Origin of the sequence: Nonomuraea maheshkhaliensis (assembly GCF_039529435.1) — a bacterium.
Classification (GTDB): domain Bacteria; phylum Actinomycetota; class Actinomycetes; order Streptosporangiales; family Streptosporangiaceae; genus Nonomuraea; species Nonomuraea maheshkhaliensis.
On sequence record NZ_BAAAMU010000001.1, the window covers coordinates 244,984 to 351,152 of the forward strand.

Genomic DNA, 106,169 nt, shown 5'->3' on the forward strand with positions numbered 1-106,169 from the left:
GGCTCGGCCGTGACTGCGTGCCCGACGGCGCCCGGCTCGTCCCGCTCCTGCCGCGCCAGTCCCGGCGCATCTACGCGATCTGGCGCCAGGACGCGGCCCGCCGCCCCGCGATCCGCGCCATGGTCGACGCGCTGGTCGAGGCCAGCAAACAGCAGGAGAACGCCTGGGCCGTCACCTGACGACCACCCGCGAGCCGGCTCAGGGCGCGGCGGCCTCCAACAGGTCGGCTCAGCGCGGATCGGCTCAGCGCGGATCAGCTCAGGGCGATCGCCACGACGCCGCCGAGGATGACGGCCGCCGCCATCAACCGGCGCCGTACGTCGCCCTCGGCCAGCAGCCGTCCCCCGAGCAGGACCGCGATCAGCACGCTGACCTCCCGGGTCGGCGCCACCACGCTGACCGGCGCCATCGTGAACGCGAACAGGATCAGCAGGTACGACACGAAGATCAGCACGGCCGCCCCCATCACCCGGTACCGGTGCTCCCGCCAGACCGGCCGGATCAGGGCCCGCCGGGCGCCGAGCACGAGGGGCGTGAGCGCCAGTGCCCGCAGCACCTCGCCGAGGTAGTTCAGCATGATCGGCGCCACCGCGAACGCGCTCACCACCCGTGAGTCCCACACCGTGTACGCGGCGATGAACACCCCCACGACCAGCCCGGGAACCAGCCCTTTGAGCTCCGCGTGCCCGCCGCCCATCAGGAACACCCCGGCCCCGATCAGCACGATCCCGGCGATGTTGGCGGCCGACGGGCGTTCGCCCAGGAACAGCACCGCGACCAGGCAGGCCAGCATCGGACCCGTGCCCCGGGCGACCGGGTAGACGAGCGACAGGTCGCTACGGCCGTACCCGCGCTGGAGCAGCACGAAGTAGCCGAGGTGGAGCATCGTGCTGCCGCCTGCCACCGCGAGGTCCTTCCAGGTGACCGGAGTGCCCGTGACCAGCAGGAACCCGGCGAACAGCGGGCTCCAGACGACGGCCGCCGAGACGGCGACGAGCCAGAGGAAGACCGGCCCGTCGGCCAGGGCGGCCCGTTTGCTCAGCAGATTCCAGGTGGCGTGGGAGACGGCGGCGGTCAGGACGAGGACGAATGCCCATGGGCTCACGCGGGAGGCTCCTTCCGGCCTGACTGTACGACGGACGCCCACGGGCTGACCCGGAAGGCTCCTTCCGGCCTGTACGACGCACGCCCGCGGGCCGGCGTGGGGAGGCTCCCTTCCGGCCCGACTTTACCCCGCGCGCCACGTGGGCCCTGGCGGCGCGGCGCGGCCGAGCGGATAGGCTGTGCCCACCATGGCTGAAACCACCGTCGTCCACCTGCTGCGCCACGGTGAGGTGCACAACCCCGCAGGCGTCCTCTACGGCAGGCTGCCGGGCTACCACCTGTCGGAGACAGGTCACCTCATGGCCGAGACGGTCGCCAAGGCGGTCGGCGGCCGTGACATCGTCGCCGTCTACAGCTCGCCGCTGGAGCGCGCGCGGGAGACGGCGGCTCCGCTCGCCGCGAAACTCGGCATCGACGTCGTCCAGGACGAGCGCCTGATCGAGGCGGGCAACCTGCTGGAGGGCCGGGTTCTGGGCCAGGGGCTGGCCGTGCTGCGTAACCCGCGCAACTACCGATATTTCTGGAATCCGATGCGTCCGTCCTGGGGCGAGCCCTATCCGGTCATCGTCCGGCGGATGAAGTCGATCATCGACGAGGCGCGGGCGGCGGCGCGCGGCCACGAGGCGGTGCTGGTCAGCCACCAGCTCCCGATCTGGGCGATCAGGTCGGCCGCGGAGGGCCGCAGGCTGTGGCACGACCCCCGCCGCCGGCAGTGCGCGCTGGCCAGCCTCACGACGCTCACGTTCGACGGCGATCGTCTGGTCAGCATCGGTTACAGCGAGCCGGCCGGGGGCCTGGAGACGGGACCCACCGTCCCCGGGGCCTGATGTCCGGGGCAGAAGGGCGCACCGGTAGAGTTGCAAGCTCTACCGGTTGTAGTACAAGGAGATCTTCCTCCGTGCCCGCCAAGTCCCTCTCCCTCCTTCTCCTGGCCGTTCTGGCCGCCGGCTGCGCGGGCTCCCAGGGTGGGCAGCCCCAGGCCGGTGACACCCGGTTCGTCCCGGGCGACGGGAAGATGCAGGTGTTCGAGACGAGCGAGCGCAAGGCCGCGCCCGCGATCGAGGGGCCGACCCTCGACGGCGCCACCGCCTCGCTGGCCGCGCACAAGGGCAAGGTCGTGGTGCTCAACTTCTGGGCGTCCTGGTGCGGCCCGTGCCGGGCCGAGGCGCCGGTGCTCAAGGAGGTCGCGGCCAAGACCAAGGCCGGCGGCGTCGAGTTCCTCGGCGTCGACTTCAAGGACCGCCAGGCCGACGCGAAGGCGTTCGAGCGCACCGAGCAGACCGGCTACCCCCACATCTTCGACCAGCCGGGCAAGGTGGCGCTGGCCTTCCAGGGCACGGTGCCGCCCGCGGCGATCCCGTCCACGCTGATCATCGACAAGCAGGGCAGGATCGCGGCCAGGGCGCTGGGCGCGGTCAAATACACCGATCTGATGAACGCGGTGACCAAGGTGCGCGATGAGTGACGTCGTCGCCTCGGGCTCGCTGCTCCTGGCCGTGCCCATCGCGGTGCTGGCGGGCGTGGTGTCGTTCCTGTCGCCATGCGTGCTGCCGCTGGTGCCCGGCTACCTGTCCTACGTGACCGGCATGAGCGCCGACCCCAAGCGGGGGCGGCTGGTGCTGGGGACGGCGCTGTTCGTGGCCGGGTTCGGGCTGGTGTTCGTGCTCAGCGGGGCGCTGTTCGGCGGGCTCGGGTCCGTCCTGCTGGGCAACGCGGAGCTCATCACCAGGGTGCTCGGTGTGCTCACCATCGGCCTCGGGCTCGCCTTCCTCGGCGTGCTGCCCGGCCTGATGCGCGACGTGCGCATCCACCGCCTGCCCGCCGCGGGGCTGGCGGGCGCGCCGCTGCTCGGGGTGGTGTTCGGGCTCGGATGGACGCCGTGCATCGGGCCGACACTGGCCGTCGTGCTGACGCTCGGGATCAACGAGGGCAGCGCAGGACGCGGCGCACTCCTGGCCGTGGCGTACGCCCTGGGCCTCGGCCTGCCCTTCGTGGGCGCGGCGCTGGCCTACAGCCGGGCCCTGCGCACGTTCCGGGCCATCCGCAAGCACTCGCGCCTGATCACCAGGGTCGGCGGCGGCATGATGGTGGCCGTCGGCGTGCTGCTCGTGACCGGGCTCTGGGGAGAGATGATCGCGGCCATGCAGGGTCTGATCGGCGCGTTCGAGCCGGTGATCTGATGAGCGTCGACGAGCTGGAGCGCAAGCGGGCGCCCGAGCGGGCCTCGTTCGGGGCCGTGGCCTGGGCGCGCTGGGTGTGGCGCACGCTCACCTCGATGAAGACGGCCCTCATCCTGCTGTTCCTGCTCGCGCTCGGCTCGGTGCCCGGCTCGCTGGTGCCGCAGCGCGGCGTCGAGCCCGACAAGGTCGCCCGGCTCTACGAGCAGAGCCCGACGCTGGCCGCGTGGTACGACCGGTTCCAGCTCTTCGAGGTCTTCACCTCGGTCTGGTTCGCCGCCATCTACCTGCTGCTGTTCACCTCGCTGATCGGCTGCGTCGTCCCGCGGGTCACGACCTACGCGCGCGAACTGCGCCGCAAGCCGCCCGCCGCGCCGAAGAACCTGTCCAGGCTGCCCCACACCGCCTCGTTCGAGACCGGCCTGGACGACAGGGCCGGGGTCGAGCAGGCCGCGCGGCGGCTGCGCCGGCTGCGCTTCCGCGTAGTGACGGGCGACGGCTGGGTGTCGGCCGAGAAGGGCTATCTGCGCGAGACCGGCAACCTGCTCTTCCACGTCGCCCTGCTCGGCATCCTGCTCGCCATCGGGGCCGGCTCGCTCTACGGCTACCGGGGCAACGTGCTGGTCGTCGAGGGCGACGGCTTCGCCAACACCGTGGCCGCCTACGACCGGTTCTTCCCGGGCAGCCAGGTCTCGGCGGAGTCGCTGGAGCCGTTCTCCTTCCAGCTCCAGGACCTCAAGGTGGCCTACCAGGTCACCGGCGACAAGCGTGGGCAGGTGCTCGACTACACCGCCCACCTCAAGGTCAACGACTCGCCGCAGGCGCCGGCCCGCGACTACGACCTCAAGGTCAACGATCCGCTGGAGATCGACGGCACGCAGACATACCTGATCGGCAACGGCTACGCGCCCGTGTTCCGGGTGACCGACGGCAAGGGGCAGGTGGCCTTCGAAGGGCCCGTGGCCTGCCTGATCGAGGAGAAGGCCACGATGACCTCGGGTTGCGTGGTCAAGGTGCCCGACGCGCGGCCGTCGCAGCTCGGGTTCCTGCTGCGCTTCCTGCCGACCAGCGTGCCGCTGACCGACGGCAACCACGCCTCGGCCTTCCCCGGCGAGCTCAACCCCGAGGTGCAGGTGCTCGGCGCCTTCTCCGGCGATCTGGGCGTACGCTCGGGCAAGCCGCAGTCGGTCTACGAGCTGGCCGAGCCCGAGGTGCTGAAGAAGCTCAACCGGCTGTTCATGGGCTCCAACACGCCCAAGCCGCTGGCCGTGGGGCAGTCGGTGGACCTGCCCGGCGGGCTGGGCAAGCTCGAGTTCACCGGCGTCAAGGAGTGGATCACGCTCCAGACGGCCTACGACCCCGGCCGCATGCCCGCGCTGATCGCGGCCGGCACGGCCGTCGTCGCCATCGCGCTCTCGCTCATGATCCGCCGCCGCCGGGTGTTCGTCCGGATCGCGGGCGGCCGGGTCGAGGTGGGCGGCCTGACCCGTACGGAAGGGTCCGCGACGGGCTTCGCCGAGGAGTTCGCCGAGATCGTCAAGGTTCTATCAGCAGCAGGAGACAAGGATGTCCGCTGAGCAGCTAGCCGAGCTGAGCGACCTGTTCGTCGTCGCAGCCGTCTTGCTCTACGTCTTCGCCATGGTCGGGTTCGCCGTCGATCTCGCCTTCGGCCGGGCCCGTTCCGACCGGGCCGCCGCTGGAGAGCCGGTCGAGGCCAGGCAACCGGTCGCGGTCGGAGCCGCCGTGACGGGCGGGGAGTCCTCCGCCACGTCCGAGGCGTCCAAGGCGCCGGAAGCGGCCTCAGAAGCCGCGGCAGGGGCGGCGGCGGGAGCTGTGGCAGGGGCCGCTGAGAAGGGCACGGAGGCCGTGAACGCGGCGGGCGGGCCGAACGGTCCCGCGCGGGCCGGCACGGTGGCTCTGGCGCTCGCCTGGCTCGGCTGGGCCGCCAACTTCGGCGCCCTCGTCACCCGCGGCCTGGCCGTGGACCGGTGGCCGTGGGGCAACATGTACGAGTTCGTAGTCGCGATCTCCTTCGCCGCCGTGACCGCGTTCCTCGTCACCCAGATTCGCCACAACGTGCGCTTCATGGGCGCGTTCGTCATGGTCACCGCCGCGCTCGGCCTCGGGCTGGCGGTCAAGGTGTTCTACACGGTCGCGGGGCCGGTGGTGCCGGCGCTGGACTCGTACTGGATCGCCATTCACGTCAGCGCCGCCATCATCGCCACCGGCCTGATGACGATGGCCGGGGTGTCCGGCATCCTCTACCTGGTGCGCGGCGACGGCGCGTCACGCCTGCCGTCCCGCGCGGACCTGGAGCGGGTGGCGCATCGGGCGATCGTGTTCGCGTTCCCGCTGTGGACGTTCGCCGTCATCGCGGGCGCGCTGTGGGCGGACCGGGCGTGGGGCCGCTACTGGGGCTGGGACCCCAAGGAGGTGTGGGCCTTCATCACCTGGGTGGCCTACGCCGCCTATCTGCACGCCAAGGCGACGGCCGGATGGAAGGGCAGGGCATCGACGATCGTGCAGCTCGTGGCGTTCGGCTGCCTGCTGTTCAACCTGATCGGCGTCAACATCTTCATCGACGGCCTGCACAGCTACGCCGACGTCGACTGACGCACGGCGGCTGAGCCTTTCGAAACGGGCTTTCTGAAACGGCCGCCCGCTCACGTCGGACGGCGCAGTGCGGGCCGGCGCGCGGCCGGCCCGTTCGTGCTGGCCAGCTCACGTCGTCCAGCTCACGTCGTCTAGCTCACGTCGTCGCCGCGCATGCGGCGGTCGAGGTCGCGCAGGAAGTCGGGGTCGTCGTCCGGCCCTTTCGGCATGCCCGGCCCCGGGGGCACGGGCCACGCCGCCCGAGGGGCGCGCGGACGGCCACGCGCCATCCACACCACGCCGCCGAGCAGAGGGATGACTACGACGATGAGGATCCACAGTGCCTTTGGTACGTTCCTAACCTCGTCTTCGGGCGTGGTGACCACGTCGAAGAGCGAGAAGAGCCAGAAGACCAGCAGCGCCAGGCCAATCAGAACAACTGCCATGCCCGAACTGTAAGCCATCGCACGACCTGATCGTGCTGCCCGATGTCCCATATCGGGTGACTAGCGGAAGATCCGCGTCGTACGGTGGAAACGGATGTGACGGTGTCCACGGGGGTCCACGAGGCCGGGTGGGCATCCACGGGCGTTGAGAGGTGCGATGGCCTTTTCTGCGGACAGCAGGCCAAGCGACAAAGGCCGGCATCGGCGCGGCCGCTGGTGGCGGCGCGGTTCCTACCTCTTCTCCCGCCGCGCCGAGGCCCCGCCCGACGCCGAGCGCTCCTTCTGGTCCAGGACCCGTGAGCGGCGCCAGGAGGCCAAGGCGGCCGCGCGGCGGGAGGCGGCGCGGCGCCCCGGCGAGGGCCGGCCCGACCGGTCAGGCTGGCCCGGCGAGGGGAGGCCCGATCGTTCCGGCTGGCCGGGCGGCGAACGCGCCGAGCGCGTGGCCAGGCCCGGCGAGCCCGAGCGGGCGTACGGGCCCGGCGGGCGCGACAGGGCGTCCGGGCCTGAAGGGCGTGAGAGGGCCGAGAGGGCCGAGAAGGCAGGGTGGCCCGGCGGTGGCGAGCGTGAGCGGATGACGTGGCCGGGCGGCGCGGCCCCCGGGCCGTGGGAAAGGCGTCATGAGATGAGCCGGGACGGATTCACGCTGCGCGAACACGGTGAGCGGCTGCCCGCCGCCGTCATGATCGACCGCCCCCGCTACACCTGGTACGACTTCGAGCTGGCCGACCAGCCGCTCAGGGCCCAGCCCAACCGCCCCGACGCGCCCTCGCTCGGTGACGGCCTGCGTCACTGCGGGAAGCTGGAGACGATCCTGCACCGCCAGTGGGACGCCAGGCGCGGCCGGCCCCCTGCGGACCTCATCCGCGCCGTGGAGAGCCTGGCCAGACTGCCGGAACGGCTGAAGGAGCTGCTCGCGGAGGGCCTGGAGGGCATCTACGTCGGCCCGGGCGGCGTCCCCGACCTCGACGACATGGGTTACTTACGCGGCGCCCCGCTCCCGTCGGGCCGCGCGACCTGGGACATCTGCGCGGGCGCGTACGGCGACCGCAAGATCGTCGTGGGCGACCGCCCCTCACCCACCCCCGACGTGATGATGCACGAGGTGGGCCACGCGATCGACGACATCGACTCGGCCTACGGCGCCTGGGTGTCCGACTCGCCGGAGTTCGTACGGCTCTACGAAACGGCCGTCCCGCTGCTGGCCTCGACGTTCCACCGCCAGGGCGGCGGGCTGGGCCGCAAGGAGTTCTTCGCCGACGCCTTCGCCGCCATCGCCTCCCGCCAGCGCCCGGCCCTCGTCGACATGCTCGGCGGCGACACGCGCATGGCGCTCGACATCATGCTGTTCTTCAACCGGCGCTACGGAATCTAGGTGATCGGCCATGTACGTCATCCGGCTCGCGGACGGGACACTGCGCGTGCCGCAGAGCCTGTCCAGCGAAGACGGGCGTCTGATCGGCAACGCGTACGTGGACGTGCAACCCGGTGACCCCGACTACGAGCAGTGGTTGCCGGAATCGCTGACCGAGGAGGAGCTGGAGCTGCGCCGCCGTCGCTGGGAACAGGAGAACGACGAGCTGGAGCGCGAGTTCCTGGCCTTCAAGGCGCGGCAGGAGGACGCCTGAGCCGGCGACCCGGGAAAGACGCGAGAGACGTTCAGCCGGAGGAAAGACGCAAGAGACGTCAGGCAGGGGAGAAGAGGGCGCATTCGAGCGGGGCAATGGTCGCCGCCTGAGCGGGGAGATCGGGCAGGCGCCAGCCACGGTCGGCGGTTGGCGCCGCCCCGTGCTCGCCGTACGGAAGTGTGGCCGGAAAGCACGCCGAACAGTGGGTCCCGCCAGCGGTGATCCTGGGGGTGGTGGTCGCCGTTGCCGACAGGCCACCATGCAGGATCACCGACTTGACGGAACGTCAGACGCGCGGGGACTCACCTGCTGGCCTGTCGGCCGTAAGAACGTCCTCGCCTCGGAGAAGGGCGTGGACTTCCGACTCGCGGAAGCGCCGGTGCCCTCCGGGGGTGCGGATACTGCTGATGCGGCCTGCCGCAGCCCAGCGCGTAACCGTCTTTGGGTCTACCCGGAAGAGGGCGGCAACCTCTCCTGGGGTCAGCAGACGCTCGCTGCTACTCTCCACCAATCTCTCCCCCTCGCATCCCGCTTCCTGCCAGCGGGCGGACAGGTAACAAGTGTGTCGAGCGAAGCCTGATTTATCCGTGGTTTTCGACAAAGATCACGGGTTGTTATCAGCTGACTGCCCGATTGTTATATGATAGAGCCTCTTTGGGGCTCTCGTGGGTGTTTCTTTACGAAACTCCCTAACTGGGAACAGTAGCAGTGCTCGCGACCGATGCGAAGAGCGAGCCGTACACAGGTCCGAGTAACCTCGACCTGTGCGTCCCGTTCTCCTTTACACCACGTCCAGGCTCGCCCTGTTTCTCGTGACTCTCGGTGTCCTGTTCCTGCTCGGACTGCAATACCTGCCCGCACTGATCGCGGCTTCTTTCTTGATCAGCGGCATAGCGAGCTACGTCTTGCTGTCGAAGCAGCGTGACGCCGTGAGCGAGCGTCTCAGCCACAGGATCGACCGCCCCAAGCCGCAAGACGACTAGGGCAGGGGGAACATGCCAATCCGGGCATGGTACTCCCGTCCGAGTCTCGTTGTGTCGCTACCGACAAGTAGTCCGCCGCTGTGCGCGTAAAACGCCTTCACGCCGATGCCGCGCTCCCGAGTGGGATTCCAACTGAGCGCCTTTCCGGTACGCGGATGAATGGCGCCGATGCCCGGCCGTGACACCGCGCCGGGCCCCGCCGAGTCGCGGCCCCGTGGATTGTCCAGCCAGCGCTGATGCCCTCCGACGTAGACGGCCGCGCCGGTCACGGAGACGGCGTAGAGCGAGTCGCCGCCCGTCGCGTTGACCCAGGTGGGCCTGATCGCCGAGCCCCTGCTGTAGGTCTCGAACCTGGCGGCCGTGTCGCAGATCCCGCCCCTGGCGCCGCCGGTGGTGACCACCGCGAAATAGCTGCCGTCGGGGGAGAAGTCGAGGCCCCTTACATAGGAGGGGAAGTTGGGGCTGCACGCCTGCGCGTACGCCTCCGTACGCCAGGGCGCGACTTCGGCCTGCGCGCCGCCGACGTCGATCAGCCCGAGCTGCGGCCGGGAATGGCCGCCGAGCGTGGTGAACGAGCCGTCCACGGCCAGCCGGTCGCGCGAGACGGCCAGCGCGTGCACCTTCACCCGGGTGGTCAGCGGCCCGCCCGGCGTGATGGCGAAGGCCGGGTCGGCCGCGCCGGTGGTGGCGTCGAGCCTGGCCAGCGCCGTACGCGGGCTGGTGAAGTCGCCGCCGACGTACAGCCTGGCGCCCTGCCTGACCACCGAGGTGACCATGCCGCCGCCGATGCGCGGATCGAAGCCGGGCGTGAGCGAGCCGTCGGCCAGGGCGAGCCTGGCCAGGCCGCGGGCACGCTGCTGGTTGACGCCGTGGAACTCGCCGCCCACATAGACGGTGCCGCGGTCGCCGGCGGCCAGGCCGAAGACCGGGCCGGCCACGCTCGGCGCGAAGCCGGGCAGGATCCGGCCGGTGACCAGGTCGTAGGCGAACAGGTTGTCGCGGGCGTGGATCGTTCCACGTGCGGCGTCGCTCACTTCGCTGAACGAGCCGCCGACGACGACGGTGCGCCCGACGACGGTGATGGCGTTGACGATGCCGTCGAGCACATGGGGGGTGGTGTCTATCGGGTCGGCCGACACGACGCGCGGATGCGCGGCGGGAGCCGAGGCGATGATGGCCGCAAGGGCGACACGGGAAAGCATTCGCCAATATCTAGCAGACGTTGCGTAGTCTCATGGCTACTTTCCGTCGATTGTCCAGGATGGGCGTGCCCGCCTGTCCGGGGGCGCCTGCCCGTAGGGTGTGGGGCATGACGCGCGCTCAGTTGGACAAACAGCCGGATGAGGTCGCCGCGATGTTCGATCGCACCGCCCGGCGCTACGACCTGGTCAATGACGTGATCTCGCTCGGACAGGTGAGGCTCTGGCGCAAGGCGGTGGCCGCCGCCGTGGACGCGGGTCCCGGTGAGCTCGTGCTCGATCTGGGGGCCGGCACCGGCACCTCCACCGACGCGTTCACCACGCTGGGCGCGCGGGCCATCGCCTCCGACTTCTCGCTCGGCATGCTCCGCACCGGCGTGGCCCGCCACGGGGGCAACGCGCTGTCGGGGGCCGGGGTGCCGTTCCTCGCGGGTGACGCGATGCGGCTGCCCTTCGCCGACGACGTGTTCGACGCGGTGACGATCTCGGTGGCGCTGCGTAACGTGCACGACACCGGCCTGGCGCTGCGGGAGATGCTGCGCGTGACCAAGCCGGGCGGGCGGCTGGTCATTCTGGAGTTCTCCCACGTGACCGTCAAAGCGTTCGACCTCGTCTACCGCGAATATCTGATGCGGATGCTGCCGAAGGTGGCCAAGGTGTTCGGGTCCAACGACGACTCCTACGAATATCTGGCCGAGTCGATCAGAGACTGGCCCGATCAGCGGACGCTGGCCAGGATGATCCAGGAGGCCGGCTGGGAACGCGTGGCCTGGCGCAATCTCACCGCGGGGATCGTGGCCGTGCACCGGGGTTTCAAGCCCGCCTGACCCCGGCGGCCGCTCGCGCGTTTCACCGGTGATTTCCGTGGGACGAGTCCGGCGAAAGAAATATCGGCGGCGATTCGCGAGCGCCGGCCCGGATCGACGGCGCACTCCCCGCAGCCGTGCGGCGCTCCTGACCGGCTGGGCTCGGATCCAGTCAGGGCCTGCTGCTAGCGTGACGGATCATGAGTGCGCTGCCCCCAGGCGACACGCCGTCCACTTGGATCACAGAACGGCACCCCGACTGCCACTATGTACCCGAAAAGCAGTAGACTGCGGCCCGGTAAGTTTGTGAAGGGGTTCACAAAGGAACGAAGGCGCGACACCCCACGGCCTTCGAGCGTGTAGGGACAGGACAGTCCAGTGACCGTGCCAACAGCCATACAGGCTGACGCCGCCGACGTCATCGTCGTCGGCGCCGGTCCCGCCGGTTCCGCAACCGCCTTTTACCTCGCTCAGGCCGGGCTCGACGTCCTGCTCCTGGAGAAGACCAGGTTCCCCCGGGAGAAGGTCTGCGGCGACGGTCTGACCCCGCGTGCGGTCAAGCAGTTGCAGAACATGGGCGTAGACATCGACGCGCCCGGCTGGATCAGGAACAAGGGCCTGCGTGTCGTCGGCGGCGGCCTGCGCTTCGAGCTCGACTGGCCGAAGCTCGAACGCTTCCCCGACTTCGGGCTCGTCCGCACCCGGCAGGACTTCGACGAGATCGTCGCCGCCAACGCGGTCAAGAACGGCGTACGCCTCATGGAGGGCGTCACCGTCACCGGCCCCGTCCTCGACGACCGCAGCGGCCACATCGTCGGCGTGACCACCAAGGACGGCCGTACCTTCCGCAGCCGCGTGGTCGTGGCCGCCGACGGCAACAGCACCCGCCTGGCCCTGGGCATGGGCCTGCACAAGCGCGAAGACCGCCCGATGGGCGTGGCCGTGCGCACCTACTTCGAGAGCCCGCGTCACGACGACGACTATCTGGAGACCTGGCTGGAGCTGTGGGACGGCGACACGCTGCTGCCCGGCTACGGCTGGGTGTTCGGCGTCGGCGACGGCACCTCCAACGTGGGGCTCGGGCTGCTCAACACCAGCTCACAGTTCGGCAACATCGACTACCGCGACCTGCTGCGGCGCTGGTGCCGGTCGATGCCGGCGGAGTGGGGCTTCACCGAGGAGAACATGACGGGCCCGATCCGCGGCGCCGCGCTCCCGATGGCCTTCAACAGGCAGCCCCACTACACACGCGGCCTGGTGCTCGTGGGAGACTCCGGCGGGGCGATCAACCCGTTCAACGGCGAGGGCATCGCCTACGCCATGGAGACCGGCGAGATCGCCGCCGAGATCATCGCGAAGGCCCTCAGGACCACCACCCCCGCGCAGCGGGAACGGACCCTGCGGACCTATCCTCAAGTGCTGAAGGACGCCTACGGCGGCTACTTCACGCTGGGGAGACTGTTCGTCGAGGCGATCGGGAAGCCCGGGGTGATGAGCTTCGGCACCAAGCACGGGCTGCCTCACCCGAGGCTGATGCGCTTCGCGCTCAAACTCCTTGGTAATCTCACCGACCGGCGAGGCGATGCGTCGGACATGATCATTAACGCACTCTCGAAGGTCGCGCCACCAGCATGAATCTCGCAATCAACAGATCCGGCTGCGCGCCCGCGCGCGCGGCGACTCCAGAGGAGGCGTAGCGATGGACCTTTACGTGCCCATCCTGGTGCTCGCCGTTCTCGCGGGGGGCTTTGCGATCTTCTCGGTCGCCATCGCTCCCTTCACCGGTCCCAAGCGCTGGAACCGCGCCAAGCTTGACGCCTACGAATGCGGCATCGAGCCGACGCCCCAGCCGGTCGGTGGCGGACGGTTCCCGCTCAAATACATGGTCACGGCGATGCTCTTCATCGTCTTCGACATCGAGATCATCTTTCTCTACCCGTGGGCCGTCTCGTTCGCCAAGCAGACGGACGACCTCGGTCGCACGCTCTCCCCGGGCCTCGGGCTTTTCGCGCTCGTCGAGATGCTGCTGTTCATCGTCACCGTGCTCGTCGCCTACGCGTACGTGTGGCGCCGCAAGGGTCTGGACTGGGACTGAAAATGGGACTTGAAGAGAAACTCCCCAGCGGGTTCATCCTCAGCACGGTCGAAGCGGCCGCCGGCTGGGCGCGCAAGAACTCCGTGTGGCCGGCCACGTTCGGTCTCGCCTGTTGCGCCATCGAGCTGATGGCCACCGGTGGCCCCCACTACGACCTGGCGCGCTTCGGTATGGAGCGCGCTTCGGCGTCTCCCCGCCAAGCCGACCTCATGATCGTCGCCGGGCGCGTGTCGCAGAAGATGGCTCCCGTCCTGCGGCAGATCTACGACCAGATGGCCGAGCCGAAGTGGGTCATCTCCATGGGCGTGTGCGCCTCCAGCGGCGGCATGTTCAACAACTACGCGATCGTGCAGGGCGTCGACCACGTCGTGCCGGTGGACGTCTACCTGCCCGGCTGCCCGCCGCGGCCCGAGATGCTCATCGACGCGATCGTGAAGCTGCACGACAAGATCCAGAACATGAAGTTCGGCGCGCACCGCGCCAAGCAGATCGAGGAGCTCGAACTGCAGGCGCTGCGCACGCTGCCGCTGATCGACCAGGGGAGCGCGAAGTGACCTCGCCAGACAACCTGCCCGAGGTCCCGGACGCGCAGGTCCCCGAGGTGCCGGCGGCCCAGGGGCCGCCCGTCGCCCGGCGGGGCATGTTCGGCGCCCACGACTCCGGCGACACCTCCGGCTACGGCGGTCTCGTCGTGCGCAGGGCGCCGCAGCTGTCGACGCCCCGCCCGTACGGGAGCTACTTCGACGAGCTCGTCGACACCCTCGGGCTCGACGACGCGATCGAGCGCGTGGTCGTCGACCGCGGCGAGCTGACCCTGCACGTCAAGCGCGAGCGCCTGGTGGAGGTCTGCCAGAAGCTGCGCGACGACCCGGCGCTGCGCTTCGAGCTGTCTCTGGGCGTCACCGGCGTGCACTACCCGCATCTGGCGGGCGAGGAGCTGCACGCGGTCATCCACCTGTGCTCGATCACGCACAACCGGCGCGTGCGCGTCGAGGCGAGCGCGCCCGACGCCGACCCGCACATCCCCTCCACGGTGAGCGTCTACCCTGGTCACGACTGGCACGAACGCGAGGCGTACGACTTCTTCGGGATCATCTTCGACGGTCATCCCGGGCTCACCCGGATCATGATGCCGGACGACTGGGACGGGCACCCCCAGCGCAAGGACTATCCGCTCGGCGGCATCCCGGTCGAATACCGCGGCGCCACCGTTCCCTCGCCCGACCAGAGGAGGAGCTACTCATGAGCACCGCTTATGACGAGGCGACGGAAGGCAAGGTCTACAACGTCTCCGGCGCCGACTGGGACGAGGTCGTCACCGGCGTCCGCGACTCCGACGAGGAGCGCCTGGTCGTCAACATGGGCCCGCAGCACCCGTCCACGCACGGCGTGCTCCGCCTGGTCCTGACGCTCGACGGCGAGACGGTCACCGAGGCGCGCGGCGTCATCGGCTACCTGCACACCGGCATCGAGAAGAACATGGAATACCGGACGTGGACCCAGGGGACCACGTTCGTGACCCGGATGGACTACCTGTCGCCGATCTTCAACGAGACCGCCTACTGCCTCGGCGTGGAGAAGCTGCTCGGCGTCGAGGACCGCATCCCCGACCGGGCCCAGGCCATCCGCGTGATGATGATGGAGCTCAACCGCATCGCCTCGCACCTGGTGGCGATGGGTACGTTCGGCATGGAGCTGGGCGCGACCACGCCGTTCCTCTTCGGGTACCGCGATCGTGAAATGATCATGGACCTGTTCGAGTACATCACCGGGCTGCGGATGAACCACGCCTACATCAGGCCGGGCGGCGTGAGCGTCGACCTGCCCGCGGGCGCGGTCGACAAGGTCGGCGAGTTCCTCAAGGAGATGCCCAAGCGGATCAAGGACATCCGCAAGCTCCTCGACGAGAACCCCGTCTACGTGCGCCGCACCCAGGACGTGGCCTACCTCGACCTGACCGGCTGCATGGCCCTCGGCATCACCGGGCCGATCCTGCGCGCCGCCGGCCTCCCGTGGGACCTGCGCAAGTCGCAGCCCTACTGCGGTTACGAGACCTACGAGTTCGACGTCGCCACCGAGCGCGGCTGCGACGTCTACTCGCGCTACCTCGTCCGCATGAAGGAGATGGAGGAGTCCCTCAAGATCGTCGAGCAGGCGCTCGACCGCATCGCCGGCCCGCTCAAGGGCGACCCGGTGATGATCGAGGACAAGAAGATCGGCTGGCCCGCGCAGCTCGCGCTCGGCCCCGACGGGTTCGGCAACTCGCCCGACCACATCGCGCACATCATGGGCACCTCGATGGAGGCCCTCATCCACCACTTCAAGCTGGTGACCGAGGGCTTCAGGGTGCCGGCCGGGCAGGCGTACGCCAGCATCGAGTCGCCCAAGGGCGAGCTCGGCGCCCACGTGGTCAGCGACGGGGGCACCCGGCCCTACCGCGTGCACTTCCGCGAGCCGTCCTTCTGCAACCTGCAGGGCTTCCCCGCGATGGCGGAGGGCGGCCAGGTCGCCGACGTGATCGCCGCGGTGGCTTCTATCGACCCCGTCATGGGAGGTGTGGACAGGTGAGCGAGCTTGTCGAGCGCACAATCAGACACAGCACTCAAGTCATGAGTGGGCCGGAGGCACGCTCATGACTTACTCACCGGAGATCCGTGAGCGTCTGGAGCGGGACGCCAAGGAGATCATCGGACGCTATCCCAAGACCCGCTCCGCCCTGCTGCCGCTGCTCCACCTCGTGCAGTCGGAGGACGGCTACGTCTCCGACGACGGCCAGGAGTTCTGCGCGGAGATGCTCGGCATCAGCAAGGCCGAGGTCACCGGCGTGGCGACCTTCTACACCATGTACAAGCGCAAGCCCGCCGGCGACTATCACGTCGGCGTGTGCATCAACGCGCTCTGCGCGGTCATGGGCGGCGACCAGATCTGGGACGAGCTCACCGAGCACGTCGGCGTCGGCCACGAGGAGGCCACCGCCGACGGGAAGATCTCGCTGGAGCGCCTGGAGTGCAACGCGGCCTGCGACTTCGCCCCGGTCATGATGGTCAACTGGGAGTTCTTCGACAACCAGACGCCCGAGTCGGCCAAGCAGCTCGTCGACGACCTGCGTGACGGCAAGGACGTGCGGCCCACGCGCGGCCCGAAGAAGCTGTGCACCTTCAAGGACGCCTCCCGCGTGCTCGCCGGCCTGCCCGACGACCTCGCGGGCGACGGCCCGTCGGCCGCCGGCCCCTCGCTCGAGGGCCTGAAGGTGGCCAAGGCCAAGGGATGGAAGGCCCCGGAAGCATGACGACGACTTTGACACCAGTCCTGACGGCCAACTGGGACCAGCCCAATTCCTTCACCCTCGGCGTCTACGGCGAGTACGAGGCGGCCAAGAAGGCGCTGGGCATGGACCCCGACGCCGTCATCCAGGCCGTCAAGGACTCGGGCCTGCGCGGCCGCGGCGGCGCAGGCTTCCCCACCGGCATGAAGTGGGGCTTCATCCCGCAGGGCGACGGCAAGCCGCACTATCTCGTCGTCAACGCCGACGAGTCGGAGCCGGGCACCTGCAAGGACATCCCGCTGATGATGGCCAACCCGCACGCGCTGGTCGAGGGCATCATCATCACGGCCTACGCGATCCGGGCCAACCACGCCTTCATCTACGTGCGCGGCGAGGTGCTGCACGTGATCAGGCGGCTGCACGCGGCCGTGCGGGAGGCGTACGAGAAGGGCTTCCTCGGCAGCGACATCTTCGGCTCCGGCTACGACCTGGAGCTCGTCGTGCACAGCGGCGCGGGCGCCTACATCTGCGGCGAGGAGACGGCGCTGCTCGACTCGCTCGAAGGCTTCAGAGGTCAACCTCGGCTCAAGCCCCCGTTCCCGGCCGTGGCGGGCCTCTATGCCTCGCCTACTGTCGTGAACAACGTGGAGTCGATCGCCAGTGTTCCCTCGATCATCGCGAACGGCGCCGACTGGTTCGCGGGGATGGGCACCGAGAAGTCCAAGGGCTTCGGCATCTTCTCCCTCAGCGGCCACGTCACCAGGCCCGGCCAGTACGAAGCCCCGCTCGGCATCACGCTGCGCGAGCTGCTCGACATGGCCGGCGGCATCCGCGAGGGGCACCAGATCAAGTTCTGGACCCCGGGCGGCTCCTCCACGCCGATCTTCACCGACGAGCATCTCGACGTGCCGCTCGACTTCGAGGCGGTCGGCGCCAAGGGCTCGATGCTCGGCACCCGGGCGCTGCAGATCTTCGACGAGACCACCTGCGTGGTCCGCACGGTGCTGCGCTGGACCGAGTTCTACGCCCACGAGTCCTGCGGCAAGTGCACGCCCTGCCGCGAGGGCACGTACTGGCTCAAGCAGGTGCTCAAGCGCCTGGAGAAGGGCCAGGGCACCGAGGACGACCTGACCACGATCACCGACATCGCGGACAACATCCTCGGCCGCTCGTTCTGCGCGCTGGGCGACGGCGCCACGAGCCCGATCCACTCCTCGGTGAAGTACTTCCGCGAGGAGTACCTCAAGCACTTCGAGATCGGCGGCTGCCCGTTCGACCCGAAGAAGTCCACTCTCTGGGGTGAGCAGTGACCGTCGTAGAGACCGAAACGAACCTGGTGACCCTGTCCATCGACGGGTTCCAGGTCAGTGTCCCCAAGGGCACTCTGATCATCAGGGCCGCCGAACTGCTGGGCATCCAGATTCCCAGGTTCTGCGACCACCCGCTGCTCGACCCGGCGGCCAACTGCCGCCAGTGCCTGGTCGACATCCCCGACGCGGGCAACGGCCGCGGCTTCCCCAAGCCGCAGCCGTCGTGCGCGATCGAGGTCGCCGAGGGCATGGTCGTGCAGACGCAGCTCACCTCGCCGGTCGCCGAGAAGGCGCAGCGCGGGGCGATGGAGCTGCTGCTGATGAACCACCCGCTCGACTGCCCGGTCTGCGACAAGGGCGGCGAGTGCCCGCTGCAGAACCAGGCCATGTCCAACGGTCAGGGCGAGTCGCGCTTCCAGGAGCAGAAGCGCACCTTCCCCAAGCCGCTGCCGCTGTCCACGCAGGTGCTGCTCGACCGCGAGCGCTGCGTCCAGTGCGCGCGCTGCATCCGCTTCTCCGACCAGATCGCCGGCGACCCGCTCATCGAGTTCTTCGAGCGCGGGGCCAAGGAGCAGGTGCGTACGGCCGAGGGCAAGCCGTTCAACTCCTACTTCTCCGGCAACACGGTGCAGATCTGCCCGGTGGGCGCGCTCACCGGCGCCGCCTACCGGTTCCGGGCCCGCCCGTTCGACCTGGTGTCGACGCCGAGCGCGTGCGAGCACTGCGCGGCCGGCTGCGCCCAGCGCACCGACCACCGGCGCGGCCGGGTCACCCGCCGCCTGGCGGGCAACGACCCGCAGGTGAACGAGGAGTGGAACTGCGACAAGGGCCGCTGGGCGTTCTCCTACGCCACGCAGCCCGACCGCCTCAAGACGCCGCTGGTGCGCAACGAGGACGGCGTGCTCGTGCCGGCCTCGTGGCCGGAGGCGCTGATGGTGGCCGCCGAGGGCCTGGCCAAGGCCCGCGGCAAGGCCGGCGTGCTGGTCGGCGGCCGCGTCACGGTGGAAGACTCCTACGCCTACGCCAAGTTCGCCCGGCTCGCCCTGGGCACCAACGACGTCGACTTCAGGGCCAGGCCCCACTCCGCCGAGGAGGCGCAGTTCCTGGCGCACGCGGTGGCCGGCAAGGGCATCGAGATCAGCTACACCGACCTTGAGAACGCGCCCCACGTGCTGCTCGTCGGGTTCGAGCCCGAGGAGGAGTCGCCGATCGTCTTCCTGCGCCTGCGCAAGGCGTGGCAGAAGAAGGGCCTCAAGGTCACCTCGATCGCGCCCTTCGCCACCCCTGGCCTGGTGAAGATGGGCGGCACGCTCGTCCGCACCGCGCCCGGCGCCGAGGCCGACGCGATCGGCGACCTGGTCGGCACGCTGGCCGAGGGCACGATCGTGCTGGCCGGCGAGCGACTGGCCACGGTCCCCGGCGCGCTGTCCGCCCTCGTCCGCCTGGCCGCCGCCTCCACCGGCACCCGGATCGCCTGGATCCCGCGCCGGGCCGGCGAGCGCGGCGCGGGCGAGGCCGGCGCGCTGCCCAACCTGCTGCCGATCGGCCGCCCCGTGGACGACGAGAGCGCCAGGGCCGAGGTCGCCAGGGCGTGGAACGTGGCCTCGCTGCCCGCCAAGCCCGGCCGCGACACCGCCGGCATCCTCGCCGCCGCCGCGGACGGAGACCTGGACGCGCTGGTCGTGGCCGGGGTCGACCCCTACGACCTGGCCGACCCGGCCGCCGCGCTCGACGCGCTTGAGCGCACGCCGTTCATCGTCAGCCTGGAGATCCGCGCCAGCGCCGTCACCGACCGCGCCGACGTGGTCCTGCCCGTCGCCTCCGTGCAGGAGAAGGGCGGCACGTTCGTCAACTGGGAGGGCAGGGGCCGCTCGTTCGAGGCGCCGCTGAAGGTGCCGGGGCTGCAGTCCGACCTCGCCGTGATCTCCAACCTGGCCGACCGCATGGACGTGCACCTGGGCCTGCCGGACGCCAAGGCCGTCCGGCGCGAGCTGTCGGGCCTGGGCGCCTGGCGGGGCAGCCGGGTCAACGCGCCCAACGCCCTGACCCGCACCCTGGAGCTGCCCGAGCAGGGTCAGGCCGTCCTGGCGACCTGGCACCTGCTGCTCGACGACGGCAGGCTGCAGGACGGCGAGCCGTACCTCGCGGGCACCGCCCGCACCGCCGAGGCACTGGTCTCCAGCGGCACGGCGGCCGAGCTCGGCGTCGCGGACGGCGACAAGCTCGTCGTCGGCGACACCGTGACGCTGCCGGTGCGCGTCGCCGACCTGCCGGACCGCGTGGTCTGGGTGCCTGCGAACTCCGGCGGCTGCTCGGTCACCCGTGACCTGCGCGCGGTGGCCGGCGACATCGTCACCATCGGGAGCGCCTCATGAGTCCCACCCTGGAGAACTTCGGCCACGATCCGGTGTGGATCACCATCATCAAGGCCGTGATGCTGTTCGTCTTCCTGATGCTGAGCGTGCTGTTCGGCGTCTGGTTCGAGCGCAAGCTCATCTCGCGGATGCAGAACCGCTACGGCCCCAACCGGGCCGGCAAGTTCGGTCTGCTGCAGTCCGTGGCCGACGGCCTGAAGATGGGCCTGAAGGAGGACCTCTTCCCGCGGACCGTGGACAAGGTGCTCTACCTGCTGGCGCCGATCATCATGGTGGTGCCGGCGTTCCTCGCCTTCTCCATCGTGCCGTTCGGGCCGATGGTCAACCTGTTCGGCGTGCAGACGCCGCTGCAGCTGGTCGACCTGCCGGTGGCGGTGCTGTTCATGCTGGCCATGGGCGCGGTCTCGGTCTACGGCGTGGTGCTGGCCGGCTGGTCGTCGCGCTCGCCGTACGCGCTGCTGGGCGGTCTGCGCTCGGCGGCCCAGGTGGTCTCGTACGAGATCGCGATGGGCCTGTCGTTCGTGGCCATCTTCCTGTTCGCCGGGACGCTGTCCACCTCGGAGATCGTCAAGGCGCAGGAGCAGACCTGGTTCGCGGTGCTGCTGATCCCGTCGTTCCTCGTCTACGTGGTCTGCATGTTCGGTGAGGCCGCGCGCATCCCGTTCGACCTGCCCGAGGGCGAGGGCGAGCTGGTCGGCGGCTTCCAGACGGAATACTCCTCGTCGCTGAAGTTCGCCCTGATCATGATGGGCGAATACCTGCACACCTTCACCGCCACCGGCATCGCCGTGACGCTGTTCCTGGGCGGCTGGCGGGCTCCCGTCCCCATCTCCTGGTGGGAGGGCGCCAACCAGGGCTGGTGGCCGGTGCTGTGGTTCTTCATCAAGTTCGTGCTGACCTTCTGCTTCATCGTGTGGGTGCGCGCCTCGCTGCCGCGGGTTCGCTACGACCAGCTGATGGCGCTGGGCTGGAAGGTGCTGATCCCGGTCAACCTGGCCTGGATCCTGCTGGTGGCCGCCGTGCGCAACGTGGTGGTCAACGAGGGGAACAAGATGCTCGGCATCGGGCTCGGCGTGGTGATCGTGATCGGCGCGCTGGCCATCTGGATGCGCTTCGACACCGTCAACCAGCGGCGCAAGGAAGCGAAGAAGGCTCAGGTGGAGGCCGAGTTCGAGGAACTGTCCAACGAGCCGGAGGCCGGCGGCTTCCCTGTGCCGCCGCTCGACCTGCCGCACTACCACGGGGTGCAGCACAAGGAGATTCCCAGTGGGACTAACTGATTGGCTGAACCCCGTCAAGGGCTTCGGGGTCACCTTCCACACGATGTTCAAAAAGCCCGTCACGACGAACTACCCGGAGGAGAAGAAGCCGACGGCTCCGCGCTTCCACGGGCGTCACCAGCTCAACCGCTGGCCGGACGGGCTGGAGAAGTGCGTCGGGTGCGAGCTGTGCGCCTGGGCGTGCCCGGCCGACGCGATCTTCGTCGAGGGCGCGGACAACACCGACGAGGAGCGCTTCTCGCCGGGTGAGCGTTACGGGCGCACGTACCAGATCAACTATCTGCGCTGCATCCTGTGCGGACTGTGCATCGAGGCGTGTCCGACCCGCGCGCTCACCATGACGAACGAGTACGAGCTCGCCGACACCGACCGCGAGAGCCTCATCTACACCAAGGAGATGCTCCTCGCCCCTCTGACCCAGGGCATGGAGCAGCCGCCGCACGCCATGCGGCTCGGTGAGACCGAAGAGGACTACTACCGGCTGGGGCGGACCAATGGGTGAGACCATCACTTTCTGGGTGCTCGCCGTCGTCTCCGTCGGCGCCGCGCTCGGCATGGTCTTCAACCGCAAGGCCGTGTACTCCGCGCTGATGCTCGGCACCGTGATGCTCTGCCTGGCCGTCCTGTACGCGGTGCAGGACGCGCCCTTCCTGGCCGCGGTGCAGATCATCGTCTACACCGGCGCGATCATGATGCTGTTCCTGTTCGTGCTGATGCTGGTCGGCGTCGACTCCTCCGACTCCTTCGTCGAGACGCTCAGGGGCCAGCGCTTCTGGGCGATCATCGCGGGGCTCGGCTTCCTGGCGCTGATCGTCGCCGCGGTCGGCAACGTGATCTTCGCCCCCGAGGCCGGGCTGGCGGCGGTCACCCAGCAGGGCGGCTACATCCGCTCGATCGCGCTGCAGCTGTTCACCAAGTACGTGTTCGCGTTCGAGATCACCTCGGCGCTGCTGATCACCGCCGCGCTCGGCGCGATGGTGCTGGCGCACCGCGAGCGGCTCACCGAGAAGGTCACCCAGAAGGACCTGTCCCGCGCCCGGTTCCTCGGCGACCACCCGTCGCCGCTGCCGGGCCCCGGCACGTACGCCCGGAACAACGCCATCGACATGCCGGCGCTGCTGCCGGACGGGTCGGTCGCCGAGTCCTCGGTCAACCGCTACATCGCGCGCTACGACGTCGAGCACGGACACCTGCCCGAGGATCCCAAGCTCGCCGAGGCCATCAGGCAGACGGCCGAGGACGACGCCGAGGAAAACAACGAGGTCACCAAATGACGACTCACTACCTCGTACTGTCCGGCCTGTTGTTCGCCATCGGCGCCATGGGCGTGCTGATCAGGCGGAACGCGATCGTGGTGTTCATGTGCGTGGAGCTGATGCTCAACGCCTGCAACCTCGCCTTCGTCACGTTCGCCCGGCAGGTCGGCAATCTGGAAGGCCAGATCATCGCGTTCTTCGTGATGGTGGTGGCCGCGGCCGAGGTCGTGGTGGGCCTGGCCATCATCGTGACGATCTTCCGAACCCGCAGGTCCGCGTCCGTTGACGACGCCAACCTGCTGAAGTACTAAGAGGTGACTGGTGGAATCTCATATCGCTGAGATCACCCAGCACACAGGCGGAGTGATCGGCAGCGCCTGGCTGATGATCGCCTTCCCGTTGCTGGGGGCGCTCGTCCTGCTGGTGTTCGGCCGGTTCACCAACCGCTGGGGCCATCTGCTGGGCGTGGCCATGTCCCTCGCCTCGTTCGTCGTGGCGGTGCTGGCGTTCTTCGAGCTGATCGGGTTCGGGGAGGAGCAGCGCCGCAAGGCCGTCGAGCTGTACGACTTCATCCCCGGCATGGTCAAGATGGGGCTGCTGATCGACCCGCTGTCGATCAGCTTCGCGCTGCTGATCACCGGCGTGGGCTCGCTGATCCACATCTACTCGGTCGGCTACATGGCCCACGACGAGCACCGGCGCAGGTTCTTCGGCTACCTCAACCTGTTCGTGGCCGCGATGCTGCTGCTGGTGCTGGCCGACAACTACGTGGGGCTGTTCATCGGCTGGGAGGGCGTCGGTCTGGCGTCGTACCTGCTGATCGGGTTCTGGCAGTTCAAGCCGTCCGCGGCGACGGCGGCCAAGAAGGCGTTCGTGGTCAACCGGGTCGGCGACTTCGGCCTGCTGGTCGGCATGTTCGTCATCTGGACCACGTTCGGCACGCTGACCTTCAAGAACCTGGGCGAGCAGATCACGGCCGGTCAGACGAACGGCGCCATGCTCGCCATCGGCCTGCTGCTGCTCCTCGGGGCGTGCGGCAAGTCGGCGCAGCTGCCGCTGCAGTCGTGGCTCCTCGACGCGATGGAGGGCCCGACCCCGGTCTCGGCCCTCATCCACGCCGCGACCATGGTCACCGCCGGCGTCTACCTCGTGGTCCGCTCGGGCGCGTTCTTCTTCCCCGAGGGCTCGGGGGCGGCGCTCGCCGTCACCATCGTCGGCGCGGCCACGCTGCTCGCCGGTGCCATCATCGGTTGCGCCAAGGACGACATCAAGAAGGGCCTGGCCGGCTCGACGATGTCGCAGATCGGCTACATGATGCTCGGCGCGGGCCTCGGCCCGGCGGGTTACGCCTTCGCGATCGGTCACCTGATCACGCACGGCTTCTTCAAGGCCGACATGTTCCTCGGCGCCGGCTCGGTCATGCACGGCATGAACGACGAGGTCGACATGAGGAAGTACGGCGCGCTGCGCAAGGTCATGCCGATCACGTTCGTCACGTTCTTCATCGGCTACCTGGCGATCATCGGGTTCCCGCTGCTGTCCGGGTACTTCACCAAGGACGGCATCATCGAGACCGCGGTGCACCACCAGCCGATCCTGGGCTGGCTGGCCGTGCTGGGCGCGGGCATCACCGGCTTCTACATGTCGCGCATGGTCTTCATGACCTTCTTCGGCGAGAAGCGCTGGGCCGAGGACGCGCACCCGCACGAGTCGCCGCTGGTGATGACCGTCCCGCTGATGATCCTCTCGCTCGGTGCGCTGGGTCTGGGCGCCTACCTGGTGCTCAGCAACCGGCTGATGCTGTTCCTGGCGCCGGCTGTCGGTCTGCCGGAGGAGCTTCCGCACTTCGCCCCCTTCGCCCCGTCCGGGCTGGCCACGTTGGCGCTGGTCGCCGTGGGCGCGGCCATCGCCTGGATGAAGTACGGCCGGGCCGAGGTGCCCGCGGTGCAGCCGCGCGGCTCCTTCCTCACCACGTTCGCCCGGCGCGACCTCTACGGTGACGCGCTCAACGAGTCGCTCTTCATGCGCCCCGGCCAGTGGCTGACCCGCCTCGCGGTGTTCTTCGACAACCGGGGCATCGACGGGCTGGTCAACGGCCTGGCGGCGGGCATCGGCGGCAGCTCCGGGCGCCTTCGGCGGATCCAGACGGGCTTCGCCAGAACGTACGCGCTGTCCATCCTGATCGGTGCCGCCCTGCTGACCGGCGCCCTGCTCCTCGTTGGGACCATCTGATGTCACCCTGGCTTCCGATACTCATGGCGGTGCCCGTGGTGGGCGCCATCGTGGTGGCCCTGCTGCCCAAGGGCAGTGACAAGCTGGCCAAGCAGGTCACGCTGCTGGTCTCGCTGCTGGTGCTGGTCCTGACCGGCGTCATGGCCGCCGGGTTCAAGCCGGGCGGTGAGCGCTTCCAGTTCAAGGCCGAGTACGACTGGATCCCGAGCTTCGGCGTGAAGTTCGGGGTCGGCGTGGACGGCGTGGCGCTCGTGCTGATCGCCCTGTCGGTGGTGCTGGTGCCGATCGTGGTGCTGGCCTCCTGGCACGACGCCGACGGCGTCAAGACCGCCGACGGCACGCTGATCACGCCCAAGCGGTCGGTGAAGACGTACTTCTCGCTGCTGCTGGTGCTGGAGACGATGATGATCGGCGTCTTCGCGGCGACCGACATCTTCCTGTTCTACGTCTTCTTCGAAGCCATGCTGATCCCGATGTACTTCATGATCGGCTCGTACGGCGGCGCCCAGCGGTCCTACGCGGCCGTGAAGTTCCTGCTGTACTCGCTGTTCGGCGGCCTGCTCATGCTGGTCGCGGTCATCGGGCTCTACGTGGTGGCCGGCAGCAAGACGTTCATGTTCCCCGACCTCGTCGGGGTCATCCAGGACCCGGCCATGCAGAAGTGGCTGTTCGCCGGCTTCTTCATCGCCTTCGCCATCAAGGCGCCGCTGTGGCCGGTGCACACCTGGCTGCCCGACGCGGCCGCCCAGGCTCCGGCCGGCGCCGCGGTGCTGCTGGTCGGCGTGCTGGACAAGGTCGGCACCTTCGGGATGCTCCGCTTCTGCCTGGAGCTCTTCCCCGACGCGGCCAAGGCGTTCACGATGCCGATCGTCGTGCTGGCGGTCATCAGCATCATCTACGGCGCCATCGTGGCCATCGGGCAGACCGACATGAAGCGGCTCATCGCCTACACGTCGATCTCCCACTTCGGCTTCATCGTGCTCGGCGTGTTCGCCATGTCCTCGGTCGCCCAGTCCGGCGCGGCCCTCTACATGGTCAACCACGGCTTCGCCACCGGCGCGCTGTTCCTGGCCGCCGGGTTCCTCATCGCGCGGCGCGGTTCGCCGTTCATCGGGGACTACGGAGGCGTGCAGAAGGTCGCTCCGGTGCTGGCCGGGTTCTTCCTGGTCGCCGGTCTGGCCGGTCTGTCGCTGCCGGGCCTGTCGTCGTTCGTCAGCGAGTTCATGGTGATGATCGGCTCGTACTCCAGCCAGGCCCACGGGTCGGGCGCGCTGTCGGTGGCCGCGATCATCTCCGCGGTCGCGGTGATCCTGGCGGCCGTCTACATCCTGTGGATGATCCAGCGCACGATGAACGGGCCGACGGCCGAGCCGGTCAAGGCGTTCAAGGACCTCAACGCCCGCGAGATCTGGGTGCTGGCCCCGCTGGTCGCCCTGATCATCGGCTTCGGCTTCTTCCCCAAGCCGCTGCTCGACGTGATCAACCCGTCAGTGCAACAGACGCTGACCAACGTGAAGGTGCCCACCTCCACCATCGCTGAGAAGGGGACGGGTCAGTGAACGACGTCATCCCAGCGCCGACGATCGAGTACGGCACTCTGGCGCCGTTGCTGGTCGTCTTCGGCGCGGCCTGCATCGGCGTGCTCATCGAGGCGTTCGCGCCGCGCTACCTGCGCAAGTCCTTCCACGTGCCGCTCACGCTGCTGAGCCTGGCCGGCGCGTTCGCGCTGGTCCTGGTGCAGACGCTGCGCGGCCAGGTCTCCACCGCGCCCTCCGCCATGGGAGCGCTGGCGGTCGACGGCCCCTCGCTGTTCATCTGGGGCGTCATCCTCATCCTGTCGTTCGTCTGCGTGCTGCTGATCAACGACGAGGGGCACTTCGTGGCCTCCGCCGCGTCCGTGCCGGGCAGCTCCGACGAGGAGGAGGCCGAGGCCCACGACAACGGCACCGGCCACACCGAGGTCTACCCGCTGGTCCTGTTCGCGGTCGGCGGCATGCTGCTCTTCCCGGCCGCGCACGACCTGCTGATGATGTTCGTCGCCCTTGAGGTCATGTCGCTGCCGCTCTACCTGCTGTGCGGCCTGGCCCGCAGGCGCCGCCTCCTGTCGCAGGAGGCGTCGATGAAGTACTTCCTGCTGGGCGCGTTCTCCTCGGCCTTCTTCCTGTACGGCACCGCGATGATCTACGGCTTCGCGGGCACCGTCTCGCTGCCGGGCATCAACCGGGCCATGGCGGAGGGCAACACGCTCGACCCGCTGCTGCTGATCGGCTTCGCCATGCTCGGCGTGGGCCTGCTGTTCAAGATCGGCGCGGCGCCGTTCCAGGCGTGGAAGCCTGACGTCTACCAGGGCGCCCCGACCCCCATCACCGCCCTCATGGCCTCCGGTACGCTCGTGGCGGCCTTCGGGGCCGTGCTGAGGGTCTTCTGGGTGGGGCTGGGGAACCTCGACTGGAACTGGCGGCCGGTCATCTGGGGCGTCGCGGCGCTCACGATGATCGTCGGCTCGATCCTGGCGATCACCCAGACCGAGATCAAGCGGATGCTGGCGTACTCGTCCATCGCGCACGCGGGCTTCCTGCTCGTTGGCGTGCTGGCCACGTACGGGAGCGCGGAGCAGAACGCGGTTTCGCTCAAGGCGATCCTGTTCTACCTGGCGGTCTACGGCATCACCACGGTCGGCGCGTTCGCGGTGCTGACGCTCGTGCGCGATCCCGGCGGCGAGGCCGGGCACCTGTCACGGTGGGCCGGGCTCGGCAAGCGCGCGCCCGTCCTTTCCGGGGTGTTCGCCTTCTTCCTGCTCGCCTTCGCCGGCATCCCGCTGACCAGCGGCTTCTTCGGCAAGTACGCCGTCTTCGCCGCAGCGCTCAACAGCGGCACCCAGCCCGGCGACTCCATGGGCGGCTGGATGGCCGGCCTGGTCGTCGTCGGCGTGGTGGCCTCCGCGATCGCGGCGTTCTTCTACGTCCGCGTGATCGTGCTGATGTTCTTCAGCGAGCCGGCGGCGGACGGCCCCGCCGTCGCGGCCCCCAGTATGGGGACCGTGGCGGTCATCGCCGTTTCGTTGCTGGTTACCGTAGGAGTGGGCCTCTACCCGGAGTCCGTGCTCGGTGTTGCCAACGACGCTGCCAGCAGCCTGTTCATCAGATAAGGGGATCTCGTATGTCTGCGCCTCCCGTGGTTGACCTTCCCATTGAGGACGAACGGCTGGCGCAGGACGTGGCCACCGGGCTGGCCGCGGTCGAGAAGCTCCTGCGCTCGTCCGTGGAGAGCGAGGACGCCTTCGTCACGGAGGCGTCCAAGCACCTCATCGAGGCGGGCGGGAAGCGGTTCCGCACCTTGATGGTGCTGCTCGCCGCCCAGTTCGGCGACCCGTCGGCGCCGGGGGTCGTCCCCGGCGCCGTGGTCATCGAGCTGACCCATCTCGGTTCGCTCTACCACGACGACGTCATGGACGAGGCCCCGGTGCGCCGGGGCACGCCCTCGGCCAACGCCCGGTGGGACAACACCGTGGCCATCCTCACCGGCGACTACCTGTTCGCCCAGGCCTCCGACATCCTCGCCGACCTCGGTCCCGAGCTGATCCGCATCCAGGCGCAGACGTTCTCGCGCCTGGTGCAGGGTCAGATCCGCGAGACCATCGGCCCGCGCGACGACGAGGACCCGGTCGCCCACTACCTGAGCGTCCTGGCCGACAAGACCGGCTCCCTGATCGCCGCCTCGGGCCGCTTCGGGGCGCTGCTGTCGGGCGCGCCGGCGGACGTCGAAGAGCGTCTCAGCCGGGCCTGCGAGGCCATCGGGGTGGCCTGGCAGCTCGGCGACGACCTGCTGGACGTGGCCTCCACGGGTGCCCAGTCGGGCAAGACGCAGGGCACCGACCTGCGCGAGGGCGTCAAGACGCTGCCGGTGCTGTACGCGCTGGCGGCCGGCGACTCGCCGCGGCTGACGGCCCTGCTGTCGGGCCCGGTGGCCGAGGAGGACGTCGAGGAGACCCTCACCCTGCTCCGCGCCCATCCCGGCATGGCCAGGGCGCGGGCGGAGCTGGTGGCGTGGGTGGACCGGGCCAGGGCGGACCTTTCCGGCCTGCCCGACATCCCGGCGAGGGCCGCCTTCCTGGCCCTCTGTGACTACGTGGTCGAGCGCTCGGGCTGAAGTGCCCTGAGCTCGGTGCGCTTCCGGGCGGACGTACGCGCCGCCCGGAGCCCGTCGTACGTGAAGATCACGAGCGCCAGCCACACGATCGAGAACCCGATCCACCGGCTCGACGGCATGACCTCCTTGGCGATCAGCACGCCGCAGGCGAACTGCAGAATCGGCGCGATGTACTGCAACACGCCCAGCGTGCTCAACGGCACCCGGATCGCCGCCGCCCCGAAGCAGATCAGCGGCACCGCCGTGATGGCTCCGGCCCCCACCATGAGCAGCACGTGCCCGACTCCCGCGTGCCCGAACGTGGTCCCCCCGCTCGCCTGCAGATAGACCAGGTAGCCGAGCGCCGGCAGCAACAGCACCATCGTCTCGACCGCGAAGCTCTCGGTGGCCGCCACGTTGGCCTGCTTCTTGATCAGCCCGTACAGGCCGAAGCTGACGGCCAGCGTGAGCGCGACCCACGGCAGGCGCCCGTAGTCGAACGTGAGCACCAGCACCGCCAGCGCCCCGAACCCGACCGCCGCCCACTGCAGCGGCCGCAGCCGCTCCCGCAGCAGCACCACCCCGAACACCACGTTGACCAGGGGATTGATGAAGTACCCCAGAGCACTCTCGACGACGTGCCCGGCGTTGACCGCGTAGATGTAGGTGCCCCAGTTGACGGTCACCACGATGGCGGCCAGCGTCAGCAGGGCGAGTTTGGCGGGCTGCCTGACGATCTGGCGCATCCACGACCAGTGCCTGCGCACGCTCAGCAGGATCGCCACGATCACCAGCGACCACGCCATGCGGTGGGCGAGGATCTCGACGGCTCCAGAAGGCTTGAGGAGGGGCCAGTAGAGGGGGAAGAGCCCCCACATGATGTAGGCGGCGATTCCGAGCAGAACACCACGCCGAGCGTCAGGCATGTCACCCAGTTTCGGGCATTACCACCTTGAACACAAACTTTGTCCACTATACGGAAATATGTAGACATGCTTAAGTGTGTCGGTTTGAGGAGCCCTTCTGAGCGCTAGGGCCTGGCCGCGGGGGTGAGCACCTCGACGCCGCTCGCCTTGAGGGCGCCCCGCAGGTCGGGTGGCGGTGCGGCGTCGGTGATCAGGTAGTCGGCAGCTCCTAGTTCCGACACTTGGGCGAACAGGCGGCGGCCGAATTTGGAGGAGTCGGCGAGGATCGCCACGCGGGCCGCGCGGGAGATCATCTCCTGCATCATCGCGGCCTCGGCGAGGTTGCTCGTCGTGTAGCCGGCGTCGGCGGAGACCGCGCCGACGCCGATCAGCGCCAGATCGCAGCTGATGTCCAGCTCGGCGCCGGTGTTGGCGCGGAAGCTGACCGGGCCGATCGTGGCGAGGGTGAGCGCGCGCACCGCGCCGCCGAAGACGTAGATGTCGCGGATGGCCGTGGGCGGGAGCGCGCTCGGCACCAGCAGATTGTTCGTCGCCACCGTGAGCTCGCGGTGCTGGCCCAGACTGCGGGCGAGCGCAAGGGTGGTCGTCCCGCCGTTGATCATGATGGTCGAACCGTCGTCGACCAGTGTCGCGGCCAGCGCCGCGATCTTCTCCTTCTCCTGCTCCTGCACGGCGAGCCGCTGGTCGACGGCGCGGTCGGTGCGGGAGACCGTGGCCAGGCTCACAGCGCCGCCGTATGTGCGCACGAGGATGCCCTCGGCGGCCAGCTGATCGAGATCGCGTCGCACGGTGTCGATGGAGACGCCGAAGCGCTCGGCGAGCTCGCTCACCGTGACCTGGCCGGTGTCGGCCACGTACGCGGCCAGCTGGGCTTTGCGCCCGGCGGGTAGGTGGCGCTGCCGCTCGTCCCTGTCAACGCTCACTGATGCCCCCTTGTCAGTGCGGCAGTATTCCACAAGTCTGCGCCGATTGGGCATGTTGCCGCATAGAGCTGCCAAGAGCAGCAAGGGTGGGAAGGGCCGGCCGGAGGTCGGTGGAAGCGGGGAAATCCACAGATCAGGGGGCGGCGATGGGGCACCGGATCTTGCTTCATGGCACCACATTATGCCGTACTTCGCAGCTTTCTGCCGTTCTTCTCTTGTTTACGTCCGTAACACGCTGCTAACGTGACGGCCAACTCGGCAGAGGGCGGAAAGATCTCGAAGTAGGAGGAGCCCGTCATGGTGGTTGATGCAACCCGGGTGAGGCGAGTGATAGGGGCAGCCACAGCGGCTGCGACGGTCGCGCTCGCGACGGCGTGTGGCTCGGGGACCTCGAGCGACACCGCCTCGGACGGCAGCGTGACGCTGGAGTTCGCCCAGTGGTGGGGGGCCGAGCTGCCGGCCGGGGAGTTCGACAAGATTGTCAACGATTTCACCGCACAGAATCCGAACATCAAGATCAAGCTGCTGAGCGCGCCGTATGCCTCGACGAAGCAGCAGCTGATCACCGGCGCCGCGTCGAAGACCGTGCCCGACGTGGTCGGCCTCGACGGCGCCTGGGTCAACGACTTCGCCAAGCAGGGCGCGATCACCGATCTGTCCAAGCTGATGGCCGACGCGAACTACGACGCCGGCCAGCTCGCCAGTCAGGTGCAGATCAAGGGCAAGACCTACATGATCCCGGTGGTCAACTTCGTCTACCCGCTCTTCGTCAACAAGGACCTGCTCACCAAGGCCGGCGTCGCCAAGGTGCCCACCACGCGCACCGAGTTCCTGGACGCGGCCAAGAAGATCAGCGCAACCGGCGGTGACGTGAAGGGCTGGGCGCTCCCGCTCGACACCGCCGTCCCCAACGGCATCCAGAACGACGTCATGTCCTGGCTCTGGGCGTCCGGCGGCAGCATGCTGACCGACGGCAAGCCCAACCTGACCGGCGCGCCGGTCAAGAGCGTGGTCGAGTACGTGAAGAGCCTGAACGACGCGGGCGTCATCGCCCCCGGCTCGCTCACCATGAAGGAACAGGACAAGGTCGAGAAGTTCAGCAACGGCCAGGTCGGCATGATGATCGACTCGCTCGCGCACATCAACCTGATCAAGAAGAACAAGCCGGATCTGAAGTTCGAGGTGGCGGCCCTTCCGGCCGAGGACGGCTACACCGGCAAGCGCGGCATCCCGTACGCGTCGTGGGGTATCGGCATCTCCAACTCCACCGAGCACAAGGCCGAGGCGTTCAAGTTCGTGTCCTACCTGCTCAGCAAGGAGACCAACGCGAAGCTGAGCACGATCGCGAACGGCTTCCCGGGCAACAAGAACGCCCAGCCCGACTTCAGCGACAGTGACCCGCTGTTCAAGACCGCTTTCGACATCTACCAGCAGGGCTACCCCGCCAACGAGTTCGTCGGCCTGCCCAAGTCCGAGGACCTGATGCGCAGCCTCGACGAGCAGCTCCAGCTCGTGCTGACCGGCAAGACGAGCGTCGACGACGCCCTCGCCAAGTCCCAGGAGTCCTGGACCTCGGTGATCGGGTAGCTCGCCCGGGCGCCGTGCCGGTCCCCCGGCGCGGCGCGCGATCAAGGAGAAAGCGATGACATCCATGACGGCGCCGAAGACGGCGCCCACCGAGGAGCGGGTCACACCCGGCCGGACCCGCTCCACCCTGGCCGGGCGCCTGATCCCGTACGGCTATCTGTCCCCCACGGTGCTTTTGATCGTGGTCCTGATGGTGGTCCCCATCGTCATGGTGATCGGCTACTCGTTCCAGGACAACGTGATCGTCCAGGAGAACCCGGTGTTCGCCGGGTTCGCCAACTACACCAAGGTACTCACCGACCCGGACTTCCTGGCGGCGCTGCAGAACACCGCCATCTTCATCACGGTCAGCACCGTGGCCCACCTGGTCCTCGGCCTGGCCTTCGCGATGATGCTCAACACCCAGTTGCTGGGCGGGGTCACCAAGGCCGTTTTCCGAATCGTCTACATCCTGCCCTGGCTGTTCACGATCGCGGTGATCGCCGTCATCTGGCGGCTGCTGCTCGACCCGTCCGGCGTGGTCAACTACGTCCTGCACACGCTGGGTCTCATTCAGGAGGGCGTGAACTGGCTCGGCGACCCGGGCAAGGCGCTCTGGGCGATCACGTTCGTCAACGTCTGGTCCGGCTACCCGTTCTTCATGATCAGTCTGCTCGCCGCGCTGCAGGGCATCCCTGGTCATCTGTACGAAGCGGCCGCGATGGACGGGGCGAACTGGTTCCAGCGGTTCACGCACGTGACGCTGCCCCAACTGCGGCCGGTGATCGTCAGCATGGCGGTGCTCGACCTGATCTGGACGTCCCAGCAGTTCGCGCTGATCTGGATGACGACCGGCGGCGGGCCGCTGCACGCCACCGAGATGCTCAGCACCTACACCTACAAGCAGGCCTTCAGCGAGTACGAGTTCGCGACCGCGTCCGCCGCCGCCGTGATCGTGCTGCTGCTGACGATGATCCTGGCCTTCTTCTACGTACGCCAGCAAAGGGAGCGGTGAGACGCATGGCCACCACCATCAGGACTCGTCGCACCCTCGCCAAGGCCGGCGTCATCACCGGCCTCGTCATCGGCGGGCTGTTCGCCGGCCTGCCGGTCCTGTGGCTGCTGTCCACCTCGTTCAAGAGCAACGGAGAAGTCTTCCAGAATCCGCCGCAGCTCATCACCGGCAGCTTCTCGTTCGACGCCTACTGGGAGATCCTGGGCAACGGTGCCCAGTTGCGGTACTTCCTGAACAGCTACATCGTCGCCTTCGCGGTGACCATCCTGACGCTGCTGGTGGCCGTCCTGGCCGGGTTCGCATTCAGCCGCTTCACGTTCCCGTTCCAGAAGACCATCAACGCCGTGATCGTCAGCGTCCAGGCTGTACCGCCGATCACGCTCGTCATTCCGTACTTCGGGCTCGTCGTCGCGCTCGGGCTGTACAACAGCTATCCAGGCCTGATCCTCACGCACATGGTGTTCACCCTCCCGTACGCGATCATCATGATCACCGCGTACCTGAACACGCTGCCACGAGAGCTGGACGAGTCCGTCAAGGTCGACGGCGGCACCAACTGGACCGCGCTGTGGCGGATCCTGGTCCCGATCTCGGTGCCCGGTCTGATCGCGGTCGGCGTGTACACGTTCATGATCTCGTGGAACGAGTACCTGTTCGCGCTCACTCTGACCCGTACCGACGACATGCGCACCGTGCCGATCGGCATCCAACTTCTCATGGGCCAGCACTCGTACGAGTGGAATCAGATGATGGCGATGAGCATCCTCGGGTCCATTCCGGTCCTGCTCCTCTTCCTCCTGTTCCAGCGACGGTTCATCGGCGGGCTCACCGCCGGCGCCGTCAAGGCCTGACACACCCAGCACGCAAAAGGAGATAACGCACAAATGCTGACGACCGGCAAGGCGATCCTGGACGTCGCCAACGAACACGGCTTCGCCGTGCCCGCCTTCAACATCAGCGACTGGGCGATGTTCAAGGGGATCGTCGAGATCAGCGAGGAGACGAACGCCCCCCTGATCGTCGGGATCCACCCGGACGAGGTACGGCACATCGGCCGCGAGATGATCACCGGCATCGTCGAGCGGTCGCACAACTCGAGCGTCCCGATCGCGATCCACTGGGACCATGGCGCCACCTATGAGCAGATCCTGCAGGCGATCCAGTACGGCTTCACCTCCGTGATGATCGACGGGTCGCTGAAGCCGTTCGAGGAGAACATCGCGGTCACCAGGAAGGTCACCGACTCCGCGCACGTTCTCGGAGTGTCGGTGGAGGGCGAGCTCGGCACGATCGGTGGAAACGACAGCTACGCCGAGGCGGGCGCCGCCGAGATCATCTACACCGACCCTGACGACGCGGTCACGTTCGTCGAGCAGACCGGCGTGGACAGCCTCGCCGTCGCGATCGGGACGTTCCACGGCCTCTACCCGGCCCACCTCAAGCCGGAGCTGAAGCTCGACCTGCTCAAGGAGATCAAGAGCCGGGTGCGGATCCCCCTGGTGCTGCACGGCGGCTCCGGCAACCCGGATGACGAGATCCGCGAGGCGGCGCGAATCGGCATCAACAAGATCAACATCTCCACCGATATCAAGGTCGCCTACCACGACAAGATGCGCGAGGTGCTGGGCAGCGACCGGAAGGTGCGCGAGCCGAACGCCGTCCAGCCCGCCTGCATCGAGGCCATGAAGGTGGTCGCCGCCCAGAAGATCGAGCTGTTCGGCGCTGCCGGTAAGGGCTCGCTCTACTGACATGGCCGACGCGTCCCGGATAATCCTGGGCCTCGGCGGTTGCGTCGACCACGAGTTGAAGCTGACCGCCGGTGTCCTGGAACAGCTTGTCGCCGAGTACGGCATCGTGGCCGCGGAACTGGCGTCGCCGGCCACGGTGACCAGTGAGCGGGACCTCGTGGTGTCGATCCTCGGGTACGTTGCCCGCGGCGGAGGCGGCGAACACTTCGTCGCCTCCGCCCCAGCACTGTCGACCTTCGCGAACCGGTCTCCGCATCGGGAAACTCTGGGCGGCACCTCGGTGCGGGCCGGGATCGTGATGAGCCGGCTCGGCGTGCCGTCCACGCTGCACCTGGTCAGCGTCAACGACACCTTCCGCCGGCTGCTGCCGGCGAACTGCGAGTACATCAACAGCGGTGTCGGGGAGACCTTCTATCCACACCTGATCGTCCAGTACGACAAGGGCCTGCGGGTCCGGGCAAGCGACATCGACATCGTCGCGCCGTTCCCGAACCGCCTGATCTACGTCAACGACCCGGCGAACGCCGCCATGCTGCTCACCGACGATCTCGGCGACCGGTTGCGGAAGGCGGACATCTTTCTGATCTCCGGGTTCAACGCCATGCGCGACCAGGCGGAGCTCGACGAGAGGCTCGCCTCCCTGAAAGAGCACATGCGGCAGCTGCCGTACGGGGCGGTGGCCTACTTCGAGGACGCGGCATACCACGAGCCCGCCTTCAGCCGCCGGGTCCGGGATGCGCTGCTCGGCGAGATCGACGTGTATGGACTGAACGAGGACGAGCTGCAGTCGCACATCGGGCGCCCGGTCGACCTGCTCTCGGCCGAGGATGTCGCGCAGGCCCTCGCGGCGGTGCACGCGCTCATCCCGGTGCCGACGCTGGTGCTGCACACGAAGTACTGGGCCGCGGCGCTCGGCGCGGGCGTTTACGCCGACGCCCTCGACACCGGCACGGTCATGGCCGCCACCCGCTACTGCCACGGCGACGAATTCAGCGAGGAGGACGTCGAGCGTGTGCGCCGACTGGCCCGGCGGCCCGAGTCCGTCGCCTTCGCGGCGGCGCTGCGCTCGCGCATGGGGGCGACGGTCGACTGTGTCCCCGGCTTCGCGTTCGACGTCCAGAATCCCACCACCGTCGGGCTCGGCGACACGTTCGTCGGCGGCTTCCTCGCCGAGCTGGCCCTGAAGGGACATCGATGACCGTCGAGGTACTGCCCGCAAACCAGCCCGAGACGTTCTATCGCGGTGCCGGCCGGATCGCCGAGTTCCGCGACGCGCCGGGGCTGCCCGACCGCCCGGAGGACTGGGTGGGCTCGGTGACCTCCAGGTTCGGGCTCGCCCCATCCGGGCTGTCCACCCTGGCCGACGGCCGCGTGCTGGCCGAGGCGATCGCCGCGGACCCGCGCTGGTGGCTCGGCCCGGAACGCGCCGACACCGGCGTGCTGGTGAAGCTGCTCGACGCCGGCCAGCGGCTGCCCCTGCATGTGCACCCTGACCGCCGCTTCGCCACCGCGCATCTCGCCTCGCCGTACGGGAAGACCGAGGCATGGGTGATCGTCTCCGCGCGGCCCGGCGCGTACGTCCATCTGGGTTTTGCCCGTGACGTGGAGGCCGCCGAGCTGGCCGGATGGGTGGACGGGCAGAGGACTGGGGCGATGCTCGCGGCCACCAACAAAATCCCGGTGGCGGCCGGCGACGCGATCCTCTGCCCGGCCGGGCTTCCGCACGCGATCGGCGACGGCATCCTGCTGGTCGAGGTCCAGGAGCCGACCGACTTCTCGGTGCTGCTGGAGTACGAAGGCTTCGGCCTCGCCGGCGGCCACCTCGGCCTCGGCTACGACCTGGCGCTGCAGTGCGTCGACCGCGGCGCCTGGACGCCGTCACGCCTCGACGAACTCCGCGGCACTCCAGCGCGACTGCTGCCCGAGGCCGCGGACGAGTTCTTCGCCGTCCGCCGCCTGTGTGGCGGCGAACGCCTGGAGCGTGGCTTCAGCGTACTGGTCGTGGTGGCCGGAGAGGGCAGGCTGATCGGCGAAAGGGACGACCTGTCGCTCCGGCGGGGAGACACGCTGCTGGTTCCGTACGCCGCCGGCCCGGTCCTTCTGGACGGCCAGGTCGAGGTGATCCGTCTCTCGGCGTCCGCCTGACCGCCACAGCGCTTCTGCCTTCACCGGCATCTCGCGCAATACCCGTTGGCCAGGCGTCCGGCAAGACCGTAAGTCGAGCGAGGAAGCGCACGCAGCGGGCATGGTCGTTGTCACACTTGTCGAACGCGGCGACGAGCGGCCCCGTGTCGCAGAGGATCACGCTGTCGCGGCCTCGCCCGAGTTCTTGTGATGTTTGTTCAAGGTACCGAACGGATACTGTGGCCGCGGCGAGACGGCCCTCGCCCGCCCGGGCCGGCCTGACCTCCGGCGAGGCGTAGACCTGCCGAGATGGGTGGTTCCTGGCACATGGTGGCCCTGCACGTTTGGGGTCGATCACGGGCCGACGCCAGTTCGCGGGCCTTCTCGTCGCAGGCGTGGACCACATCGCGCACGGTGTCCTCGTCCGCGGCAAGCAGCCGTGGGCGGGGGCCGTCCTCGCCTGATCGGTGACGACGACCTCGCGTTCATCGTCACGACGGCCTTGAGCTAGAGGTCGATGACGATCTTGCCGTGCACGTGCTGCCCGGCCTGGAGTTCGGCGGCGCGGCGGATCTCCTCGATCGGGAAGCTCGCCGCGATCGGCACTCGGAGCCGGCCCGCCGCGACCAGGCGGGCGATCTCTTCCAGGGCGCCGGGGGTGGCGTTCGCGCCGTTGGCCGCCGGTACGCCGTCGACCTGTGCGGCGATGGTGCAGATGCGGTCGTCCGGGACGCCGAGTTTCCTCGCCGCGTGCACCGTCTCCGTCCCGTGCAGGTCGATGGCGGCGGTGACGCCGCCGGGAGTGAGGGCTCGGACCCGGTCGGTCAGGCCGTCGCCGTAGGCGACCGGCTCGGCTCCGAGGTCGCGCAGGAATTCGGCTGAGGTGGCCGATCCCGTCCCGATCACCCGCGCCCCTGCGATCCGGGCCAGCTGGACGGCGAACACCCCGACCCCGCCCGCCGCGCCGCCGATCAGCACGGTGTCGTCCGGGCCGAGGTCGACCGCGGCGAGGGCGGCGGAGGCCGTACGGCCGGCGATCGCGAGGGTGGCGGCGGTGCGGTCGTCGACGCCGTCGGGAGTGTGATGGGCCTCGTTCGCCGCGATCCTCTCGTCCAGGTCGATCACCACGAAGTCGGCGACCGCGCGGGACAACGCGCCCCCGAACACCCGGTCACCCCCTGCGAAGCCGGTCGCCCCGTCACCGAGCTGGTCGACCACTCCCGCGTAGTCGGTCCCGAACCCGGCCGGAAGACTCAAGCCGAACCGGGCGGCGGTGTCCGCGTCGGCGGTCATGATCCAGTCCATCGGATTCAGGCCGGCCGCGGTGACCCGTACCCGGATCTGTCCCGGGCCGGCCTGCGGAACGGGAACCTCACGGACGTTCAGAACCTCGGGGCCGCCGAACGCGTCGAGCTGGACCGCCCTGCTCCTGCCCGCCGGCTGTTGCGTGCTCTGTTCCTGCATGTACGTCTGTCTCCTTGGAAGGAACGCCTGCCAAAACGGACTATGCTCCGTTTCTATAGATGACCCTAACATAAACCGGAGCGTGATCCGTTTTGGCTGACGAGGAGATGCGTGCGCCACGGGCGGACGCAGCCCGTAACCGCGACCAGTTGCTCGCGGTGGCGACCCGCGCGTTCATGTCGGCCGAGGCCGAGCCGTCGATGCGCGCGATCGCCCGGGAGGCCGGGGTCGGCATCGCCACGCTCTACCGGCACTTCCCGACTCGCGAGTCGCTGGTCGACGCGGTCTACCGGGACCAGGTCGTACGGCTGACGACCGGCGCCCGCGAGCTGCTCGACCGGCTGCCCCCGGCTGAGGCGATGCGGCGCTGGATGGACCTGTTCGGGGACTGGATCGCGACCAAGAACGGCATGCTCGACACGTTGCTCGCGATGATCGAGACGGGCGAGATCGCCCACGCGCAGACCCGGGACGAGCTGTTGGCGGCCATCACCACGATCCTCGACGCCGGTCGCGCGGCGGGCGACCTCCGCTCCGACGTCACCGCCGAAGACATCGCCGCCTCGCTCATCGGCATCTTCACGGTGGCACCCCGGGGTGAGCGCGAAGCCAAGGCCGGTCGCCTGCTGGACCTCCTGATGGACGGCCTCCGCCCTGCCGCCCGGCCTGAGCCTGGATCGAGGCGGCCGGCGTGGTGATCGGCCCGGGGCGCCGCTTCTCCATACGGAAAGATGTGCAGTTGCAGCATGGCTGTTCGGCGCGACGCCACTGAGCTGAGCGTCACAGAGGCGGCCCAGCGGGGCGTTGCCCCTCCGGTGGCTGATGCGGAGCAGGGGAGCGACCTGGGTGGTCACTCGTCGGCATCCAAGCCGATTCTGGGCCGATCTCGCAGTCCTTGCGTGATGAGGCGGCGGAGTCGCGCCGCCCACGGCACACCCGGGACGTGGGGTCAGGCCTTGTTGGTGGTCGTGGTGCGGCTCGAGTCGGGGCTGCCGGGGATGTCGAATGTGAACGTGACGTCTACGTGCCACTTCTTCTTGTGCGCGACCTGCCGGTAGGGCTTCTTGGAGTGCCGGCCGGGCTTGATGTCGTCTCCGGACTCCCAGCTTCACAGCATTTTGTCGGGCCGGTCGGCCAGCGCGTCGCGCATCCGCAATCTCACGTTGCTCTTGTTGCCGAGCTTCGCCTCGCCCCGGGTGCCCACGTCGCGGGACCACCGCCATGAAAGAGGGCTTGGCTCAACGATGAGAAGGCGTCAACTGGGGTATCGCAAGCGCAGTTCGTCCATGGCGAGGTCCCAGAAGGACGGGTAACGGGTGGCGCCGGGTAGTGATGGCGCGAGATGCCAGGCTTCCCACTCGCCTTCAGCCGCCCGGACGTGGGGATTGAGCAGAGCTGTTCCGTCGTCCCAGTAGCCGATCAGCAGGGTGTCGCGCACATACTCACCCCGGAAATGGATGCTGTCCTGCTGCGCGCCATAAACGAAGTAGAGCTCGTCGGGCACGCTCCACAAGTTCTCGGGCTTGGGGCAGGACCAGATCTCGGCGATCATGGGGTCGACGTCACGGAGCCGGCCGGTTTCTGCCACTCGCAGCAGGCGGCAGTCATCGTCGCCGCCCCACCCGTCGGCGAACAGGAGGAACTGCCGGTAACTCGGCGACAGGTGCACGCCCAGCCGTTCTTCCAGTTCACGGACCTCCGCTTCGGCAGCCGGAGGAAACAGCTCGCCGAGTGGAGAGACCGCCGGGTGATCGGAGCCTCCGGTCGCCGGATATCTCACCGGGAAGCGTTCCGGCCAAGCGTACTGGCGCACATTTGGAGAGAAGATACAGCCTTCAGCCGCCTGCTTCGACTGGGCGGGCAGGCGTGGCACAACTCATTGCCGACCTGGGCAACCGAGAAAGCCTGTCAAGCGAAGTCCCCCGCATGGATTCCCTCTACGAAGGCATCCCACTCGGGCCGGGTGAAGGCAAGCACCGGACCCGCCTGCTCCTTGGAGTTCCTGAGGAACACGTAGGATCCCATGAACGCCACTTCGACACAGTCACCAGGATTGCACTTCTTGCTCTTTAACCAGGTCAAATGACGCATACGAGGATCCGCCATGAAGTATCCCAGAGCTTCCCGTGGTAGGCACCCGTGCGTTGTCCGTGCTCTATCTATCGAGTGTAAGTTCCCTGCCCGGGATTCTCCTACACCATCAGCACGTCACAGCACTTACCTGGCCGCCAGATCTGACGATCAAGACCAGTTCGCGTCACGGCGTCACCATCGAGCCGCAGCGGGAACACCAAAGGATGACCCGTTAACCCATTTCCGCAATGACACGCTCGATCAGCTCGCGTGACGCTTCTGGGGTCAGCGCCGTCTCTCGCAACGTCTCGAACGCCGAGTTGTAGTTGACGATCTCCGGATCGCGGCCTGTGACGGTGAGCGCGCCGCCGCGTGAGTTTTCCAGATACAGGACGGAACCGAGCGCACCTTCGAATTCCAGTACGGCGAAGTTGCCGGTCATGCCGAAATGAGCGCCGACTTCGAAAGGGATCACTTGGACCGTCAAGTAGGGGCGGGAGGACTGAAGCTCCAAAAGATGCTTCAGCTGATTGGGCATGATCTTGGGATCGATGCTCCGGCCCACTCGACGGCGGATGACGCCTTCGTCGAGAACGAACGCCTGCTCCGGTGAGGGGTCTCGTTCGAGCAGCTTCTCCTGACGCAACATGCGTACGGTGACCAGCATGTCAGCCCGCTCTTCGCTCACATATTGGCGGGTCAGCGCCTTGGCGTAGTCCTCGGTCTGCAGCAGCGCCGGCATCACCGCGAGGCCGAAGTGCTTGATCCTGGAGGCGCCGTACTCGTATCCGAGAAAGGCGAGATAGGCGGGGTCGCTGGAAAGCTCTCTGCTGTACGAACTCCACCAGCCGCGTTCTCGGGCGCCCCTGGCCAGCTCGATGAGGCGGGCCGTGAGCGGATCTTCGTCCGCGATGCCGTACTGGCGCAGCAGGGCCTGCAGGTCCGTGGTGGAGATGCCGACGACTCAGGCGACGTGTTGGTCGCGGTACGCGGACATGTCGGGGTGCACCTGGCGGAATTGGCCTTTGATGTCGTGGGGTGGTTGGGGTTGGCTGCGGCTGGGCTGGTCTTGGCCGGAGCGGCGCAGGATGAGTTGGTGGCAGGTGCTCGCGCGTGGAGGTGGTGTCCGGGGCGGTTGGGCGGTCGGTGTCGTCGTCGGATAAGCGATGGGCCTGGCCTCCCGTGGGCGGTTATTCTCCTCGCCATGATCTTGCAGCCTGAGCGGCTGGAGCGTGGGCATCCGTTCCGGCAGTGGAAGACGTGGCGGATGCCGGGCGCCTCCCTGACCCTCACCGGTTACTCGCGCGCCAACGACAAGACGTTCTTCCACGTGCCGGAGCTGAAGCTGGCGCTCGACGCGGGGCTGGCCGAGGGCCGGCAGGTCGACACGGTGCTGCTGACGCACGCGCATCTCGACCACTCCAAGGACCTCGACTTCCTGGCCACGCGGGCGACCGGGGTCGACATGTACGTGCCCGAGCAGGTGCTGCCGTACGTACGGGACTATCTGCGCGCCACGACCGAGCTCAACCAGGCCGCCGCCTTCGAGCCGGCTCGGGCGGCGGGGGCGCGCGTGCACGGTGTGCGGCCCGGTGCGGAGTTCCGTTTCGGCCGGAACGGGTCGCACACGGTACGGGTGCTGGAGACCGAGCACAAGGTGCCCAGCGTCGGGTACGGCGTCGCCGAGAACCGGCGGGCCCTCCTGCCGGAGATCGAGGCGTTGAAGGAGAGGCTGGATCCGGGTGCGTTCGGCCGGGAGGTCGCGGGCAGGAGGAAGCGCGGAGAGGCGGTCGATCGGGAGGTTCGGCGGCCGTTGTTCGCCTATCTCGGCGACACGCACGCCGGCGCGCTCGGACGTGGCGGGTGGCTGTCCGAATATCCGGTGATCATCACGGAGTGCACCTATCTGGACGACGCCGAACTGGATCGGGCGCGGCGCGTGGGGCACACGGTGTGGAGCGAGCTCAAGCCGTACGTCATCGCGCATCCGGACAATCTCTTCGTGCTGACCCATTTCAGCCTGCGTCACTCGGACCGGGAGGTGCTCGACTTCTTCGAGCGGGAGGGTGTGGCGAATGTGATGGTCTGGGCGCACGGCGAAGGCTATCTGCCCGAGCAGCACCAGCGCTGACCCGCCTGCGCGGGCGAAGGCCGGCCTCCGTGGGCAAAGAGGCCACCTGCGCCCGCCGCTCGTGGTTCCATGATCACCCATGAAGACAGCCGCAACGACCGTACGCCGGCGAGGGGTCAGGCTGCTGCTCGCGCTCCTCCCGGTCGTCGTCCTCCTGTCCGCCACGGGTCTCTACCAGCTGATGAACGCCCGAAGTTTCCAGCTCGCGGGAGAGCTGACCGACCGTGTGGAGACGAACGAGAAGGTCGTCGCCCTGACCTTCGACGACGGGCCCGACGAGCACACGCGTGAGATCATCGACCTGCTCGCCCAGCAGCGGGTGCACGCGACGTTCTTCGTCGTCGGCTCCCAGGTCGAGGCCCATCCGCGGCTGACGAAGGCGCTGGTGGACGCGGGGCACCAGCTCGCCAACCACACCTACAGCCACCGGCGCATGGTCTTCGTCTCGAAGTCCACCGTGGCCGACGAGATCGAGCGTACCGACCGGGCCATCCGCGCGGCCGGGCAGCAGGGCGAGATCGTGTTCCGCCCGCCGACCGGCAAGAAGCTGCTGAGCCTGCCGCTCTACCTGTCCGAGCACCAGCGGCACACGGTCATGTGGGACATCGAGCCGGACTCGGGCACCACCCCCACGGCGGCCGAGATCGTCACGACCGTGCGCGACGAGGTCAGGCCGGGATCGATCATCCTGCTGCATCCCTGGTACGCCAGTGGCGCCCCCACCCGTGAGTCCATCGCGGGTCTGGTCACCGAGCTGCGCGAGCAGGGATACAGGTTCGTCACCGTCTCCGAACTGCTCGCCCTGCGACAGCGCTGACCCGCCGTTCATGACACCCGTCAAGGCCGCCGCCGACGGGAAAATTCAGCGTGTTCCGGCGCCGATTCCGTTTTTCTTACGGGCGGCCAGGTAGACACGGCGATTCGCGCAGCCGATATTGGAGAGAAAACGGAGGTGCTTGAATGCGCGCACGCCTGGACCACCTCGTCTGCTGGGTCTCCGATCAGCTCTTATCCCTGCAGTTCTACGAGCAGGTGGTCGGGCTCCCCGGAGTCAGGGCCGACCAGTTCCGCCATGGGACGGCGCCTTTTCCGAGCGTGCGGATCTCGCCCGACACCATTCTCGACCTGATGTCCTATGACGCCATGCGCGGCGTGGACGAGGGAACCGGTGTACGGGGCAGCGCCGGGCATCCGTTGAACCATTTCTGCCTGGCCGTGAACGAAGAGGACTTCGACGCGCTCCAGGTACGGCTGAAGCGGCACGACGTGGAGGTCACCGGAACCAGGACCAATTCCTTCGGGGCCCGCGGAATCGCGCCGGAGACTATTTACTTTCCTGATCCCGATGGGAACGTGATCGAGGTCCGATACTACGAGTGAGCCGGGCACGGACGACCCGGCGAACCATCGGGCCCATGTCCTCAAGGGCCGTCACCAGCACCGCCAGCTCCTCAAGCGCGTCCAGAGCCTGGGCGGCGCCGTCGGTGTCGACGCCCTCGTACAGTTCCAGCCCGACGAACGCCGCCGCCGTCGCCTTGGCCAGGCCCGACACGTCCGCGAACTCGGCCAGTGGCGAGGTCGCCAGCACCCTGCCGAGCGCCTGCTCCACCTCGCCGATCCACAGGTTCAGCCCGCCGACCACCGCCGGGGCGAGTTTGCTGTCGGTCTGGCTGCCGGCCAGCAGCTGGGCCAGCGCCGCGACGCTGCCCTCGGCGCGCTCCTCCTCGTGGATCGCGCGGCCGAGGTCGAGCAGCTCGCGCAGGGTCGTCACGGCGGCGAAGCGCTCGCGGTAGAGGATCATGCGCTGCTCGCAGCCGCGCTCCACGGCGGCGGCGAGCAGCTGGTCGACGCTGCCGAAGTGGTAGAAGACGAGGGCCTGGTTGACGCCGGCCGCGGTGGCGATCGTACGGGCGGAGACGCCGGCCATCCCCTGCTTCTTGAGCGTTTCGAGCGCCGCGTCGAGCAGCTTGGTACGTGTGTCGGCCACCAGGTTCCCCGGGCTTGTCGGGACGGGTCAGCGACGGGCGTCCTCCCGTCTCGGCCTAACGCTAGTGGGCACGCCGTGCTCGGCGACGTCCACGTACGCGGCGGTGAACGTGCCCCAGTAGCCGAAGATCCGGCCGAGCAGCGGGTTGGAGACGGTCACCGCGATCCTGAAACGCTCGATCCGGTCGTCGTAGTGCTCGGTGACGACGGCGGTGCCGGTGGCGGCGGAGGGGATGCGGACGGCGAGCGGGCCCTCCAGCAGGCGCTGGCGGCCGGAGCGGATGACCAGGCCGCCGCGGTCGTCCACGGCGAGCGCGAGCGGGGCCGCGATGTGCTGGTGACTGCCCAGGTAGTCGAGCACCTGCGCCCTGGTCTCGTCGTAGATCATCGTGGCGTCGAAGCGGCTGTGCGGGAAGGTGCGGACGAAGGTCACGGTCTCGCGTCCGTACGAGTCGGCGTACGGATAGTTCTCGATCCGGAACGGGAGGTCGTGGCCGGTCTCCGCCACCAGGATGTTGCGGCGGCGGCCGAGGGCCAGGAACGGCTGGACGACCAGGCCGGCGTTCCAGACGCGGTGCATGACGCCGGTGCCGACGCAGGCCTCGCCGCTGTCCAGACCTACCCGGAAGCGGCGCTGGAGCTGGGGGTGGAGGCGGGAGAAGCCGGGGCCGAGCGCGCGTTCGAAGATCGAGGGCATGGCGTGGTCGCTCCGTTTCCTTGCTGGGGGCGGCGCAGGCAGCGGCGGGCCGCCGGTGTGGTGGGGAGGGGTGGCACGGTCAGGGCGAGCGCGGCTACCGCCAGGACGGCCAGGGGCGGCAGTACGCAGGCGGCCAGTGCGACGGCGGCCGTGCGCAGGGCGGCCTCGGCGAGGGCCTGGCGCAGGAGGCGTTCCGGAGTTCTGCCGGTCTCCAACCACAGGCGCAGCCGGTCGAACGACCAGGCCGTGGCCCACCACATCAGGCGGGTGGGCAGGACGTTCGGGCGGTAGCGGTAGCCGGTGAGGAAACGGACACCCCCGGCGGGGGCGGGGAGATAGCGCCAGTAGCCGGAGCCGGAGCGGATGGGCGAGAGCGGGTGCGTCGAGCCGAACCGGAGTGCGGAGGTGCGGCTTCCGGAACGGTTTCCGGCGCGGTTTCCGGTACGGGTCCCGATGGTGCTTCCAGCGCGGTTCGCGGTGGTGCCTCCATGACGGCTGCCGGTGGTGCTTTCTGCGCGGTGGCGGCTCTGGGTGGCGACGGCGGTGCCGGAGACGCCGAGCGTCGTGTAGCGCAGCCGGCCGCCCGGCAGGGGCTGGATCCGGCCGAAGCGCAGGTCCCAGCGCTGGTGCTGAGTCAGGTCCTGGGTGGCCTGCCACACCTCCTCCATGTCGGCCTTGATCAGGGTCTCGACGTACACGCGCATGCTGACACCGCCAGGAAGTTGAGCGGACGCTTAACGGCAGACTACGGTCATTTGAGCACTCGCTCAAGTGGCTTCGAAGTGTCGGTCGCTTCTGGTACACAGGCGGCATGGGTGTGAGCGTCGATGAGTTCCTGGAGTTGCTGAAAGAGCTGCCCGAGGTCAAGCAGGGCCACGGCGGTGAGTGGGTCGCGTTCAAGGTGCACGGCAAGGGGTTCGGCTACCTGTGGGAGGCGACCGAGACCGTCGGGCTCAAGGCGACGATCGAGGAGCAGATCGCGCTCGTCAGTGAGCGGCCCGAGGTGTTCGAGGTGCAGTTCACGGCGGGGCGGTTCGGCTGGGTGGTGGTGCATCTCGACCGGATCGAGGCCGACGAGCTGTTCGAGCTCATGGCCGAGGCCTGGTGCCTGACCGCGCCCACGCCGCTCGTCGAGAAGTTCGAGGCGACCCACCCGATCGGGCAGAAGGTGCAAGCGCCGTAATCTCGGGCAACGTGACTTCTGTGAACGTACGGCCGCGTCCCTGGTCCGACGGTGACGCGCCGGTCCGGCTACGACCCTGGTCCGAGGCGGACGCGCCCGTCGTGCTGCGTGCCTTCCAAGCCCCCGATCTGCGGCCGCAGGCGCCGCTGCCCGTGCTCACCCTCCAGGACGCCGCGGGCTGGATCGCCGCCTGGTCCGGTGTCGGCCACGCCTTCGCCGTGACGGTGGGGGAGCGGGTCGTCGGCAATGTCGCGGTGGACCGGATCGACGGCAACGACAACGGCTGGGTGTCCTACTGGGTGGTGCCCGAGGCCAGGGGGCAGGGGGTCGCGGCGGCGGCCACCGAGTTACTGGCCCGGTGGGCGTTCGAGGAGCGCGGGCTCTACCGGCTGGAGCTGGGCCACCGGACGAACAATCCGGCCTCCTGCCGGGTCGCCACCAAGGCGGGCTTCCTGCCCGAAGGGATCGAGCGGAGCAAGATCTGTTACGACGGTGTCCGTTACGACGTCGAACGGCACGCCCGCCTCGTCACGGATTGATCGACAACCGGGACGTGTGGGGTGGGCGTAGCCTGGTCAGGGTGGGTGGGGCTGAACTACCCTTTGCGAAATGGACAGCGCGAGTCTGGCCGCGGCCGGGCTGCTGGCGGCACTGGGGCGGGCGTCGGAGATTCTCGCGGAATTACGCCACCCCTTCGCCAGGAGTGAGCGCTTCACTCTTTTCCTCCCGCCGGCCGGCGTCCGCGTCGGCACCGTCGTCATCCTGCCCGACGGCCGCGAGGTGCGCTTCGAGGTGTCCATCGTGACCGCCGGCGACGTCTTTCACGTGGACGGCGGCATCGACGCGGAGGGCGAGTCGCTGCTGGAGCTGCCGCGCAAGAGCGTGGAGACGATCCAGGACGGGCTGGCGGTGTTCGACGACTACGCGGGAGAGGTGACGGCTCCGGCGGCGCGGGTCATCGACGGACTGCTCGAAGAATTGTCGGACAACTAGACGAACGGTGTCTGGTTGTCTGACAATGAGTCCATGAGGAATGGACCGCTCGCCGTCGTCGGCGCCTCCGTGCTCTGGGGCACGGCGGGCACAGCCGGCCTGCTCGTCAGCGCCGACTCTGTGGCCCTGGCCGCCGCGCGGCTGGTGATCGGCGGCGCGGCGCTCGGCCTGCTGTCCGGGGCCGGGCTGCGCCGCACGCTCAGCCCTGGGCTGCTGCTCGGCGCGGTGGCGGTGGCCGCCTACCAGCTCTGCTTCTTCGCCGCCGTGAGCCGCACCGGGGTCGCGATCGGGACCGTCGTCGCGATCGGCAGCGGGCCGGTGTTCACCGGGCTGCTGTCGTGGCTGCTGCACGGCCGCCGCCCGAGCGGGCGATGGACCGCGGCCACCACCGCCGCTGTCTGCGGCTGCGCGGCACTGATCATCGGCGGCGGCATCCAGGCCGACGCCCCGGCGGGAGCGCAGGCGGGCATCCAGGCGGGATCGCAGGTGGTGTCGGGGATGCTGTTCGCGTTGCTGGGTGGGCTGCTCTACGCGTTCTACGCGGTCACGGCGGCGCGGGCGATCGGGCAGGGCGGTGAGTCCAACGCGGTGATGGGCGTCATGTTCGGCGGAGCCGCGCTGATCATGCTGCCGGTGCTGGTGATCAGCGGGACCGGCTGGATCGCCTCGCCCGGCGCCCTGGCCGCCGTGCTCTACCTCGGGCTCGGGACCACCGCCCTGTCCTACTTCCTGTACGGCCGCGGCCTGCGCACCACCCCCGTGGCCACGGCCGCCACGCTGGCCCTGGCCGAGCCGGCCGTCGCCGCGCTGCTCGGTCTGGTGGTGCTGGGCGAGCGGCTGACCCTGGTGTCGATCGCCGGGCTTGTCCTGCTGGATCTTAGTTTGGTGGCTGTGGCCGTACCGGAACGTACACCGGAAATGCAGCTAGAGTCGCAGCCGTGACCTTGCCCCTCAGACCCGTCTCCACCGTGGGAGCGCTCGCCGACGCCCTGCGCAGCAGGGTGTTGTCCGGCGAGATCGCGCCCGGCACCGCGCTGCCCGAGCAGGAGATCGCCGCGGCCTACCGTGTGGCCAGGCCGACCGTCCGCGAGGCGCTGGCGGTCCTGGTCAGCGAGGGGGTGCTGCGGCGCGAGCGCAACCGCAGCGCTCATGTCCCCGAGGTGACGCTTTCGGACCTCGAAGATCTCATGTACGTGCGCCGCCCCCTGGAGGACCTGATGGCGCGGGCCCTGACCGGCCGGACGGTGGCGGGGGCGCAGGCCGCGCTCGACCGGATGGCCGCGCTGCCCGCCGACGCGCCCTGGTCGGAGATGGTGGGCGAGCACATGGCGCTGCACCAGGCGCTCATCGAGGCGGTCGGCAGTCCGCGGCTGGAGCGGCTCTACGGCGCGCTGGCCGTCGAGACCAGGCTCGGGCTGGTCCGGCTGCGTGCCGTCTACAAGGACAGGGACGTGCTCGTCCGCGAGCACCGCGAGTTGCTGGAGGCCATCGCGAACGGGCCGGAGGAGGCCGCGCGGGCGGCGGTGGCGGCCCATCTCAGCCACTCCTGGGGCGGCGAGGAGCGTCCCCCGGGCCCCGCGTGAGCGCCAATGAGCGCGAACCCTTGCGGTACTGCCCCGTAACTCGCAAGAATCGCGGCCATGCACGGCAATCCGATGCCGGACTCCTACGTGTATGTCACGGAAGAGGGCGTCACTCGTCACTACGCGGACGGTAGCGTCGAAGCCCTCGCCTGGGAGGACGTGGTGGAGGTCCGTGTCGTCACCGAATCCGGGGAAGACGTCCTCTACATCCTGCTCGACCGCGACGGCGAGGGCTGCGTCGTGCCGCGCTCGGCCACGGACGCCACGTTCCTGGCCCGCCTGCGCTATCTACCCGATTTCGACCTCGATCGGCTGACGGTGGCGAGCGACTCCGCGCACGACGGGGTCGTGGTGGTCTGGCGCAGCCCGGACCCGCCGTCGGCGCTTCCTGATCTTGAGTACGACTAGCCCTGATCGGGCGTACGACTGGCTCTGATCCGGAGGACGACGAGCCGTGATCCCGCGTACGACTAATCGTTTCGCATAACGGTAACCTCACGAAATATCCTGGCAAAACTCGCATTCCACCTGCGTACTGCTGCCACTGATGGATCGTTCCGTCAACCCCCTCGCCCGCCCATCAATCGTCCGATTGTGGACATTTGATGGTATTTCCCGGGTCGGAATCGATCTTTACTCTTTAGTGGGGGCCGCCGCCCTTGTTGTTCGTGGGAGCTGTCAACCCATGAGGCTCAAGGAACGTCCGGTTATCGCGGTGCACAGAGTTGTCAGGATGGTGTTATGAGGGTGGGGACTGGGGAGTCCGCCGCCGTGCTCCTCGAGGCCGTACCGCGCCGCGCGTCGAGCATCTGGACGCGTGCGTACCTACGGCTCCTGTTATCCGGGGACACGATGTGCGCGCTGTTCGCCTGCGTGTGCGTGCTGGGTGTGCGGCTGATCGCCGGCGCCTACATTCCCGCGGCCGAGTTCGTGCTGGGCTTCGGCCTGGTCGTCGCCTGGCCGCTCGCGCTCATGATGGGCGGCGCGTACCGCCAGCGCGCCAACGGCGAGGGAACGGAGGAGTTCAAGGCGGTGTTCAACGGCGGCGTCGGGTTGATGGCCGCCGTCGCCATCATGGCCTACGCCACGCAGACGGTGATCGCGCGCAGCTTCGTGATGGCCATGCTGCCGCTCGCGCTGCTGGCCACGATCTACTACCGCTATCGCATGCGCAAGCGGCTCCACCGAAGGAGAGCGGTGGGCGAATACATGCGCCAGGTGATCGCGGTCGGGCACCGGGAGTCGATCCTCGACCTGGTGCTGCAGTTCAGGCTCCAGCCATATCACGGAATGCGGGTGGTGGGAGCCTGCCTTCCTGAGAACGCGATGGACGTGGACCTGGACGGCATTCCGGTGCTGGGCTCGTTCGGCGACGTGGCGCGCGTGGTGGAGCGGGAGCGAGCCGACGCGGTGGCCGTGCTGGCCTGCCCCGAGCTCGACGGGGCCGCGCTGCGCCGGCTGGCCTGGAGCCTGGAGACGGCGCGCACGGATCTGTTCGTGGCCCCGGCCCTGCTCGACGTGGCCGGGCCGCGCATCAGCATCAGGCCGGTCGCGGGGATGCCGCTGCTGCACGTGGAGCATCCCGAGTTCAACGGCATGCGGCAGTTCGTGAAGGCCGTGTTCGACCGGCTGGTCGCGGGGGTCGCGCTGCTGGTCCTGGCGCTGCCGCTACTGGTGCTGGCGCTGGTGATCCGGCTGACCAGCCCCGGGGGCTCCCTGTTCTCCCAGGTACGGGTCGGCAAAGACGGCAAAGAGTTCCGTGTCGTGAAATTTCGTACGATGGTGGTGGATGCCGAAAGGCTCAAAGGCGCCCTCCTCGACGACAACGAGTTCGACGGCGTGCTGTTCAAAATTCGGAACGATCCAAGGATCACCCGGGTAGGCGCTTTCCTGCGGAAATACTCCCTCGACGAGCTGCCCCAGCTGCTCAACGTCCTGCGTGGCGAGATGTCCCTCGTCGGCCCCCGCCCCCCGCTGCCGGAAGAGGTGGGCAAGTACGGCGCCGACGTCCGCCGCCGCCTTGTCGTCAAGCCGGGCATGACCGGGTTGTGGCAGGTCAGCGGACGCTCCGACCTGACCTGGGAGGAGTCCGTCCGTCTCGATCTGCGTTACGTGGAGAACTGGTCGCTCATCCTCGACCTGCAGATCCTCTGGAAGACCTGGTCCGTCGTCACCCGTGGAGAAGGGGCGTACTAGCGGTGAAAGCACTCGTGCTCGCCGGGGGGTCGGGCACACGGCTACGACCCATCACGCACACCTCGGCCAAGCAACTGGTCCCGGTTGCCAACAAACCGGTCCTCTTCTACGGCCTTGAGGCCATCGCCGCGGCCGGGATCACGGAGCTGGGCCTGGTGGTGGGCGACACCCACGCCGAGATCGAGGCGGCGGTGGGCGACGGCTCGGCGTTCGGGCTGCAGGTCACCTACCTGCGCCAGCAGGCGCCGCTCGGGCTGGCCCACGCCGTGCTGATCGCCCGCGACTACCTGGGCGACGAGGACTTCGTCATGTACCTGGGCGACAACTTCATCGTGGGCGGCATCAACGACGTGGTGGAGCGGTTCGCCAGGGAACGGCCGGCGGCGCAGATCATGCTCACCAAGGTCGCCGACCCGCGGCAGTTCGGGGTCGCCGAGCTGGACGCGGAGGGGCGCGTGGCCGGCCTGGAGGAGAAGCCGGCCCGGCCCAAGAGCGATCTGGCGCTGGTCGGCGTCTACCTGTTCGGCCCGGCCGTGCACGAGGCGGTGGCCGAGCTCAAGCCGTCGTGGCGGGGCGAGCTGGAGATCACCGACGCGATCCAGTGGCTGATCGAGGCCGGGCTGCGCGTCGAGTCCTCGATCATCTCGGGCTACTGGAAGGACACCGGCAACGTCACCGACATGCTGGAGGTCAACCGGCTGGTGCTCGAATCGGTCGAGCCCCTGGTCCAGGGCCGGGTGGACGCGGTCAGCGAGCTCATCGGCCGGGTCGCGATCGAGCCGGGCGCCGTGGTCGAGCGCTCCCGCGTCGTGGGCCCGGCCATCGTCGGCGCCGGCGCCAGGATCCAGGACAGCTACGTCGGCCCGTACACCTCGATCGGGGCCTCCTGCGCCATCACCGGCAGCGAGATCGAGTACTCGATCGTGCTGCCGAGAGCCTCCATCGCCGGGGTCGGCCGGATCGAGTCGTCGCTGATCGGGCATGACGTCGAGATCACGCCGGCTCCCAACACGCCCAAAGCCCACCGTCTCGTACTGGGCGATCACAGCAAGGTACAGATCAGTTCTTGACATCCTCCCCCTCCTGAAGGAGGGGGATTCCCACGGTCGCCCATGGGTCTTCCTGCTTCACGGCCGGTCGCCCGCCCGAGAGGAGTCTCGTTGAGGTCTTACACCGGCTCCACAGGCGTTTCAGCTCTCCGCCGGCCCGGCGGCGGGCACGTTCCTGGCCGCGTTGACGTCCCGGTCATGGGCCGCGCCGCAGGCGCACTGCCACATCCGGACGTTCAGCGGCATCGTCTCTCGCACGGCGCCGCAGGCCGAGCACAGCCTGGAGGAGGGGAACCAGGGGTCCACCGCCACCAGCGTGCGCCCGTACCAGGGCGCTTTGTACTCCAGCATCGACCGCAACTGTCGCCAGGCCGCGTCCGAGACGGCGCGGGCCAGCGAGTGATTGCGAACCATGTTGCGGACGGTCAGGTCTTCCACGGCGATCACCTGGTTCTCGCGAACGAGCCGTGTGGTGACCTTGCGCAGGTGGTCTGTCCTGCGGTCGGCGATGCGGGCGTACACCTTGGCGACCTTGAGCCGAGCCTTGGCCCGGTTGGCGCTGCCTTTCTCCTTGCGGGACAGCGCCCGCTGCGCTTTGGCGAGCTTGCGCCGGTCGCGGCGCTTGTGCCGGGGGTTGACGATCTTCTCTCCGGTGGACAGGGTGGCCAGCGCGGTGATGCCCGCATCCACGCCCACCGCCTGTTCTGCCGGAGCGAGCGGGGCGATCGTCTCCTCCACCAGGATCGACACGGACCAGCGCCCCGCGGCGTCCTGGCTCACGGTCACCGTGGACGGCTGTGCGCCTTCTGGCAGCGGGCGCGACCACACGATCGCCAGCGGGGCGTCCATCTTCGCCGGCGTCAGCTCGCCCTCGCGCCAGCGGAACGCCGAGCGGGTGTACTCCGCCGACGCCCGCGCCTTCTTGCGGGACTTGAAGGTGGGGTACTTGGCACGTTTGGCGAAGAAGTTCGCGAACCCGGCTTGAAGATGGCGCAACGTCTGCTGCAAGGGCACGGACGACACCTCGCGCGGGAAGCCGAACTCGCCGCTGCGCTTCCGCTGTGTGAGCGTCGCCGACGACTCGGCGTAGGAGACCCGTTTGCCTTCCTAGTCGTAGGCGCGGGTGCGCTCTTCGAGGGCTTTGTTGTAGACGAGGCGGACGCAGCCGAACGTCCGGGCAAGCTGCGAGGCTTGCTCGGGGGGCGGGTGGAAGCGGTATCTGTAAGCCCGCTTCACGATCTGCGCCACGCCTGGCATCCTACCGAACGATCAAGGAAAATTCGCGTGCTTGTTCGATACGACGGGTTGGCCGGCGGCGAATCGCCCGTTCCTGCCCTGCTCCGCAGGGGTCCGGTTCCTCCTCCGCCTGAAGGCGGGGGTTTCCTCGGAGGTTTCTGATGACAAGAATTCTGGTGACGGGTGGTGCGGGATTCATCGGCTCCCACTTCGTCCGGAGCCTCCGCGACACGACCCCCGCCGACGCCCCCGCCGACGCCTCGGCCGACCTGGACGTCACGGTCCTCGACAAGCTGACGTACGCGGGCAACCGGGCCAACCTCGACGGGGTCGCGCACACGTTCGTGCACGGTGACGTCTGCGACGCCGAGCTGCTCGCCCGCGTCGTCCCCGGGCACGACCTGGTGGTCAACTTCGCCGCGGAGTCCCACGTGGACCGCTCGATCGAGGGCGCCGCGCCGTTCATGCACACCAACGCGCTCGGCACCCAGACCCTGCTCCAGGCCTGCCTGGAGGCGGAGGTGCCGAAGGTGGTGCAGGTGTCGACGGACGAGGTCTACGGGTCGATCGACATCGGCTCGTGGGACGAGGCCGCGCCGGTGCGGCCGCGCTCGCCGTACGCGGCCTCGAAGGCGGGCGGCGACCTGATCGCGCGCGCCTACGCGATCACGTACGGGATGAACGTCTCGATCACCCGCTGCGGCAACAACTACGGGCCCAGGCAGTACCCGGAGAAGGTCATCCCGCTGTTCATCACGAACCTGCTGCGCGGCAGGAAGGTGCCGCTGTACGGGGACGGCGGCAACGTACGGGACTGGATCCACGTGCGCGACCACTGCGCGGGCATCCGCCTGGTCGCGGAGCGGGGCGAACCCGGCGAGGTCTACCACATCGCCGGCACGGCGGAGCTGACCAACAAGGAACTCACCACGCGCCTGCTCGAAGCCTGCGGCCGGGACTGGGACATGGTCGAGTACGTCGCCGACCGCAAGGGCCACGACCGCCGCTACTCCCTGGACGACAGCAAGCTGCGCGCCCTCGGCTACCGGCCGCAGGTCCCGTTCGAGCAGGGGTTGAAGGACACCGTCCGCTGGTACGCGGAGCACCGCGACTGGTGGGCGCGGTGATCGCTCTTTTATGCCTGGAGGCGGCATGAGGTGGCTCATCACGGGGGCGGGCGGCATGCTCGCGAGCGACGTCCTCGACCGGACCGCGCTGACCGGCGAACCGGTGCTCGCGCTCGGCCGGGACGAGCTGGACGTCCGCGACCGGCGGGCGGTGCGCGACTTCGTCTGCGCCTACCGGCCCAGGGTCGTGCTCAACTGCGCCGGCTGGACGGCGGTGGACGACGCCGAGGCGAACGAGGCCGACGCGCTGGCGGTCAACGGGACCGCCGTGCGCTGGCTGGCCGAGGCGTGCGACCTCGTGGGGGCGAGGCTCGTCCAGGTGTCCACCGACTACGTCTTCGACGGCGCCGCCGCGCTGCCGTACGGGGAGGACGCGCGGACCGGGCCGGTGAACGCGTACGGCAGGAGCAAGCTGGCGGGCGAGACGGCGGCGCTGGAGCACGGCCACTACGTGGTGCGCACGGAGTGGCTGTACGGCGCGCGGGGCGTCAACTTCGTCCGCACGATGATCCGCCTGGCCGGGGAGCGGTCGAGCGTGGACGTGGTGGACGACCAGCGCGGGCAGCCGACGTGGAGCGCCGACCTGGCCGACTATCTCGTCCGGCTGGCGCAGTCGGACCTGCCGCCCGGCGTTTACCACGGCACGAGCTCGGGGGACACGACCTGGTGCGGGTTCGCCAAGGAGATCTTCGCGCTGCTGGGCGAGGATCCGGGACGGGTGCGCCCGGTGCCGTCGTCGGCGCTGTCGCGGGCGGCGGTGCGGCCGGCGAACAGCGTGCTGGCCCACACCCGGTGGCAGCCGATCAGGCACTGGCGCGAGGCCCTGCACGCGGCCTGGCCGGTGCTGGCGACGAGCCGTCAGCGGAGCGTGGCGTGAGACCCGGCAAGAGCGGCAAGCCGTCAGCGCAGCGTCGCGTAGTACTCGGCGCAGGCGCGGTGGTCGGGCAGCAGCCCGCCGGCCAGCGCCTCCTCCAAGGTCGGCGCCTTGGCGTCCTTCTCCGACAGCACCGGCTCGACATCGGTCGGCCAGCCGATCGACAGGGCCGGGTCGAGCGGATGGACCCCGTGCTCGCGAGCGGGCGCGTACGGCTCGGAGCACAGGTACGCGACCGTGGCGCTCGGGCTGAGCACCATGAACGCGTGCCCCAGGCCCTCACCGACGAGGACGGCGGTGCGCGACTCGTCGTCGAGCGTCACGGCCTCCCAGCGGCCGAACGTGGGCGAGCCCACGCGCAGGTCCACGACGACGTCCATGACGCTGCCGGACAGGCACATCACGTATTTGGCCTGCCCGGGCGGCACGTCGGCGAAGTGCACGCCGCGCAGCACGCCGTGGCCGGAGACCGAGCAGTTGACCTGGGCCAGCTCGAACCGCCGCGGCAGGTCGGCGGCGCGGAAGGCCTCGAAGAACGCGCCGCGGGGGTCGGTGTGGACGCGCGGCGTGTGGCGCCAGGCGCCATCGATGCCGAGGGGATCCATGGTCCGACAGTAACGAGAGCACCGGCCCCGGCGAAATATCAATCTCTTGGAGCGTGCGAATGATGACTTGCCGGTTATGCGGCTCGGCGGAGCTCGCCAGTGTGGTGGACCTCGGGGCGACACCTCCCTGCGAGCGCATCCTCACCGCCGAGCAGCTCGAAGAGCCAGAGCAGACCTATCCGCTGCACCTGCGCGTGTGCACGTCGTGCTGGCTGGCGCAGATCCCGCCGCTGATCACCCCCGAGGACACCTTCACCGACTACGCCTACTTCTCCTCCTACTCCGCCTCCTGGGTCGAGCACGCCCGCGCCTTCGTGGCGGGGCTGGACCTGCGGCCGGACGCGTTCGTGGTGGAGGTGGCCAGCAACGACGGCTACCTGCTGCGGCACGTGGTGGACCGGGGCGTGCGCTGTCTCGGCATCGAGCCGTCGGTGAACGTGGGCCAGGCGGCCAGGGAGCGCGGCGTGCCGACGGTGACGGCGTTCCTGACCCCGGAGAGCGCCCGTGCCGTCGTACGGGAGCACGGCACCGCCGACCACGTGGTGGCCAACAACGTCTACGCGCACATCCCCGACGTGATCGGCTTCACGAAGGGCCTGCGCACGCTGGTGGCCGACGACGGCGTGATCTCGATCGAGGTGCAGCACCTGCTCACGCTGATGCGGCTGAACCAGTACGACACGATCTACCACGAGCACTTCCAGTACTACACGGTCGCCTCCGCCCGCCGGGCGCTGGCCAGTGGCGGGCTGACGCTGGTGGACGTGGAGCTGCTGACCACGCACGGCGGCTCGATCCGGCTCTGGGCCCGGCCCTCGGGCACGCCCTCGCAGCGGGTGGCCGACGTGCTGGCGATGGAGAAGGCGGCGGGGCTGCACGACATCTCGGGCTACATCGACTTCACCGAGCGGGTGGCCAAGGTCCGGCGCGACCTGCTGACGTTCCTGGTCGACGCCGCCGAGGGGGGCAGCACGGTGGTCGGGTACGGGGCGCCGGGCAAGGGCAACACGCTGCTCAATCACTGCGGGGTCCGGCCCGACCTGCTGGCGTACACGGTGGATCGCAATCCGTACAAGCACGGCAAGTTCACCCCCGGCGCGCGCATCCCGATCTTCCCGCCCGAGCGCATCGCGGCCGACCGGCCCGACTACGTCCTCGTCCTGCCGTGGAACCTGCGGGACGAGCTGATCGAGCAGCTGTCCTACATCCGTGACTGGGGCGGCCGGCTGGTCTTCCCCATCCCCACACTGGAGGTCGTGTGAAGGTCGTCCTCTTCTGCGGCGGGTACGGCACGCGCATGCGTACGGCCGGCTCCGGCGACGTGCCGAAGCCGATGCAGCTCGTCGGCCCGAGGCCGCTGATCTGGCATGTCATGCGCTATTACGCGCACTTCGGTCACAAGGAGTTCGTGCTCTGCCTCGGTTACGGCGCCGAGCAGATCAAGAACTTCTTCCTGCGGTACGAGGAGACCGCCTCCAACGACTTCGTCCTGCGCCGCGGCGACGTCGAGCTGCTGGGCAACGACATCTCCGACTGGACGATCTCCTTCATCCACACGGGGATCGAGTCGTCGATCGGGGAGCGGCTGCGCCGGGTGCGTGAGCATCTGGAGGGCGAGGAGATGTTCCTGGCCAACTACGCCGACGTGCTGACGGACGCGCCGCTGCCGGAGATCATCGGCAGGTTCGCCGCGTCGGGGGCGGGCGGCACGCTCATGGCGGTGCCGCCGCCGGGCACCTTCCACTGCGTGGAGGTGGGGGAGAACGGGATGGTCGGGCAGATCACCGCCGTCACCGAAATGCCCTTATGGGTAAACGGCGGATATTTCGTCTTACGTCAGGAAATCTTCGACCACATCCCCGAGAACGGCGACCTGCTCGTGGACGGCTGCAAGGAGCTGGCCAAGCGCGGCCGCCTGATGGCCTACCCCTACCGCGGCTACTGGCGGCCCACCGACACCGTCAACCAGCGCATGGAGCTGGACCGGGCCTACATCCGGGGCGAGCGGCCCTGGGCGCTGTGGGAGCGGGCGTGAACCGGCTCTTCCCGTCGGGCCTGCGCCGGATCGCCCTGCTGGCCGCCCACTGCGACGACCTCGCCATCGGCGCGGGCGGCACGCTCCTCGTCATGTGCACCGCGCACCCGGGCATCAAGGTCGACGCGCTGATCCTGTCGGGGGGCGGGACCGTGCGCGAGGAGGAGGAACGCAACGCGCTGGCCGCCTTCTGCCCAGGCGCCGACCTGCGCGTCGAGGTGGGCAAGCTGCCCGACGGGCGGCTGCCGGCCCACTGGGACGACGCCAAGGCCGCGGTCGAGGGGATGCGCCTGCGTACCGAGCCGGACCTGATCCTGGCCCCCCACGCGGGCGACGCGCACCAGGACCATCGCGGGCTGGCCCAGCTCGTGCCCACCGCCTTCCGCGACCACCTCACACTCGGGTACGAGATCCTCAAATGGGACGGCGACCTCGGCCGGCCCAACGCCTACCAGCCGCTCGACCTGGCCCTGGCCGAGCGCAAGGTCAACCTGCTGTGGGAGCACTACCCCTCGCAGCGGCACCGCCCCTGGTTCGACAGGGAAGCCTTCCTCGGACTGGCCAGAATCCGCGGCATCGAGTGTCACGCACGCCATGCGGAGGCGTTCTACCTGCACAAACTCGCCCTAGATCTAGCTGGAGGCTGATCGGCATGCGTGTGTTACTCACGGGGCACCAGGGCTACCTCGGCACCGTCATGGCGCCGGCGCTGGCCCGGGCCGGCCACGAGGTGGTGGGGCTCGACTCCGGGCTCTTCGCCGAGTGCGTGCTCGGCCCGCCGCCCGACGACCCGCCGGGCCACCGGGTGGACCTGCGCGACGTACCGGCGGAACTGCTGGCCGGCTTCGACGCGGTGATCCACCTGGCCGCGCTCTCGAATGACCCGCTGGGCGCGCTCGCGCCCGAGCTGACCTACGACATCAACCACCACGCCTCGGTCCGGCTGGCCAGGCTGGCCCGCGACGCGGGCGTGCGCCGCTTCCTGTACGCCTCCACCTGCTCGGTGTACGGCGCCTCGGGCGGCGACGATCTGCTCGGCGAGGACGCCCCGCTGCGCCCGGTCACCCCGTACGCGGAGTCGAAGGTCCGCGTCGAGGACGAGCTGGTCGAGCTGGCCGACGCCGACTTCACGCCGGTGTTCCTGCGCAACGCGACCGCGTTCGGCTTCTCCCCGAGGCTGCGCGCCGACATCGTGCTGAACAACCTGGTCGGCCACGCGCATCTGACCGGGCAGGTGCGCGTGCTGTCGGACGGCACCCCGTGGCGGCCCCTCGTGCACGTGGCCGACATCGCCGACGCCTTCGTGGCCGCGCTCACCGCGCCGCGCGAAGCCGTGCACGCCAGGGCCTTCAACGTGGGCGGCGAGCAGAACAACCTGACCGTCGCCGAGATCGCCGGGCACGTCGTGGAGGCGGTGCCCGGCTCCGAGCTGCTGGTCACCGGTGAGACGGGAGCCGACCCGCGCTCGTACCGGGTCGACTTCTCCCGCATCCGCGCCGCGCTGCCGGAGCTGCACGCCCGCTGGACGGTGAAGGCGGGCGCCGTCGAGCTGGCCGACGCCTACCGGTGCCACGGGCTGACGGTCACGGACTTCCGCCAGCGCTTCACCAGGCTGGCCTGGCTGGCCGACCGGCGCGCGGCCGGCACGGTCTCCGAGGAGCTGCGGACGTGACAGGCGAGGAGATGTACGCCCTGGTGGAGCGGCTCTACCCGCTGTGCCGCTCCATCACGGGCGACGGCGTGCGCGCCACGCTCGGCATCGTCGGCGAGCACCTGGAGCTGGAGGTGCACGAGGTGCCCACCGGCACCCAAGTGCTCGACTGGACCGTGCCCAGGGAGTGGAACATCCGCGACGCCTACGTCAAGGACCCGTCAGGGGCCAGGGTGGTGGACTTCCGGCGGTCGAACCTGCACGTGGTGGGCTACAGCGTGCCCGTCTCGGCCGTCATGACGCTGGACGAGCTGCGCCCCCGCCTGCACACGCTGCCCGAGCAGCCGGGCCTGGTGCCGTACCGGACCTCGTACTACGCCGAGACGTGGGGGTTCTGCCTGAGCCAGGACACGCTCGACGGGATGGGCCCTGGGCCGTACGAGGTGGTGATCGACTCGACGCTGGCCGACGGGCACCTGACGTACGCCGAGCACGTCGTACGGGGGCGCACCGACGAGGAGGTGCTGATTTCCTGCCACGTCTGCCATCCGTCGCTGGCCAACGACAACCTGGCCGGCATCGCCGTGGCCGTCGCGCTCGCGGGCCGACTGCGCGAGCCCCGCTACACCTACCGGTTCCTGTTCGCCCCCGGCACGATCGGCGCCATCACCTGGCTGGCGCGCAACCGGGAGCGCACCGGGCGGGTCCGGCACGGGCTCACGCTGGCCTGCGCGGGGGATCCGGGGGCGCTGACGTATAAGCGCAGCCGGCGCGGGAACGCGCCCATCGACCGGGTGCTGGCGGCCGTGCTGCGCGACCGGCCGCACACGATCGTCGACTTCTCGCCGTACGGGTACGACGAGCGGCAGTTCTGCTCGCCCGGCTTCAACCTGCCCGTCGGCAGCCTGACCAGGACGCCGTACGCGGGCTACCCCGAGTACCACACCTCCGGAGACGACGTGGGCTTCGTCTCGCCCCAGGCCATGGCCGACACTCTGGACGCGCTCTGGTCGGCGGTGGAGGTGCTGGAACGTGACGGCCGCTACCAGAACCTGAGCCCGTACGGGGAGCCGCAGCTGGGCCGGCGCGGCCTGTACGGCTCACTCGGCGGCAGAAGTGACACGAAACAGGCGCAGATGGCGATGTTATGGGTGCTGAACCTGTCGGACGGCGACCACGGCCTGCTGGACATCGCGGAGCGGTCGGGCCTGCCCTTCCAGGCGGTCGCCGAGGCGGCGGGCGCGCTGGAGGGCGCGGGCCTGCTCAAGCGGGTGGGAGAGAGCGCATGAACCTGCGGGTGGGGGACCTCGTCGAGGTGCGGAGCGAGGCGGAGATCCTGGCCACGCTGGACGAGCGGGGCGAGCTGGAGAGCCTGCCGTTCATGCCGGAGATGCTGGCCTTCTGCGGGCGGCGGATGACCGTGCACAAGGTGGCGCACAAGCTCTGCGACACCATCAGCCGCAGCGGCATGCGGCGGATGGAGCGCGCCGTGCACCTCACCGGGGCGCGTTGCGACGGCGGCGGGCACGGCGGCTGCCAGACGGCCTGCTCACTCTACTGGAAGGAAGCCTGGCTCAAACGGGTCGAACCCGGCACACCGCAGGCCCCGGCCGTGCCCGAGGAGCGCCTGCTGAAGCTGGTCGAGGCCCACACCCGCAAGGGCGAGGACGCCTACTCCTGCCAGGCCACCGAACTGCTCCGCGCGGCACCTGTCTGCCTGCCCTTCCGCGACCTCGGCCAGTACGTCACCGACGTGCGCAGCGGCAACGCGGGCGTGCTCGCGACCGTCCGCACGTTCCTCGTCGGGCTGTTCAACCGCTTCCAGGACGTCAGCAAGAAGGTGCTGCCTCGCCGCCTGTGGATCAGGGGCGGGCTGCGCTGGGGCTTCGTGCAGGGCCGCGCCGGCCGGGTCACCCCGACCGGCAGCCTGGACCTGCGGCCGGGCGAGCTGGTCAGGATCAAGTCGAAGGACGAGATCCTCGACACGCTCAACGACGACCTGCTCAACCGCGGCCTCGGGTTCGAGGAGGAGATGGCCCGCTACTGCGGCAGGACGGCACGCGTACGCGCCAGGGTCGAGCGCTGCCTGGACGAGAAGACCGGGCGCATGCTGACCATGAAGAGCCCCTGCATCATCCTCGACGACCTGGTCTGCGAGGGCGTCTACAACGCCAACTGCCCGCGCGAGTTCGTCCCGTTCTGGCGGGAGATCTGGCTGGAACGGGTGCCGGCCGGCGGGGAAGCCCCGTGAGCGAGGTCGGCGACATAGGCCGCAAGGCCGGGCGCGGCCTGCGCTGGAGCCTGCTCGGCAACCTGGTGATGAAGGCGGGCTCGTTCGTGATGAGCCTGGTCCTGGCCAGGCTGCTGGTGCCCGAGGACTTCGGCGTGTTCGCCATCGCCCTGGCCGCCACCCAGTTCGTCATCTACATCAACGACGCCGGGGTGATCGCGGCGACCGTGCAGTGGCGCGGCCGGCTGGAGGAGGTCGCCCCGACGGCCACCGTGGTCGCCATCGCGTCCAGCCTGGCCCTCTACGCCCTGTTCTGGGTGATCGCTCCCTTCTACGCGCGGCTGGCCGGCAGCGAGGACGCCACGTGGGTGATCCGCGTCCTCATGGCCACCAACGTCGTCTACGGGCTGACCGCGGTCCGCAGTGCCGCGCTCATGCGCAGGTTCGAGCAGGACAAGCTGGCCTGGGCGAACCTGGCCGGCTTCGTGGTCAACGCCGGCGTCTCCATCACGCTGGCCGCCAACGGCGCCGGGGCCTACAGCTTCGCCTGGGGGCAGCTCAGCGGCGGGGTGCTCACCGGGCTGATGGTGGTCGTCCTGGCCCGGGTCAAGATCGAGCTCGGCTTCGACCGCGCGCTGGCGGCCCGGCTGCTGCGGTTCGGGCTGCCGCTCTGCGTCAGCCTGGGCATCGAGGGGCTGCTGCTCAACATGGACGCGGTCATCGTCGGCGACGTGCTCGGGCCGGTGATGCTGGGCTTCTACCTGCTCGCGTTCAACATCTCCAGCTGGGTGCCCGGCCTCATCGGCACCGCCATCCGCTACGTCGCGCTGCCCAGCTTCGCGCGCCTGGCCGAGGAGGGCGAGGAGTCGATGCGGGAGGGCGTGCGGCAGGCCGTGCCGCTGCTGGCCGGCATGGTGCTGCCGATCGCCGTGCTGATGGGCACGCTCGCGCCCGCGGTCGTGGAGTTCCTGTACGGCACGCCGTGGCTGCCCGCCGCCCAGGTGCTGCGCTTCCTGGCCATCGTCATGGCCGTGCGCATGCTGACCCTGCTCATCACCGACATCCTGGCCGCGCTCGGCCGGACGAAGTCGACCATGTGGGTCAACCTGTGCTGGGCCGCCGCGCTGCTGCCCGCCCTGCTGGCCGGCGCTGAGCTCGACGGCATCGAGGGTGCGGCCGTGGCGCACGCCACCATCGCGGTGCTGGTGGCGCTGCCGCTGCTCGCCGTGGCCCTGCAGCGCTCGGGCGTGCCCGCGCGGCTGTTCGGCGCCGGGCTGGCCCGGCCGCTGCTCGGCGCGGCATTGGCCGGCGGCGTCATGGCGGGCCTGGCCGCCGTGATCGACGGCCCCTTCTTCGAGCTGTGCGTGGCCGGCGGGGCGGGGCTGCTGCTGTTCGTGCTCGTCGTGGTGCCGCGCGCCGTGCTGAAGCGACTCGTACGCCAAGGGAGGGTCCATGCGCGACTCTGAGCTCGTCTCGATCGCCCTGCCGGTCAGGAACGGGGCCGGACGCCTCGAAGGCGTGGTCCGCTCGGTGCTGGCCCAGGACCATCAGCACATCGAGCTGGTCATCTCCGACAACGCCTCCACCGACGCCACCGAGGAGCTCTGCCGCGACCTGGCCGCCGGCGACGAGCGGATCGTCTACCACCGGCACCCGCGCAACGTCGGCCTGCTCGGCAACTTCACCCACGCCGCCAGGATCTCGCGCGGCGCGTTCATCCGCTGGATCGGCGACGACGACCGGCTGGAGCCCTCCTGCGTCTCCCGCGCCCTGGCCGCCTTCGCCGCAGACGAACGGCTCATCCTCGTCACCAACCAGGTGGCCTACACCCGCGACGGCGGCCAGGTCACCACCACCCCCTACCCGGGCCCGGGGGAGGGCGCGACGGCGGGCGCCGGGCTGGGCTCCGACGACCCGGTCGAGCGGTTCGCCGAGATGCTCAGGCTGCTCAACGAGAGCCCGTTCCTCATCGACCCGCTCTACGGGCTGCTGCGGCGCGGGCCCGCGACCGAGATCCCCCGGCGCAACATGCTGCGCGAGGACGAGGTCTACGCGGCCAAGCTGGCGCTGGCCGGGCCATGGGCGCACGTGCCCGAGGTGCTCTCGCACCGCAACTGGCGGACGGAACGGATCACCCGCCTGGCCGGCCGCCTCGACGTGCCGTCCTGGCAGTCCCACCTGGCCAACACGCTCCAGTGCAGGGAACTGCTGCGCTGGCTGCACCAGGCCGAGCTCACCGAGGCGCAGCGCCGCCGGGCCCGTACGGCGGTGCTGCGCATGTTCGCACGACGCCAGCGGCGCACCATCGCGCACAGGAGCCGCAAGCTCCTCTCCATGGTCCGATTCGTGTAACACGTCCGATGAACAGAGCGATTTCCCATGGAACGAGAAGTGACGGGGGCGGAAAAGTGCGCTTCTGGAGGACCGTCCTTGGTCTGGCCCGGAAGAAGTTCGTGGGGCCGCCTGTCGTCGTCGCGGCCGTCGGACTCGCCCTGGCCGCCTACTTCCTGATGCCGAGCCGGTACGTCTCCACCGCCTCCATGGTGCTCACCGTGCCCGCCACCGGTGGCACGCTGGAGACCGAGCCGCAGAACCGGCCGGGGCTGACCAACCCGCTGCTGCAGTTCAACGACGCCCTGCGCACGACCGCGGGCATCCTCATCCTGGCCACCAACACGCCCGACGTGTACGCCGAGATCGGCGCGCCGGAGAACGGGCCCACCGCCGTGATCATCAACGACGGGCGGACCAACCCCGACCTGCTCGGCATCAGCACGAACGGGCCGTTCGTCTACGTCGAGGTCGAGAGCGACTCGCCCGCCACCGTGCGGCAGGTCATGCGCAAGGCCCAGTTGCGGGTACGGCTGGAGCTGGCCAAGCGGCAGACCGCGCTGGACGCGCCGATCAGCACCCACATCGGGATCATGGACGTGATGCCGCCCTCGACGCCCAAGGCGGCCATCGGCGACCGGCTGACGGTCGCGGCGTTCGGTGGCGCGTTCGGGATCGTCGGCGGGATGGGGCTGGCCTACGCCGTCCAGCGCGTCCGCTCCGCGCGGCGGGCCGGCCCGGGCGTCGCACCCGAGCCCGCACCTTCACAGGAACCGGCGGAGGAACCGGCGGAGGCCGCGGAGGAGGCCGCGGAGGAGGCCGCGGAGGGCGTCTGGGCCGAGGTCGTCGCCGAGCAGCCGGTCGCGGAGGGCGCCGCGGCGGTCAACGGTTCCAGGTCGCGCCTGCCCATGATGTCCGGCTTCCCGCTGACGGTGGACGAGCTGGCCGAGGAGACCACCGGCCCGATCCAGGTCATCAAGACCGACACGGAACCGGCCGAGGCCGAGTCGGCCGCTTCCACGCCGGCCGAGCCCGCACCGGCCGCCTCTGCACCGGCCGCCTCTGCACCGGCCGAGGTGGAGTCAGCTCAGGCGAGCGCCGCCCCCGGCGAGGCCGAGAAGCACGGGCCCGAGAAGGACGAGCCGGACGAGGACGAGCCGAAGAAGGGTCAGCTCGACTCGACGACCTGAGCGCACCGCGCGATGGCGGCCGCCCTGGCCTCCGCCGGCGTGTGCGACTTGGCCGAGATCATCATCCCCACCGCCTCCTGCGGCAGCCGGTCGGCGAAGGCCACGGCCTGCGCCACGTCCCACGGCTCGTGGTTGTAGCTCAGGTGGCAGATCGTGGTGTTGATCGGCGGGTCCGCCTTCAGCACCTCGTCCACGAAGACGCCGTACAGGATGAACTCGGAGACGTGCAGCTGGGCATTGAACGCGTCGAGCCAGTCGCGGCCGGTCACCTGGGTGATGCGCCGCTGCATGGCCCGCACGATCTCCGGGTCCCAGAACGTCAGCGCCGTCACGTAGTCGGGCAGCGGCGGGGGCGGCGCGGACGGCAGGCCGAGCAGCTCGCGGGCGACCCGGTGCCAGATGACGTGCCGCTCCATCTCGGCCGTGACGCCGTTCTCCAGCCGGTACAGGCACAGCCGCCCGTCCACGGTGAAGGACTCGGCGCTGGTCGGGCGGACGAGTACGGCGTCGGAGTCGACGATGAGCATGGTGTCGGCGTCGATCAGCCCGGCGGAGGCGATCTTGACCGTCTGCTGCATCACCCAGCCGCGCAGCGGGGGCCAGGGGCGGCGGTAGTTGACGTACAGGTCGGCGCCGGGCAGCCGCAGGTAGCGGCGGGGCAGCAGCTCCGAGCGGATCCACACGTGGCAGCGCGGGCCTTCGAAGCGGGCGAAGGCCGCACGGTCGCCCGGCGGGACGAAGACGTGGTGGATGGTGTCCTCGGAGGTGAACTCCAGGACGGAACGGTGCAACTCGGCGAACAGCTCGGCGTCCAGGGCGTAGGACGGGGTGATGACCGCCAGCTTGCTCACGGATGACTCCCATCGGGTCCGGTGATCTGGGAGCATCGCTCGATCGCCGCCGATCTGACCGCCATGGGCGTGCCCGACTTGGCCGAGATCATCATGCCCACCGCGTCGGGCGGCAGCCGGTCGGCGAAGGCGATGGCTCCGGCGTGGTCCAGAGGGGTGCGATCCCACCGGCTGTGGCAGATCGCGGTGCTGACCGGAGGCGCGGCCCGCAGCACCTCGTCCACGAACACGCCGTAGACGATGAACTCCGAGACCTGGAGGTAGGAGATGAAGGCGGCCAGCCAGTGACGCCCGGTCGTCTCGGTGATGCGTTCCTGCATGGCGCGCACGACGGCCGGATCCCAGCACGCCAGCGAGCTGACGTAGTCGGGCAGCGGCAGCGGCGCGGGCCCCGGCACGCCCAGCAGTTCGCGGGCCACCCGGTGCCAGGTGACGTGGTCGGTCATGAGCTCGTGCACGCCGCCGTCCACCCGGAACATGCTCACCTGGCCGTCCTGGATGAACAGATCGGGCGTCGCCTCGCGCACCAGCACCACGTCCGAGTCGGCGACCAGCACCACCTTGGCGTCGAGCCGCGCCGTGACCGCCACCTTCACCGCCTGCTGGGCCACCCACCCGCGCAACGGCGGCCAAGGGCGCACGGGATCGATCCACACGCCGGTGAAGGGGACGTGGGTGAGGCGGCGCGGCAGGATCTCGGCATAGGTCCAGATTCGGCACCGAGGGCCCGAGAAGCGGGCGAAGAGCCGCCGGTCGGACGGCGGCACGATGACGTGGTGGACGGTGTCGTCCGAGGTGTGGTCGAGGACCGAACGGTGCAGGTGGGCGAAGAGTCCGGCGTCGGGAGCGTACGTGGGCGTGACGACGGCCAGAGCGCTCATGAAAGGTGATCTCCGTCCCCACCCCGGGTGAAAGATAGCCCCTTGTATCCATATCGGCGGCCGATAGCTGGTGTTACAGCGTTTGTGTAACGCTCCACCCCGGTTCGGCCGACATGCATGAGGTGGGATTCACAGGGAGGACGCGTGGATTTCTGGGGGACTCTCCTCGTCCTGGCGCGTCGCTGGTACGTGGCCGTCCCCGCCTTCCTCGCGGCCGTCGGCGCCGCCTTCTACGCCTACTCCACGGTCCCGGTCACCTACACCACGACCGCGGTCCTCGTGCTCACCGCGCCGAACAGCGGCGGCACCCTCCCGTCCGACCCCGATCAGCCCCTTCCCCGGGTCAACCCGCTGCTCAACTTCGACCACGGGCTCGACGTGGCCGCCTCCATCCTGATCAGCGTCATGAGCACGCCGGACATGGTGGCGGAGATGGGGGTCACCAGCGGGGGGCCGACCACGTACGCGGTGACCAACGGCACCAACAACCTGGAGTCGCTGGCCACGGGGCCGCTGGTGTTCGTGGAGGGGGAGAGCCTGGCGCCGCAGGAGGCCACGGCGATCGTGCGCAAGGCCGTCACGCGGATCAGGCAGGAGCTGAACGCGCGGCAGCGGCAGGTGCAGGCGCCCGTGGGGACGTACATCACGGTCAGCGAGGCCGTGCCGCCGACCAGGCCCGCGCCCCAGCAGGGCAGGAAGCTGCGTTCGGCGGCGGCGGCGCTCGGGCTGGGGGTGATCGCCTCGCTGTGCGCCTCGTTCGCGGCGGAGAGCCTGGCGGCGCCGCTCGGCGCCCGCCGCCTGTTACGGGCCCGCGTACGCGGGGACGGTGGCGCGCCTCCGGCTGAGCTGCCCGAACCGGTCAAAAAAACGGGAGTCTGACCGGTGTCCGCGATCGTACGGCTTCCCGCTGCGCCGCCACTGCCGGGGCGGGCCGACGGCGCCACCGTGGCCGCCGTGTTCGCCGCCGTGCTGCTGATCGTGCCGGCCCGGCTCGTGCTCAAGGGCCTGCCCCTGTCGCTCACCCCGGCCAACGTGGTGAGCCTGGGCGCGGCCGTGCTCTGGCTGTGCGCGCAGCTCACGCTCACGCTGGGGGCGGCCAAGGGCCGCAACCCCGTGCGTACCGCCCTGTTCGCCTACTTCACCTCGATGGTGGCCACCTACGGGCTGTCCACCTGGGGGTACATGGACTCCGACGAGCTCAACCTGAGCGATCACTCCTTCGTCCTGGTGATCGCCACGGTGGGCCTGGCGCTGACGGTCTGCGACGGCGTCCGCGGCCGGCAGCGGCTGGACCTCGTGCTCAGGACCCTGGTGGTCTGCGGAGCGGTGATCTCGGTGATCGCGGCCCTGCAGTTCCTGCTCTCGATCGACCTGACCAGGTTCCTTGAGCTGCCGATCCTGCGCTACACCAGCGAGGGCGACTCGTTCGTGCTGGAGCGGGCCGACCTGCGCCGGGTGGCCGCGACCACCGGCCATCCGATCGAGTTCGGCGTCACCTGCGCCATCCTGCTGCCGCTGGCCGCCCACTACGCCACCCGGGCCAGGCTGCGGGCCGAGCCGGCGCTGCGGTGGTGGGTGTGCACGGCGCTGATCGGGCTCGGCCTGATGTTCTCGGTGTCGCGCTCGGCCATGCTGAGCCTGCTCGCCGTGGGCGTGGTGCTGTTCGCGGGGTGGTCGTGGCGGCGGCGGCTGGCCACGCTGCTGGTGGCGGCCGGATTCCTGGTGGTGATCAGGGTGGCCGTGCCGGGCCTGCTCGGGGCCATCACCGGGCTGTTCACCGACCTCGGCAACGACGAGAGCATCCAGTACAGGACGCACGACTACGCCGTGGCCGCCCAGCAGATCGGCCGGCACTTCTGGCTCGGCCGGGGCCTGGGCACCTGGTACGCCCCCAAACATCAGATCTTCGACAACCAGTACATCCTGTCCATGGTCGAGACGGGCCTGTTCGGCACCGTCGCCTTCGCCGCGCTGTTCGTGGTGGCCTGTTACGCGGCGCTGCGGGCCAGGCACCTCAGCGCCGACCCGGGTGACCGCGACCTGTGCCTGACCGTCGCCGCCTGCCTGGTCGTGCCGCTGGTGGGCTCGCTCACCTTCGACCTGCTGTCGTTCGCGACCGTGACGGGCCTGGCGTTCATCCTGGTCGGCTCGGCCGGCGCCCTGCTGCGGGCGGCCAGGGCGGATCGGCAGGCGGATCGGCAGGCGGATCAGCTCTCTCCCGCGCAGGCCAGCGGGCCGACGATCGAGGTGACCCGATAGTTCTCGTCGATGGTGACCAGCTCGTTGCCGGCCCACTCCGTCCGCCCGCACTCGGAGTCGGTCGGCCCGTACACCCACGACTTGTCCACCAGCTTGTTGCCGCGCACCACCTGCCTGCCTCGGGCGTTGCGCACCTGGAGGCTGTAGGTGCCGCCCATGATGAGGTTGTCGGTGACGGTCACGTCCTCCGACTTCTCGTCCACCAGGAAGATCGGCGCGGTGATGTGCTCGGCCTCGCGCTGGTCGACGGTGTTGTGGTGGAACAGCAGGCCCTTGCCGCCGTTGTAGGCCTGGATGCCGTCGGAGTGGTCGCCGGGCCGCGAGCAGAGCCTGACGAAGGAGTCGCGGATCTCCACGTCGTCGCCGGAGACGCGGAAGCCGTCGCTGTGGCCCTGCACCAGCACTCGGGTGGCTTTGTACTTGTCGTGGCCGATCGCGGGCAGCGGCTCGCACTTGGCCGTGGTGCCCACTGTGGAGTCGGCGATCGTGAACCGGAACGACTCGGGCCCGTCGGCGTTGATCACGTCGCCGTCGACGACGCTGTTGGTGATCGTCACGTCGTTCGCGTGGATCAGCAGGTGCCCGGGGATGTGCACGCCGTCCAGCACGGTGCCGTCGGTCTGCACGCGGTAGGCGACGTTCTCCGTGTTGAGCTCGACCTCTTTCAGGTTGACGCGATTGGGCGCGCCTGTGCAGGCGGGTGTGGGGTGGTCGGGGCAGGAGGAGCCGTCCGGCCGGACGATCACGGGGGAGGGCGCCGGAGTCGGTGTCGCGGCCGGGGCCGCGTCGCAGGCGGCCGGGGCCAGGGCCGCGGCGAGGAGCAGGAGATGACGTGCGCGCATGGCCGCCTCTCAGGTGCCGAGCCGGGGCAGCAGCTCGGCCCAGGAGCCCGCGTCCAGGTCGCGCGGGCTGACCTCGGCCGGGGGAAGGGGCCAGACTATCCGCAGGTCCGGATCGTCGTACCGGACCGCGAGGTCCTCACTCGGGTCGTGCTCCCTGTCGATGCGGTAGCAGGTGTCGGCGGGCCCGGTCAGCGCCTGGAAGCCGTGCAGCAGGCCGGGGGGCACGTACAGGGTCAGGAAGTCCTCGTCGTCCAGGCGCACCGCCATGCTCCGGCCGAACGTGGGCGAGTGCGGCCTGGCGTCCACCAGCACGTCGTGCACCGCGCCCCTGGCACAGCGGACGAGCTTGGCCTCTCCTCTGCCGGAGCGCCCGTGCAGGCCGCGGATCGTGCCCAGACGCGACCTGGACTGGCTGTCCTGGATGAACGCGCACGCGTCCAGGCCCGCCGCGGCGGCCGTGGCGGCGTCGAACGTCCTGGTGAACAGGCCGCGGCTGTCGCGGTGCGGCGACGGCCTGAACAGCAGCACCCCGTCGAGCTCGCCCTGCTCCACTTTCATGCTTCGTCCTTCCAGGAGGGGGTCTGATGAAGGCGTCGGTGAGCGTCGTGATTCCGGCGCACAACGAGGAGACGGTCATCGGGGCGGGGCTCGACGCGTTGCTCGCGGGGGCGGCGCCGGGGGAGTTCGACGTCGTGGTGGTGGCCAACGCCTGCGCCGACCGTACGGCGGCGGTGGCGGCGCGGCCCGGCGTGCGGGTGCTGGAGACGCCTGTCCCTGGCAAGGTCCACGCGCTGCACCTGGGCGACGCCGCGTGCCGGGTCTTCCCCCGGGTCTACCTGGACGCCGACGTACGGATCGACGCGGCCTCCGTACGGGCCCTGGCCGAGGCGGCGGCCCGGCCGGGCGTGCTGGCCTGCGCGCCCGTCCCCGAATGGGACCTGGGCGGCGCCGGGCCCGTGGTGCGGCGGGTGCACCGGGTGCACGACCGGCTCGTCGCGCCGTCGCGGGCGCTGGCCGGCGTGGGCGTGTACGTGCTCGATGAGCGCGGCCACGAGCGCGCCTTCCCGCTGCCCGACGTGATCTCCGACGACGGCTGGGTGGACGGCTGCTTCACCGGTGCCGAGCGCGTCGTGGTCGCCGAGGCCCGGTCTCTGGTACGCCCGCCGCGTACGGTCCGCGCCCACCTGCGCCGGCGGATGAGGGTGCGCAGGGGCAACCGCGAGCTGGCCGCGCTGGGCCGGCCGGGGCGCTCCCTGCGGCTGTCCGCGCTCGGAGCGCTGCTGGCCGGGCGGCAGATCAGCCCGCTGGACGCCGCCTGCTACCTGGTGGTGCTGGCCGCGGACCGGCTGCTCGCCAGGCTCCGCGGCGGCGCCACGGGCTGGGGCACCGACGCGGGCAGCCGTCATCGCGACCCCGCCGGCGGCCCCACAGCGGCCTCGTAGGCGGCCAGGAGCGCGGTCTTCGAGTGCTCCCAGGACAGCGGCCCGGCCACCCGTTCCCGGCCGATCTCGCCCATCCGCCGCCGCTCCTCCGGGTCGTCGAGCAACCGGGAGATCAGCTTGGCGAACTCCGACTCGTCGTTGGCGGGCGCGTACAGCGCCGCCTCGCCCGCCGACACGCGGGCCTCGCGTAATTCGAAGGAGACGATGGGCCTGGACATGGCCATGTACTCCATGACCTTGTTCATCGTCGAGACGTCGTTGAGCGGGTTGAGCGGGTCGGGCGACAGGCAGACGTCGGCCGTGGACAGGTAACGCATCAGATCCTCGTCGGGGATGCGTCCCGTGAACTCCACGCAGTCGTCCAGGCCCAGCTCGTGGGCCAGCCCGACCATCGCGTCGAACGTGTCGCCGCCGCCGACGAACACCGCGTGCCAGTCAGCGCGCCCGTGCTCGTCCCGCAGCCTGGCCAGGCTGCGCAGCGCGTAGTCCACGCCGTCCTGCGGGCCCATCACGCCGAGGTAGCACAGCAGGTACGGCTTCCCGCGCCGTACGGACGCGTCCGGCGGCACCTGGTGGAACCGCTCCACCACGGGCGCGCTGCGCACCACGAACACCTCCTCGGGCCGCTTGCCGCCCCGGGAGAGCGCGATCTGCCGGTAGCTCTCGTTGGTCGCGATCACCACGTGCGCCGCCCGGTACGTCATCCGCTCCATCCACGACACCGCGCGGAAGAGCAGGTCGCGGCCCCGGCCGAAGCGCGACAGGTACAACTCGGGCACCAGGTCGTGCTGGTCGAAGACGAACCGGGTGCCCCGGCGCCGCATGGCCAGCGCGACCAGGAAGAACAGATCCGGCGGGTTGCACCCGTGCACGACGTCGAACCGGCCGAGCCGCCGGGCCAGGCGGAAGGTGTGCCAGAGGGCGGAGCCGTACTCGCGCAGGAAGCCGGCCGGGCCGCCGGTGGCGGCGCGCAGCGGGTAGCGGTGGATGTGGACGCCGTCGATGACGGCCTCCGCCTCGGTGTCCTGTTTGACCCCCTTGGGGCAGATGACATGCACCTCCCAGCCGGCCTGGCGCAGCGCGGTGCTCTCCTGCCAGACGCGCCGGTCGAGTGGTACGGAAAGGTTCTCGACGAGGATGAGCGCTCTACCACCCAATGCCTGTGTAGTCCCTTCTGCCCCGTTGGGTTTCCGCGTCCGGGATGCGGACGAGGTCCACGATCGTGCGGTCGCCGGCCTGGTCCAGGGCGGCGAGCACTCGCTCGTCCAGGCACCCGACGACGCACACCTCGGCGTGGTCGAGCACCTCCTCGGCCGAGTCGCCGAGCAGGTCGCCCAGGTGCGGCAGCCGCTCGGCGATGTAGGCGCGGTTGGCGCCGACCAGCCGTGACAGGGTCACGTTGGCGTCGTAGATGCGCAGGTCGTAGCCCTTGCCGAGGAGCCGTTCCGCCAGCTCCACGAGCGGGCTCTCACGCAGGTCGTCCGTGCCCGGCTTGAACGACAGGCCGAACATGCCGATCCGGCGCCGGCCCGAGGCGGTGATCAGCTCGAAGGCGCGCTGCAGGTGCGCCTCGTTGGCGGGCAGCACGTGCGACAGCAGCGGGATCGACACGTCGGCCTTCCTGGCCGCGTAGACCAGGCCGCGCAGGTCCTTGGGCAGGCAGGAGCCGCCGAAGGCGAATCCTGGGCGCAGGTAGGCGGGGCTGATGTTGAGCTTGCGGTCGGCCAGGAAGACGTCCATGACCCGGTGGGAGTCGAGGCCGAGTGCCTGGCAGATGGCGCCCATCTCGTTGGCGAAGCCGATCTTGACCGCATGAAACGCGTTGTCCGCATATTTCGTCATTTCGGCTACGGGGATGGGGACCCGGAAGACGTCGCCGGGCAGGCCCTCGTACAGGGAGGCCACCACGTTCCCCGTCCGCTCGTCCGACTCGCCGATCACCGTCTTCGGCGGCGCGAAGAAGTCGCGCACGCTGGTGCCCTCGCGCAGGAACTCGGGGTTGACCGCCACCCCGAAGCCGGCGCCCGCGCGCAGCCCCGACGCAAGCTCCAGGATCGGCACCAGCAGCTCCGCGCAGGTGCCGGGCAGCATGGTCGAGCGGAAGACGACGACGTGCCCGGGCCGCAGCGCCCGGCCGATCTGCTCGGCCACCCGCTCCAGGAAGGTCGTGGACAGGCTGCCGTTGGGCGCCGACGGCGTGCCCACGCAGACCAGCGACAGCTCGGTGGCCGCGACCGCCTCGGCCGCGTCGGTGGTGGCGCGCAGCGCGCCCCCGGCGGTCGTCTCGGAGATCAGCTCGCCGATGCGCTCCTCGACGATGGGCGCGTGCCCGCCGTTGATGAGGTCGACCTTGGCCGGGTTGACGTCCACGCCCACGACCTGATGTCCCATGGAGGCCAGGCAGGCGGCCGAGACGCACCCCACGTAGCCGAGCCCGAAGACACTGATCCGCATAGCCGCCCTCCGTTGGACCGTCTACCGTGGACCGCCTATATGGAGGGCAAAGCGCGATTTCCCCCGCCTCCAAGGGATATGTCGGGTATGCCCTTTGGAACGTTACCGATTTCTTCCTGCGCGGAAGGAACGCACGAGCGCCCTGGCCCGGGTGCCGGCGGCGGCCGCCCACCGGCGGGCCGGGTTCCTGGTCACGATGCCCTGGCAGACCACGCTCTCGCCGGTCCTGGCCCGCCGTTTGTACTCGTCCTCGCCCCGCCCGAGGTCGATCCTGGCGATCCCGAGCGACGGGGCGGCCGCGACCAGCTCGCGCAGCAGGATCCAGCCGGGGGACAGCTTGGCGAACGCGGGGTCGTAGACGGGGAACCACCAGTGCAGCACGCCGCCCGACCTGAGACCGAAGTGGGCCGCGAGCAGGTGCGGTCCGGCGCGCAGCGTGGACAGCACGCCGCCGAAGCCCGGGTCGCGGATGCCGAGCAGGGCTTCGAGCAGCTTGATCCGGCCGGGCTCGGCGAAGTAGTCCTGGGCGCCGGTGGCGGCGTACTGGGCCCGCTTGAGCTCGATCACCCGCGCCAGCGCCCCGGCGTCCACCGCGTCGGCCTCGAACCTGACCGCGCCCAGGTCCCGCTCGGCCCTGGCGGCCCGGCGCCGCGCCTGACCCATGTTGTCCTTGCCGCTCTTCGAGGCCCGGCCCAGATATCCGGTCAGCCCGCCGGTGACGTCCAGGTAGGGCGACGGCCTGCGCGAGAGCACCCACCGCTCGAAGCCGGGGGCGTCCGGCACCAGATGGTCGAAGGCGTAGCCGCCCGCGCCGTTCCCGAGCAGGTCGAGCGGCCGGAAAGCGGCGCCGGCGGCCAGGATCGGCCCCTGGAAGTCCGCCCCGGGCCAGCCGGCCGGGCGCAGCAGCCGGCCGTCGCGGTGGTGCGGCACGAACACGTCGTTCCCCACGGCCACGTGCACGGTGCGCCCACTTGCGTGCACGGCCGCGGAGAAGCCGGGATGGAAGTATGGGCTGTCCAGCGCCGGGTTCGCGGCCCGTACCGCCTCCCAGGCGTCCAGCTCGGCCGCGCTCAGCTCGTCGAACGCCTTGACCCGCAGGCCGCTCACTGCGGCAGCGCCGTCATGCGCCGCGAGGGCCGCAGCAGCGCCACCACGCTGGCCCTGGACGTCCGCCGCCCCGCGAGGGCCCGCACCGCCTCACCCGCCAGCACGGCCACGTAGTACGCCGTCCCGCGCACGGGCCCGTGCCGCCGCCGGAACAGCCGTACCTTGTTGACGACCAGCAGCGACGCCAGCACCGGATCGACCCCCGAGGCGCCGCCGATGTGCTCGATCACCGAGGCGGGCTCGTACCAGGTGGCCCAGCCGAGGTCCGCGGCGCGCAGGCAGTAGTCCGTCTCCTCGCTGTAGAGCAGGAACGACTCGTCCCAGGCCCCCACCTCGCGGATCATCCGCGGCGAGAGCATCAGCGCCGCTCCCGTCGCCCAGGCGAACGCGCCCGGCCTGGCGTAGTCGCGCGGGTCGGTCACCAGCTCGCCCACGGTGCCCATGCGCCCGGCCAGCGCCCCGCCGACCACCGCCTCGGCCACGGCCCGGCCCACCGTGGGCATCCGGCGCAGCGAGGGCTGCAGCGTGCCGTCCGGATTGACCATGTACGGCACCACGATGCCCCGGCCCGGATGCTTCAGGCAGTCCAGCAGGGGAGCGACAGCCCCGGGACGCAGCCGGCAGTCGGGGTTGAGCACGTAGACGCCGTCCAACTGGTCGAGGTCGAGCGCGGCGATCCCGGCGTTGATGGCCGCCGCGTATCCGGCGTTCCTGCCCACCTGCACCACCGTGACCCGAAGGTCCGCCCGCTCGGCCAGCGCCGTGGAGTCGTCCTTCGAGGCGTTGTCCGCCACCACGACCGCGGCCAGCTCCACCCCGGCCGCGCCGGACGGCAGCGAGTCGAGGCAGCCCTGGAGCACGTCCGCGCTGTTGTAGGTGACGATGACCACCGCGACCCTGCGCATCAGCGCACCCGCTTGTACAGCCGCATGCCGAGCTTGCCCGCCCGGCGGCTCAGTGAGGGCCCGGAGAGCACGCCGTCGATCCACGCGGCGTCCAGGTCGCGCCGCAGGCTGGTCCGCGGTTGCAGCCACGAGCCCGCTCTGGCCCTGCCGCCGTCGCTGGTGTAGGCGCGGGTCACTCCCGCGCGGCGTAAGCGGCGCAGCACCCGTCTGTCGTAGGAGCCGAACGGGATCGCGACCCTGGTCACGGGCGTTCCGGTCAGCTCGCCGAGCACCTCGCAGGCCCGGGTCAGCTCCTCGCCCGCCTGGGCCGCGTCCAGCGTGCGCCAGTCGCGGTGCGCCCAGCCGTGCGAGCCCACCCGCATGCCCTTTCCGACCAGCTCGCGCACGCCACCGGCGTCGAGCCGGCCCGGCTCGCCGAGCAGCCCGGCCAGGACGAAGAACTCCGCCTCCAGCCCGCGCTCCAGCAGCCGGGGGAGCGCGATCTCCACGTCGGAGGCGTTGCCGTCGTCGAACGTGAGGCGTACGTCGGGCCGTCCCGCCACCGCGTCGACCACCCGCTCGAACTGCTCGACCGACACCCACGTCTGGTCCTCGTCCCGGTCGAGCTCCCGGGTGGTGCCGCCGATGCCGTGCACGGTCAGATTGGTCACCGCACGCATCTCGCCCCCTGATCAGAGTGCCGCCGAGAGTGTTATCGCCGCCCGGGATGGACCGTTACAGGCGACTTGTGTGCCAATCGACCGTCCGTCTCAGGCCCTCCTCCAGGGAGGTGACCGGCCGCCAGCCGAGGACGCGGGCGGCCGGCTCGACGTCGGAGCGCTGCGCGCGGTCCAGAGGGCGGGCGGCCACGGCGCCGTACACCGGCCTGGCGGGCCCGCCGACGATCTTCGCCAGCAGCTCCGCGGTGTCGCGGATGGAGACCGGCTCGGGCGTGCCGATGTCGAGCGCGTGCCCGGCCGCGTCGCCGTTCGCGCCCGCGCGGACGAACGCCTCCACCACGTCGTCCACGTACACCCAGGTGATCAGCCTGGTCCCCGAGGTCAGCTCGGGCGCCTGCCCGCGCAGCAGCGACCGCGTCACGTACGGCACCAGCCTGGCCAGGTTCGGCTCGCCGGGGCCGTAGACCATGGCCACCCGCAGCACCGACACCGGCAGCCCCCACAGCGCGTGGTACATGCGCGCGTAACCGGTCGCCGCCGCCTTGGCCGCCGCGTACGGGGAGCCGGGAGCCTGCCCGTCACGCGGCTCCTCCACGGACCCGGCCAGCACCACGCTGCGCACCGGCGTGCCGGTCAGCGCGGTCAGCAGGTTCACCGTGGCGCCCAGGTTGCCCGCCAGGGTGGGCGCCACGGTGGCCGGGTCGCGCACGCCGGTGACCTCGCCGGCCAGGTGGAAGACCACCTCGGGCTCGACCCGCGCGACCAGCTCCGCGACGGCCTCGGCGTCGGTCAGGTCCACCACGTGCCGGCCTTCCGCTTCGGGTGGGCGGCGGCTCACCACGTGCGTCCGCGCGCCCAGCTCGGTCAGGCGCCGGACGAGATGAGAGCCGATGAACCCGGTCGCGCCCGTTATCAGGGCCCTTGTCCCGTGCCAGGCGGACATGCGGCCTCCGCGGCTTCAGTCGTGTTGTTCGGGTGACGGTATGGGATCGCCCGAATCGTGCCAGACGTTTCCGGTCCCCGCCTGAAGCTTCGCGCGCGTGCTGAGCAGGATCGGGCAGTCGTGCGCGGAGCCGCGGCCGAACCGGTTGCCGGTGACGCGCTGCCCGGTCAGCGGCCGGCCCAGCGGCGTGTGGTCGATGTTGACCACGCAGGCGCCGCCGTCCAGGTAGTTGTCCTCCACCCGCAGCTCGTCCGCGGAGGACTGCACGGCCGCGTTCGGGTCCTCGGTGGTGGAGACGTCGATCGTGTTGTGCCGCAGCGTGACGCCGCGCTGCTCGGCGAACGCCTGCACGCCGTCGTTGTGCGTGGGCTCGCCGCCCTGGTCGGGATCGCTGGCGAACCAGCTCAGGTCGTGGATGTAGGAGTCCTGGACCAGGGTGGCGGTGTGGGCCTTGATCCCGTCCACCGTGCCGCGGAACTCGCTGCGAAAGATCTTCGTGTGCGCCGCCCAGATGCCGTCGATCGACGGCGAGGGGTGGGAGGGGTAGAACTCGGAGTCCTCGATCACGGTGTCGCGGGCGTGCTCGCTGTCGACCAGCGGGCGGGTCTCCTCGGTGGGGCCGCCGCGGAAGACGCACTTCCTGAACGTGACGCCGCGCGCGGTCACGGTGACGAACCCGTAGAAGACCTTGCCCTCGACGACCTCGCCGTCCTTGGCGAAGAGCTGGTCGCCGGTGACGTCGGTGAGTGTGGTGCCCGGCGGGACGCCGGTCGAGGCGGCGTCGGGGAAACCGGCGGGGGCCGTCGGCGGGGGGCTTACCGCCCGGTCCGCGGCCTTTTCGTCCTGGTCTGCGTCTTTTCTGGCCTGGTCTGTGGCCTTTTCGGCCGTCTGATGGGGTTGCCCGGCCGAGCCGATCGGCTCGGCCAGTTCACCTGCGACGGCCACGACCAGTGCCAGGGCGGCGACCGCGGCTACAACGTACGACCACGTCCTCGCCACCCCGGCATCGTCGCGAAAAATCAGCCGATGCGCCAGGTGTCGCCACCCAGCAGCAGCTCTCCCAGGTCGCCAGGCCCCTTCTGGGCCACGGCCTCTTCAAGCTGCTCGGCCATGAGCACGTCGTACGCCGGCCGGTCGACCTGGCGGAAGATGCCGATCGGCACGTGCTCGAAGGCCGGCTCGTCGAGCCTGCTGAGCGCGAACGCCACCGACGGGTCGGGGTTGTGCGCGTCGTGCACGAGGATCTCGTCCTCGCTCACGCCGTCGCGGGCCACGACCTCGATGCCGCCGTTCGCACTCCGTACGACCGCCTTGGAAGCGCTCGTGATCGGCTGCCCGTGCTCCAGCCGCAACGTGATGTCGTCGCGGACCTCGGGGTCCTTGAGCTGCTCGAAGGCGTTGTCGTTGAAGATGTTGCAGTTCTGGTAGATCTCGACCAGCGATGTGCCGCGGTGCTCGGTCGCCTCGCGCAGCACCGACTGCAGGTGCTTGCGGTCGGAGTCGATGGTCCTGGCCACGAACGACGCCTCGGCGCCGATGGCCAGCGAGATCGGGTTGAACGGCTTGTCCAGCGACCCCATCGGGGTCGACTTGGTGATCTTGCCGACCTCGGAGGTGGGGGAGTACTGGCCCTTCGTCAGGCCGTAGATCCTGTTGTTGAACAGCAGGATGTTCAGGTTGACGTTGCGCCGCAGCGCGTGGATCAGGTGGTTGCCGCCGATGGACAGCGCGTCGCCGTCACCGGTGATCACCCACACGCTCAGGTCGGGCCTGCTGGCCGCGAGCCCGGTCGCGATGGCCGGAGCCCGCCCGTGGATGGAGTGGAAACCGTAGGTGTTGAGGTAGTACGGGAAACGCGAGGAGCAGCCGATGCCCGAGACGAACACGATGTTCTCGCGCTTGAGCCCCAGGTCGGGCAGGAAGCTCTGCACCGCGGCCAGGATCGCGTAGTCACCGCAGCCCGGGCACCAGCGCACCTCCTGGTCGGACTTGAAGTCCTTCATGCCCTGCTTCACGTCGGTCTTCGGGATGAGCGACAGGCCCTTCCCATTAACCAGCTCAGTCACTGTCGATCACGTCCTGGATGACTCCGGCCAGCTCCTCGGCCTTGAACGGGAGCCCGCGCACACGGTTGTAGCTGATCACGTCGACGAGGAAGCGCGCCCGCAGCAGCAGCGCCAGCTGGCCGAGGTTGATCTCGGGCAGCAGCACCTTGTCATAGCGCTTGAGCACGTCGCCGGTGTTGGCGGGCAGCGGGTTGAGGTGACGCAGGTGGGTCTGCGCGACCTTGCCACCGCTCCTCCTGATGCGCCGCACGGCCGCGGCGATGGGCCCGTACGTGGAACCCCAGCCGATGACCAGCACCTTCGCGTCACCGTCGGGGTCGTCGACCATCAGGTCGGGCACGTCGATGCCGGCGATCTTGGCGGCCCTGGTGCGGACCATCAGGTCGTGGTTGTCGGGGTCGTAGGAGATGTTGCCGGTGCCGTCGGCCTTCTCGATGCCGCCGATGCGGTGTTCGAGCCCGGGGGTGCCGGGGATGGCCCACGGGCGGGCGAGGGTCTCGGTGTCACGCTTGAAGGGCAGGAACTCGCCGTCGGCGCCGTTGGGCTCGGTGGTGAACTCCTGCGAGATGTCCGGCAAGTCGGAAATTTCCGGTAGGCGCCACGGCTCGGAGCCGTTGGCCAGGTAACCGTCCGAGAGCAACATGACCGGAGTGCGATATTTGACGGCGATCCTGGCCGCCTCGACGGCCGCGTCGAAGCAGTCGCTCGGCGACATCGGCGCCACGACCGGCACGGGCGACTCGCCGTTGCGCCCGAACAGCGCCATCAGCAGGTCGGTCTGCTCGGTCTTGGTCGGCATGCCGGTGCTCGGACCGGCTCGCTGCACGTCCACGACGATCAACGGAAGCTCGGTGGTGACCGCCAGGCCGACGGTCTCCGCCTTCAGCGCCACGCCGGGGCCGCTCGTCGTGGTGACGCCCAGCGCCCCGCCGAACGCCGCGCCCAGCGCCGCGCCGACGCCCGCGATCTCGTCCTCCGCCTGGAAGGTGCGGATGCCGAACCGCTTGTGCTTGCTCAGCTCGTGCAGGATGTCGCTGGCCGGGGTGATCGGGTAGGACCCGAGGAACAGCGGCAGCTTCGACTGCACGCTCGCGGCGATCAATCCGTAGGCGAGCGCCTGGTTGCCGGAGATGTTGCGATAGACGCCCGGCGCCAGTTGCGCGGGCTTGACCTCGTAGGAGACCGAGAACGACTCGGTCGTCTCGCCGTAGTTCCAGCCGGCCTGGAAGGCCGCGATGTTGGCCTTGGCGAGGTCGGGCTTCTTGGCGAACTTCTGCTCGAGGAACTTGACGGTCTGCTCGGTCGGCCGGTGGTAGAGCCAGGACAGCAGGCCGAGAGCGAACATGTTCTTCGACCGCTCGGCGTCCTTCTTGGACAGGTCGAAGTCTTCGAGCGCCTTGACCGTCAGCGAGGTCAGCGGCACCGCGTGCACCCGCCACTCGCTCAGCGACTCGTCCTCCAGCGGGCTGGTGGCGTAGCCGACCTTCTGCAGGTTGCGCTTGGTGAACTCGTCGGTGTTGGCGATGATGTCCGCGCCCCTGGGCAGGTCGCCCAGATTGGCCTTGAGCGCGGCCGGGTTCATGGCCACGAGCACGTTCGGCGCGTCGCCGGGCGTGAGGATGTCGTGGTCGGCGAAGTGGAGCTGGAAGCTCGACACGCCGGGCAGGGTGCCTGCGGGCGCGCGGATCTCCGCCGGGAAGTTGGGCAGCGTCGACAGGTCGTTGCCGAACTCCGCCGTGCCCGCGGTGAAGCGGTCACCGGTGAGCTGCATGCCGTCGCCGGAGTCTCCAGCGAACCTGATGATCACGCGATCGAGTTGCTGGACCTGCTTAGTCACAGCTCAATCCTCCTCGACGCGCCGATGCTCGGTTGCCTGGGCGCGTTCTCTGTATCCATGCTAGATCCTCGGAAGGTCACGCGTTTGCCAGCCGCGTTGAGCGGGTAAACGCGGTTGACGTCAGTCAGGGTGAGGTGGGAGAGCGACGACACAGCCCGGACGCGAGCCTGCAGAGGTCTACATGCAGGCGGGCGAACAGGACGGTTCGGGTCACGAGCGCCAACTATACGTCCCCCCACTACGTGCGTTACGTCAGGGGCTGCTTACCTGGCAGCTCGTTTCCTGACCCGTACAGGCGTCCGGCCTGCATCCCCGCAGAGCCGTACAACTCGGGAACGGTGACGAAGCTGTAACCCTTCCCGCGCAACCTTTTGAGGATGTCCGGAACCGCCGCGACGGTTTCCCGATGGATGTCGTGCATAAGAATGATCGCACCTGGATGCGCCGCACGCACGGTCAGGTCCGCTATGTCGCCAGATTCGCCGGCCCGTCCCCCGATTTGGTCCTTCGTGTCGACGTCCCAATTGACCAGGGCCAGCCCCATCTCGCGGGCGACGTCACGCAGCCGCTCGCTCACCGCCCCGTACGGCGGCCGCACCAGCGTGGGCGTCTGCCCGATGGCGGCCGACACCGTGCTGTTGGTCTTCGTGAGCGAGTCGGCGATCTTGCTGCTGGCCAGCTTCGACAGGTCCCTGTGCGCCCAGCTGTGGTTGCCGACCAGGTGGCCTTCCGCGCTCATCCGGCGCACCAGCGCCGGCTGCGCCATCGCGTTGCTCCCGACAGGGAAGAACGTCGCCCGCGCCCGCTCCCGCTTGAGCGCGTCGAGCAACTTCCCCGTGTACGGCCCAGGCCCGTCGTCGAACGTCAGCGCCACGCACTTGACCCGCGCGCAGTCCACGCTGCCGGCCCTGCTGCTGACCGCGTCGGGGCTGGTCGTGGGCGCGAACCGGGGCAGGCCGCCGTGCGCCGCGCTCTTCGCGCGCACGCTCTCCTGCGCCCGCCTGCCCAGATCCGACAGCAGCGGCGCCGCCCGCCAGGCGGGCACCGCCACGGCCAGCCGGCCGAGCGAGCAGGGGCCGAGCTGGCAGTCGTCGAACTCGACGACGAGGTCACCGTTCCGGTTGAAGGCCATCGAGTCGAACGCGTCCCCGCCGGGCCGCAGGTCGTCCTGCTCTATCTGCGGCTTGCGTTCCTTGAACTGCTCCTTGACCAGCACCGCCAGCGTCCTGAGCGCCGCCTCGCCCGACAGCAGCCCGGTCGAGTCGACCGCCTTGCCGGCGCCCGGGTCGAACCAGTAGGTGCGGGTGGAGTTGCCCCATCTCGCACCCAGATACTCGCCGGTGCGCAGCCGGACCGCGACGGCCTGGGGCGAGGCGGCGGCGAGCTGCCAGTCCACGTTCAGCTCGGGACGGGGCGTCAGGTGCTCGTCGCCCCGCGTGCGGTCGTGGAACTCCTTCATCTGCCGCTCGGCCTGGGCGCGCAGGGCCTTGGTGAGCGCGGGGGCGCCGGGCAGTTCGGGGTAGTTGATGTGCACGTATCTGCTGTTGGCCGAGTCGCCTTCGGTCAGCGTCCTGGTGGACAGGCCGACGACGCCGGCGGGGTCGACGAAGTCGATCATCGTCGGCTCTGCCGGGACCATGACGTCCTTCCCGTCGCCGGCGGCGGCCATGCCGCAGCCGGAGGCTGAGAGGGCTAGCAGAGCGATTCCCATGCAGAACCGCGATTTATGCATGCTTGTCAGGTTATGGTGCCGATCTTACCTTTTACTCCGATTTTGTGGGATAGGTCCAGAGGCTTTGACCAGTGCGGGTACCTCTCCTCGGGTTACCATCGCGTTCATGGACGGCTACTTCGGCTCGTACGCGCTGGTCGCCGCACTGCTCGCCATCGGCGTCGCCATCGTGGCCGGCGCCCTCTTCGCCAACCGCCTCCTGCGCCCGAACCGCCCGACCCCGGAGAAGCTCACCACGTACGAGTGCGGGGTCGACCCCGTCGGGGAGGGGTGGGCGCAGTCGCAGGTGCGTTACTACGTCTTCACGTATCTGTACGTCGTCTTCGCCGTGGACGCCGTCTTCCTGTTCCCCTGGGCCACCGTCTTCGACGCGCCCGGCTATGGGCTGACGACGCTGGTGGAGATGTTCGTGTTCCTCGGGTTCATCGCGCTGGGCATCGTGTACGCCTGGCGCAAACGCGTCTTGACCTGGACCTGAGCACCGCCGTCCCGCAGCGCGCGAGGCTCTCGGCGCACCGAGGCCTTCAGCGCACTGAGGTTTCCAGCGAAGTCTTCAGCGAGGTCTTCAGCGCGCGACCTCTCAGTCCGCAAGCCGCTCAGTGCATCAAGACGAGCTGGGCCAGCACGGCGAGCGCCGTCACGCCCGCCGAGACGACGCTGACGACGACGAAACGATTGCCGTCCTCCTCGGCGGCCCCGCGGACGGTCTCCCGCAGTATGCGAAGGTAGCTGAGGGCGACACCGCACGCACCTGCCCCCAGCACCCCTAGGACGCTCGTCCCGCCCGTCTGCTCGGCGACGAGGTAGAAGTAGAGCAGTTGGCACGTGATCACCAGGGCCGCCGCCGGCAGCCCCAGGAGATCCAGATGTCCGACGGCTTCCGCGCCCGAGCTGACGCCTTCCGCCCCCAAGTGCGGTCATAGCGTTCTTGGGGAGTCATGGGCCGGTGCGGAACCCTCGACGAGAACGTACCCTGCCGAGGGCGGTCGCCCTTGCGCGGACGCTTCTTGGCCGGAACCACTGCCCACGCCCGTCCAACGAGCCTGAAGATCGCCGAATTCCGCCGGCCCGCCGCCCCGCCTCCGGACGTCTCGCCCCCTCCAGCCCGCCGGATCCGACCCAACGGCACGCCCCATCACCGGTCCGCCGGATCCGACTCGAATGGCTCGCCCGCCTCCGGCCCCGCCGGATCCGCGCCGACGCCTCGCCCACCTCCGGCCCCGGCCGGATCCGCGCCGACGCCCCGCCCGCCTTCGGCCTGCCGGATCAGCCCCGAAGTCTCGAGCCGCCACCGGACGACGCGGCGCTCCCGGTCCTGCGATCCGTATCCCCGACGCCCGGCCTTTCGCCGAAGGGCGCCGCTCCATCCCGCAACCGTCCAGCCCGCCCGACAGCTCGGTTACTCACCACTCGCACCAGAACCACCACTTCCGGCGGCACAACCCACGACGGGCGGCGCGATCCACCACGGGCGGCGCGACCCACCACGGATGGGCGACCATCACGGACCATGCGGCCTTCACAGACGGGGCGCCCCAATTCCAGCAGCAGCAAGTGCATGGGATCCCACCCCATCCCATCGCCTCGCACCGCCTCGCACCGCCTCGCACCGCCTCGCACCGCCTCGCACCGCCTCGCACCGTGCACTGCTAAGACGCGCAGGCTGGGCCGCCGCCGAACCCCCTTTGGGGCCATTCCTTTGCCTGACCAGCGATCCGCGCAAGAATGGGCGACATGGCAGCAACGGATCTCCCGATGCCCACCGTGGGCCCGATCTCCCGGTTGGCGCCCAAACCGATGCGGTTCGTGCTCAATTGGGGCCGCCGCTATTCACTCTGGGTGTTCAACTTCGGGCTGGCCTGCTGCGCCATCGAGTTCATCGCGACCTCCACCAGCCGCCACGACTTCATCCGCTTCGGCGTGATCCCGTTCGCGAACGGCCCCAGACAGGCCGACCTCATGATCGTCTCAGGCACGGTCACCGACAAGATGGCCCCGGCCGTCAAGCGTCTCTACGAGCAGATGCCCGACCCGAAGTACGTGATCTCGTTCGGCGCCTGCTCCAACACCGGCGGCCCGTACTGGGACTCCTACTGCGTCACCAACGGCGTGGACCAGATCATCCCCGTCGACGTGTACGTCCCCGGATGCCCGCCCAGGCCGGAAGCGCTCCTGTACGGCATCATGAAGCTCCAGGAGAAGATCGCCGGCGAGAAGCTCAGCGACCGCTACGTCTGGTCCCGCCCTCACGGCGACTCCCCGGAAGCGGGCCAGTCATGACCGGCACACCCCCGAACGGCCAGAACGACCCCAACGAGACCCCGCACGGGCAGGGCGACTCCACCACAACCCCGAGCGGCCAGGACGATCCCCGCAACATCCCGACCGCGCAGGACGATCCCCGCAACAACACCCCGACCGGGCAGGACAACTCCGACCCCGCCCAGTCCGACCCCGCCCAGTCCGACCCCGCAACGGGTGAGGCCGAAACGGGAGGGTCCGAAAGAGGCGGGGCCGAAACAGCTGAGCCCGAAATGGCGAAAAGCACGGCGGTGACCGCCCGGATCTCGGCCCACTTCGGCGACGACCGAGCTCAGATCTCGGAGTCGTACGGCGACACCACCGTCGACGTAGCCCCCGCCGACTGGATCGCCCTCCTCACCCACGCCCGCGACAACCTCGGCCACATCTTCTTCGACTGGCTGACCGGCGTCGACGACCCCCCGGACGCCTTCCTCGTCGTGGCCCACGTCTACAACCCGGAGTCGGGCAGCCGGCTGCTCCTGCGCACCCGCGTACCCAAGGACCACCCCCACCTCCCCACCGCCGTAGGCGTCTACCGGGGCGCGAACTGGCACGAGCGCGAGACGTACGAGATGTTCGGCGTGATCTTCGACGACCACCCCTACCTCGTGCCCCTCCTCCTCCCAGACGGCTTCGAAGGCCACCCGCTCCGCAAGGATTTCATCCTGGCCGCCCGCGTGGCCAAGCCCTGGCCAGGCGCAAAGGAACCAGGCGAATCAGGACACGGCTCCCCGAGCCGCCGCAAGACGCTTCCGCCAGGAGTACCCGCCGACTGGGGGCCGCCCGATGCTTGAAGTGGTGCTGAGCTTCGTCGTCATCCTCATCGTGTTCCTGGTGCTGCCCCTCATCATCGGGCAGACGGAGCACAAGGTCATGGCCCATATGCAGTCCCGCCTCGGCCCTATGTACGCGGGCGGCTTCCACGGGTGGGCGCAGCTCATCGCCGACGGGGTCAAGTTCGCGCAGAAGGAGGACGTCATCCCGGCCGCGGCCGACCGCCGCATCTTCATGATCGCCCCCGGCGTGGCGCTCGTCCCGTACCTGGTCGTCCTGATCGTCATCCCCATCGACCGCGACCGCGTGGCCGTCGACCTCGACCTCGGCCTCTTCTTCGTCCTCGCCGTCATGGGCATCGGCGTCCTCGGCTCGATCATGGCGGGCTGGGCGTCGGCCAACAAGTACTCGGTCCTCGGCGGCATGCGCTCTGCGGCCCAGCTCATGTCGTACGAACTGCCCCTCGTCCTCGCGGCCTCATCGGTGGCCATGGCGGCGGGCACCCTGTCGCTCCCGTCGATCGTCGAGGCGTGGCAGTGGTGGTGGCTGCCCTGGCAGGCCATCGGCGGCGTCGTCTTCTTCCTGGCCGGCCTGGCCGAACTCCGCCGCCCCCCGTTCGACATGCCGATCGCCGAGTCCGAGATCATCATGGGCCCGATGACCGAGTACACAGGCATGCGCTTCGCGCTCTTCATGCTCTCCGAGTACGCCGGCATCGTCGTCCTGTCGTTCCTGACCACCGTCCTGTTCTTGGGCGGCTGGCAGGGCCCGTTCCTGCCCGGGTGGCTGTGGACGTTGCTGAAGGTCTTCCTGCTGGCCTTCGTCGTGATCTGGCTCCGCGTCACCTACCCGCGACTGCGCGAGGACCAACTCCAGAAGCTGGCCTGGGCCGTCCTCGTCCCCCTGGCCCTCGTCCAACTCGCCCTGACCGGCATCATCAAGGTCCTCATCTGACCCCCACCCACGACCCCGAAGCCCCTCGGCATGGACGGGACTCGCTCGAACCCTCGCCACACCTTCATTCGTGATCGAACGAGCACGTAACCCTGCGCCATCTTCCCGGCCACGCGAAGATTCGCCGCCTTGCCCACCTGCACGGCACCCGACCACGTCCGCCCATGCACCCCTACACACATGCATGGCGCATGACCACGCCCGACTACTCACTCCTACGCACTTGAATGGCGCGGATGACCACGTCCGCCCGTTCGCCCCTATGCACATGCATGGCAGATGACCACGTCCGACCGATCACCCTTATGCACATGCATGGCGGATGACCACGTCTGACCGATCACCCCTACACACATGCAGGGCGAACGACCAGGTCACGTCCAACCATTCACGCTTACGCATACACATGGCGGATGGCCACGTCCAACCATTCCGCAGCCACACGTCCACCACCCCAGCCACGAGAATCAGGCGGGCGGACGGAAGCGCCTCTTCATACACACTTCGACGCGGACAGCCTGGAGGGCCCCTCCCTTCCTGTACGCCCTGATCGGGCCGAGCCGGACAGGAACGGGACTTCCTGCATACCCGAACCCTGGCAAGCCGGATCTGAACAGTCCACCCTGCACATCCCGATCATGGCGAGCCGGACGGGAACGGCACTCCTGCATACCTCGACCCGACGAGCGAACAGCAGCAGCTCTATCCTGCGAACCCGAGGGCCCGCCGGTCGAACCAGAGCGGCTCCTTCTGCACACCTGAGCCCCCGCGTCCCGTCGAATCGGTGCGGCTCTTTCTGCACAGCTGAATCTCCGTGCCGGTCGAACGAGAGCACGCTCACCACACATCTCGACCTCCGCGTGCCAGAGCAGAGCCCCCACCCGCTCAGCCCACGATCAGACCCCACCCACTCATCGCCGCGAACCCGCCCCCGACGCCAAAGCGACCACCAACCACCGAACCCAGCGACGCACCAACCGACTTCGCATCCTCAAACCCTCAGACGCCGGAACGCCCAACTCAGCGCACGATCGCCAACATCACATCCGAAGCCGACGGCCGCTCATCAGGCCGCTTGTTCAAGCAGGCCCCCACAATCCCCCGCAGCCCAGGCGGCAACGGCGACAAATCCGGATGAAAGGTAAGCACCCGGTTGAACACCGCCGGCACCGTATCCTCCCCGAACGCCGGCCGCCCCGTCGCCGCGAACATGATCGTCACAGCCCAGCTGAACACATCAGAAGCCGGCCCCACGGTCTCCCCGGACAACTGCTCAGGCGACATGTACGGCGGCGTCCCGACCATTTTCCCTGACGTCATCGTCACCTGATCAAGAGCACGCGCAATGCCGAAGTCGATCACCCTCGGCCCATCGTTCCCGATCAGCACGTTGCTCGGCTTGAAGTCACGATGCACGACCCCGGCCTTATGGATGGCCGCCAACGCCCCGGCTGTGGATAACGCCAGCCGCGTCAGGCTGTCCTCGTCGCGCGGACCGTGCTTCCTGACGAGCTGCTCCAGCGACGGCCCCTCCACGTACTCGCTGACGATGTACGCCTGCCGCCCGGTGATGCTCACGTCGAGCACCCGCGCTGTGGAAAACGTCGCGACCCGCCGCGCCGCCTCGACCTCCCGCGCGAACCGGGTCCTGGCCGTCTCGTCCACCAGATCATGCAGCACCTTCACGGCGACCCGCCCCCCGTTGGGCGCCACGGCGAGGTAGACCGCGCCCTGCCCGCCCCGCCCGAGCGGCTGCAGCACGCGATAGTGCCCAACCCACTGCGGCTCGGTGCTCGAACGGTGATGTGTGGGCGCCGTCGTCCGCTGCCGCAGGTCGACCGGCGGACGCGACGTCCCGCCGAGCCGTGCGTGCGCCATCCCGCCCTGCCGTCCGCGCGCCGTCCCTTCCATCCCTGCGTGCGGAGGCCCTTCCAGCCGCCCGTGTGCCGAGCCTTCCAGCCGCGCGCGAATCATGAACGGCACCAGGACCGCCGAGTGCACGAGCCCACCGATCCAGCTGACCAGCAGCCCCATCGTCGCCAGCACGGACACCCCCGGCGGCCATTCGTCGTACTCGGTGTACGCCAAGGTCGCGATCACGAAGGTGCCGATGCCGACCAGGTAGACGGACGCGGCGGCGGCGTGCCAGAGGTTGCGCAGCCAGAACGCGGCGGCCCCGATGGTGAACGGAGTCGCCAGACCGCACGTGAACAGGGGCAGGCAGGCCCAAGCAACGGCGGCCGTCCACCTCAGGCCACTGGGGCGGACCGGATGGCTGTGTTGCATGGCCGAGAGACTATCGCCATGCCGTGGTCCATATCGGGCATGCGCACAGGTTGTGGATAACCACCCGCGAACCTGTGGACAGCTGTGGAAAAACTGGGGACAACGGCCTCACTCATTCACCTGCGCGGCCAAGTACGTCATGATGTTGAACCATGGCGCGGATTCCGGGAGTCGGACTGGCGAAAGGGCTATCCATCACCCTTCGCCACATGCTGCGCAAATCCGTCACCCAGCAATATCCCGAGGTCAAGCCCGCCCTCCCGCCCCGCAGCCGAGGCGTCATCGCCCTGGTTGAGGAAAACTGCACCAGTTGCATGCTCTGCGCCCGAGAGTGTCCCGACTGGTGCATCTACATCGATTCCCACAAGGAGACGATCCCGGCCCCCGAGGGCGGCCGCGCCCGCCAGCGTAACGTGCTCGACCGCTTCGCCATCGACTTCTCCCTGTGCATGTACTGCGGCATCTGCATCGAGGTCTGCCCCTTCGACGCGCTCTTCTGGTCCCCGGAGTTCGAGTACGCGGAAGGCGACATCCGTAACCTCCTCCACGAGAAGGACAAACTGGCCTCCTGGACGCAGACCGTTCCTCCACCCCCGGCCCATGACCCCGGCGCCGAACCTCCCAAGGAGCTGACGGCCGCCCCCCGCCGCCCGGCCCGCACCGCCGCAGCGGCAGACCGCCCTGCGCGCACCCCGGCCGCCGACCGTCCGGCCCGCACCCCGGCTTCCGAACGCCCAGCCCGGCCTTCGCCCAGCGACGACTCAGCACGTACGCCGACAGAAAGCCAGCCGACCGACACCCCGAAAGCTGACACAGCAGGACCAGGCGCTCCGGCCCTCGGCACCGAGACAACGGACGTCTCACCCGCCGAACGCCCCCGTGCCTCAGACGAACCGGCCACCCCACAGCCAGGTTCGGGCGAGCCGTCCGCTCCAAGCGGACGCCCCCGCCGTTCCATGGCGAACGTACGGGGCATCCGTCCTCCAGGCGCCCTGCCCGCCCCGCAGGACGCGACTCAAGCCGGCGGAGAAGAAGCCGCCCATCCGTCAGCCCAGGCTGGCGAAGACGAGGACCGGCCCCAGAACGGCGAGAACACAGCATCCAGCCAAACCCGGACGAGCCCCGAGCCGCCGTCCGGTTCTGAGCCTTCGTCGGGAGAGGCCGAGCCTTCGCCGGGAGTGGCCGAGCCTTCGCCAGGAGGACAGGCTGAGGCCGAGTCTTCATCCACAGGCCGGCCGCCTCCAGAAAAGTTGTCCACAGCTTCGGGCGAGCCGCAACCGAGCCCCGATCCCGAAGAGCAGACTTCTGCCGCGAGCCCTCGCCGGCGCAAGATGGCCGATCCACGGTCCATCCGCCCGCCGGGTCGGCTCGGTCCTGGCGAGACAAGGGAGTCCGAGGAGGAGTCGTGACCGAGGCGGTGCCCTCCTACCTGTCACCCACCGGGCAAGAGATCGTCTTCTTGCTCCTGGGCGCGGTAGCGGTTGGATCGGCGCTGCTCGTCGTCACGACCAGACAACTCGTCCACGCGGCTCTATGGCTGGTGCTCTGCTTCGGCGCGCTGGCGGGCGGCTATCTCGTCCTGACCGCCGAGTTCGTGGCGTGGGTGCAGGTGCTGATCTACGTGGGCGCGGTGGTCGTCCTCATGCTGTTCGGCATCATGCTCACCCGCGCCCCCATCGGCCGCTCCGCCGACCTCGACAGCAACAACAGAGTGGTCGCCGCCGTGGTGGCGCTCGCGACGGCCGCACTCCTCGTCACGGTGGTGATCGACGGCTTCCGTACGGCCTACGCCCCGCTCACTCCCGGCCCCGGCGCCGCCAAGGAGCTGGGCGCCAGCGTGTTCGCCACATGGGTGCTGCCGTTCGAGGCGTTGTCCGTGCTCTTGCTGGCCGCTCTGATCGGCGCCATCGTCCTGTCCCGCACCGACATCCCGGGCGGCGCGCCCGACCCGGGCACCGTCCAATTCGACGCACGCCCTGACACCTCCGGCAACTCACCCGATCGACCTGAAAGCACGAGATCCGTCGGCCGACGGGAGAGCGCCGGATCGCTCGGCCAAGGGGAGAGCACGGGAACGCCCGACCAGGGGGAAAGCACGGGGTCACCCGGCCGGCCGGAGAGCACCGGAGCATCCGACCGGACAGTGGACGGCTCGCCACCCGATGAGACCGGGGGTCATTAGTGCACATCGTCTACCCGGCGGTCGTCTCCGCGCTCCTGTTCTCCATCGGCGTCTACGGCGTGCTCGCCCGCCGCAACACGATCCTCGTGCTGATGTCGGTGGAGCTGATGCTCAACGCGGTCAATCTCAACCTGGTCGCGTTCGACGTCTGGCTCGGCGACCGCCTCCACAGCGGCCAGGTGCTCACCCTCTTCGTCATCGTCATAGCGGCGGCCGAGGTGGGCCTGGGCCTGGCGATCGTGCTTGCCCTCTACCGCAACCGCCGTACCGTCGACATCGACCACCTCCGCGACCTGGCCGAACCCACCGACGAACGTCTCACCCCAGCACAGGCAGCCGTCCTCCACCCAACAGACGGCCACACGACCGCACCACCCACGCTGCCCTCACCTCAAACCCCAGCCTCGACCGCGAAGCCCGAGCCGATCACCGGGGCGGACAAGACGCCGGCCACCGACGGATCCCCGTCCAATGACGACCCCTCTCACCGGACCGCCCCCGGGGCAGCCGGCGGCACTCCCGAGGCAGCCGACGAAGGCGAAACCGAAGTGCCCGTCAAGCGAGGCGGTGGCCCACGATGACGACGGCCTTCCCTCTGCTGGCCATCCTCCTGCCCTTCGTCGCAGCCTTCGCCGGCCTCCTGCTCTCACGCTGGCCCCACCACAGCCGCCGAACACCCGCCACCACGCCAGCCGCCACCACAACGACAACCGGCACGACGGCGGCGGCCCCCTCCGCGCAGGCCGGCAGCGGGGCAGACGGACGAGCCAACACCCGAGCCGCCTGGATCGCGATCCTCCCCACCGCAGCCGCGACCATCCTGGCCACCTGGCTGGCCTGGACCCCCGGCCTGTCCTATTTCACCGGCTCGCCCACCCCACCCACCGGCCAGACCTACGGCACGATCGTCACCGGCGCCGTCCCGATCTCGCTGACCCTCCAGGCCGACGCCCTGTCCAGCGTCCTCGGCGTCCTGGTGACCATGGTGGCTCTGGCCGTACAGGTCTACTCGGTCGGCTACCTCAAAACCGACCCCCGCTACCCCTCCTACAGCGCGTTCATCAGCCTGTTCACCAGCGCCATGCTGCTGGTCGTCTACGCGGGCGACCTCCTGGTCCTCTACGTGGGCTGGGAGATCATGGGCCTGTGCTCCTACCTCCTCATCGGCCACTGGTGGGAAGACCGGGGCAATTCGCGCGCCGCGGTGAAGGCGTTCCTCGTGACCCGCCTGGGCGATGTCGGCTTCCTGTTCGGCATCTTCGTCCTGGGCCTGGGCGCGGGCAGCTTCCGCATCGCCGACGTACTGGCGAAGGTGCCGGAGATGTCCACGGCCACGCTGGTGACGGCCACGATGCTGCTGCTGGCGGGAGTGGCGGGCAAGAGCGCGCAGGTGCCGCTGCACACCTGGCTCCCCGACGCGATGGCGGGCCCGACGCCGATCAGCGCGCTGATCCACGCCGCCACCATGGTCGCCGCCGGCATCTTCATCGTGGCCAGGCTCTTCCCCGCGTTCCTCGCCGCCCGTCCCACGCTCGACGTGCTGGCCGTCGTCGCCGCGCTCGGCATGCTCGGCGCCGCTCTGGCCGCGCTCGCCCAGGACGATCTGAAACGCGTTCTCGCCTACTCCACGGTCAGCCAGCTCGCGTACATGGCGGGCGGCCTGGCCGCCGGCTCCGACACCGCGGCGATCTTCCACCTGCTGACCCACGGCGCGTTCAAGGCGCTGCTGTTCCTGTGCGCGGGCGCGGTGATCCACCACGTCGGCTCCAACCTGATGAGCCGGATGGGCGGCCTGCGCCGCGAGCTGCCGGTCACGTTCGTGACGATGACGATCGGCTTCGCCGCCCTGGTGGGCCTCCCGCCGGCCAGCGGCTTCTTCAGCAAGGACGGCCTCCTGCTGGCCATGGACGACGCGCTGACCGGCGGCGGCGCGGCGAGCGGGGGAGGTCTGACCGACGCGGCCGCCCTCCTCCTGTACGGGTGCGCGCTCGCCACCGTGGCCGTGACCGGCGCCTACGCCGCCAGAGCCTGGCTGCGCACGTTCTTCGGCGAGGCGAAGGCCGTGGCGCTGCCCGAGCCCGAGCCCGGCACCGCTCACGTCGTGGACGTCAGGGAGGCCCCCAGGACGATGCTCGTGCCGCTCGTCGTCCTCGCCGTCCCCGCCCTGCTGCTGGGCTTCGCCGGCGAACCGCACCTGGACCTCGGCGTCGCGGCCATCAGTGTGGTGCTCGCGCTGCTGGGCGCCGGGGCGACGTACGCGTTCTGGCGCAGCGACCCCGTCGCCGACCCGGCCCGCCTGCTGGGCCCGCTGCGGGCGCCGTGCGAGCGGGCGTTCTACGTCGACTCCCTGTACGCCGCGCTGTTCGTCCGCCCGGTGCTGGCCCTGGCCAGGCTCGTCGTCAGGACGGACGACGTGGTCGTCGACGGGGCGGTACGCGGCTCGGGCAGATCGGCGCGCGGGCTGTCGGGCGTGCTGCGCCTGGCCCAGAACGGCAACGTCCAGCTCTACGTCAGCGGCGTCCTGGCCGGCGTCCTGTTGATCGCGGTGGGGGCGGTGGTGTTCACGTGACGAGCGGGACGCGACCCGGCACCACGGAGGAAGGGGTGCCCGCATGATGGCCTGGATCCCCGTGGCGCTCCTCGCCGTGCCGCTGGTGGGCGCGCTCCTGCTCCTCCTCGCCCCGCAGCTGCTCCGCCCCGTGCTCCGTACGTACGGGCTGATCCTCTCCGGCCTCACACTGGCGCTGAGCCTGCTGCTGGCCGCCACGTTCGACTACGGCCGGCCCGCAGACGTGCAGTTCGAGCTCGACCAGTCGTGGATCCCCGGCCTCGGGCTGCGGTTCCACCTCGGCGTCGACGGCATCTCACTGCCGCTGATCACCCTCACGGCCCTGCTGACGTTCCTCTGCTTCGTCTACCTGTGCTGGGGCAACGCACGAGCGTCCGGCCAGCTCCTGACCACCAAACCGGCCACGAAAGCCGAGCCGACCGCAGGAGCCGGACCGGCCGCGCAAACCGAACCGGCCACGGGAGCCAGACCAAGAGCGCTGATCTTCACCCTGCTCGTCCTCGAAGTAGGCATGATCGGCACCTTCCTGGCCTTCGACCTCCTCCTCTTCTTCGTCTTCTTCGAGATCGTCCTCATCCCGATGTACTTCCTGATCGGCATCTGGGGCGGCGACGGACGCAGGGCGGCCTCGATCAAGTTCATCCTCTACACGCTGCTCGGCTCGGTCGTCATGCTGCTCGGCCTGCTCCTGGTCTGGGCCCAGACCGGCACCCTCGACATCGTGACGCTGAGCGCGTCCCACGGCGCGGGAATGTCCAGGTCCATCCAGATCCTGGCGTTCGTGGCGATCGGCATCGGCCTGGCGGTGAAAACCCCCATGTGGCCGCTGCACACCTGGCTCCCCGACGCCCACACCGAGGCCCCCACCGTCGGATCGGTGCTGCTCGCGGGCGTGTTGCTGAAGATGGGCACGTACGGCTTCGCCAGGATCGCCATCCCCGTCCTGCCGGAGGGCGCGGCGGCGATGGCGCCGTGGCTGGGCGCGCTGGCCGTGGTCGGCATCGTGTACGGCGCCCTGGCCTGTCTCGCCCAGCGCGACCTGAAACGCATGATCGCCTACTCCTCCGTCGGGCACATGGGCTTCGTCCTGCTCGGCTTCGCCACGCTCACCCCCGTAGGCGTCAACGGCGCCCTCTTCGCCAACGTCGCCCACGGCCTGATCACCGGCCTGCTGTTCTTCCTGGCCGGAGCGATCAAAGAACGCCACCACACCGCCGACATGCCCACCCTGGGCGGCGGCCTGCTGGCGACGCTGCCGCGCCTGGGCGCTCTGCTCACGTTCGCGGCGATCGCGTCGCTCGGGCTGCCGGGCCTGGCCGGGTTCTGGGGAGAGATGCTGGCGCTGTACGGGGCGTTCCAGCCGGCCGCCGGGCTCCCGCGCGGGCTGTTCCTCACGTACATGGTGATCGGCGGGCTGGGCGCGGTCCTGACGGCGGCGTACTTCCTCGTCATGCTCTCCCGCCTCACCCACGGCCGCCCTCAGCCGCCAACTCCCACGAGCCCGTCCGGGACGAACGTCGTGGCCCCGCCCCCGGAAACCCCCGACGAACAACCCGCCGCCACGCCCGCGCGCACCACCACGACCACCCTCGAACGACCCCCCACCGACAGCGCCATCGAGGACATCGACAGACACGAACTCCTGGCCTGGACGCCTCTGGTGGTCCTGACCCTCCTGTTCGGCCTCTGGCCGGGCCTGCTGCTGTCGCTGACCACGCCGCCCGTCCAAGCCCTGCTGGGAGCCATCTCATGATCCAGCAGATCGACTACTTCGTGATCGCGCCACCGCTCGTGCTCGCCCTGGCGGCCGGCCTGGTGCTGCTGCTGGACGCGTTCCTGCCGGCCCGCCCGCGGACACGAACCGGTCTGGGTCTGGTCACGCTCGCGGGCGTCCTGCTCTCCCTGGGCTTCGTGGTCGCCCAGGCGGTCAGCGGCTCGCCGCGGTCGACGTTCTGCGTCCCGCCGAACCTGGCCGAGGGCCGGCAGCTGTGCTCGTACGTCACCGACGGATTCACCCTGATCTTCGCCGGCCTGATGCTCGTGGCCGCCGTGGTGATCGTCCTGCTGTCGATGACGGAGCTGGCAGGCGGCGCGATCCCCGTCGGCGAGTGGTACTTCCTGCTCCTGTGCACCCTCGTGGGCGCGGTCACCCTGCCCGCCTCCCGCGACCTGATCATGCTCGTGGTGGCGCTCGAACTGGTCTCGCTCCCGGTCTTCGCGCTCACCGCGCTGAAGCGCTACGACGGCCGCGCGTCCGAGGCCGCCGTGAAGCTCTTCGTCGTGTCGGTGGTCTCGACGGCGGTCATGCTGTTCGGCGTCTCCCTCCTGTACGGCATCTCGGGCACGGTCTACCTGTCGCGCCTGGCGGCGGTCTTCAGCGGCCAGGCCCCGACGCCAGGCCTGCTGCCCGCAGGAGGCCAGGAGTTGCCCGCCGTCGTCACGGTCGGCGTGGTCCTCGTCGTCGCCGGCTTCGCCTTCAAGATCGCCGCGGTGCCGTTCCACTCGTGGGCGGCCGACGTCTACCAGGGCGCCCCCGTTCCAGTGGCGGCGTTGCTCTCGGTCATCTCGAAGGCGGCCGGTTTCGCCGGACTGATCCTCATTTTGGTCACCGGCCTGGCCGGGCAGGCCGCCACGTGGGCCCCCATCGTCGCGATCGTGGCCGCGCTGACCATGACCGCGGGCAACCTCCTCGCCATGCGCCAGCGCTCGGCCGTACGCCTGCTGGCCTGGTCCTCGGTGGCGCAGTCGGGTTACATCCTGGCCCCGTTGGCGCTGGCGACGACGTCCGGCCCCGAACCCGGTCAAACCGTGGGAGCGGTCAGCGCGTCCATCGCCTACCTGGTCATCTACGCCGCCATGAACCTCGGCGCGTTCACCGTCGTCATGCTCGTCTCCCGATGGTCCGCCCGCAACGAGCTCGACGACTACCGCGGCCTGGCGTTCGGCCGCCCGGCCGCGGGCATCGCGCTCGCGTTCTGCCTGATCTGCCTGGCCGGTCTGCCGCCGGGGCTGGCGGGCCTGTTCGCCAAGGTCTTCGTCTTCCGCGAGATCGTCGGTGGCGGGTACGGCTGGCTGGCCGTGGTCATGGCCGTCAACACGGTGATCGGTCTCTACTACTACGCCATTTGGACGGCCCGCCTCTTCGCCCCCGCCACGTCCCCCGTCCCGCGGCGCGCCACGAGCACGTGGCTGGCCATGGCCATGGGCCTGGCCGTGGCCGCCGCCGTCCTCTTCTCGATCGCCCCCCAGCTCGTCCTGGACCTGACCACCTTGTCCTCCTCCGGGTAGGTAGGTCCCGCCCCGATCAAGCACCGGGGCTGTGGACAAGTCGCGCTCCGCCCTCGGCTGAGCACAACGGGGAACGAAGAACCGGGTCATCGTCGTTGGACGTATGGACCCGAACCATGAAGGGGGGAACCTTGCACCACAACGGTCTGCGCACCGCCGTTCTGCTCGGCGGGCTGTCGGCGCTGATTGTCGCGGTGGGCGCGTGGTTGGGCGGCGGCACCGGCGCGCAGTTCGCGTTCGTTCTCGCCCTGGTGAGCAACGGTGTCGCCTACTTCTTCTCCGACCGCATCGCCCTGTCGGCCATGCGTGCCAGGCCGGTCAGCGAGGTCGAACAGCCCACCCTCTACCGCATCGTCCGCGAGCTCTCCACGGAGGCCCGCCAGCCGATGCCGCGCCTCTACATCTCGCCGACGGTGCAGCCGAACGCGTTCGCGACCGGCCGAAGCCCCCGCCGAGCTGCGGTGTGCGTCACGTACGGACTGACGAAACTGCTCGACGAGGCCGAGCTGCGCGGCGTGATCGGCCACGAGCTGTCCCACGTCTACAACCGCGACATCCTCATCTCCTCCGTCGCCGGCGCGCTGGCCACGATGATCACCTGGCTCAGCTACGTGGCCGTCTTCTTCGGCGGCTCCGACGACGACGAGGGCCCCGGCTTCGTGGGCGCCCTGCTGATGATGCTGCTCGGCCCCGTGGCGGCCACCATGGTGCAGATGGCCATCACCCGCACGAGAGAGTTCCAGGCCGACGAATCGGGCGCCAGGCTCACGGGTGACCCGCTCGCGCTGGCCTCCGCCCTCCGCAAGATCGAGATGGGCGCCCGCCGCCTCCCGCTCCCGGAGAACAGCCGCCTGACCTCGGCCGCCCACATGATGATCGCCAACCCGTTCAGCGGCTCCGGCCTCGCCCGCCTCTTCTCCACCCACCCGCCCACCTCGGAGCGAGTCGCCCGCTTGGAGCGCATGGCCGGCTACCGCCGCTGATCGCCACCGTCGTCGGCCGCCGCGACCCTTTGCAAAATCACCGGCAGATCCTCCGGATGAACGACCTCCTCGGTGGCTTCCAGCTCCGCGACACTCCACCACCGATACCCGATCGTCGTATCCTTCTCGATCTGCTCCATATGCTCGAACGACACGGCCTCCGCCCCACCATTCACCCGAATCGCGAAGAAGACCTGATCCTGGGTGAAGGCGTACTCACTCCACTCGAACTCGATCAGCGCCTCGGCATGCGGCCCGCTGAACTCCTCCACGGAGGCCCGAATCCCGACCTCCTCATACAGTTCCCGCGCCGCGGCCTCCTGAGGCGTCTCATCACCTTCCACGGCGCCCCCGATCGTGAACCAGAACCGCCGTTCCGGCTGGGCCGGATCAAGACCGTGCAGCAGCAGCACGCGGTCGTGTTCGTCAACGGGCAGCACACGTGCCGTGAACCGGCGCAGAGGGATCTTCGTCACGTTTGCCGAGCATACGATCGAAAGCCACCCAAAATCAGCATTACGGCCCCACGAACATCACCCGACGCATGAGAGAGAACGGCAGCCCCGGGACACAGGGGAGGTAGAGAGAAGAAGCCCGCCACACATCTACACCGATAGATACCGACATATACCGACGAAGCCCTCTTCACTCCCCGTGCCCCGGATGCGCTCTCCGCGACGCTCGTGCTAGTTCGGAGCGGTACAGCATGCCCAGGTCGGCTAGCGGTAGTTCACGAACTGGAGGGCGATGTCCAGGTCCTTGCCCTTCAACAGCGTGATGACGTCCTGCAGATCGTCCTTCTTCTTGGAGCTCACCCGAAGCTCCTCGCCCTGAATCTGAGCCTTGACCCCTTTCGGCCCCTCATCGCGGATCATCTTGGAGATCTTCTTCGCATGCTCCTGATCGATCCCCTCCTTCAGGGCGACCGCCATGCGGTATTCCTTCCCCGAAAGCTTGGGCTCGCCCGCATCGAGCGTCTTAAGCGAAAGACCCCGCTTGACCACCTTGTCCTTGAACACGTCGAGCGCGGCGTTAGCCCGCTCCTCACTGTTCGCCTTGATCTCGATGTTGTTCTGCCCGGACCACTCGATACTCGCCCCGGTGCCCTTGAAGTCGAACCGGTGCCCGAGCTCCTTGACCGTCTGGTTGAGAGCGTTGTCGACCTCCTGGCGGTCGATCTTGCTGACGATGTCGAACGATGAATCGGCCAAAGCACACATCCTCTCAGCTGCGATGAATTCAGGCCCAGCCCCGAAACGCTCCGGACCCAGCGAACGAGCCTAGCCAGCATCGCCCTCCAGTGCAGGCCCCCAACCCACCCCACACCCTCCCCGCCTCCGTTTCACCCCGTTTTGCCCCACCCTCAACTCCCCTTCACACCCACGACACCCCCGCCCGCACACCCCTCCTGGCCACCCCACCAAAAGAACGCGACGCCACCCGCACCCGCACAGCACCTGCCGGCGCATACCCACCTCCGCCGACACACCCACCCCCCTCACCCGCCAACACGCCCGCAGCCCTCTCACCAACCAATCGAACCCCCTGCTCCGGACCCTCACGACCGGCTCCCGGCCTACCGGAACATGGAGACCAGCCTCGGCCCCCAAGCGGATCACCTCATGGGACAAAGGCCGCGAGAGAACGCTCCACCCCCTCCCTCCTCAAGACACGAAGCGATCTGGATCCCGGCTCGGGACAAACCGGTGTCACGTGCACCTCCGAAGTCCGCTATTCTTCTGTCTGTCGCCGCGAGAGCGGATGGCACGGCAGGTTGCCCGAGTGGCCAAAGGGAGCGGTCTGTAAAACCGTCGGCTCAGCCTACGCAAGTTCGAACCTTGCACCTGCCACACCAGCGGGGAGAGGCCCGTCACCAGCGGAAACGCGGTGACGGGCCTCTCGCTTTGTGTCCGGCTGTCCACGGGTGACACCGGCGCTCTACGGTTGATCGTTCCCTATACGTTCCCTAGCGATCATGGTTGGGGGAGCGCAGCGCCTGGGATGTGTCTGCGGCGACACTGGCTCCCGCAACGTGCGCGTCTACCGTCAGAAGGAGCGTCACAGAGCCCTCAGGAAAGGACTCAAGCACCTTGGGACGGCAACGCAGCTACTCCGACAGCACTCTCGCCGCCCTCTACGCGCTGGCGCAGGGCACGTGCTACTGGCCCGACCCTCCATGCGATCAACCAATCGTGAAGATGATCGATGGAATTCCGGAACTCAACGTAGAGAAGGCCCACATCTACGCGGCCAATCCGGGCGGGCCTCGGGAGCATGAAGACCTTAGCCCGGAAGAGCTGGATGACTTCCCTAACATCATCTTGCTCTGCCGCCCGCATCACCGAAGGATCGACGGGCGTAGACAAGACCTGTACCCGCCGCAGGTGCTGCAGGAATGGAAGCGCCGGCGGGAGGGTTCGGGCCTGATGGTTCTGGAAGGTCTGGGGAGGCTTACGGAGGAGCGGCTGCACGAGATCTTCGTTGAGGCCAACGAGATGCTCGCTGGCCGAATGCAGCTCGCGATGGACGAGTTCGCCGCATTCGATGCAGAAGCAGCAGCGCTTCTGCGCGCCCTCATCGACGAACTGGCAGAAGCGCGGCTGAACGCGGTAGGCCTCGATCCTGACCTGATCACCATGCTGAGCAGTTCCTCTGATCGCCTCGTGAGCCTAGGAGACTATGCCCCAATGCTCGCGCAGGCGAGTCTCGCTCTTCAGCATCTTCCCGACGTGCTACCTGGCCTCGTAGACGCGGCGACGAAGCTTCACAACTCGGCCGATCTCGTCAACCAGCTATATGCAGTAGTAGACGACCTCCCTGATGAGGACACCGTGGCAGCGCTCGCGAAGGCGGCGTCCTTCCTGCAGAGCCTTCCCGATACCGTCTCGCATCTGCAAACCGTTGTGAACGAGCTGCGATGGGTCCAAGGCAACATGTAGTCCTGTGGCCAACCGAGATCTGCGTGCCTCGGGTCGCGTAGGCCCTGTTGCGCTGCTGCATGCTGTCAGCGCCTGAACTCACGATGAGGCCACGCCCATCGAAGGACCCGACCTTCCTACAGTTCTGCGTCTGTATGTGGGGGCCTGTGGTCACCGTCAGAGGCCGGAGTTACGGTGAAGTTATGAATAAGGATGGCTTGACGCGGTTAACTGTGTCGCTGATGGTGTCCGGCGGCGTGGCCGCCGTTGATGCTGTGCAGCCGACCGGCGCTCACGCTGCCGTCCTGCATGCGGTTCGTTTGCCCGGTGGTGAGGAACTCACAGGCTCCTTCGGAGCGGAGGTGCGTGCTGTACCGGACCCGAGCGTAGGGTTGCGCGTCATCGGACTTACACAGGCATTGTGGGGTGCAGTAGGCCGAGGTTGGCTGGAGCCGCGCCGCGTGTGCGGACGGGCGCTGCTCGTGCTGTCGGATGCCGCTGTGCAAGATCTTGCGGCTGACCTTAGCCAGCTTGATGGGGCACAATGCACGGCGGTGCGTCAGGCGGGTGATGCCTGGGCAGCGGACTCCACGTCCCATGGCACCGGCCGGCAGATCACCCTGGAGGATGCGATTGCGGAGGTCGTCTGCAATTCGGACGTAGATACGGGCGTCCTTCGCCTTGCTCATCGCGCTCCCTCGCCGAGGCACAGTCTCTCTAGGGTAGGGCGGGGGACATGACCCCTGGCGAAGCTTCGCGGACCATGTCTCCCCTTGGTCTTTCCCTACACACGGCGAAGGGACGCCGTACGGGACCAGCTTGTTCATGCTGGTGGACGGGGGTCGATTTTGTCGGACGCGCCGCATAATCCGCAGAACCCTGCATGCCGACGTTCAACCCCACACCCCCTCGCTGGTCATCGCGGACGTGGCCAGCTCGCACTATGCCGCGCAACGCCGCAGATTGGATCAGCTTCCGCGCTCGAAGAGGAGTTGTGGGTCGCCGCGGTGCCGCTTCATGCAGCGGGGTTCCCCGGAAGCGCCCGGTCACGCCGCTTAGGGCTGGCGGCGATCCGAGCCCGCGCCTTCCGCTTGTGCTCGTCCTCGTGAAGGACGAGCAACGCCTGCCAGACCGGCCGTGCATGCCGGTACAGCCCCCTGGCCGTCTCCTCGTACTGGCCTGTAGGGGTCCGCCGGAGGATGAGGAACTGCCCGCCTTGGCAGGCCCACTCGTAGGCGCCGCAACATGAGGTCTCCGTGATCCGGATGCGGTCCTTCGGAGGGCGCCGGTACGGCTCCCACTCAGGTACGGGCTCGTCAGGAGGCTGGGTCATGCTCCGGTTCCCCCGCGCCGTACTTCCTCAGGTACCGGTGGACCTTGCGACGGCTCCGCTGCCAGGTGCACTTGTAGGCGAGCTGCAGGGGCGAGTCAGCGACCAACTCCGGCAGGACGCCATAGGCGACTTCGCCGGCCGTCAGCTTGGGCAGCGGCCTTGCACGCCAGAGGCCCTCGGCGTCACGCCAGACGTAGAAGCGCCTGAACGCACCGCGCAGATCAAGATCACATGCCTGCTCAAGCGTCGACGTCATGCCAGCCGCCCCTGCAGTCGACAAGCCGCATGGACGTGTGGGTACCCTGCACGGTTCTCGACGTTGTTGATCAGAGTCGACTGCCAGGCCAGGGCTGTCGCGAGAGCAATCGCGTCCTCACAGAGGACGATGCGCATAACCCCTTCTGTCACCAACTCAACTGTCAGAGACCGACGCGGCACGGCGGTCCACCACAGCCTCTCCGTGGAATCGCGCTCAAGGGTGATGTCCCAAGCCGGATAGGTGCCGTGTAGTACGGCGAGCTGTCGGTCCCGCAATTCCTGTATGAGCGCCGCCAGCGCGGAGGCTTGGCGAACGCTCTGAGCCGTGGCACGCAAGAGCTCGTCGAGCCCGAATCTGGTGTCGGCGTCTAGGTGATTCGTGTCCCAGTACACGAATCCATCACAACGCTCAGTAACGAAGCGTAGACAGATGCGGTTGGGGGACACTGGGGGCGGCGACCGTGTCCCCCAACTCGGTGGTGAGGTGCGACGGCATGCTGGAACAGCCCAGAACTCCCCGGTGGGCCGAACGCATTCGCGATGAGCGACGTCAGCGTGGCTGGTCACAGAAGCAACTGGCCAGGCATCTGTTCCAGGCGGCAGGCGAGGAGATCGCCTTGCCTGAGTTCGAGTCGGTGGTCCGCAGGATCAAGGATCACGAGGCGGGCAACAGCCGCCCGAAGGACCCCTACCCCTTGCTGTACTGCCGCGTGTTCGGCATGGACGAGGCCGTTCTCTTCGACCGTGACGGCGAGCTGGTGGGGACGCTCCCGATGAGCGGCGACCTGATCGAGCACACGGCCTGGATCGAACAAACCAACGTCGGCGACAGCACCATCGCCATGATCGACGAGACCCGCTACCACCTGACGCAGCGTCACACCCAGACCGCGCCCGCGCCGCTGCTCGCCGATGTGCTGCGCCTGCACCGGCGAGTGCTGGGGCTCCTGCGAGGTGGCAAGCAGCGGCTCCACCAGACGCGCGAGCTGTTCCGGATCGACGCCGAACTCCTCGCCCACGCCTGCATCCTGCTGGGCGACCTGTACGACGACGAATCGGCCATCATCCACGGCAGGGCAGCCCTCCTGTCAGCTCAAGAGGCTGGCGCGTGCGAGGCGGCGGCGTTGAGTGCCCAAGCCAAGACCGAGCGGTGGCGATGCCGATACACGGTCTCTGCCGACGCGGCCAGACGCGGCTACGAATGCAGCCCGCCCACGCCCCTGCGGGTACTCCTGGCCAGTCAGGAGGCGAACGCCGCAAGCCTGCTCGGCGACTTCGACCGAGCCCGAGAAGCCCTTCACCGAGCGGACGAGGCAGCCGCTTCCGTGGCCGGCGACTCCGGCGTGACGCCCTGGTCGTGCCCAGCGCCAAGGCGGGCACTGTACGCCCTGTCGGTGGCGCTCCAGGCAAGCGACCATACTGCGGCGCTACGTGCGGCAGCGGCGGCCGACGACGCATGGGCCCACGGCGCTCCCTGGGTAGCCGGCACCTGGGCACAAGTCCGCTTCGCCGCCGGCATCGCGTACGTGATGATGGAGGACCTGGACGCCGCCGCCGAACAGGTGACACCCGCCCTGTCCCTGCCCCCGGAACACCGGCTGTCCACGATCACCAACTACCTGGTGCGGATGGATGCACGATTGGCCGCCCCACGGTTCCGCGGCTCGGATATGGTGACCACGCTGCGCGAGCAGATCAAGACGTTCAACTCCGCTCGGGCTCTGCCCGCCCCTGTCGAGGAGGATGCGTGAGCCCGCTACCGACGCGGATGGCGAACCGCTGGGAGAAGCGACGAGCGCTCATGCTGCCGCCAGGTCAGGGCCAGCTCTACTGGCACGTTCTCCTGGGTGAGGACCCTGAAGCACGGGCCATCGTCCAAGAGGCTCACGACCGCCTCGCTGGCCTGCCCGGCCTCGATCTGGTGCCACAGAAGTTCATCCACCTCACCACGTTGGTCGCCGGCTACTCGCATGAGATCACGGGCCATCAGGTGAATGTGATGGCGGAGGAGGCAACGGCTCAACTCGCCCGAGTCGCACCCATCACCGTCACGCTAGGGCGCGTGCTCTACCACCCTGAGGCGGTGGTCCTGGAGGCACGCCCGGCGAACCGTCTTCGCCCACTGCTCGAAGCGGCGAAGTTCGCCACGCGGGCGGCCACCGGCCGTGATGGTGCTCTAGCTCATACAGCGTGGGTACCGCACGTCACTGTGGCGTACAGCAGTGCTGATGGTCCGGCGGCTCCCATCATTACTGCGCTCGGCAAGCAACTCCCCGAGCGCGACGTAACTATTCGTAGCATCCACATCGTCAACCAGGACGGCCCGGAGACGGTTTGGGACTGGCGTGCAGTGGCACAAGTGCGGCTCGGGACCTCGTGAGGCGTCGGCGCCACTGCGCGACTGTTGACGGCTCTGCTCCTTCACCACATGATCTGCCGACCAACTCACCGAGGCCGCGAAAGCATCGTCAGGTGCTGCCTAGTACGGCAGCCGCCATTTGCTGTGTGAGCTGGGATGACGCCGTGCTGGTCG

107 protein-coding genes, 1 tRNA gene and 2 pseudogenes (1 of these 110 running past the window's edge) are annotated in these 106,169 nt (G+C 69.2%); 73 read left to right on the top strand and 37 right to left on the bottom strand.

Annotation, left to right across the window (positions count from 1 at the left end):
- Positions 1 to 179, top strand: the end of a protein-coding gene (locus ABFX54_RS01185; RefSeq protein ID WP_346100964.1) for a LysR family transcriptional regulator. 742 nt of this gene lie to the left of the window's left edge; 179 of the gene's 921 nt are visible here — the last part of the coding sequence; its start codon lies off the left edge, out of view; the stop codon is at positions 177 to 179.
- A gap of 74 nt (positions 180 to 253) precedes the next feature.
- Here the strand turns inward: ABFX54_RS01185 and ABFX54_RS01190 are convergent, their stop codons facing one another.
- On the bottom strand, positions 254 to 1,105 hold the full coding sequence (locus ABFX54_RS01190) for an EamA family transporter (protein ID WP_346100965.1): 852 nt from the start codon (positions 1,103 to 1,105) through the stop codon (positions 254 to 256).
- A gap of 187 nt (positions 1,106 to 1,292) precedes the next feature.
- Here ABFX54_RS01190 and ABFX54_RS01195 point away from each other — a divergent pair, with 187 nt between their 5' ends.
- The 5 genes from ABFX54_RS01195 to ccsB all read left to right on the top strand — a co-directional run bounded on the left by ABFX54_RS01195 (position 1,293) and on the right by ccsB (position 5,894).
- Positions 1,293 to 1,931 (top strand): histidine phosphatase family protein, encoded by a 639-nt coding sequence (locus tag ABFX54_RS01195; protein ID WP_346100966.1) that lies wholly within the window; start codon positions 1,293 to 1,295, stop codon positions 1,929 to 1,931.
- A 71-nt stretch (positions 1,932 to 2,002) separates the two neighbouring features.
- On the top strand, positions 2,003 to 2,569 hold the full coding sequence (locus ABFX54_RS01200; protein WP_346100967.1) for a TlpA family protein disulfide reductase: 567 nt from the start codon (positions 2,003 to 2,005) through the stop codon (positions 2,567 to 2,569).
- On the top strand, positions 2,562 to 3,284 hold the full coding sequence (locus ABFX54_RS01205) for a cytochrome c biogenesis CcdA family protein (RefSeq protein ID WP_346100968.1): 723 nt from the start codon (positions 2,562 to 2,564) through the stop codon (positions 3,282 to 3,284). Before ABFX54_RS01200 ends, ABFX54_RS01205 begins: the two co-directional genes overlap by 8 nt.
- A complete protein-coding gene (gene resB / locus ABFX54_RS01210) occupies positions 3,284 to 4,858 on the top strand; it encodes a cytochrome c biogenesis protein ResB (protein ID WP_346100969.1) in 1,575 nt (524 codons plus the stop codon). The genes ABFX54_RS01205 and resB overlap by 1 nt, the downstream gene beginning before the upstream one ends.
- Entirely contained in the window at positions 4,848 to 5,894 is a 1,047-nt protein-coding gene (ccsB, locus tag ABFX54_RS01215; RefSeq protein WP_346100970.1) for a c-type cytochrome biogenesis protein CcsB, read from the top strand. Before resB ends, ccsB begins: the two co-directional genes overlap by 11 nt.
- A 131-nt stretch (positions 5,895 to 6,025) precedes the next feature.
- Here ccsB and ABFX54_RS01220 read toward each other — a convergent pair whose 3' ends face one another.
- Positions 6,026 to 6,319, bottom strand: coding sequence for a PLDc N-terminal domain-containing protein (locus ABFX54_RS01220; protein WP_346100971.1), 294 nt, complete (start codon positions 6,317 to 6,319; stop codon positions 6,026 to 6,028).
- Between the two features lie 157 nt (positions 6,320 to 6,476).
- On the opposite strand from ABFX54_RS01220, the gene ABFX54_RS01225 reads away from it, so the two are divergent.
- The gene (locus ABFX54_RS01225; protein WP_346100972.1) at positions 6,477 to 7,691 is read left to right on the top strand and encodes a hypothetical protein; all 1,215 of its coding nucleotides are present in this window, start codon (positions 6,477 to 6,479) and stop codon (positions 7,689 to 7,691) included.
- Between the two features lie 10 nt (positions 7,692 to 7,701).
- A complete protein-coding gene (locus ABFX54_RS01230) occupies positions 7,702 to 7,944 on the top strand; it encodes a hypothetical protein (protein ID WP_346100973.1) in 243 nt (80 codons plus the stop codon).
- Positions 7,945 to 8,230: 286 nt separating this feature from the next.
- Here the strand turns inward: ABFX54_RS01230 and ABFX54_RS01235 are convergent, their stop codons facing one another.
- On the bottom strand, positions 8,231 to 8,452 hold the full coding sequence (locus ABFX54_RS01235) for a BldC family transcriptional regulator (RefSeq protein ID WP_026214226.1): 222 nt from the start codon (positions 8,450 to 8,452) through the stop codon (positions 8,231 to 8,233).
- Between the two features lie 256 nt (positions 8,453 to 8,708).
- Here ABFX54_RS01235 and ABFX54_RS01240 point away from each other — a divergent pair, with 256 nt between their 5' ends.
- Entirely contained in the window at positions 8,709 to 8,927 is a 219-nt protein-coding gene (locus tag ABFX54_RS01240) for a DUF4229 domain-containing protein (protein WP_346100974.1), read from the top strand.
- On the opposite strand, the gene ABFX54_RS01245 is transcribed toward ABFX54_RS01240, so the two are convergent.
- The gene (locus ABFX54_RS01245) at positions 8,924 to 10,129 is read right to left on the bottom strand and encodes a delta-60 repeat domain-containing protein (protein ID WP_346100975.1); all 1,206 of its coding nucleotides are present in this window, start codon (positions 10,127 to 10,129) and stop codon (positions 8,924 to 8,926) included. The genes ABFX54_RS01240 and ABFX54_RS01245 overlap by 4 nt on opposite strands.
- 107 nt (positions 10,130 to 10,236) lie before the next feature.
- Between ABFX54_RS01245 and ABFX54_RS01250 the strand changes: the two genes are divergently transcribed.
- The 17 genes from ABFX54_RS01250 to ABFX54_RS01330 all read left to right on the top strand — a co-directional run bounded on the left by ABFX54_RS01250 (position 10,237) and on the right by ABFX54_RS01330 (position 28,894).
- Positions 10,237 to 10,953, top strand: coding sequence for a demethylmenaquinone methyltransferase (locus ABFX54_RS01250; protein WP_346100976.1), 717 nt, complete (start codon positions 10,237 to 10,239; stop codon positions 10,951 to 10,953).
- A gap of 357 nt (positions 10,954 to 11,310) precedes the next feature.
- Positions 11,311 to 12,567 (top strand): geranylgeranyl reductase family protein, encoded by a 1,257-nt coding sequence (locus ABFX54_RS01255; RefSeq protein WP_346100977.1) that lies wholly within the window; start codon positions 11,311 to 11,313, stop codon positions 12,565 to 12,567.
- A 64-nt stretch (positions 12,568 to 12,631) separates the two neighbouring features.
- Positions 12,632 to 13,027, top strand: a complete 396-nt coding sequence (locus tag ABFX54_RS01260; protein WP_346100978.1) for an NADH-quinone oxidoreductase subunit A — start codon at positions 12,632 to 12,634, stop codon at positions 13,025 to 13,027.
- A gap of 2 nt (positions 13,028 to 13,029) precedes the next feature.
- Positions 13,030 to 13,581: a NuoB/complex I 20 kDa subunit family protein gene (locus ABFX54_RS01265; protein WP_346100979.1), complete on the top strand. Its 552-nt coding sequence runs from the start codon at positions 13,030 to 13,032 to the stop codon at positions 13,579 to 13,581.
- On the top strand, positions 13,578 to 14,273 hold the full coding sequence (locus ABFX54_RS01270; RefSeq protein ID WP_428834475.1) for an NADH-quinone oxidoreductase subunit C: 696 nt from the start codon (positions 13,578 to 13,580) through the stop codon (positions 14,271 to 14,273). The genes ABFX54_RS01265 and ABFX54_RS01270 overlap by 4 nt, the downstream gene beginning before the upstream one ends.
- A complete protein-coding gene (locus ABFX54_RS01275) occupies positions 14,270 to 15,595 on the top strand; it encodes an NADH-quinone oxidoreductase subunit D (protein WP_346100980.1) in 1,326 nt (441 codons plus the stop codon). Before ABFX54_RS01270 ends, ABFX54_RS01275 begins: the two co-directional genes overlap by 4 nt.
- On the top strand, positions 15,582 to 16,316 hold the full coding sequence (gene nuoE, locus ABFX54_RS01280) for an NADH-quinone oxidoreductase subunit NuoE (RefSeq protein WP_346100981.1): 735 nt from the start codon (positions 15,582 to 15,584) through the stop codon (positions 16,314 to 16,316). Before ABFX54_RS01275 ends, nuoE begins: the two co-directional genes overlap by 14 nt.
- Positions 16,313 to 17,602 carry an NADH-quinone oxidoreductase subunit NuoF gene (gene nuoF / locus ABFX54_RS01285; protein ID WP_346100982.1) on the top strand — a complete coding sequence of 430 codons (1,290 nt, stop codon included), beginning with the start codon at positions 16,313 to 16,315 and terminating at the stop codon, positions 17,600 to 17,602. Before nuoE ends, nuoF begins: the two co-directional genes overlap by 4 nt.
- On the top strand, positions 17,599 to 19,977 hold the full coding sequence (locus ABFX54_RS01290) for an NADH-quinone oxidoreductase subunit G (RefSeq protein WP_346100983.1): 2,379 nt from the start codon (positions 17,599 to 17,601) through the stop codon (positions 19,975 to 19,977). The genes nuoF and ABFX54_RS01290 overlap by 4 nt, the downstream gene beginning before the upstream one ends.
- On the top strand, positions 19,974 to 21,257 hold the full coding sequence (gene nuoH, locus ABFX54_RS01295; protein WP_346100984.1) for an NADH-quinone oxidoreductase subunit NuoH: 1,284 nt from the start codon (positions 19,974 to 19,976) through the stop codon (positions 21,255 to 21,257). Before ABFX54_RS01290 ends, nuoH (ABFX54_RS01295) begins: the two co-directional genes overlap by 4 nt.
- Positions 21,244 to 21,759, top strand: a complete 516-nt coding sequence (gene nuoI, locus ABFX54_RS01300; RefSeq protein WP_346100985.1) for an NADH-quinone oxidoreductase subunit NuoI — start codon at positions 21,244 to 21,246, stop codon at positions 21,757 to 21,759. Before nuoH (ABFX54_RS01295) ends, nuoI begins: the two co-directional genes overlap by 14 nt.
- Positions 21,752 to 22,531 (top strand): NADH-quinone oxidoreductase subunit J, encoded by a 780-nt coding sequence (locus ABFX54_RS01305; protein WP_346100986.1) that lies wholly within the window; start codon positions 21,752 to 21,754, stop codon positions 22,529 to 22,531. Before nuoI ends, ABFX54_RS01305 begins: the two co-directional genes overlap by 8 nt.
- Positions 22,528 to 22,824 (top strand): NADH-quinone oxidoreductase subunit NuoK, encoded by a 297-nt coding sequence (gene nuoK / locus ABFX54_RS01310; protein ID WP_106246199.1) that lies wholly within the window; start codon positions 22,528 to 22,530, stop codon positions 22,822 to 22,824. Before ABFX54_RS01305 ends, nuoK (ABFX54_RS01310) begins: the two co-directional genes overlap by 4 nt.
- A gap of 73 nt (positions 22,825 to 22,897) precedes the next feature.
- Positions 22,898 to 24,745, top strand: a complete 1,848-nt coding sequence (nuoL, locus tag ABFX54_RS01315) for an NADH-quinone oxidoreductase subunit L (protein ID WP_346101068.1) — start codon at positions 22,898 to 22,900, stop codon at positions 24,743 to 24,745.
- Complete coding sequence (locus ABFX54_RS01320; RefSeq protein WP_346100987.1) at positions 24,745 to 26,304, top strand: NADH-quinone oxidoreductase subunit M; 1,560 nt, start codon at positions 24,745 to 24,747, stop codon at positions 26,302 to 26,304. The genes nuoL and ABFX54_RS01320 overlap by 1 nt, the downstream gene beginning before the upstream one ends.
- Positions 26,301 to 27,893 carry an NADH-quinone oxidoreductase subunit NuoN gene (gene nuoN, locus ABFX54_RS01325; RefSeq protein WP_346100988.1) on the top strand — a complete coding sequence of 531 codons (1,593 nt, stop codon included), beginning with the start codon at positions 26,301 to 26,303 and terminating at the stop codon, positions 27,891 to 27,893. The genes ABFX54_RS01320 and nuoN overlap by 4 nt, the downstream gene beginning before the upstream one ends.
- Positions 27,894 to 27,904: 11 nt before the next feature.
- Positions 27,905 to 28,894: a polyprenyl synthetase family protein gene (locus tag ABFX54_RS01330; protein ID WP_346100989.1), complete on the top strand. Its 990-nt coding sequence runs from the start codon at positions 27,905 to 27,907 to the stop codon at positions 28,892 to 28,894.
- Here the strand turns inward: ABFX54_RS01330 and rarD are convergent.
- Together rarD and ABFX54_RS01340 are read right to left on the bottom strand one after the other, a co-directional pair.
- On the bottom strand, positions 28,870 to 29,799 hold the full coding sequence (gene rarD / locus ABFX54_RS01335; protein WP_346100990.1) for an EamA family transporter RarD: 930 nt from the start codon (positions 29,797 to 29,799) through the stop codon (positions 28,870 to 28,872). The two genes, ABFX54_RS01330 and rarD, sit on opposite strands and share 25 nt — an antisense overlap.
- 104 nt (positions 29,800 to 29,903) lie before the next feature.
- Positions 29,904 to 30,722 (bottom strand): DeoR/GlpR family DNA-binding transcription regulator, encoded by an 819-nt coding sequence (locus ABFX54_RS01340; RefSeq protein ID WP_346100991.1) that lies wholly within the window; start codon positions 30,720 to 30,722, stop codon positions 29,904 to 29,906.
- Between the two features lie 417 nt (positions 30,723 to 31,139).
- Between ABFX54_RS01340 and ABFX54_RS01345 the strand changes: the two genes are divergently transcribed.
- Genes ABFX54_RS01345 through ABFX54_RS01370 form a run of 6 tightly spaced genes read left to right on the top strand, consistent with a single transcriptional unit; the run spans position 31,140 to position 37,196 of the window.
- Positions 31,140 to 32,309, top strand: coding sequence for an ABC transporter substrate-binding protein (locus ABFX54_RS01345; protein ID WP_346100992.1), 1,170 nt, complete (start codon positions 31,140 to 31,142; stop codon positions 32,307 to 32,309).
- Between the two features lie 55 nt (positions 32,310 to 32,364).
- Complete coding sequence (locus tag ABFX54_RS01350; protein ID WP_346100993.1) at positions 32,365 to 33,303, top strand: carbohydrate ABC transporter permease; 939 nt, start codon at positions 32,365 to 32,367, stop codon at positions 33,301 to 33,303.
- A gap of 5 nt (positions 33,304 to 33,308) precedes the next feature.
- The gene (locus ABFX54_RS01355; RefSeq protein WP_346100994.1) at positions 33,309 to 34,154 is read left to right on the top strand and encodes a carbohydrate ABC transporter permease; all 846 of its coding nucleotides are present in this window, start codon (positions 33,309 to 33,311) and stop codon (positions 34,152 to 34,154) included.
- A 33-nt stretch (positions 34,155 to 34,187) separates the two neighbouring features.
- The gene (locus ABFX54_RS01360) at positions 34,188 to 35,051 is read left to right on the top strand and encodes a ketose-bisphosphate aldolase (RefSeq protein WP_346100995.1); all 864 of its coding nucleotides are present in this window, start codon (positions 34,188 to 34,190) and stop codon (positions 35,049 to 35,051) included.
- 1 nt (position 35,052) lies between these two features.
- Complete coding sequence (locus tag ABFX54_RS01365; protein WP_346100996.1) at positions 35,053 to 36,249, top strand: ADP-dependent glucokinase/phosphofructokinase; 1,197 nt, start codon at positions 35,053 to 35,055, stop codon at positions 36,247 to 36,249.
- The gene (locus ABFX54_RS01370) at positions 36,246 to 37,196 is read left to right on the top strand and encodes a class I mannose-6-phosphate isomerase (protein ID WP_346100997.1); all 951 of its coding nucleotides are present in this window, start codon (positions 36,246 to 36,248) and stop codon (positions 37,194 to 37,196) included. The genes ABFX54_RS01365 and ABFX54_RS01370 overlap by 4 nt, the downstream gene beginning before the upstream one ends.
- A gap of 486 nt (positions 37,197 to 37,682) precedes the next feature.
- Here the strand turns inward: ABFX54_RS01370 and ABFX54_RS01375 are convergent, their stop codons facing one another.
- Entirely contained in the window at positions 37,683 to 38,639 is a 957-nt protein-coding gene (locus tag ABFX54_RS01375; protein WP_346100998.1) for an NADP-dependent oxidoreductase, read from the bottom strand.
- A gap of 107 nt (positions 38,640 to 38,746) precedes the next feature.
- On the opposite strand from ABFX54_RS01375, the gene ABFX54_RS01380 reads away from it, so the two are divergent.
- Entirely contained in the window at positions 38,747 to 39,337 is a 591-nt protein-coding gene (locus ABFX54_RS01380) for a TetR/AcrR family transcriptional regulator (RefSeq protein ID WP_346100999.1), read from the top strand.
- A gap of 557 nt (positions 39,338 to 39,894) precedes the next feature.
- Here ABFX54_RS01380 and ABFX54_RS01385 read toward each other — a convergent pair.
- The 3 genes from ABFX54_RS01385 to ABFX54_RS01395 all read right to left on the bottom strand — a co-directional run bounded on the left by ABFX54_RS01385 (position 39,895) and on the right by ABFX54_RS01395 (position 41,667).
- Positions 39,895 to 40,512: an SMI1/KNR4 family protein gene (locus ABFX54_RS01385; RefSeq protein WP_346101000.1), complete on the bottom strand. Its 618-nt coding sequence runs from the start codon at positions 40,510 to 40,512 to the stop codon at positions 39,895 to 39,897.
- 35 nt (positions 40,513 to 40,547) lie between these two features.
- Complete coding sequence (locus tag ABFX54_RS01390; RefSeq protein WP_346101001.1) at positions 40,548 to 40,745, bottom strand: DUF397 domain-containing protein; 198 nt, start codon at positions 40,743 to 40,745, stop codon at positions 40,548 to 40,550.
- A gap of 199 nt (positions 40,746 to 40,944) precedes the next feature.
- Positions 40,945 to 41,667: a DUF5753 domain-containing protein gene (locus ABFX54_RS01395; protein WP_346101069.1), complete on the bottom strand. Its 723-nt coding sequence runs from the start codon at positions 41,665 to 41,667 to the stop codon at positions 40,945 to 40,947.
- A 249-nt stretch (positions 41,668 to 41,916) separates the two neighbouring features.
- Between ABFX54_RS01395 and ABFX54_RS01400 the strand changes: the two genes are divergently transcribed.
- From ABFX54_RS01400 to ABFX54_RS01410, 3 genes are all read left to right on the top strand, one after another.
- Positions 41,917 to 42,843, top strand: coding sequence for an MBL fold metallo-hydrolase (locus tag ABFX54_RS01400; protein ID WP_346101002.1), 927 nt, complete (start codon positions 41,917 to 41,919; stop codon positions 42,841 to 42,843).
- Positions 42,844 to 42,922: 79 nt separating this feature from the next.
- Positions 42,923 to 43,660 carry a polysaccharide deacetylase family protein gene (locus ABFX54_RS01405; RefSeq protein WP_346101003.1) on the top strand — a complete coding sequence of 246 codons (738 nt, stop codon included), beginning with the start codon at positions 42,923 to 42,925 and terminating at the stop codon, positions 43,658 to 43,660.
- A 143-nt stretch (positions 43,661 to 43,803) separates the two neighbouring features.
- On the top strand, positions 43,804 to 44,223 hold the full coding sequence (locus ABFX54_RS01410) for a VOC family protein (protein ID WP_346101004.1): 420 nt from the start codon (positions 43,804 to 43,806) through the stop codon (positions 44,221 to 44,223).
- On the opposite strand, the gene ABFX54_RS01415 is transcribed toward ABFX54_RS01410, so the two are convergent.
- From ABFX54_RS01415 to ABFX54_RS01425, 3 genes are read right to left on the bottom strand one after another with little or no spacing between them, the layout of a single operon-like run.
- Positions 44,168 to 44,830 carry a TetR/AcrR family transcriptional regulator gene (locus ABFX54_RS01415; protein WP_346101005.1) on the bottom strand — a complete coding sequence of 221 codons (663 nt, stop codon included), beginning with the start codon at positions 44,828 to 44,830 and terminating at the stop codon, positions 44,168 to 44,170. The two genes, ABFX54_RS01410 and ABFX54_RS01415, sit on opposite strands and share 56 nt — an antisense overlap.
- A 27-nt stretch (positions 44,831 to 44,857) precedes the next feature.
- Positions 44,858 to 45,526, bottom strand: a complete 669-nt coding sequence (locus tag ABFX54_RS01420) for a DUF4166 domain-containing protein (RefSeq protein ID WP_346101006.1) — start codon at positions 45,524 to 45,526, stop codon at positions 44,858 to 44,860.
- A complete protein-coding gene (locus ABFX54_RS01425; RefSeq protein WP_346101007.1) occupies positions 45,448 to 46,230 on the bottom strand; it encodes a hypothetical protein in 783 nt (260 codons plus the stop codon). The genes ABFX54_RS01420 and ABFX54_RS01425 overlap by 79 nt, the downstream gene beginning before the upstream one ends.
- 107 nt (positions 46,231 to 46,337) lie before the next feature.
- On the opposite strand from ABFX54_RS01425, the gene ABFX54_RS01430 reads away from it, so the two are divergent.
- The 8 genes from ABFX54_RS01430 to ABFX54_RS01465 all read left to right on the top strand — a co-directional run bounded on the left by ABFX54_RS01430 (position 46,338) and on the right by ABFX54_RS01465 (position 52,551).
- A complete protein-coding gene (locus ABFX54_RS01430) occupies positions 46,338 to 46,709 on the top strand; it encodes an MmcQ/YjbR family DNA-binding protein (RefSeq protein WP_346101008.1) in 372 nt (123 codons plus the stop codon).
- An 11-nt stretch (positions 46,710 to 46,720) separates the two neighbouring features.
- The gene (locus ABFX54_RS01435) at positions 46,721 to 47,248 is read left to right on the top strand and encodes a GNAT family N-acetyltransferase (RefSeq protein WP_346101009.1); all 528 of its coding nucleotides are present in this window, start codon (positions 46,721 to 46,723) and stop codon (positions 47,246 to 47,248) included.
- 70 nt (positions 47,249 to 47,318) lie between these two features.
- On the top strand, positions 47,319 to 47,702 hold the full coding sequence (locus ABFX54_RS01440; RefSeq protein ID WP_346101010.1) for a hypothetical protein: 384 nt from the start codon (positions 47,319 to 47,321) through the stop codon (positions 47,700 to 47,702).
- Positions 47,703 to 47,735: 33 nt separating this feature from the next.
- Positions 47,736 to 48,644: a DMT family transporter gene (locus ABFX54_RS01445; protein WP_346101011.1), complete on the top strand. Its 909-nt coding sequence runs from the start codon at positions 47,736 to 47,738 to the stop codon at positions 48,642 to 48,644.
- Entirely contained in the window at positions 48,641 to 49,285 is a 645-nt protein-coding gene (locus ABFX54_RS01450; protein ID WP_346101012.1) for a GntR family transcriptional regulator, read from the top strand. Before ABFX54_RS01445 ends, ABFX54_RS01450 begins: the two co-directional genes overlap by 4 nt.
- A 57-nt stretch (positions 49,286 to 49,342) precedes the next feature.
- A complete protein-coding gene (locus ABFX54_RS01455) occupies positions 49,343 to 49,693 on the top strand; it encodes a hypothetical protein (protein ID WP_346101013.1) in 351 nt (116 codons plus the stop codon).
- 333 nt (positions 49,694 to 50,026) lie between these two features.
- Entirely contained in the window at positions 50,027 to 51,481 is a 1,455-nt protein-coding gene (locus ABFX54_RS01460; protein WP_346101014.1) for a sugar transferase, read from the top strand.
- Positions 51,482 to 51,483: 2 nt separating this feature from the next.
- Positions 51,484 to 52,551: a glucose-1-phosphate thymidylyltransferase gene (locus tag ABFX54_RS01465; RefSeq protein ID WP_346101015.1), complete on the top strand. Its 1,068-nt coding sequence runs from the start codon at positions 51,484 to 51,486 to the stop codon at positions 52,549 to 52,551.
- Here the strand turns inward: ABFX54_RS01465 and ABFX54_RS01470 are convergent.
- Positions 52,541 to 53,778 (bottom strand): annotated as a pseudogene (locus tag ABFX54_RS01470) (RNA-guided endonuclease InsQ/TnpB family protein). The gene ABFX54_RS01465 and the pseudogene ABFX54_RS01470 sit on opposite strands and share 11 nt — an antisense overlap.
- A gap of 149 nt (positions 53,779 to 53,927) precedes the next feature.
- Between ABFX54_RS01470 and rfbB the strand changes: the two are divergent.
- Positions 53,928 to 54,893 (top strand): dTDP-glucose 4,6-dehydratase, encoded by a 966-nt coding sequence (gene rfbB, locus ABFX54_RS01475; protein ID WP_346101016.1) that lies wholly within the window; start codon positions 53,928 to 53,930, stop codon positions 54,891 to 54,893.
- Positions 54,894 to 54,918: 25 nt separating this feature from the next.
- Positions 54,919 to 55,770 carry a dTDP-4-dehydrorhamnose reductase gene (gene rfbD / locus ABFX54_RS01480; protein WP_346101017.1) on the top strand — a complete coding sequence of 284 codons (852 nt, stop codon included), beginning with the start codon at positions 54,919 to 54,921 and terminating at the stop codon, positions 55,768 to 55,770.
- Between the two features lie 23 nt (positions 55,771 to 55,793).
- On the opposite strand, the gene ABFX54_RS01485 is transcribed toward rfbD, so the two are convergent.
- Complete coding sequence (locus tag ABFX54_RS01485) at positions 55,794 to 56,372, bottom strand: dTDP-4-dehydrorhamnose 3,5-epimerase family protein (RefSeq protein WP_346101018.1); 579 nt, start codon at positions 56,370 to 56,372, stop codon at positions 55,794 to 55,796.
- Between the two features lie 59 nt (positions 56,373 to 56,431).
- Here ABFX54_RS01485 and ABFX54_RS01490 point away from each other — a divergent pair, with 59 nt between their 5' ends.
- From ABFX54_RS01490 to ABFX54_RS01530, 9 genes are all read left to right on the top strand, one after another.
- On the top strand, positions 56,432 to 57,634 hold the full coding sequence (locus tag ABFX54_RS01490; protein ID WP_346101070.1) for a methyltransferase domain-containing protein: 1,203 nt from the start codon (positions 56,432 to 56,434) through the stop codon (positions 57,632 to 57,634).
- Positions 57,631 to 58,407 carry a sugar phosphate nucleotidyltransferase gene (locus tag ABFX54_RS01495; protein ID WP_346101019.1) on the top strand — a complete coding sequence of 259 codons (777 nt, stop codon included), beginning with the start codon at positions 57,631 to 57,633 and terminating at the stop codon, positions 58,405 to 58,407. The genes ABFX54_RS01490 and ABFX54_RS01495 overlap by 4 nt, the downstream gene beginning before the upstream one ends.
- Positions 58,404 to 59,054, top strand: a complete 651-nt coding sequence (locus tag ABFX54_RS01500) for a PIG-L deacetylase family protein (protein WP_346101020.1) — start codon at positions 58,404 to 58,406, stop codon at positions 59,052 to 59,054. The genes ABFX54_RS01495 and ABFX54_RS01500 overlap by 4 nt, the downstream gene beginning before the upstream one ends.
- 5 nt (positions 59,055 to 59,059) lie before the next feature.
- The gene (locus ABFX54_RS01505; RefSeq protein ID WP_346101021.1) at positions 59,060 to 60,079 is read left to right on the top strand and encodes an NAD-dependent epimerase/dehydratase family protein; all 1,020 of its coding nucleotides are present in this window, start codon (positions 59,060 to 59,062) and stop codon (positions 60,077 to 60,079) included.
- Complete coding sequence (locus ABFX54_RS01510) at positions 60,076 to 61,347, top strand: DUF4910 domain-containing protein (RefSeq protein ID WP_346101022.1); 1,272 nt, start codon at positions 60,076 to 60,078, stop codon at positions 61,345 to 61,347. The genes ABFX54_RS01505 and ABFX54_RS01510 overlap by 4 nt, the downstream gene beginning before the upstream one ends.
- Positions 61,344 to 62,309 carry a hypothetical protein gene (locus tag ABFX54_RS01515; protein ID WP_346101023.1) on the top strand — a complete coding sequence of 322 codons (966 nt, stop codon included), beginning with the start codon at positions 61,344 to 61,346 and terminating at the stop codon, positions 62,307 to 62,309. Before ABFX54_RS01510 ends, ABFX54_RS01515 begins: the two co-directional genes overlap by 4 nt.
- Positions 62,306 to 63,754, top strand: coding sequence for an oligosaccharide flippase family protein (locus ABFX54_RS01520; protein WP_346101024.1), 1,449 nt, complete (start codon positions 62,306 to 62,308; stop codon positions 63,752 to 63,754). The genes ABFX54_RS01515 and ABFX54_RS01520 overlap by 4 nt, the downstream gene beginning before the upstream one ends.
- Positions 63,741 to 64,640: a glycosyltransferase family 2 protein gene (locus ABFX54_RS01525; RefSeq protein WP_346101025.1), complete on the top strand. Its 900-nt coding sequence runs from the start codon at positions 63,741 to 63,743 to the stop codon at positions 64,638 to 64,640. The genes ABFX54_RS01520 and ABFX54_RS01525 overlap by 14 nt, the downstream gene beginning before the upstream one ends.
- Before the next feature lie 101 nt (positions 64,641 to 64,741).
- Complete coding sequence (locus ABFX54_RS01530) at positions 64,742 to 65,809, top strand: hypothetical protein (protein ID WP_346101026.1); 1,068 nt, start codon at positions 64,742 to 64,744, stop codon at positions 65,807 to 65,809.
- On the opposite strand, the gene ABFX54_RS01535 is transcribed toward ABFX54_RS01530, so the two are convergent.
- Together ABFX54_RS01535 and ABFX54_RS01540 are read right to left on the bottom strand one after the other, a co-directional pair.
- Positions 65,788 to 66,660, bottom strand: a complete 873-nt coding sequence (locus ABFX54_RS01535; protein ID WP_346101027.1) for a DUF6492 family protein — start codon at positions 66,658 to 66,660, stop codon at positions 65,788 to 65,790. The genes ABFX54_RS01530 and ABFX54_RS01535 overlap by 22 nt on opposite strands.
- Positions 66,657 to 67,541 (bottom strand): DUF6492 family protein, encoded by an 885-nt coding sequence (locus tag ABFX54_RS01540; RefSeq protein ID WP_346101028.1) that lies wholly within the window; start codon positions 67,539 to 67,541, stop codon positions 66,657 to 66,659. Before ABFX54_RS01540 ends, ABFX54_RS01535 begins: the two co-directional genes overlap by 4 nt.
- 144 nt (positions 67,542 to 67,685) lie before the next feature.
- Here ABFX54_RS01540 and ABFX54_RS01545 point away from each other — a divergent pair, with 144 nt between their 5' ends.
- Together ABFX54_RS01545 and ABFX54_RS01550 are read left to right on the top strand one after the other, a co-directional pair.
- Complete coding sequence (locus ABFX54_RS01545; RefSeq protein ID WP_346101029.1) at positions 67,686 to 68,420, top strand: YveK family protein; 735 nt, start codon at positions 67,686 to 67,688, stop codon at positions 68,418 to 68,420.
- Between the two features lie 3 nt (positions 68,421 to 68,423).
- Positions 68,424 to 69,800 (top strand): O-antigen ligase family protein, encoded by a 1,377-nt coding sequence (locus tag ABFX54_RS01550; RefSeq protein ID WP_346101030.1) that lies wholly within the window; start codon positions 68,424 to 68,426, stop codon positions 69,798 to 69,800.
- On the opposite strand, the gene ABFX54_RS01555 is transcribed toward ABFX54_RS01550, so the two are convergent.
- Positions 69,749 to 70,642, bottom strand: a complete 894-nt coding sequence (locus ABFX54_RS01555) for a hypothetical protein (protein ID WP_346101031.1) — start codon at positions 70,640 to 70,642, stop codon at positions 69,749 to 69,751. The genes ABFX54_RS01550 and ABFX54_RS01555 overlap by 52 nt on opposite strands.
- Positions 70,643 to 70,651: 9 nt before the next feature.
- Positions 70,652 to 71,200 carry a dTDP-4-dehydrorhamnose 3,5-epimerase family protein gene (locus ABFX54_RS01560; RefSeq protein WP_346101032.1) on the bottom strand — a complete coding sequence of 183 codons (549 nt, stop codon included), beginning with the start codon at positions 71,198 to 71,200 and terminating at the stop codon, positions 70,652 to 70,654.
- A gap of 26 nt (positions 71,201 to 71,226) precedes the next feature.
- Between ABFX54_RS01560 and ABFX54_RS01565 the strand changes: the two genes are divergently transcribed.
- The gene (locus tag ABFX54_RS01565) at positions 71,227 to 72,084 is read left to right on the top strand and encodes a glycosyltransferase family 2 protein (RefSeq protein WP_346101033.1); all 858 of its coding nucleotides are present in this window, start codon (positions 71,227 to 71,229) and stop codon (positions 72,082 to 72,084) included.
- Here the strand turns inward: ABFX54_RS01565 and ABFX54_RS01570 are convergent.
- From ABFX54_RS01570 to ABFX54_RS01615, 11 genes are all read right to left on the bottom strand, one after another.
- Complete coding sequence (locus tag ABFX54_RS01570; protein ID WP_346101034.1) at positions 72,045 to 73,241, bottom strand: glycosyltransferase family 4 protein; 1,197 nt, start codon at positions 73,239 to 73,241, stop codon at positions 72,045 to 72,047. The genes ABFX54_RS01565 and ABFX54_RS01570 overlap by 40 nt on opposite strands.
- Entirely contained in the window at positions 73,231 to 74,538 is a 1,308-nt protein-coding gene (locus tag ABFX54_RS01575) for a nucleotide sugar dehydrogenase (RefSeq protein WP_346101035.1), read from the bottom strand. The genes ABFX54_RS01570 and ABFX54_RS01575 overlap by 11 nt, the downstream gene beginning before the upstream one ends.
- Before the next feature lie 102 nt (positions 74,539 to 74,640).
- On the bottom strand, positions 74,641 to 75,645 hold the full coding sequence (locus ABFX54_RS01580; RefSeq protein ID WP_346101036.1) for a GNAT family N-acetyltransferase: 1,005 nt from the start codon (positions 75,643 to 75,645) through the stop codon (positions 74,641 to 74,643).
- Positions 75,642 to 76,550 (bottom strand): glycosyltransferase family 2 protein, encoded by a 909-nt coding sequence (locus ABFX54_RS01585; RefSeq protein WP_346101037.1) that lies wholly within the window; start codon positions 76,548 to 76,550, stop codon positions 75,642 to 75,644. Before ABFX54_RS01585 ends, ABFX54_RS01580 begins: the two co-directional genes overlap by 4 nt.
- Positions 76,550 to 77,209, bottom strand: a complete 660-nt coding sequence (locus tag ABFX54_RS01590; RefSeq protein WP_346101038.1) for a polysaccharide deacetylase family protein — start codon at positions 77,207 to 77,209, stop codon at positions 76,550 to 76,552. Before ABFX54_RS01590 ends, ABFX54_RS01585 begins: the two co-directional genes overlap by 1 nt.
- A 55-nt stretch (positions 77,210 to 77,264) precedes the next feature.
- Complete coding sequence (locus tag ABFX54_RS01595; RefSeq protein ID WP_346101039.1) at positions 77,265 to 78,152, bottom strand: NAD-dependent epimerase/dehydratase family protein; 888 nt, start codon at positions 78,150 to 78,152, stop codon at positions 77,265 to 77,267.
- 15 nt (positions 78,153 to 78,167) lie between these two features.
- Complete coding sequence (locus tag ABFX54_RS01600; protein ID WP_346101040.1) at positions 78,168 to 79,151, bottom strand: hypothetical protein; 984 nt, start codon at positions 79,149 to 79,151, stop codon at positions 78,168 to 78,170.
- A gap of 20 nt (positions 79,152 to 79,171) precedes the next feature.
- The gene (locus ABFX54_RS01605) at positions 79,172 to 80,218 is read right to left on the bottom strand and encodes a 2-oxoacid:ferredoxin oxidoreductase subunit beta (protein WP_346101041.1); all 1,047 of its coding nucleotides are present in this window, start codon (positions 80,216 to 80,218) and stop codon (positions 79,172 to 79,174) included.
- On the bottom strand, positions 80,211 to 82,055 hold the full coding sequence (locus ABFX54_RS01610; protein WP_346101042.1) for a 2-oxoacid:acceptor oxidoreductase subunit alpha: 1,845 nt from the start codon (positions 82,053 to 82,055) through the stop codon (positions 80,211 to 80,213). Before ABFX54_RS01610 ends, ABFX54_RS01605 begins: the two co-directional genes overlap by 8 nt.
- 124 nt (positions 82,056 to 82,179) lie before the next feature.
- On the bottom strand, positions 82,180 to 82,269 hold the full coding sequence (locus ABFX54_RS56810) for a putative leader peptide (RefSeq protein ID WP_311132193.1): 90 nt from the start codon (positions 82,267 to 82,269) through the stop codon (positions 82,180 to 82,182).
- A 33-nt stretch (positions 82,270 to 82,302) separates the two neighbouring features.
- Entirely contained in the window at positions 82,303 to 83,766 is a 1,464-nt protein-coding gene (locus ABFX54_RS01615) for a polysaccharide deacetylase family protein (RefSeq protein WP_346101043.1), read from the bottom strand.
- Between the two features lie 127 nt (positions 83,767 to 83,893).
- Between ABFX54_RS01615 and ABFX54_RS01620 the strand changes: the two genes are divergently transcribed.
- Positions 83,894 to 84,265 (top strand): NADH-quinone oxidoreductase subunit A, encoded by a 372-nt coding sequence (locus ABFX54_RS01620; protein WP_346101044.1) that lies wholly within the window; start codon positions 83,894 to 83,896, stop codon positions 84,263 to 84,265.
- A 118-nt stretch (positions 84,266 to 84,383) separates the two neighbouring features.
- Here ABFX54_RS01620 and ABFX54_RS01625 read toward each other — a convergent pair whose 3' ends face one another.
- Positions 84,384 to 84,698 (bottom strand): hypothetical protein, encoded by a 315-nt coding sequence (locus tag ABFX54_RS01625; RefSeq protein ID WP_346101045.1) that lies wholly within the window; start codon positions 84,696 to 84,698, stop codon positions 84,384 to 84,386.
- Between the two features lie 823 nt (positions 84,699 to 85,521).
- Between ABFX54_RS01625 and ABFX54_RS01630 the strand changes: the two genes are divergently transcribed.
- Genes ABFX54_RS01630 through nuoH (ABFX54_RS01640) form a run of 3 tightly spaced genes read left to right on the top strand, consistent with a single transcriptional unit; the run spans position 85,522 to position 87,819 of the window.
- On the top strand, positions 85,522 to 86,067 hold the full coding sequence (locus ABFX54_RS01630; RefSeq protein WP_428834476.1) for an NADH-quinone oxidoreductase subunit B: 546 nt from the start codon (positions 85,522 to 85,524) through the stop codon (positions 86,065 to 86,067).
- The gene (locus ABFX54_RS01635; RefSeq protein WP_346101046.1) at positions 86,064 to 86,885 is read left to right on the top strand and encodes an NADH-quinone oxidoreductase subunit C; all 822 of its coding nucleotides are present in this window, start codon (positions 86,064 to 86,066) and stop codon (positions 86,883 to 86,885) included. Before ABFX54_RS01630 ends, ABFX54_RS01635 begins: the two co-directional genes overlap by 4 nt.
- Positions 86,878 to 87,819 carry an NADH-quinone oxidoreductase subunit NuoH gene (nuoH, locus tag ABFX54_RS01640; RefSeq protein WP_346101047.1) on the top strand — a complete coding sequence of 314 codons (942 nt, stop codon included), beginning with the start codon at positions 86,878 to 86,880 and terminating at the stop codon, positions 87,817 to 87,819. The genes ABFX54_RS01635 and nuoH (ABFX54_RS01640) overlap by 8 nt, the downstream gene beginning before the upstream one ends.
- A gap of 1,020 nt (positions 87,820 to 88,839) precedes the next feature.
- On the opposite strand, the gene ABFX54_RS01645 is transcribed toward nuoH (ABFX54_RS01640), so the two are convergent.
- Complete coding sequence (locus tag ABFX54_RS01645) at positions 88,840 to 90,105, bottom strand: serine/threonine-protein kinase (protein ID WP_346101048.1); 1,266 nt, start codon at positions 90,103 to 90,105, stop codon at positions 88,840 to 88,842.
- Positions 90,106 to 90,419: 314 nt separating this feature from the next.
- Between ABFX54_RS01645 and ABFX54_RS01650 the strand changes: the two genes are divergently transcribed.
- The 7 genes and pseudogenes from ABFX54_RS01650 (at position 90,420) to htpX (ending at position 99,127) form a co-directional block, all read left to right on the top strand.
- A complete protein-coding gene (locus tag ABFX54_RS01650; protein WP_346101072.1) occupies positions 90,420 to 91,514 on the top strand; it encodes a 4Fe-4S binding protein in 1,095 nt (364 codons plus the stop codon).
- Complete coding sequence (locus ABFX54_RS01655; RefSeq protein WP_346101049.1) at positions 91,511 to 92,287, top strand: NADH-quinone oxidoreductase subunit J family protein; 777 nt, start codon at positions 91,511 to 91,513, stop codon at positions 92,285 to 92,287. Before ABFX54_RS01650 ends, ABFX54_RS01655 begins: the two co-directional genes overlap by 4 nt.
- Positions 92,287 to 92,589 (top strand): annotated as a pseudogene (gene nuoK, locus ABFX54_RS01660) (NADH-quinone oxidoreductase subunit NuoK); the annotation flags it as partial. The gene ABFX54_RS01655 and the pseudogene nuoK (ABFX54_RS01660), both read left to right, overlap by 1 nt.
- A 275-nt stretch (positions 92,590 to 92,864) precedes the next feature.
- Positions 92,865 to 94,856, top strand: a complete 1,992-nt coding sequence (locus ABFX54_RS01665; protein WP_346101050.1) for an NADH-quinone oxidoreductase subunit 5 family protein — start codon at positions 92,865 to 92,867, stop codon at positions 94,854 to 94,856.
- 46 nt (positions 94,857 to 94,902) lie between these two features.
- Positions 94,903 to 96,609 carry a complex I subunit 4 family protein gene (locus ABFX54_RS01670; RefSeq protein WP_428834479.1) on the top strand — a complete coding sequence of 569 codons (1,707 nt, stop codon included), beginning with the start codon at positions 94,903 to 94,905 and terminating at the stop codon, positions 96,607 to 96,609.
- Positions 96,606 to 98,144 carry an NADH-quinone oxidoreductase subunit N gene (locus tag ABFX54_RS01675; RefSeq protein WP_346101052.1) on the top strand — a complete coding sequence of 513 codons (1,539 nt, stop codon included), beginning with the start codon at positions 96,606 to 96,608 and terminating at the stop codon, positions 98,142 to 98,144. Before ABFX54_RS01670 ends, ABFX54_RS01675 begins: the two co-directional genes overlap by 4 nt.
- Positions 98,145 to 98,275: 131 nt before the next feature.
- Positions 98,276 to 99,127: a zinc metalloprotease HtpX gene (gene htpX / locus ABFX54_RS01680; protein ID WP_346101073.1), complete on the top strand. Its 852-nt coding sequence runs from the start codon at positions 98,276 to 98,278 to the stop codon at positions 99,125 to 99,127.
- Here the strand turns inward: htpX and ABFX54_RS01685 are convergent.
- Together ABFX54_RS01685 and ABFX54_RS01690 are read right to left on the bottom strand one after the other, a co-directional pair.
- On the bottom strand, positions 99,115 to 99,603 hold the full coding sequence (locus tag ABFX54_RS01685; RefSeq protein WP_346101053.1) for an NUDIX hydrolase: 489 nt from the start codon (positions 99,601 to 99,603) through the stop codon (positions 99,115 to 99,117). The two genes, htpX and ABFX54_RS01685, sit on opposite strands and share 13 nt — an antisense overlap.
- A 243-nt stretch (positions 99,604 to 99,846) precedes the next feature.
- Complete coding sequence (locus ABFX54_RS01690; RefSeq protein WP_346101054.1) at positions 99,847 to 100,338, bottom strand: YajQ family cyclic di-GMP-binding protein; 492 nt, start codon at positions 100,336 to 100,338, stop codon at positions 99,847 to 99,849.
- Positions 100,339 to 100,895: 557 nt separating this feature from the next.
- On the opposite strand from ABFX54_RS01690, the gene ABFX54_RS01695 reads away from it, so the two are divergent.
- Positions 100,896 to 100,977 (top strand) — tRNA-Tyr (locus ABFX54_RS01695).
- Positions 100,978 to 101,319: 342 nt separating this feature from the next.
- Positions 101,320 to 102,066: a hypothetical protein gene (locus ABFX54_RS01700; RefSeq protein ID WP_346101055.1), complete on the top strand. Its 747-nt coding sequence runs from the start codon at positions 101,320 to 101,322 to the stop codon at positions 102,064 to 102,066.
- Between the two features lie 206 nt (positions 102,067 to 102,272).
- Here ABFX54_RS01700 and ABFX54_RS01705 read toward each other — a convergent pair whose 3' ends face one another.
- From ABFX54_RS01705 to ABFX54_RS01715, 3 genes are all read right to left on the bottom strand, one after another.
- Positions 102,273 to 102,734, bottom strand: coding sequence for a hypothetical protein (locus ABFX54_RS01705; protein ID WP_346101056.1), 462 nt, complete (start codon positions 102,732 to 102,734; stop codon positions 102,273 to 102,275).
- 627 nt (positions 102,735 to 103,361) lie between these two features.
- Positions 103,362 to 103,634 (bottom strand): hypothetical protein, encoded by a 273-nt coding sequence (locus tag ABFX54_RS01710; RefSeq protein ID WP_346101057.1) that lies wholly within the window; start codon positions 103,632 to 103,634, stop codon positions 103,362 to 103,364.
- On the bottom strand, positions 103,631 to 104,029 hold the full coding sequence (locus tag ABFX54_RS01715; RefSeq protein ID WP_346101058.1) for a hypothetical protein: 399 nt from the start codon (positions 104,027 to 104,029) through the stop codon (positions 103,631 to 103,633). Before ABFX54_RS01715 ends, ABFX54_RS01710 begins: the two co-directional genes overlap by 4 nt.
- Before the next feature lie 101 nt (positions 104,030 to 104,130).
- Here ABFX54_RS01715 and ABFX54_RS01720 point away from each other — a divergent pair, with 101 nt between their 5' ends.
- Entirely contained in the window at positions 104,131 to 105,387 is a 1,257-nt protein-coding gene (locus ABFX54_RS01720) for a helix-turn-helix domain-containing protein (protein ID WP_346101059.1), read from the top strand.
- Positions 105,384 to 106,016, top strand: a complete 633-nt coding sequence (locus ABFX54_RS01725; RefSeq protein WP_346101060.1) for a 2'-5' RNA ligase family protein — start codon at positions 105,384 to 105,386, stop codon at positions 106,014 to 106,016. The genes ABFX54_RS01720 and ABFX54_RS01725 overlap by 4 nt, the downstream gene beginning before the upstream one ends.
- Positions 106,017 to 106,169: the final 153 nt, after the last annotated feature.

Bases quoted from the DNA above. Each gene is read 5' to 3' on its own strand.
- ABFX54_RS01195 (WP_346100966.1), top strand. From the start codon at position 1,293: ATGGCTGAAACCACCGTCGTCCACCTGCTGCGCCACGGTGAGGTGCAC.
- ABFX54_RS01205 (WP_346100968.1), top strand. From the start codon at position 2,562: ATGAGTGACGTCGTCGCCTCGGGCTCGCTGCTCCTGGCCGTGCCCATC.
- resB (WP_346100969.1), top strand. From the start codon at position 3,284: ATGAGCGTCGACGAGCTGGAGCGCAAGCGGGCGCCCGAGCGGGCCTCG.
- ccsB (WP_346100970.1), top strand. From the start codon at position 4,848: ATGTCCGCTGAGCAGCTAGCCGAGCTGAGCGACCTGTTCGTCGTCGCA.
- ABFX54_RS01220 (WP_346100971.1), bottom strand. From the start codon at position 6,319: ATGGCAGTTGTTCTGATTGGCCTGGCGCTGCTGGTCTTCTGGCTCTTC.
- ABFX54_RS01225 (WP_346100972.1), top strand. From the start codon at position 6,477: ATGGCCTTTTCTGCGGACAGCAGGCCAAGCGACAAAGGCCGGCATCGG.
- ABFX54_RS01230 (WP_346100973.1), top strand. From the start codon at position 7,702: ATGTACGTCATCCGGCTCGCGGACGGGACACTGCGCGTGCCGCAGAGC.
- ABFX54_RS01245 (WP_346100975.1), bottom strand. From the start codon at position 10,129: ATGCTTTCCCGTGTCGCCCTTGCGGCCATCATCGCCTCGGCTCCCGCC.
- ABFX54_RS01250 (WP_346100976.1), top strand. From the start codon at position 10,237: ATGACGCGCGCTCAGTTGGACAAACAGCCGGATGAGGTCGCCGCGATG.
- ABFX54_RS01260 (WP_346100978.1), top strand. From the start codon at position 12,632: ATGGACCTTTACGTGCCCATCCTGGTGCTCGCCGTTCTCGCGGGGGGC.
- ABFX54_RS01265 (WP_346100979.1), top strand. From the start codon at position 13,030: ATGGGACTTGAAGAGAAACTCCCCAGCGGGTTCATCCTCAGCACGGTC.
- ABFX54_RS01275 (WP_346100980.1), top strand. From the start codon at position 14,270: ATGAGCACCGCTTATGACGAGGCGACGGAAGGCAAGGTCTACAACGTC.
- nuoF (WP_346100982.1), top strand. From the start codon at position 16,313: ATGACGACGACTTTGACACCAGTCCTGACGGCCAACTGGGACCAGCCC.
- nuoH (WP_346100984.1), top strand. From the start codon at position 19,974: ATGAGTCCCACCCTGGAGAACTTCGGCCACGATCCGGTGTGGATCACC.
- ABFX54_RS01305 (WP_346100986.1), top strand. From the start codon at position 21,752: ATGGGTGAGACCATCACTTTCTGGGTGCTCGCCGTCGTCTCCGTCGGC.
- nuoK (WP_106246199.1), top strand. From the start codon at position 22,528: ATGACGACTCACTACCTCGTACTGTCCGGCCTGTTGTTCGCCATCGGC.
- nuoL (WP_346101068.1), top strand. From the start codon at position 22,898: ATGATCGCCTTCCCGTTGCTGGGGGCGCTCGTCCTGCTGGTGTTCGGC.
- ABFX54_RS01320 (WP_346100987.1), top strand. From the start codon at position 24,745: ATGTCACCCTGGCTTCCGATACTCATGGCGGTGCCCGTGGTGGGCGCC.
- ABFX54_RS01330 (WP_346100989.1), top strand. From the start codon at position 27,905: ATGTCTGCGCCTCCCGTGGTTGACCTTCCCATTGAGGACGAACGGCTG.
- rarD (WP_346100990.1), bottom strand. From the start codon at position 29,799: ATGCCTGACGCTCGGCGTGGTGTTCTGCTCGGAATCGCCGCCTACATC.
- ABFX54_RS01350 (WP_346100993.1), top strand. From the start codon at position 32,365: ATGACATCCATGACGGCGCCGAAGACGGCGCCCACCGAGGAGCGGGTC.
- ABFX54_RS01355 (WP_346100994.1), top strand. From the start codon at position 33,309: ATGGCCACCACCATCAGGACTCGTCGCACCCTCGCCAAGGCCGGCGTC.
- ABFX54_RS01360 (WP_346100995.1), top strand. From the start codon at position 34,188: ATGCTGACGACCGGCAAGGCGATCCTGGACGTCGCCAACGAACACGGC.
- ABFX54_RS01365 (WP_346100996.1), top strand. From the start codon at position 35,053: ATGGCCGACGCGTCCCGGATAATCCTGGGCCTCGGCGGTTGCGTCGAC.
- ABFX54_RS01370 (WP_346100997.1), top strand. From the start codon at position 36,246: ATGACCGTCGAGGTACTGCCCGCAAACCAGCCCGAGACGTTCTATCGC.
- ABFX54_RS01375 (WP_346100998.1), bottom strand. From the start codon at position 38,639: ATGCAGGAACAGAGCACGCAACAGCCGGCGGGCAGGAGCAGGGCGGTC.
- ABFX54_RS01380 (WP_346100999.1), top strand. From the start codon at position 38,747: ATGCGTGCGCCACGGGCGGACGCAGCCCGTAACCGCGACCAGTTGCTC.
- ABFX54_RS01390 (WP_346101001.1), bottom strand. From the start codon at position 40,745: ATGGCGGATCCTCGTATGCGTCATTTGACCTGGTTAAAGAGCAAGAAG.
- ABFX54_RS01400 (WP_346101002.1), top strand. From the start codon at position 41,917: ATGATCTTGCAGCCTGAGCGGCTGGAGCGTGGGCATCCGTTCCGGCAG.
- ABFX54_RS01405 (WP_346101003.1), top strand. From the start codon at position 42,923: ATGAAGACAGCCGCAACGACCGTACGCCGGCGAGGGGTCAGGCTGCTG.
- ABFX54_RS01410 (WP_346101004.1), top strand. From the start codon at position 43,804: ATGCGCGCACGCCTGGACCACCTCGTCTGCTGGGTCTCCGATCAGCTC.
- ABFX54_RS01420 (WP_346101006.1), bottom strand. From the start codon at position 45,526: ATGCCCTCGATCTTCGAACGCGCGCTCGGCCCCGGCTTCTCCCGCCTC.
- ABFX54_RS01425 (WP_346101007.1), bottom strand. From the start codon at position 46,230: ATGCGCGTGTACGTCGAGACCCTGATCAAGGCCGACATGGAGGAGGTG.
- ABFX54_RS01430 (WP_346101008.1), top strand. From the start codon at position 46,338: ATGGGTGTGAGCGTCGATGAGTTCCTGGAGTTGCTGAAAGAGCTGCCC.
- ABFX54_RS01440 (WP_346101010.1), top strand. From the start codon at position 47,319: ATGGACAGCGCGAGTCTGGCCGCGGCCGGGCTGCTGGCGGCACTGGGG.
- ABFX54_RS01445 (WP_346101011.1), top strand. From the start codon at position 47,736: ATGAGGAATGGACCGCTCGCCGTCGTCGGCGCCTCCGTGCTCTGGGGC.
- ABFX54_RS01455 (WP_346101013.1), top strand. From the start codon at position 49,343: ATGCACGGCAATCCGATGCCGGACTCCTACGTGTATGTCACGGAAGAG.
- ABFX54_RS01460 (WP_346101014.1), top strand. From the start codon at position 50,027: ATGAGGGTGGGGACTGGGGAGTCCGCCGCCGTGCTCCTCGAGGCCGTA.
- rfbB (WP_346101016.1), top strand. From the start codon at position 53,928: ATGACAAGAATTCTGGTGACGGGTGGTGCGGGATTCATCGGCTCCCAC.
- rfbD (WP_346101017.1), top strand. From the start codon at position 54,919: ATGAGGTGGCTCATCACGGGGGCGGGCGGCATGCTCGCGAGCGACGTC.
- ABFX54_RS01485 (WP_346101018.1), bottom strand. From the start codon at position 56,372: ATGGATCCCCTCGGCATCGATGGCGCCTGGCGCCACACGCCGCGCGTC.
- ABFX54_RS01490 (WP_346101070.1), top strand. From the start codon at position 56,432: ATGATGACTTGCCGGTTATGCGGCTCGGCGGAGCTCGCCAGTGTGGTG.
- ABFX54_RS01505 (WP_346101021.1), top strand. From the start codon at position 59,060: ATGCGTGTGTTACTCACGGGGCACCAGGGCTACCTCGGCACCGTCATG.
- ABFX54_RS01515 (WP_346101023.1), top strand. From the start codon at position 61,344: ATGAACCTGCGGGTGGGGGACCTCGTCGAGGTGCGGAGCGAGGCGGAG.
- ABFX54_RS01525 (WP_346101025.1), top strand. From the start codon at position 63,741: ATGCGCGACTCTGAGCTCGTCTCGATCGCCCTGCCGGTCAGGAACGGG.
- ABFX54_RS01540 (WP_346101028.1), bottom strand. From the start codon at position 67,541: ATGAGCGCTCTGGCCGTCGTCACGCCCACGTACGCTCCCGACGCCGGA.
- ABFX54_RS01555 (WP_346101031.1), bottom strand. From the start codon at position 70,642: ATGCGCGCACGTCATCTCCTGCTCCTCGCCGCGGCCCTGGCCCCGGCC.
- ABFX54_RS01560 (WP_346101032.1), bottom strand. From the start codon at position 71,200: ATGAAAGTGGAGCAGGGCGAGCTCGACGGGGTGCTGCTGTTCAGGCCG.
- ABFX54_RS01565 (WP_346101033.1), top strand. From the start codon at position 71,227: ATGAAGGCGTCGGTGAGCGTCGTGATTCCGGCGCACAACGAGGAGACG.
- ABFX54_RS01575 (WP_346101035.1), bottom strand. From the start codon at position 74,538: ATGCGGATCAGTGTCTTCGGGCTCGGCTACGTGGGGTGCGTCTCGGCC.
- ABFX54_RS01585 (WP_346101037.1), bottom strand. From the start codon at position 76,550: ATGCGCAGGGTCGCGGTGGTCATCGTCACCTACAACAGCGCGGACGTG.
- ABFX54_RS01590 (WP_346101038.1), bottom strand. From the start codon at position 77,209: ATGCGTGCGGTGACCAATCTGACCGTGCACGGCATCGGCGGCACCACC.
- ABFX54_RS01595 (WP_346101039.1), bottom strand. From the start codon at position 78,152: ATGTCCGCCTGGCACGGGACAAGGGCCCTGATAACGGGCGCGACCGGG.
- ABFX54_RS01615 (WP_346101043.1), bottom strand. From the start codon at position 83,766: ATGGGAATCGCTCTGCTAGCCCTCTCAGCCTCCGGCTGCGGCATGGCC.
- ABFX54_RS01620 (WP_346101044.1), top strand. From the start codon at position 83,894: ATGGACGGCTACTTCGGCTCGTACGCGCTGGTCGCCGCACTGCTCGCC.
- ABFX54_RS01630 (WP_428834476.1), top strand. From the start codon at position 85,522: ATGGCAGCAACGGATCTCCCGATGCCCACCGTGGGCCCGATCTCCCGG.
- ABFX54_RS01635 (WP_346101046.1), top strand. From the start codon at position 86,064: ATGACCGGCACACCCCCGAACGGCCAGAACGACCCCAACGAGACCCCG.
- nuoH (WP_346101047.1), top strand. From the start codon at position 86,878: ATGCTTGAAGTGGTGCTGAGCTTCGTCGTCATCCTCATCGTGTTCCTG.
- ABFX54_RS01645 (WP_346101048.1), bottom strand. From the start codon at position 90,105: ATGCAACACAGCCATCCGGTCCGCCCCAGTGGCCTGAGGTGGACGGCC.
- ABFX54_RS01650 (WP_346101072.1), top strand. From the start codon at position 90,420: ATGCTCTGCGCCCGAGAGTGTCCCGACTGGTGCATCTACATCGATTCC.
- ABFX54_RS01665 (WP_346101050.1), top strand. From the start codon at position 92,865: ATGACGACGGCCTTCCCTCTGCTGGCCATCCTCCTGCCCTTCGTCGCA.
- ABFX54_RS01670 (WP_428834479.1), top strand. From the start codon at position 94,903: ATGGCCTGGATCCCCGTGGCGCTCCTCGCCGTGCCGCTGGTGGGCGCG.
- ABFX54_RS01675 (WP_346101052.1), top strand. From the start codon at position 96,606: ATGATCCAGCAGATCGACTACTTCGTGATCGCGCCACCGCTCGTGCTC.
- ABFX54_RS01705 (WP_346101056.1), bottom strand. From the start codon at position 102,734: ATGAGCAAGGCGAAGGACGCCCGTATCTACGTCCGAATTGCAGACGAC.
- ABFX54_RS01710 (WP_346101057.1), bottom strand. From the start codon at position 103,634: ATGACGTCGACGCTTGAGCAGGCATGTGATCTTGATCTGCGCGGTGCG.
- ABFX54_RS01720 (WP_346101059.1), top strand. From the start codon at position 104,131: ATGCTGGAACAGCCCAGAACTCCCCGGTGGGCCGAACGCATTCGCGAT.